The organism is Mesotoga sp. B105.6.4, assembly GCF_002896535.1.
In the GTDB taxonomy this organism is placed as follows: Bacteria; Thermotogota; Thermotogae; order Petrotogales; family Kosmotogaceae; genus Mesotoga.
Window position 1 is genome coordinate 1 of record NZ_JWIM01000031.1, and the last position, 115,343, is coordinate 115,343.

109 protein-coding genes and 1 pseudogene (1 of these 110 running past the window's edge) are annotated in these 115,343 nt (G+C 46.0%); 53 read left to right on the plus strand and 57 right to left on the minus strand.

Annotation, left to right across the window (positions count from 1 at the left end; all coding sequences use genetic code 11):
- Positions 1-68 precede the first annotated feature (68 nt).
- The 3 genes from RJ60_RS06930 to RJ60_RS06940 all read left to right on the plus strand — a co-directional run bounded on the left by RJ60_RS06930 (position 69) and on the right by RJ60_RS06940 (position 2,507).
- Positions 69-1,205, plus strand: coding sequence for a transposase (locus RJ60_RS06930; protein WP_103134316.1), 1,137 nt, complete (start codon positions 69-71; stop codon positions 1,203-1,205).
- 160 nt (positions 1,206-1,365) lie between these two features.
- A complete protein-coding gene (locus RJ60_RS06935) occupies positions 1,366-1,704 on the plus strand; it encodes an encapsulin-associated ferritin-like protein (RefSeq protein ID WP_099829308.1) in 339 nt (112 codons plus the stop codon).
- 11 nt (positions 1,705-1,715) lie between these two features.
- Entirely contained in the window at positions 1,716-2,507 is a 792-nt protein-coding gene (locus tag RJ60_RS06940; RefSeq protein WP_103134317.1) for a family 1 encapsulin nanocompartment shell protein, read from the plus strand.
- A gap of 54 nt (positions 2,508-2,561) precedes the next feature.
- Here the strand turns inward: RJ60_RS06940 and ileS are convergent, their stop codons facing one another.
- The 12 genes and pseudogenes from ileS to RJ60_RS16090 form a co-directional block, all read right to left on the minus strand.
- Entirely contained in the window at positions 2,562-5,705 is a 3,144-nt protein-coding gene (gene ileS / locus RJ60_RS06945; protein ID WP_103134318.1) for an isoleucine--tRNA ligase, read from the minus strand.
- A gap of 355 nt (positions 5,706-6,060) precedes the next feature.
- The gene (locus RJ60_RS06950; protein ID WP_103134319.1) at positions 6,061-8,475 is read right to left on the minus strand and encodes a xanthine dehydrogenase family protein molybdopterin-binding subunit; all 2,415 of its coding nucleotides are present in this window, start codon (positions 8,473-8,475) and stop codon (positions 6,061-6,063) included.
- Positions 8,462-8,965, minus strand: coding sequence for a (2Fe-2S)-binding protein (locus RJ60_RS06955; RefSeq protein WP_099829312.1), 504 nt, complete (start codon positions 8,963-8,965; stop codon positions 8,462-8,464). Before RJ60_RS06955 ends, RJ60_RS06950 begins: the two co-directional genes overlap by 14 nt.
- Positions 8,962-9,837, minus strand: coding sequence for a xanthine dehydrogenase family protein subunit M (locus tag RJ60_RS06960; RefSeq protein WP_099829313.1), 876 nt, complete (start codon positions 9,835-9,837; stop codon positions 8,962-8,964). The genes RJ60_RS06955 and RJ60_RS06960 overlap by 4 nt, the downstream gene beginning before the upstream one ends.
- 26 nt (positions 9,838-9,863) lie before the next feature.
- Positions 9,864-10,655, minus strand: a complete 792-nt coding sequence (locus RJ60_RS06965; protein WP_099829314.1) for a cyclase family protein — start codon at positions 10,653-10,655, stop codon at positions 9,864-9,866.
- Positions 10,656-10,667: 12 nt separating this feature from the next.
- Complete coding sequence (locus tag RJ60_RS06970; RefSeq protein ID WP_103134320.1) at positions 10,668-11,933, minus strand: DUF1116 domain-containing protein; 1,266 nt, start codon at positions 11,931-11,933, stop codon at positions 10,668-10,670.
- Positions 11,917-12,096, minus strand: a complete 180-nt coding sequence (locus RJ60_RS06975) for a hypothetical protein (protein ID WP_103134321.1) — start codon at positions 12,094-12,096, stop codon at positions 11,917-11,919. Before RJ60_RS06975 ends, RJ60_RS06970 begins: the two co-directional genes overlap by 17 nt.
- Before the next feature lie 2 nt (positions 12,097-12,098).
- Positions 12,099-13,631, minus strand: a complete 1,533-nt coding sequence (gene fdrA, locus RJ60_RS06980) for an acyl-CoA synthetase FdrA (RefSeq protein WP_103134322.1) — start codon at positions 13,629-13,631, stop codon at positions 12,099-12,101.
- Positions 13,632-13,764: 133 nt separating this feature from the next.
- Complete coding sequence (locus RJ60_RS06985; protein WP_103134323.1) at positions 13,765-14,454, minus strand: DUF2877 domain-containing protein; 690 nt, start codon at positions 14,452-14,454, stop codon at positions 13,765-13,767.
- Positions 14,451-15,635, minus strand: a complete 1,185-nt coding sequence (locus RJ60_RS06990; protein ID WP_103134324.1) for a CaiB/BaiF CoA-transferase family protein — start codon at positions 15,633-15,635, stop codon at positions 14,451-14,453. The genes RJ60_RS06985 and RJ60_RS06990 overlap by 4 nt, the downstream gene beginning before the upstream one ends.
- A 2-nt stretch (positions 15,636-15,637) precedes the next feature.
- Positions 15,638-16,528 carry a carbon-nitrogen hydrolase family protein gene (locus RJ60_RS06995; protein WP_099829320.1) on the minus strand — a complete coding sequence of 297 codons (891 nt, stop codon included), beginning with the start codon at positions 16,526-16,528 and terminating at the stop codon, positions 15,638-15,640.
- Positions 16,529-17,102: 574 nt separating this feature from the next.
- A pseudogene (locus RJ60_RS16090) lies at positions 17,103-17,231 on the minus strand (ISNCY family transposase); the annotation flags it as partial.
- Positions 17,232-17,586: 355 nt separating this feature from the next.
- Here RJ60_RS16090 and RJ60_RS07005 point away from each other — a divergent pair.
- Together RJ60_RS07005 and RJ60_RS07010 are read left to right on the plus strand one after the other, a co-directional pair.
- Positions 17,587-18,912 (plus strand): TrpB-like pyridoxal phosphate-dependent enzyme, encoded by a 1,326-nt coding sequence (locus tag RJ60_RS07005; RefSeq protein WP_103134326.1) that lies wholly within the window; start codon positions 17,587-17,589, stop codon positions 18,910-18,912.
- Between the two features lie 129 nt (positions 18,913-19,041).
- Entirely contained in the window at positions 19,042-19,314 is a 273-nt protein-coding gene (locus RJ60_RS07010) for an HU family DNA-binding protein (protein ID WP_103134327.1), read from the plus strand.
- A 34-nt stretch (positions 19,315-19,348) separates the two neighbouring features.
- Here RJ60_RS07010 and uvrC read toward each other — a convergent pair whose 3' ends face one another.
- Genes uvrC through RJ60_RS07045 form a run of 7 tightly spaced genes read right to left on the minus strand, consistent with a single transcriptional unit; the run spans position 19,349 to position 26,954 of the window.
- Entirely contained in the window at positions 19,349-21,076 is a 1,728-nt protein-coding gene (gene uvrC, locus RJ60_RS07015; protein ID WP_103134328.1) for an excinuclease ABC subunit UvrC, read from the minus strand.
- A complete protein-coding gene (locus tag RJ60_RS07020) occupies positions 21,069-21,602 on the minus strand; it encodes a DUF501 domain-containing protein (protein ID WP_103134329.1) in 534 nt (177 codons plus the stop codon). The genes uvrC and RJ60_RS07020 overlap by 8 nt, the downstream gene beginning before the upstream one ends.
- Positions 21,572-22,387, minus strand: a complete 816-nt coding sequence (locus RJ60_RS07025; RefSeq protein ID WP_103134330.1) for a 50S ribosomal protein L11 methyltransferase — start codon at positions 22,385-22,387, stop codon at positions 21,572-21,574. Before RJ60_RS07025 ends, RJ60_RS07020 begins: the two co-directional genes overlap by 31 nt.
- Complete coding sequence (gene rnc, locus RJ60_RS07030) at positions 22,384-23,121, minus strand: ribonuclease III (protein WP_103134331.1); 738 nt, start codon at positions 23,119-23,121, stop codon at positions 22,384-22,386. The genes RJ60_RS07025 and rnc overlap by 4 nt, the downstream gene beginning before the upstream one ends.
- Entirely contained in the window at positions 23,121-25,019 is a 1,899-nt protein-coding gene (locus RJ60_RS07035; RefSeq protein ID WP_103134332.1) for a transketolase, read from the minus strand. Before RJ60_RS07035 ends, rnc begins: the two co-directional genes overlap by 1 nt.
- Before the next feature lie 20 nt (positions 25,020-25,039).
- Entirely contained in the window at positions 25,040-25,924 is an 885-nt protein-coding gene (locus tag RJ60_RS07040; protein ID WP_099829328.1) for a regulatory iron-sulfur-containing complex subunit RicT, read from the minus strand.
- The gene (locus tag RJ60_RS07045; protein WP_103134333.1) at positions 25,917-26,954 is read right to left on the minus strand and encodes a hypothetical protein; all 1,038 of its coding nucleotides are present in this window, start codon (positions 26,952-26,954) and stop codon (positions 25,917-25,919) included. Before RJ60_RS07045 ends, RJ60_RS07040 begins: the two co-directional genes overlap by 8 nt.
- A gap of 47 nt (positions 26,955-27,001) precedes the next feature.
- Here RJ60_RS07045 and ndk point away from each other — a divergent pair, with 47 nt between their 5' ends.
- The 25 genes from ndk (at position 27,002) to RJ60_RS07165 (ending at position 51,414) form a co-directional block, all read left to right on the plus strand.
- Complete coding sequence (ndk, locus tag RJ60_RS07050) at positions 27,002-27,445, plus strand: nucleoside-diphosphate kinase (protein WP_099829330.1); 444 nt, start codon at positions 27,002-27,004, stop codon at positions 27,443-27,445.
- Positions 27,445-28,623 carry a class I SAM-dependent rRNA methyltransferase gene (locus RJ60_RS07055; RefSeq protein WP_103134334.1) on the plus strand — a complete coding sequence of 393 codons (1,179 nt, stop codon included), beginning with the start codon at positions 27,445-27,447 and terminating at the stop codon, positions 28,621-28,623. Before ndk ends, RJ60_RS07055 begins: the two co-directional genes overlap by 1 nt.
- Positions 28,620-29,444, plus strand: coding sequence for a zinc dependent phospholipase C family protein (locus tag RJ60_RS07060; RefSeq protein ID WP_258006206.1), 825 nt, complete (start codon positions 28,620-28,622; stop codon positions 29,442-29,444). Before RJ60_RS07055 ends, RJ60_RS07060 begins: the two co-directional genes overlap by 4 nt.
- A 59-nt stretch (positions 29,445-29,503) precedes the next feature.
- A complete protein-coding gene (gene glgD, locus RJ60_RS07065) occupies positions 29,504-30,631 on the plus strand; it encodes a glucose-1-phosphate adenylyltransferase subunit GlgD (RefSeq protein ID WP_103134336.1) in 1,128 nt (375 codons plus the stop codon).
- 13 nt (positions 30,632-30,644) lie between these two features.
- On the plus strand, positions 30,645-31,913 hold the full coding sequence (locus RJ60_RS07070) for a glucose-1-phosphate adenylyltransferase (protein WP_099829334.1): 1,269 nt from the start codon (positions 30,645-30,647) through the stop codon (positions 31,911-31,913).
- Between the two features lie 25 nt (positions 31,914-31,938).
- Positions 31,939-32,232 (plus strand): hypothetical protein, encoded by a 294-nt coding sequence (locus tag RJ60_RS07075; protein WP_258006207.1) that lies wholly within the window; start codon positions 31,939-31,941, stop codon positions 32,230-32,232.
- Between the two features lie 12 nt (positions 32,233-32,244).
- A complete protein-coding gene (locus RJ60_RS07080) occupies positions 32,245-33,702 on the plus strand; it encodes a 5'-nucleotidase C-terminal domain-containing protein (protein ID WP_103134338.1) in 1,458 nt (485 codons plus the stop codon).
- Positions 33,703-33,875: 173 nt separating this feature from the next.
- Positions 33,876-35,195: an electron transport complex subunit RsxC gene (gene rsxC, locus RJ60_RS07085; RefSeq protein ID WP_103134339.1), complete on the plus strand. Its 1,320-nt coding sequence runs from the start codon at positions 33,876-33,878 to the stop codon at positions 35,193-35,195.
- Positions 35,192-36,142, plus strand: coding sequence for an RnfABCDGE type electron transport complex subunit D (locus RJ60_RS07090; protein WP_103134340.1), 951 nt, complete (start codon positions 35,192-35,194; stop codon positions 36,140-36,142). The genes rsxC and RJ60_RS07090 overlap by 4 nt, the downstream gene beginning before the upstream one ends.
- Positions 36,135-36,857: an RnfABCDGE type electron transport complex subunit G gene (locus RJ60_RS07095; RefSeq protein ID WP_103134341.1), complete on the plus strand. Its 723-nt coding sequence runs from the start codon at positions 36,135-36,137 to the stop codon at positions 36,855-36,857. Before RJ60_RS07090 ends, RJ60_RS07095 begins: the two co-directional genes overlap by 8 nt.
- Positions 36,857-37,468: an electron transport complex subunit RsxE gene (gene rsxE / locus RJ60_RS07100; protein WP_180979923.1), complete on the plus strand. Its 612-nt coding sequence runs from the start codon at positions 36,857-36,859 to the stop codon at positions 37,466-37,468. The genes RJ60_RS07095 and rsxE overlap by 1 nt, the downstream gene beginning before the upstream one ends.
- A gap of 13 nt (positions 37,469-37,481) precedes the next feature.
- Positions 37,482-38,063: an electron transport complex subunit RsxA gene (gene rsxA / locus RJ60_RS07105; protein ID WP_103134343.1), complete on the plus strand. Its 582-nt coding sequence runs from the start codon at positions 37,482-37,484 to the stop codon at positions 38,061-38,063.
- Positions 38,064-38,073: 10 nt separating this feature from the next.
- On the plus strand, positions 38,074-38,766 hold the full coding sequence (locus tag RJ60_RS07110; protein WP_103134344.1) for an RnfABCDGE type electron transport complex subunit B: 693 nt from the start codon (positions 38,074-38,076) through the stop codon (positions 38,764-38,766).
- Positions 38,763-39,893: a 1-deoxy-D-xylulose-5-phosphate reductoisomerase gene (gene dxr, locus RJ60_RS07115; RefSeq protein WP_103134345.1), complete on the plus strand. Its 1,131-nt coding sequence runs from the start codon at positions 38,763-38,765 to the stop codon at positions 39,891-39,893. The genes RJ60_RS07110 and dxr overlap by 4 nt, the downstream gene beginning before the upstream one ends.
- Positions 39,884-41,395 (plus strand): site-2 protease family protein, encoded by a 1,512-nt coding sequence (locus tag RJ60_RS07120; RefSeq protein ID WP_103134346.1) that lies wholly within the window; start codon positions 39,884-39,886, stop codon positions 41,393-41,395. Before dxr ends, RJ60_RS07120 begins: the two co-directional genes overlap by 10 nt.
- Positions 41,392-42,435, plus strand: a complete 1,044-nt coding sequence (gene ispG, locus RJ60_RS07125) for a flavodoxin-dependent (E)-4-hydroxy-3-methylbut-2-enyl-diphosphate synthase (protein WP_103134406.1) — start codon at positions 41,392-41,394, stop codon at positions 42,433-42,435. Before RJ60_RS07120 ends, ispG begins: the two co-directional genes overlap by 4 nt.
- Positions 42,432-42,788, plus strand: coding sequence for a hypothetical protein (locus RJ60_RS16095; RefSeq protein ID WP_258006208.1), 357 nt, complete (start codon positions 42,432-42,434; stop codon positions 42,786-42,788). Before ispG ends, RJ60_RS16095 begins: the two co-directional genes overlap by 4 nt.
- A gap of 169 nt (positions 42,789-42,957) precedes the next feature.
- Complete coding sequence (locus tag RJ60_RS16100) at positions 42,958-43,248, plus strand: hypothetical protein (RefSeq protein WP_258006226.1); 291 nt, start codon at positions 42,958-42,960, stop codon at positions 43,246-43,248.
- Complete coding sequence (locus RJ60_RS16105) at positions 43,221-43,361, plus strand: hypothetical protein (RefSeq protein ID WP_258006209.1); 141 nt, start codon at positions 43,221-43,223, stop codon at positions 43,359-43,361. The genes RJ60_RS16100 and RJ60_RS16105 overlap by 28 nt, the downstream gene beginning before the upstream one ends.
- Before the next feature lie 12 nt (positions 43,362-43,373).
- Entirely contained in the window at positions 43,374-44,447 is a 1,074-nt protein-coding gene (locus tag RJ60_RS07135) for a DUF4384 domain-containing protein (RefSeq protein ID WP_103134347.1), read from the plus strand.
- 31 nt (positions 44,448-44,478) lie between these two features.
- Positions 44,479-45,357: a DMT family transporter gene (locus RJ60_RS07140; protein WP_103134407.1), complete on the plus strand. Its 879-nt coding sequence runs from the start codon at positions 44,479-44,481 to the stop codon at positions 45,355-45,357.
- Positions 45,354-46,016: a response regulator transcription factor gene (locus RJ60_RS07145; RefSeq protein WP_103134348.1), complete on the plus strand. Its 663-nt coding sequence runs from the start codon at positions 45,354-45,356 to the stop codon at positions 46,014-46,016. The genes RJ60_RS07140 and RJ60_RS07145 overlap by 4 nt, the downstream gene beginning before the upstream one ends.
- On the plus strand, positions 46,006-47,280 hold the full coding sequence (locus tag RJ60_RS07150; protein WP_103134349.1) for a HAMP domain-containing sensor histidine kinase: 1,275 nt from the start codon (positions 46,006-46,008) through the stop codon (positions 47,278-47,280). Before RJ60_RS07145 ends, RJ60_RS07150 begins: the two co-directional genes overlap by 11 nt.
- Entirely contained in the window at positions 47,277-48,791 is a 1,515-nt protein-coding gene (locus tag RJ60_RS07155) for a 1-acyl-sn-glycerol-3-phosphate acyltransferase (protein ID WP_103134350.1), read from the plus strand. The genes RJ60_RS07150 and RJ60_RS07155 overlap by 4 nt, the downstream gene beginning before the upstream one ends.
- An 823-nt stretch (positions 48,792-49,614) precedes the next feature.
- Positions 49,615-51,414: a bifunctional 2',3'-cyclic-nucleotide 2'-phosphodiesterase/3'-nucleotidase gene (locus tag RJ60_RS07165; protein WP_258006227.1), complete on the plus strand. Its 1,800-nt coding sequence runs from the start codon at positions 49,615-49,617 to the stop codon at positions 51,412-51,414.
- 559 nt (positions 51,415-51,973) lie between these two features.
- Here the strand turns inward: RJ60_RS07165 and RJ60_RS07170 are convergent.
- Positions 51,974-53,059, minus strand: coding sequence for a DUF4097 family beta strand repeat-containing protein (locus tag RJ60_RS07170; RefSeq protein WP_103134353.1), 1,086 nt, complete (start codon positions 53,057-53,059; stop codon positions 51,974-51,976).
- A gap of 980 nt (positions 53,060-54,039) precedes the next feature.
- On the opposite strand from RJ60_RS07170, the gene RJ60_RS16110 reads away from it, so the two are divergent.
- Both RJ60_RS16110 and RJ60_RS16115 read left to right on the plus strand, forming a co-directional pair.
- Complete coding sequence (locus RJ60_RS16110; protein WP_258006210.1) at positions 54,040-54,534, plus strand: hypothetical protein; 495 nt, start codon at positions 54,040-54,042, stop codon at positions 54,532-54,534.
- A 159-nt stretch (positions 54,535-54,693) separates the two neighbouring features.
- Entirely contained in the window at positions 54,694-55,833 is a 1,140-nt protein-coding gene (locus RJ60_RS16115; protein ID WP_258006211.1) for a S9 family peptidase, read from the plus strand.
- An 828-nt stretch (positions 55,834-56,661) separates the two neighbouring features.
- Here the strand turns inward: RJ60_RS16115 and RJ60_RS07180 are convergent.
- The 3 genes from RJ60_RS07180 to RJ60_RS07190 all read right to left on the minus strand — a co-directional run bounded on the left by RJ60_RS07180 (position 56,662) and on the right by RJ60_RS07190 (position 59,241).
- Positions 56,662-57,486 carry a DegV family protein gene (locus RJ60_RS07180; protein ID WP_103134354.1) on the minus strand — a complete coding sequence of 275 codons (825 nt, stop codon included), beginning with the start codon at positions 57,484-57,486 and terminating at the stop codon, positions 56,662-56,664.
- A 189-nt stretch (positions 57,487-57,675) separates the two neighbouring features.
- A complete protein-coding gene (locus RJ60_RS07185; RefSeq protein WP_103134355.1) occupies positions 57,676-58,239 on the minus strand; it encodes a DUF2202 domain-containing protein in 564 nt (187 codons plus the stop codon).
- Between the two features lie 243 nt (positions 58,240-58,482).
- On the minus strand, positions 58,483-59,241 hold the full coding sequence (locus RJ60_RS07190) for an SDR family oxidoreductase (RefSeq protein ID WP_258006212.1): 759 nt from the start codon (positions 59,239-59,241) through the stop codon (positions 58,483-58,485).
- 103 nt (positions 59,242-59,344) lie between these two features.
- On the opposite strand from RJ60_RS07190, the gene RJ60_RS07195 reads away from it, so the two are divergent.
- Together RJ60_RS07195 and RJ60_RS07200 are read left to right on the plus strand one after the other, a co-directional pair.
- Positions 59,345-59,908, plus strand: a complete 564-nt coding sequence (locus RJ60_RS07195; RefSeq protein ID WP_103134408.1) for a hypothetical protein — start codon at positions 59,345-59,347, stop codon at positions 59,906-59,908.
- A 414-nt stretch (positions 59,909-60,322) separates the two neighbouring features.
- Positions 60,323-61,384 (plus strand): amidohydrolase, encoded by a 1,062-nt coding sequence (locus tag RJ60_RS07200; protein ID WP_258006213.1) that lies wholly within the window; start codon positions 60,323-60,325, stop codon positions 61,382-61,384.
- Between the two features lies 1 nt (position 61,385).
- Here RJ60_RS07200 and RJ60_RS07205 read toward each other — a convergent pair whose 3' ends face one another.
- From RJ60_RS07205 to RJ60_RS07220, 4 genes are read right to left on the minus strand one after another with little or no spacing between them, the layout of a single operon-like run.
- A complete protein-coding gene (locus RJ60_RS07205; protein WP_103134358.1) occupies positions 61,386-62,090 on the minus strand; it encodes a protein-L-isoaspartate O-methyltransferase in 705 nt (234 codons plus the stop codon).
- Positions 62,091-62,110: 20 nt separating this feature from the next.
- Positions 62,111-62,842, minus strand: coding sequence for a sulfite exporter TauE/SafE family protein (locus tag RJ60_RS07210; protein WP_103134359.1), 732 nt, complete (start codon positions 62,840-62,842; stop codon positions 62,111-62,113).
- 12 nt (positions 62,843-62,854) lie between these two features.
- Complete coding sequence (locus tag RJ60_RS07215) at positions 62,855-63,340, minus strand: MarR family winged helix-turn-helix transcriptional regulator (protein ID WP_292592077.1); 486 nt, start codon at positions 63,338-63,340, stop codon at positions 62,855-62,857.
- The gene (locus tag RJ60_RS07220) at positions 63,337-63,816 is read right to left on the minus strand and encodes a glutathione peroxidase (RefSeq protein ID WP_103134360.1); all 480 of its coding nucleotides are present in this window, start codon (positions 63,814-63,816) and stop codon (positions 63,337-63,339) included. Before RJ60_RS07220 ends, RJ60_RS07215 begins: the two co-directional genes overlap by 4 nt.
- Positions 63,817-64,144: 328 nt before the next feature.
- Between RJ60_RS07220 and RJ60_RS07225 the strand changes: the two genes are divergently transcribed.
- The 15 genes from RJ60_RS07225 (at position 64,145) to RJ60_RS16125 (ending at position 76,445) form a co-directional block, all read left to right on the plus strand.
- Positions 64,145-64,966, plus strand: coding sequence for a fumarate hydratase (locus RJ60_RS07225; protein ID WP_219725869.1), 822 nt, complete (start codon positions 64,145-64,147; stop codon positions 64,964-64,966).
- Entirely contained in the window at positions 64,953-65,453 is a 501-nt protein-coding gene (locus tag RJ60_RS07230) for a FumA C-terminus/TtdB family hydratase beta subunit (protein WP_103134361.1), read from the plus strand. Before RJ60_RS07225 ends, RJ60_RS07230 begins: the two co-directional genes overlap by 14 nt.
- Before the next feature lie 4 nt (positions 65,454-65,457).
- The gene (locus RJ60_RS07235) at positions 65,458-66,681 is read left to right on the plus strand and encodes an NADP-dependent malic enzyme (protein WP_103134362.1); all 1,224 of its coding nucleotides are present in this window, start codon (positions 65,458-65,460) and stop codon (positions 66,679-66,681) included.
- A gap of 234 nt (positions 66,682-66,915) precedes the next feature.
- Positions 66,916-68,145: a PLP-dependent aminotransferase family protein gene (locus tag RJ60_RS07240; RefSeq protein ID WP_103134363.1), complete on the plus strand. Its 1,230-nt coding sequence runs from the start codon at positions 66,916-66,918 to the stop codon at positions 68,143-68,145.
- Positions 68,146-68,157: 12 nt separating this feature from the next.
- Entirely contained in the window at positions 68,158-69,213 is a 1,056-nt protein-coding gene (buk, locus tag RJ60_RS07245; RefSeq protein WP_103134364.1) for a butyrate kinase, read from the plus strand.
- On the plus strand, positions 69,210-70,109 hold the full coding sequence (locus RJ60_RS07250; RefSeq protein ID WP_103134365.1) for a bifunctional enoyl-CoA hydratase/phosphate acetyltransferase: 900 nt from the start codon (positions 69,210-69,212) through the stop codon (positions 70,107-70,109). Before buk (RJ60_RS07245) ends, RJ60_RS07250 begins: the two co-directional genes overlap by 4 nt.
- Positions 70,109-71,194 (plus strand): butyrate kinase, encoded by a 1,086-nt coding sequence (gene buk / locus RJ60_RS07255; protein WP_103134366.1) that lies wholly within the window; start codon positions 70,109-70,111, stop codon positions 71,192-71,194. The genes RJ60_RS07250 and buk (RJ60_RS07255) overlap by 1 nt, the downstream gene beginning before the upstream one ends.
- Positions 71,191-71,865, plus strand: coding sequence for a cobalamin biosynthesis protein CobQ (locus RJ60_RS07260; RefSeq protein WP_103134367.1), 675 nt, complete (start codon positions 71,191-71,193; stop codon positions 71,863-71,865). Before buk (RJ60_RS07255) ends, RJ60_RS07260 begins: the two co-directional genes overlap by 4 nt.
- Complete coding sequence (locus RJ60_RS07265) at positions 71,858-72,082, plus strand: ferredoxin family protein (RefSeq protein WP_103134368.1); 225 nt, start codon at positions 71,858-71,860, stop codon at positions 72,080-72,082. Before RJ60_RS07260 ends, RJ60_RS07265 begins: the two co-directional genes overlap by 8 nt.
- Positions 72,083-72,095: 13 nt before the next feature.
- Positions 72,096-73,154: a 3-methyl-2-oxobutanoate dehydrogenase subunit VorB gene (locus RJ60_RS07270; RefSeq protein WP_099828643.1), complete on the plus strand. Its 1,059-nt coding sequence runs from the start codon at positions 72,096-72,098 to the stop codon at positions 73,152-73,154.
- Positions 73,155-73,163: 9 nt separating this feature from the next.
- Positions 73,164-73,916 carry a thiamine pyrophosphate-dependent enzyme gene (locus tag RJ60_RS07275; RefSeq protein ID WP_103134369.1) on the plus strand — a complete coding sequence of 251 codons (753 nt, stop codon included), beginning with the start codon at positions 73,164-73,166 and terminating at the stop codon, positions 73,914-73,916.
- The gene (locus RJ60_RS07280; protein WP_099828645.1) at positions 73,913-74,452 is read left to right on the plus strand and encodes a 2-oxoacid:acceptor oxidoreductase family protein; all 540 of its coding nucleotides are present in this window, start codon (positions 73,913-73,915) and stop codon (positions 74,450-74,452) included. The genes RJ60_RS07275 and RJ60_RS07280 overlap by 4 nt, the downstream gene beginning before the upstream one ends.
- Before the next feature lie 127 nt (positions 74,453-74,579).
- On the plus strand, positions 74,580-75,374 hold the full coding sequence (gene zupT / locus RJ60_RS07285; RefSeq protein ID WP_099828646.1) for a zinc transporter ZupT: 795 nt from the start codon (positions 74,580-74,582) through the stop codon (positions 75,372-75,374).
- A gap of 132 nt (positions 75,375-75,506) precedes the next feature.
- Entirely contained in the window at positions 75,507-75,803 is a 297-nt protein-coding gene (locus RJ60_RS16120; protein ID WP_258006215.1) for a hypothetical protein, read from the plus strand.
- Positions 75,804-75,920: 117 nt separating this feature from the next.
- A complete protein-coding gene (locus RJ60_RS16125; protein ID WP_258006216.1) occupies positions 75,921-76,445 on the plus strand; it encodes a hypothetical protein in 525 nt (174 codons plus the stop codon).
- 153 nt (positions 76,446-76,598) lie between these two features.
- On the opposite strand, the gene RJ60_RS07295 is transcribed toward RJ60_RS16125, so the two are convergent.
- The 3 genes from RJ60_RS07295 to RJ60_RS07305 form a co-directional block, all read right to left on the minus strand.
- A complete protein-coding gene (locus RJ60_RS07295; RefSeq protein WP_258006217.1) occupies positions 76,599-77,015 on the minus strand; it encodes a hypothetical protein in 417 nt (138 codons plus the stop codon).
- Between the two features lie 59 nt (positions 77,016-77,074).
- Entirely contained in the window at positions 77,075-78,034 is a 960-nt protein-coding gene (locus tag RJ60_RS07300; RefSeq protein WP_103134371.1) for a hypothetical protein, read from the minus strand.
- Between the two features lie 494 nt (positions 78,035-78,528).
- Positions 78,529-79,566 carry an acyltransferase family protein gene (locus tag RJ60_RS07305; protein WP_258006218.1) on the minus strand — a complete coding sequence of 346 codons (1,038 nt, stop codon included), beginning with the start codon at positions 79,564-79,566 and terminating at the stop codon, positions 78,529-78,531.
- 343 nt (positions 79,567-79,909) lie between these two features.
- On the opposite strand from RJ60_RS07305, the gene RJ60_RS07310 reads away from it, so the two are divergent.
- A complete protein-coding gene (locus tag RJ60_RS07310; protein ID WP_103134372.1) occupies positions 79,910-82,024 on the plus strand; it encodes a hypothetical protein in 2,115 nt (704 codons plus the stop codon).
- Between the two features lie 189 nt (positions 82,025-82,213).
- On the opposite strand, the gene hcp is transcribed toward RJ60_RS07310, so the two are convergent.
- The gene (gene hcp / locus RJ60_RS07315; protein WP_103134373.1) at positions 82,214-83,872 is read right to left on the minus strand and encodes a hydroxylamine reductase; all 1,659 of its coding nucleotides are present in this window, start codon (positions 83,870-83,872) and stop codon (positions 82,214-82,216) included.
- An 82-nt stretch (positions 83,873-83,954) separates the two neighbouring features.
- Positions 83,955-84,734: a hypothetical protein gene (locus RJ60_RS07320; RefSeq protein ID WP_103134374.1), complete on the minus strand. Its 780-nt coding sequence runs from the start codon at positions 84,732-84,734 to the stop codon at positions 83,955-83,957.
- Positions 84,735-84,894: 160 nt separating this feature from the next.
- On the opposite strand from RJ60_RS07320, the gene RJ60_RS07325 reads away from it, so the two are divergent.
- On the plus strand, positions 84,895-85,404 hold the full coding sequence (locus RJ60_RS07325; RefSeq protein WP_258006219.1) for a winged helix-turn-helix domain-containing protein: 510 nt from the start codon (positions 84,895-84,897) through the stop codon (positions 85,402-85,404).
- Positions 85,405-85,487: 83 nt separating this feature from the next.
- Here RJ60_RS07325 and RJ60_RS07330 read toward each other — a convergent pair whose 3' ends face one another.
- From RJ60_RS07330 to RJ60_RS07355, 5 genes are all read right to left on the minus strand, one after another.
- Positions 85,488-86,735 carry a hypothetical protein gene (locus RJ60_RS07330; protein WP_103134376.1) on the minus strand — a complete coding sequence of 416 codons (1,248 nt, stop codon included), beginning with the start codon at positions 86,733-86,735 and terminating at the stop codon, positions 85,488-85,490.
- A 105-nt stretch (positions 86,736-86,840) separates the two neighbouring features.
- Positions 86,841-87,470 carry a YkgJ family cysteine cluster protein gene (locus RJ60_RS07335; RefSeq protein ID WP_180979924.1) on the minus strand — a complete coding sequence of 210 codons (630 nt, stop codon included), beginning with the start codon at positions 87,468-87,470 and terminating at the stop codon, positions 86,841-86,843.
- A 565-nt stretch (positions 87,471-88,035) separates the two neighbouring features.
- On the minus strand, positions 88,036-89,358 hold the full coding sequence (xylA, locus tag RJ60_RS07345) for a xylose isomerase (protein WP_103134378.1): 1,323 nt from the start codon (positions 89,356-89,358) through the stop codon (positions 88,036-88,038).
- A 14-nt stretch (positions 89,359-89,372) separates the two neighbouring features.
- Positions 89,373-90,848: a xylulokinase gene (gene xylB / locus RJ60_RS07350; protein ID WP_103134379.1), complete on the minus strand. Its 1,476-nt coding sequence runs from the start codon at positions 90,846-90,848 to the stop codon at positions 89,373-89,375.
- A 12-nt stretch (positions 90,849-90,860) separates the two neighbouring features.
- Positions 90,861-92,033, minus strand: coding sequence for an ROK family protein (locus RJ60_RS07355; protein WP_258006228.1), 1,173 nt, complete (start codon positions 92,031-92,033; stop codon positions 90,861-90,863).
- Positions 92,034-92,747: 714 nt separating this feature from the next.
- On the opposite strand from RJ60_RS07355, the gene RJ60_RS16130 reads away from it, so the two are divergent.
- Positions 92,748-92,843: a hypothetical protein gene (locus tag RJ60_RS16130; RefSeq protein ID WP_258006229.1), complete on the plus strand. Its 96-nt coding sequence runs from the start codon at positions 92,748-92,750 to the stop codon at positions 92,841-92,843.
- Between the two features lie 183 nt (positions 92,844-93,026).
- Here the strand turns inward: RJ60_RS16130 and RJ60_RS07365 are convergent, their stop codons facing one another.
- From RJ60_RS07365 to RJ60_RS07420, 12 genes are all read right to left on the minus strand, one after another.
- Positions 93,027-93,992, minus strand: a complete 966-nt coding sequence (locus RJ60_RS07365; protein ID WP_258006220.1) for an alpha/beta fold hydrolase — start codon at positions 93,990-93,992, stop codon at positions 93,027-93,029.
- Positions 93,993-94,026: 34 nt separating this feature from the next.
- Positions 94,027-94,731 carry an ABC transporter ATP-binding protein gene (locus tag RJ60_RS07370; RefSeq protein ID WP_103134381.1) on the minus strand — a complete coding sequence of 235 codons (705 nt, stop codon included), beginning with the start codon at positions 94,729-94,731 and terminating at the stop codon, positions 94,027-94,029.
- Positions 94,731-95,447: an ABC transporter ATP-binding protein gene (locus RJ60_RS07375; protein WP_103134382.1), complete on the minus strand. Its 717-nt coding sequence runs from the start codon at positions 95,445-95,447 to the stop codon at positions 94,731-94,733. The genes RJ60_RS07370 and RJ60_RS07375 overlap by 1 nt, the downstream gene beginning before the upstream one ends.
- Before the next feature lies 1 nt (position 95,448).
- Positions 95,449-96,387 (minus strand): branched-chain amino acid ABC transporter permease, encoded by a 939-nt coding sequence (locus RJ60_RS07380; protein WP_103134383.1) that lies wholly within the window; start codon positions 96,385-96,387, stop codon positions 95,449-95,451.
- On the minus strand, positions 96,384-97,313 hold the full coding sequence (locus RJ60_RS07385) for a branched-chain amino acid ABC transporter permease (RefSeq protein ID WP_103134384.1): 930 nt from the start codon (positions 97,311-97,313) through the stop codon (positions 96,384-96,386). The genes RJ60_RS07380 and RJ60_RS07385 overlap by 4 nt, the downstream gene beginning before the upstream one ends.
- A gap of 68 nt (positions 97,314-97,381) precedes the next feature.
- Positions 97,382-98,614 (minus strand): ABC transporter substrate-binding protein, encoded by a 1,233-nt coding sequence (locus tag RJ60_RS07390; protein WP_103134385.1) that lies wholly within the window; start codon positions 98,612-98,614, stop codon positions 97,382-97,384.
- A 103-nt stretch (positions 98,615-98,717) separates the two neighbouring features.
- Entirely contained in the window at positions 98,718-99,917 is a 1,200-nt protein-coding gene (locus RJ60_RS07395) for an acetyl-CoA C-acetyltransferase (RefSeq protein ID WP_103134386.1), read from the minus strand.
- A gap of 10 nt (positions 99,918-99,927) precedes the next feature.
- Positions 99,928-101,226: an acetyl-CoA hydrolase/transferase family protein gene (locus tag RJ60_RS07400; protein WP_103134387.1), complete on the minus strand. Its 1,299-nt coding sequence runs from the start codon at positions 101,224-101,226 to the stop codon at positions 99,928-99,930.
- Positions 101,223-102,401, minus strand: coding sequence for a TetR/AcrR family transcriptional regulator (locus tag RJ60_RS07405; RefSeq protein ID WP_103134388.1), 1,179 nt, complete (start codon positions 102,399-102,401; stop codon positions 101,223-101,225). The genes RJ60_RS07400 and RJ60_RS07405 overlap by 4 nt, the downstream gene beginning before the upstream one ends.
- Positions 102,398-103,144 carry a 3-oxoacyl-[acyl-carrier-protein] reductase gene (gene fabG, locus RJ60_RS07410; RefSeq protein WP_103134389.1) on the minus strand — a complete coding sequence of 249 codons (747 nt, stop codon included), beginning with the start codon at positions 103,142-103,144 and terminating at the stop codon, positions 102,398-102,400. The genes RJ60_RS07405 and fabG overlap by 4 nt, the downstream gene beginning before the upstream one ends.
- Positions 103,145-103,155: 11 nt before the next feature.
- Positions 103,156-104,178: a 3-oxoacyl-ACP synthase gene (locus RJ60_RS07415; RefSeq protein WP_099828736.1), complete on the minus strand. Its 1,023-nt coding sequence runs from the start codon at positions 104,176-104,178 to the stop codon at positions 103,156-103,158.
- Positions 104,179-104,350: 172 nt separating this feature from the next.
- A complete protein-coding gene (locus RJ60_RS07420) occupies positions 104,351-105,160 on the minus strand; it encodes an alpha/beta fold hydrolase (RefSeq protein WP_103134390.1) in 810 nt (269 codons plus the stop codon).
- A 137-nt stretch (positions 105,161-105,297) separates the two neighbouring features.
- Between RJ60_RS07420 and RJ60_RS07425 the strand changes: the two genes are divergently transcribed.
- The gene (locus RJ60_RS07425) at positions 105,298-106,302 is read left to right on the plus strand and encodes an SIS domain-containing protein (protein ID WP_103134391.1); all 1,005 of its coding nucleotides are present in this window, start codon (positions 105,298-105,300) and stop codon (positions 106,300-106,302) included.
- Positions 106,303-107,047: 745 nt separating this feature from the next.
- Here the strand turns inward: RJ60_RS07425 and RJ60_RS07430 are convergent.
- From RJ60_RS07430 to proC, 8 genes are all read right to left on the minus strand, one after another.
- Positions 107,048-107,710 (minus strand): class I SAM-dependent methyltransferase, encoded by a 663-nt coding sequence (locus tag RJ60_RS07430; protein ID WP_099828667.1) that lies wholly within the window; start codon positions 107,708-107,710, stop codon positions 107,048-107,050.
- A gap of 79 nt (positions 107,711-107,789) precedes the next feature.
- Positions 107,790-108,764, minus strand: coding sequence for a Gfo/Idh/MocA family protein (locus RJ60_RS07435; protein WP_103134392.1), 975 nt, complete (start codon positions 108,762-108,764; stop codon positions 107,790-107,792).
- Between the two features lies 1 nt (position 108,765).
- Positions 108,766-109,776: a Gfo/Idh/MocA family protein gene (locus RJ60_RS07440; RefSeq protein ID WP_103134393.1), complete on the minus strand. Its 1,011-nt coding sequence runs from the start codon at positions 109,774-109,776 to the stop codon at positions 108,766-108,768.
- Between the two features lie 33 nt (positions 109,777-109,809).
- Positions 109,810-111,045, minus strand: coding sequence for a metallopeptidase TldD-related protein (locus tag RJ60_RS07445; protein ID WP_103134394.1), 1,236 nt, complete (start codon positions 111,043-111,045; stop codon positions 109,810-109,812).
- Positions 111,046-111,057: 12 nt separating this feature from the next.
- The gene (locus RJ60_RS07450) at positions 111,058-112,398 is read right to left on the minus strand and encodes a TldD/PmbA family protein (RefSeq protein ID WP_099828670.1); all 1,341 of its coding nucleotides are present in this window, start codon (positions 112,396-112,398) and stop codon (positions 111,058-111,060) included.
- 243 nt (positions 112,399-112,641) lie between these two features.
- Complete coding sequence (proB, locus tag RJ60_RS07455; RefSeq protein WP_099828671.1) at positions 112,642-113,703, minus strand: glutamate 5-kinase; 1,062 nt, start codon at positions 113,701-113,703, stop codon at positions 112,642-112,644.
- Positions 113,703-114,944, minus strand: a complete 1,242-nt coding sequence (locus RJ60_RS07460; protein WP_099828672.1) for a glutamate-5-semialdehyde dehydrogenase — start codon at positions 114,942-114,944, stop codon at positions 113,703-113,705. Before RJ60_RS07460 ends, proB begins: the two co-directional genes overlap by 1 nt.
- Positions 114,928-115,343: the 3' portion of a pyrroline-5-carboxylate reductase gene (gene proC, locus RJ60_RS07465; protein ID WP_099828673.1), read on the minus strand. Its footprint extends 415 nt past the window's final position; 416 of the gene's 831 nt are visible here — the last part of the coding sequence; its start codon lies beyond the right edge, outside the window; the stop codon is at positions 114,928-114,930. Before proC ends, RJ60_RS07460 begins: the two co-directional genes overlap by 17 nt.

Below are 115,343 nucleotides of genomic sequence, written 5' to 3' on the forward strand. Positions count from 1 at the left end.
CGTATTCACCCCCCAGGGGAATTGGACAAGTAAGTTAGGAATAGTAGACTAAGAAGGGGTGAATATGGATGAAGCATCCGAGAGGCAAGAGTTATGATCCTGAGTTCAAACTTAGATTAGCTAAGGAGTTTGCAGAGACAGACAAGACACTTGAAGAGATTGCACAAGAGAATGGAATAAGCTCCAAGACATTGAACAATTGGACTGTGAAATACAGAAAGGAAGGAGAAGCTGCGTTTTTTAAGGGATCACGAGGGGGAAGTTTCATTAGAGATCCAAATAAGATTCCACCTGTTCTATACAAGGAACTGGGACTTGACAAGATAAGAGAGAATCCAAGTGATCTCAAGGGTCCTTTTACCGAGAAAGAGAAGCTATTGCTAGAAATAGCCGAATACAAATTGCAGGTCAAGATACTGCAAGAAGCGTTAAAAAAAAAAGAGAGAAACCGAATAACTGACAGATTCCTGGCTGACGATTATATAGGACTGGGCTTTGCAATTAAGTTTGTTCTACTCGTCCTTTCTTTTCCAAGGAGCAGCTATTACCACAAGAAGAAAGTGAAGGTTATCCTTGTCGGTAAGCCACCTAAGAGAACTCGCGGTTTCTGCAACAAGAGAGATGGAACAATGATTACCGACATTGAACTTGAAGAGATACTCCTCGAGATTTTCTATTTTCACGATCCATATGATCCAAGGTATTACTTGAAGGTCCTCGGCAGTAAGAAACTTAGTAAGTATCTACTGAACGAGATGGGTATAATAGTCAACCACAAGAAGCTGCACAGACTGAGAAAGAAGCTGAGGCTCGTAAGGAAGTACTACACCAGACATACGCATCCTGTAAGACGCTCTACAGTGCATAGATTGAATAGACCCGGAATACTCTGGGAAGCAGACATTAAGGTCATATCCACCATCACGGAGCCTGAGGTCAGAGGCAAGAGGTCGGAAGAGCGAAGAGATCTTGATCTTCTTACCTCTAGCCTCATTCCCCTTACCTCTGATCCGCCTCGTCGTCGTCGATTGCCCAAGAACGAAGATCAGGTACTCGCTCCGGAACGAAGAACCGATTATCCTCGGAGAGCGGAGAACCGTTCAACGGTCAACCAGGTTCTCTTGCTCTTTCCTACCACGAACCGCTACCCCCCAACCCCGGCTTTTGCTTTTTCTTACAACTTGCACCTTGGAACTTGCAACTGAGCTTTTACAAGCGTTCAGCGGGTCCTCGTTCTTAAGCGTGCAGCGGCTCTTCCAGCGTACAGCGGCTCTTAACCGACAGGCTTGCTATGTTACAATTTAAATTATGATAAAATAGTTTGTATAGTATGGAGTACACGATAGTTTAGAAGGAGGCGTGCAAATGAGCAATTATCACGAACCGTTTGAAAAGCTTAGCGAAAAGGCAAAAGACATTTCCAGAGCTCTCAACAGCCTCAAGGAAGAGATCGAGGCAGTTGACTGGTACAACCAGAGAGTCGATGTTTCGGATGACCCTGAACTCAAGGCAGTCATGGCTCACAACAGAGATGAAGAGATAGAACATGCGTGTATGACTCTTGAATGGCTCAGAAGAAATATGGACGGATGGGATGAGGAATTAAAGACATATCTGTTCACGAATGCCCCGATAACCGAAGTTGAAGAAGCCGGTGAAGGTTCTTCCGGAAATGGCGGTCTCAACATCGGAAAGATGAAATAGGAGGGATTGCGATGGACCTTTTCAAAAGGCAATTGGCCCCGTTATCAAGCGAGGCATGGGAAGAGATAAACGAGAGAGCAAAGCAAGTACTCAAGAGCTACCTATCGGCAAGAAAGATCGTCAACGTTGTTGGACCTAAGGGCTGGGAATACTCTTTTCTGCCCGAAGGAAGAGTGATGCTCCTGGATAGAGAAGGTGAAATCGGGGTGGGCTTGAGAAAAGCAAAACCTCTAATAGAGGCTAGAATCCCGTTCAAGCTGGTGCGGTGGCAGATGGATGATATAGAAAGAGGCGCAAAGGATTCAGATCTTGCACCTCTTGAAGATGCGGTTAAGCAAATCGCGCTCTTTGAAGAGAGAGTCATCTATAACGGCTACGAAAAGGCTTCAGTCGAGGGAATCGTTGAAGCTAGCGAAAACGACCCCATTCCTCTCGGATCGAAGCCAAATGAAATCATTGAGTCTTTGTCTAGAGCAGTCCAGGTTCTGAAAGACAACTTCACTGACGGACCGTTTGTCCTTGTGGTCAATCCAGATACTATGTCTATGCTGAACTCACATGTTTCCGGTTATCCTCTGGTGAAGAGAATCGAGTCCTTCCTGGGAAGTGAGATTGTGGTCAGCAGAGTGTTGAAAGATGCGCTTCTTCTGCCGAAGGATCACGAAGATCTTGAGATGGTAATCGGCGGAGATTTCGAAATCGGTTATCAAAGCAGCACAGACGATGAGGTAGAGCTCTTCATAACGGAATCATTTACTTTCAGAGTTCTTGATCCGGCGATCATAGTAAAGCTCACTGTCTGATTCACATTCCAATAAGAGACCGGGAGCATGAAGCTCCCGGTTTTTTTCATATGTCTAGACCCTCTCTACCTTGATTCTGGTGTTGTAACCATTTAGGTTCCATTCGGTCCCGGTATCGAGTCCCTCCTGGAAATTGACGCTGTTTGAAAGCGTCTCTTCTTTTATGTAATCACTGAATGTCTCTATTGCTTCTACAAGAGCATCGGGCCCGAAGTAAGCTACAGTGATTCTATCTGTAATCTCAAAGTCGGCTTCTTTTCTCATTGTCTGTATCTTCGAAACCATTTCTCTTGCAAGCCCTTCCTGCAGAAGATCGGGAGTGAGTTCGGTATCGAGAATGACAAAGTTGTCGTTGCTCATCTCGAAAGTAAAGCCTTCCAGTTCCTGTATTCTTATGTCCAGATCCTCTTCCGTCAGATCGAAGAGCCTTCCGTTAGCTTCAACGGAGATCTTACCGTCGTGTTTGACTCTTGCGACAACCTCAGAAGGTTTCATTAACCTTAGGGCATTGCCGATCGACTTGAGATCTTTGCCGAACTTAGGACCCATAACTCTGAAATTCGGCTTGACTTCATAGTTCACATAGTCTCCCAGCTCTTCAATGTATTCTATGTTCTTGACGTTGATCTCTTCGAGGATCAGCTCGCGCATTGACTCGACGATCTTTCTTATATTCCCGTCCACTAGAATCTTCGGCAGAGGTTGCCTGACCTTTATCTGGACCTTGTTTCTACATGCTCTACCCAGTGTCACAATGTCCATGACTGTGGCCATTCTCTTTTCGAGTTCAGGCTCGATCAAGCTCTCGTCGGCAACCGGATACAGTTCCAGATGCACAGACTCCTTTTCCTTGTGGGTAAGGTTTCTGAAAATCTCTTCGGCCGTGAAAGGTGCAATTGGCGCCATGAGTTTTGCGATGGTCAGCAGTACTTCATAAAGCGTGAGATAGGCTGCCTTCTTGCTGTTGTCGAGTTCGCTGGTCCAGTATCTGTCTCGTGTCCTTCTCACATACCAGTTAGAGACTTCCTCGACGACAAAGTCCTGAATCGCTCTCACTGATTTCGTAAGATCATAATTGTTCAGAAGCTCTGTCACTTCCTTTACCAGAGTGTTCAGTCTGGACATTATCCATCTGTCAACCTCTTCCCTTTCAGGAACAGGCAAGTCGAAATTCGCAGGGTCAACGTCGTCAACATTTGCGTACATTGTGAAGAATGAGAATACACTATGCAGGGTTCCAAAGAACTTGCTGTAAGTGTCCTTCACTCCGTCCTCATCGAACTTTGTGGGAACCCATGGTGGCGAGACGGCCAGCAGATACCATCTGAGTGTATCTGCACCGTACTTCTCGATTATCTCCGACGGATCAACAGTATTTCCCTTTGACTTCGACATCTTCTGACCGGTCCTGTCTAGAACCAGATTGTTAACCAGAACGTTCTTGTAAGGAGACTGGCCAAAGAGGAATGCAGAAATCGACATGAGGGAGTAGAACCAGCCTCTAGTCTGATCTATACCTTCGCAGATGAAATCTGCTGGAAATAGCTCTCCCATGAAATTGTCTTTGTTCTCGAATGGATAGTGATGCTGGGCCACTGGCATTGCCCCTGAATCAAACCAGCAGTCAATGACCTCAGGGGTCCTAGTCATCTGTCCACCACATTCGCATCTTAAATGAACGTCATCTACATATGGGCGGTGAAGCTCGATGTCTTCTGATATATTCTCGACCGCTCTCTCTGCCAGTTCCTTTCGTGATCCAACCGAAGTCAACTTGCCACAATCATCGCACTTCCAGATGTTTAGAGGAGTTCCCCAGTATCTATCTCTCGAAAGGGCCCAATCTACCATGTTTTCGAGCCAGTTACCGAAGCGGCCCTCCCCAACAAACTTTGGGTACCAGTTCACGGAGTTGTTCACTTCGATCATTTTATCTCTATACTCTGTAGTCTTTATGTACCACGACTTTCTTGCGTAGTAGAGAAGCGGCGTATCGCATCTCCAGCAGAACGGGTAGGAGTGGGTCAAACGCTCCTTTTTGAATAACAGATTCCTCTCCTTCAGATAGCGAACAATGAGTGGATCGGCATCCCTTACAAACATCCCTGCCCACGGTGTCACTTCTTCTGTTATCTTACCTTCCTTGTCGACAAGCTGGAGAAGCGGGAGATTGAATTTCCTTCCGAGTATGTTGTCATCTTCTCCAAAGGCAGGAGCCATATGCACTATACCCGAGCCGTCTTCAAGAGAGACAAAGTCCCCGTAGACAACAAAGAATGCCTTCTTGTCTACGCTGGCAAAGGGGATCAGCTGTTCATACTCGAGATTAACAAGATCTTTGCCTTTGAGTTCTTCAATAACCTTGTAATTGCCTTCTTCACCGAGCAAAGCACTGAGGCGATCCTTGACCAGGTAGTAATATTCGACTTCGCCGGTATCCAGCATCGCTTCAACCTTTACGTAGTTGAATCTGGGATTCACTGCTAGAGCAACGTTAGAAGGAAGCGTCCATGGAGTCGTCGTCCATACTATGAAGTACTCGTTTTCCTTTCCTTTCAGTCGGAACTTCGCGTATATAGAGTCAATAGTCTCATCTCTATAGCCCTGAGCAACCTCGTGAGAAGCGAGGGGAGTACCGCATCGCGGACAATATGGCATTATTTTGTGGCCCTCATATATGTAGTCTTTGTCAAAGTACTGCTTAAGGATCCACCAGACAGATTCTATATAGTCGTTGTCCATCGTTATATACGGGTGCTCCATATCTATCCAGTAACCGATTCTCTCTGTCATTTTCTTCCACTGACTTTCGTACTTCCAGACGGATTCTTTGCACTTGTGATTGAACTTCTCTATGCCAAAGTCCTCAATCTCCTGCTTCGAAGAGAAGCCCAGCTGCTTTTCAACTTCGATCTCCACAGGAAGACCATGCGTGTCCCAGCCGGCCTTTCGCTTCACCTTGTATCCTTGCATCGTTTTGAAGCGACAAACTGCATCCTTCAACGTTCTCGAAATTACATGATGAATTCCGGGCATACCGTTGGCAGTAGGCGGACCCTCGAAAAAAACAAACTCGGGGCTCCCCTCCCTAACAGTGACACTTCTGTTCGCTAGATCATCTTGCCTCCAATAGGAGAGTACTTCTTCTTCTCTATCAGCTGCAGGGCGTCTAAGGTCTACTTCTTCAAACCTTGGCATACTTCGTCTCCTCCTGTCTTGAAGTATTCGTCGAATAATGTAGTTCAATTATGAGGGTATCTGTCAATTTTTGCTTTAAGAATAGAAAAACTTGAAGAGTGCCTGTGAAGAGACTGGACAGGCAATCTGTCCTAGAAAAGCGTCTTACTCTGTAATCCCCGGCTCTGAAGTTGTACCAGGCATAGATTTCTTCTCCTTCTCAACGGTTATAGCCGCTTATAGATAATATAATACAATACATTTCAAACTTGTCAAGCAAAATCGACAACTAGAAATCTAAACGAAGCATCCGCGCAGGGCGGATGCTTCAATGAATTGGAGATTGTTTCGATCTCTTACAAAATACGCTCTTATTTCACCATTCCTTCTTTGCTCGCTCATAAGCCAGATCAAGAGCATAAGGCCATTCCCAGAAATCAGTCTCACCTTTATCTTTAGCTTTCAAAGCCTTGTAAACTCTCTCTCTGCTGAGCGGGTAACTGTGAATTCTCATACCAGTCGCCCTGAACAATGCGTTGTTTGTTGCCGGTGCAGGGGCTATCATCGAGTGTTCACCGACTCCGCGGTTTCCGTAAGGTGAAATCTCTTCTGGTGTCTCTTCCCAGAAAGCGTCGATCTCACCTGGAATATCCTTTATCGTGGCAATCTTGTAATCCGTGAAGTCTGGAGTGAGTAATCTTCCATATTCATCGTAGATCATAGCTTCCATTAGACAGGCAGAAAGACCCTGAACCGTTCCTCCTTCAATCTGACCTTTGATGTTTATTGGAGTGATAGCTTTGCCGACATCGTAACCCGCACAAACTTTGTTTATAATGATTCTCCCAGTCGCCGGATCGACTTCCAAATCTATTCCCACTGCGCCAAGAGTGAAGTGAACGACACTCTTTGGAGACTGCCCGGTGTCTGGATCGGGATAGATCAAGTCAGGCGGTGTAAATGAGCCGCTTCCGATTATTGGGCCGCCCTTCAGAATTCCGTCTGGCATTTTGAAACCGTTCTGAACTCTTTCGTCAATCCTTTCGCTCTTGCCAAGTTTGTGACACTTAACGACTCCATGCTCTATGCTTATCGTCTCGACAGGCGTCTGCCAGTATTCGGAGAAAAGAGCGAGGAGCTTCTCTCTTAGCTCGCTTGCAGCTAGCTTTACCGCCATGCCCATCGACCAGCAGGATCTGCTTGCTACAGTTTGCCAGTCGTAAGGATGGCTCTGTGTATCTGGATAGTAGACCTTTATCCAATCATAAGGAATCCCGAGTTCTTCGGAGACTATCTGAGCATAAGCGCTATACGTTCCCTGACCCATATCCATTGTGGCGGCAAGAACTTCAACCGTTCCGTCTCCGTTGAGTTTGACAATGGCTGATGAAGAAGCGTCGGCGGGAATTGCAGGCGCCTTTATTGCCAGCGCGATTCCCTTTCCTCTCTTCCAACCCTTTCTTATTGGAGGCTCTTCTTTGAGGGCATCTATGCTCTTTGCAACCTTGTCGATTATTTTGTCGAGAGCATGGTCATGCATTGGCATTCCGGTACAGGTAGTCTGCCCCTTCTTCAAAAGGTTCTTCTTTCTGAACTCAACTGGATCTATGTTCAGTTTGTGAGCGACTATATCAACCACGACTTCAAGTGCGCTCATTAGCTCCGGCAAACCGAACCCTCTGTAAGCACCTCCAAATGGCTTGTTTGTGTAAACTGCATAGCAGTCCGACCAGACGTTCGGAATATTGTAAGCTCCCATTGATGTGTAACCGGCGCTTCTAACCGGGTTTGCTCCATATTCGGCAGAGATTCCCGTGTCAAACCAGAATGTGTGGCGTATACCCTGCATCAGGCCGTCTTCACTGACTGCAAGCTCGATTCTAGCCACAAATCCCTGGCGGACCCACGAGGTCAAGAGGACTTCTTCTCTTGGTATGAAAAGCTTTACAGGCCTTCCTTTCAGATCCTCATCCATAGCTGCTGCAAGGCAGAGAGCCTCGATAGTCATCCCTGCCTTCCCTCCGAAGCCGCCGCCTATCGGAGGCGCGATCACCCGAATCTTGTTCAGTGGATACTTTATCCCCTTGGCGATTATGTCTCTCACTGTGAAGGCGGACTGCGCCGAGGTCCAGATCATTATCTCTCCAGATGCGGGATCTTGCTTGCAAATTGAACACAGTGTTTCAATATAACCATGAGCAATCTGAGGACACGTAATCGTCTCTTCAAAGACGTGAGCCGCATTCTTGAAGGCCGCTTCGGTATCTCCTTTTCTTATCCTGAACCAGTTGGCAATATTGGTATTTGGCTGAGGAGTAATGAAGTCTACGTGCTCGTATTTGTGGAGGTCGGGATGAACAAGCACTGAATTTGTGGTAGCTGCCTTGACCGGATCGAAGATAGCTTCGAGCTCTTTGTATGTTACTTTAACCTTCTTGACCCCTTCTCTCGCGGCCTGCTCGGTTTCGGCAACAACTAGCGCAACGGGCTCTCCAACATATCTTGCTCTCCCAATTGCCATGGGCGTTCTATCCTTTAGATATAGACCGAAGTGATGTGGAAAGTCTTCTCCAATCAGGACTTTAAGTACACCGGGAATCTCCAGCGCCTCTGAATAATCGATTTTCAGGATCTCTCCGTGTGCTACAGAAGAGCGTACGACCGCTGCGTGAAGCAGTTCGGGACCGAACCTGAGGTCATCGGTAAATTGAAGTGTGCCCTCCGCCTTCTCGAGATCATACTTTCTTGGCAACCACTTCCCAATTCCGGTCTTTGTCTTAATCGTCTTCACGCAACTCACCTCCTTTAACCTTTCCGGAAAGAATGGCGGCACTTTTCTTGACCGCCCGGATAATCGAGAGATAACCCGTGCATCTGCAGATATTTCCCGAGAGAGCTTCTTTTATCTCTTCCTCAGAAGGAGACGGATTCTTCTTGAGCAATGCATAGGTTGTCATGACCATCCCCGGAGTACAGTAACCGCACTGTATTGCGCCTTCATCTACGAAGGCCTGCTGAATCGGATGAAGCCTGCCTTTTTTGACAAGCCCTTCTACTGTTAGCACTTCCGCACCCTCGGCTTCTCGCGCAAGGACAAGACAAGACTTTTGAGGAAGTCCATTTATGATAACCGTGCATGCTCCGCACTCTCCCTCTTCGCAGCCTCGCTTCAGGCTTGTAACACCGTATTCTCTCAAAGCATTGAGAAGGGTCGTTCTGTCCTCGACTATCAAGGTGGCTTTTCGGCCGTTGAGTGTCAGAGTCACATGTTTGTCTTTCATCTGCGAACACCTTCTTCCACGGGACCTTCCAGACAACAAGAAATCGCCCTGCTCGTCAGTTCGGCAATCATGTCGATCCTGTATTCTCTGGATGCTCTCACGTCCGTAATGGGATCAACAGCTCCAGCTGCAAGCTCTGCGGCTCGTTTGATAACCCCGTCATCTATATTACCGGAAGAATTGAGGAGTTTTTCCGCCTCCGTCGCTCTCAGCGGTCTGGGAGATACGGCACAGAAGGCAATCCTGAACTCCCTGTTATCCCCCTTGAAGAGCGTACAACAGACGGCTGCCTGAGCTATATCCAGAGCCTCTCTTCTGATTGCTTTGAGATAGCAACCACTTGTTTCAACTACGGGTATGGCGATTCTTATTCCTGTCACAACCTCGTCGACTGCCAGGGAGGTCTTCTTGGGTCCGATTATGAATTCGGATACCGGGACGTTTCGGGTGCCGTTTGATCCTGTGATTTCAACTTTGGCGTCATAGCATACTAGAGGAGCTATCATATCTCCGGAAGGAACCGCAGCACAGACGTTGCCTATAACGGTTGCCCGATTCCTTATCAGTGGATCCGAGTGCGCCCTGCAAGCCTGCACCAGCGCAGGGAAGTAACGTTTCATTGAGCTGTCTTCTATAATCTCACTAAGAGTCACGAGCGCCCTGATTTCCACATTGTCCTCGTTTATCGTTATTCCTTTTAGCTGCTCGATTCCCGTTAGGTCGATTATATAGTCCGGCTCCTTTATGGATTTATGTAGCCAGACAATAACGTCAGTACCGCCGCTCTTGATTATGGCATTCTTTCCATGACGTCCAAGTGCATCCAGGACCTCGGAAAGTGAGCGCGGCCTTTCCAGAACGAAGTCACGCATCCATATCGCCACTCTTTCGGTTGGATTTATTCCTCTTCGTCGAACGCAACTATTCTACTTATACAAGACTCTCCGCCGACAAATCTCCACGGGAAGCACCCGATAACCATTCTCTTGTTCAATATTTTGTCTATCTCTCCACCAACGTTCTCGGCGTGAATAATGTCGTATGGGAAGAGAAGCACATGCATAAGCTGGTAGTCCTCGTCGGGGAAGATCTCTTGAAGGGACTTACCATACTTCTTCTGCATATAGCGGTCACACTCTTTCGCCTGAACAGGCATCCAGTCACGGATCTTTGTATTCATTGGATGGTCGGCAGAACCGCAGTCAACTCCTATCCACTTTATCTTCTTCTTTTTGCACCACTCGGCAAACTCTCTTGTCGGCCCAGGGTGTTTGATCATGTATCTTACTTCGTCTGCCTCCGGCTGGTCGTAAGCGTACTTGTGATACCCTGTGTTGATGATAAGGATGTCGCCTTCTCTTACTTCCACTCTTTCTTCTATGTCCTTTGATGTGTAGATCCCGTAATCCTCTGCAATGTCCGAGAGATCAACGATAACTCCTGGCGCAACGAGTTCGTCCAGAGGTATGCTTGCGATGTCTCTACCATGAGTGCAAAAGTGCAGCGAACCATCCAGATGGGTCCCAACATGGTTAGAGTGAGTAAGAAGTTGACCGTTCGCACCGTTTGGAGCCAACCTCTTGAAGAATTTGATCTGAAGCGGCTCATAAGTTGGCCATGGTGGTGTCAGATGACTGATCGGTTGAGATAACTCGTAAATCTTGATCTTGTCCCAGTTTTTCGGTATCATACTCTTCCTCCTTTATTTGGAATATTTCTCGACGAACGCTTCCGCTGCCTTTACAAAAGCTTCAGAAGGCATTCTAACAATTCCGGCACCCACCTGCCCTTTGCCGGCCTCTCGATGAGCTGCGCCTGTATCCAGGATAGGAGTGATGCCTGTCTCCACAACTCTGATTAGATCAATTCCTGTGGGAGTTCCACGGAAGTTCAGTGCGGGAATTGTGAAGTGCTTGTTTTCTCCTATACAGATTTCATACATCTCCTTTGTGTAGTTCACTGCATCTTGAGGTGTACCTCCAACAAACTGGACGATCGCAGGAGCTGCGGCGAGGGCAAAACCACCTATGCCGTAAGTCTCCATAATCGCACTGTCTCCTATGTCTCGATTGACATCCTCCCTTGTGAAACCAGGGAAGAGCAAGACATCCGGCAAGGCCGCCTGGCAGGTGAACCATTTGTTCTTCATTCCGGCGATCTGGATCCCGAAGTCTGTACCGTTGCGAGCCATTATGGTGAGCATACTCGATCCTTCGACGTAACCAACACTGTCGAGCGAGACCTTTGCCGCCGCCATACCGGGATTAAGAAAGAAATGATCATTTCCCGCCACAAATTTAACAACTCTGGAGAGATCAGGGTTGCTCCCCTCCGCATCAATCATAGAAGGTACGAGGGTACGAATGAGAAGTGAAGTAGCTGCCCTGTTTCGGTTATGAAGCTCATCCCCCATGTGTAGAGACTGAGATATAAGACTCTTAAGGTTAAGACCCCCGTAATCGTTCACGAATTTCCGGACCCCGCTTCTCAAGACAGGATACAGAACTTCTCGCATCCAGTTCAGTCTCTCAATAACCTCTTCACTGAACGCTCCCATTCGCAAGACCTTACCGAGTCCCTCGTTCAGCGTTGCATAGCTCCTCTTTCCAGAATTCTTTTCCTCAATGATCCAAACCGGCAGGTTAGGGGATATTATCCCTGCCATTGGGCCGACAGCGTTATGATGATGGCAAGGTTCAAATGAGATATTTCCTTTCGAAGCAAACTCCCTTGCTTTCTCCGGAGTTTCGGCCCAGCCTTCATAAAGGATCGCACCGGTCACGGCACCTATCATAGGTCCCGACATTCTGTCCCAGGTTATTGGCGGTCCTGCATGAAGTATCATCTTCTCTTTGAAGTCCGGAATAACATCTTTTGCCATGCCGAGATCTACAATATGGGGCTCGGCTTTCAGAAGCCTTTCAAATGCGATGGAGTTTGCCATTTCAATACTATTCAACTTCCTCACCTCTTAACTTTCTCAATTTATCCATCAGTGAGCTCTTCGCAAGAGGAGGTCTCCAGTTGACCTTCACTGCGGGTACCTCCTGATCCTGAAGATCGAGATAGAATCTTTCCATCCCAAGATTAACTACTTTCGGACCATTATCGAGTAGATCTTTGAAGGACATAGTCAACGCTCCTTTCTCGAAACTAAACTGGCAGCCAGAAGAGCTGCTCTTGCATTGCTCTCGCAGACTATAACACCTGCTTCCTCCAACAGAGTCCTCTGCCTGCCAAGATCTTGAGGATCCCCGTCTGTCCCGCAGACATAAGCTATATATATCGGTTTCGTTTCTCTATTTACAGACTTGATTGCCTCAACAACGTCGAACGAAGGATTATCAGCACTTCCATACCCGAGGACAACATCGAAAAGGATGACAGCTACCGAACGGTCTTCAGATTGCTGTTTCACCTGTTCGGCTCTGAAGGATGGATCTATCATGGGGTGTAATCTCCCTTGAGTGAACTCGTCTTCGCCATAGTCGATGAATGAGTGTCCGATTGGTTTCAAGCTGTTCTCCAGTTTGAAATCTTCCCTCAACGGAGCATTTCCGTAGATTGGATTTATGTGTGCCTGAGCTATATACTGCGCTTCGTAACAGAGAGTGCCGCCAGTGAAAAGCCCTCTTACATATTTTCCATGAACCGCGCTTACAGGTCTCTTTTCGGCCAACTTCACGTACTCTGCCTTCAACTTATCTCGAGCCATAGAGACGTCTCTGCCTTTTATAAGGGCCTCGGCCACAACTGCGCACTCTTCAAGTTCCGTAGTGTAGAAGAGTTCGTCTTCATCTTTTCTAGGATCATCTCCCATAAAGCAAATCACGCTCTTCTTTTGTGTTTCTTTGAGGCAAGCCAGAATCTTCTCTCTTACTTCCGGCGCAGGCGGCTTCCCTACGGCTACAATCAGTGAAATGTCGGGATCTTTTGCCAGTTCTCGTATGCCTCTCAGGAATGATATTCCTCCAACTGACTTCTTCACGTCTCTGCCTCCGGTTCCAATTCCATGCTTGACGCCAACATCCCGGCGGCAGAGCTGCACCATGACTTCTTGAAGACCGGTGCCTGATGCCGCAACAATTCCAACCGGACCTGTAGGGCACACGTTAGAAAAGGCAAGTCCTTTCCCATTGATAACAGCTGTACCACAATCCGGGCCCATTACGATTAGATCGTTGTTCTCCGCGAAACGTTTAAGTTCAATCTCATCTTCAATTGTGACGTTGTCGGAGTAAAGCATTACGTTCAAACCGTTCTTGAGGGCCTTCATAGCCTCTGCTGCTGCATATCTACCGGGCAGAGAAATGAGAGCAAGATTGCTTTCGGGAAGTACAGAGAGAGCTCCCTGAAGAGTTGCCGGTGAATACTCGGTGTCCTTCTCTTCCTTCTTCCAGGGAGGCGAGGCAAGATAGGAACGGGCCCTTTCAAAGATGTCCTCTATCCCTTCTCTTTCGTAGTCGATTCCGATCAGCAGATCGTCGGGTGAAAGCAAACCCGTGTCTACTTCGAACCCGGCCGCTCTCATGATGGTTATGTTTGCCTCTGTTGCCATATTCAGCGAAGCATCTTGGACTCCCTCAATCTTCTTAAGTTCCTTAGCCACAAGCATCAGAGTGACGCTATCGTAGTATTCGCCTTTCACGACCTCGATTCTCTTCATTTGAACCTCCACAAGCAACAAAGGTAATACAAGAAAATCCCCGTTGCTCCGACTTGATTCCGAAACCTATCGATACCGATAGAACGATTTATCTTAGTCTTTCCCATTAAGCCTAACAATATCTCTAATACGGTCATTCACCAAGTTCAAGTCCATAGGCAAGGCCGGCAAGCCATGCCTTTCCCGACAGATGACCCCATTTTGTGATACTGTCTGTCTTTTCAAGTACCCGGGTTGCATCACCGTCTGCAATAGCTGAAACCATTTCGATTCCTCTCTTCCAGAATCTACCCTCAAGAGCATCCTTTATCATTTCTGACGAGAACCAGCTCGTTTTTCGATCAAGCATCTCTCTTTCGATTGTCAACAAGCTCTTCTTTCTACCCGTGAAACGGAGAGCCATTATCCAGCCAACCAAAAAGTCATCACCTGCCGGTGTATACCCCGGTCCAAGTCCTATCAATCTCTCCGGTTCATCAATAGCTTCAAGAAGGCAGCTAAACTCCTCTGCATCCATGAACTCCAACCATTCAAGCCAAAGGCCTCTCAGCTTCTTATCCGGTAAACCGTTGATTTGAGACGGATCAAAGCCCACAGAGGCACCGTCAATACCGACCATAATCTCTTGACCTACCCCAAGGGGAGGAAATGCCTCAATTAATGACGATCTTGGAAGATAGTCCTCAGGGTCGAGCAAGACAGAGTATCTTCTTCCGCAATGATCCATCAGGTTCAAGGCCGTTCTATAAGCACTTCTTACAGTAAGCTTTTCGACTTTGTTTCCCCAATCTGCGCTTCTCTGAAAAGGATAAAGAAGAATCATATTACCCCTTTTTCATGCAATTCTTCAATCTCCTCTAGACTTATTCCCAGCATTCCCGAATAGATCTCTTCGTTATGCTCACCGAGTAATGGCGCAGGTCCGGAAATTGATGCCGGTGTTTCAGAGAACTTTATTGGCACACCAGGCATTTTCAAAGTTCCATTCCTGTGAGATACCTCGACAATCATCTCTCTTGCTTTGATCTGCTCGTCTTCAAAAAGATCGGCGACGTTGTTTATCTTGCCCGAGGGGATGTCCAGTGCCTCAAAGGTGCCGAGCCATTCCTTGGATGTTTTCTTCTTAAGCTGAACTCCTATAATCTCCATCAACTGATCGATATTCTTCACCCTTGACGGGTTATTCGCAAACCTCGGATCTTCGCAGATGTCTGCTCTTTCGATAGCTTTGCAGAATTTCTTCCAGATGCCATCATTTCCCACAGCTATGTTTATCATTCCATCCAGAGTCTCAAAGGATGCAAATGGCGCAATTGATGGATGCCTGTTTCCAATTGGAGTCGGAATCTCTCCGGTTGCCGCATATCTTGCTATTGCGTTCTCCAAGACAGCGACCATACTATCTAGCATAGCAACATCCACTTTTTGTCCAGATCCCGTGCTGTTTCGACTCTGAAGTGCCGCAAGTATTCCTATACACGCAAATGTTCCACAAAATATGTCTGCAATAGAGCTTCCTACCTTCGTTGGATAATGTTCATCGGGACCGGTTATACTCATGATTCCACTCAATCCCTGTATGATCAAATCATAGGCTGTTCTCTGGCTCATGGGACCGGAGTGTCCGAAGCCCGAAGAACAAGTATATATGAGCCTCGGATTCATCTCTTTCAGCCTTTCGGCGGAGAAGCCCAGCCTTTCGAAAACGCCCGGTCTGAAATTCTCGACCAGAACATCGGATCTCTCGATCAGCCTTTCGAGAAGCTTCTTTCCCTCCTCGGTCTTCAAATTGAGAGTAATGCTCTTCTTTCCTCTGTTTATACTCATGAAATAAGCGCTTTCTTCACCAACAAAGGGGCTGAATGATCTCGAATCATCGCCCCCATCGGGTCGTTCAACTTTGACAACAGCTGCGCCCATGTCGCAGAGCAGCATCGTACAAAACGGTCCCGCTAGAACACGGGTAAGATCTAATACGAAAAGCCCTTCAAGGGGTTTACCCAAAATTATCTCCTCCTGTACGGAATACGTTTTGAAGGTTCAAACACGCTTTTTCCTTCAGCAAGAATATCCCTGTACGAATCTAGGTTTCTGTCTTCTATGTGGTCGAAGATCTGGTCTCTAGACGTCCCAGGAACTATCTTCTTAATCGGATCCTCATCGAGTTCGGCAGAAACGAATTCTTCACACCCAGAAGCCTGAACTAGCTTTGCTCCAGAAGGGTGGACAATCATTGACGAGCCGAAGAAATTCGCTCCGCTTGCATCCTTACCAACGAGATTCGAAGCAACCCAGTAAACATGATTGTCATACGCCCTCGCCCTGTTCGTGAGCTCCCACTGATCAAAGGATCTCATAAATGCCGAGGGCCTGCAGATTACTTCCGCCCCCTTAAGAGCCGTAACTCTTGCCAACTCGGGAAAATCCCCATCATAGCAGATCACCACACCGATGTTGCCAATGGGTGTCGAAACAACTAAAGGATCGACTCCAGGAGTTGTCCAACCTCCCGCCGACAGTCTCTCCGTGGGGAAAGGATGTGTCTTCCTGTATACTCCTAGAATTCCCTCGGGACCGAGAATAGCAGCGCTGTTGTATATAACCCCTCGCTCTCTTCCGCGTTCATAGGTGGGGAAACACAAATATATCCCAAATTCACGAGCCCACTTCACTCCCTCATGTGTAAGACGGCCGGGAATTGGTTCCACGGTATCCCAAAGCGAATTCGCGTTTCCGAGCGGGGTGAAACCCGTAGTAAAGCTTTCAGGCAGAACTATCAGCGAGGCTCCCGTTTCTTGTTTGCACCTGGTTATCCAGCGATATGCAGCTTCCAGATTCCTTGCAACCCTCATTGGTTCTGCTTCAAATTGAATAGCTGCGGCCACAAACTTCTTCATAGTCAGCAATCCTTTCATTTAACATAAAAAGTACCTATATTTCACAATCTAGCACATCACAGGCGGAATTGAGAAATGGTATTTTCAGACTTTACAACTGATCATCCTTGAACAACCACTCCTTTCAGGCTGTCTCGCGCTTTTCTTTAGAAAGAACAATTCCAGACTCAAAAGTTACGAATTGTTGTTCTCCTTTATTCGACGAGAGCAGAGGTCTTTGGTCACCCCCAGAGGAGTAAGACAAGTAAGTGAGGAATAGTAGACAAACAAGGGATGAATATGGTTGTGACCGAAGATGAAAGCTATTTTTCATTCAGTTTATTTCATAGTGCTACTGTACCATGATAGCGATCAGTACGGTTTGTCTGGAAGGAGGATACCCCTGAACCTCAAAGAGTTGAAATATCTCTCGCTTTCGAACATTTGCCTTTGCTTTGTCTTCCTCATGGCCGGCCGGGTAGGGGTCGCCGGTGTTGTCCCATCAGCCTACGATTTGAGGAACGTCGATGGCAGATGCTATATGACTCCGGTAAAGTCACAATGCGTGCCCGGTCAATGGTGGAATTCGGTCTCTCCTAAGTTTTGGTGATGCATAGCTACGGTTGTACTCAGTTAATTCAGTAAATTCGTCAAGGATTCTACTCTTCTCCTTCTTTCCAGCCTTCCTGTACTTCTCTGAGTATTTCTCAATCAATCCAGTCATGTCTATTCTCTTCATCTTCGCCCCTACCTCTTTCAACTTGGCATTCGCGAAGATTATCCCCTTCATCCTTACCTTTCGAGTAGTTTTATTTTTGATGCAACGTTACCCTTTTCAAGTAGATTATTTGTGATGCATATCGTCTGCTTGACTTGTAACATACCGAAGTAGTATATTTGGTTAAGCTAATTCAGCGAGGGATTATTATGGTTGTCAATCAATTTCTAAATAAACTGAATATGTTCTGGTGGTGGAGCTGCCCCTTCGGTGGGGGTTAGCCTTTCGCTACTAGGGTAAACCCATATTGAAGGGGCTCTCATAGTTGAGAGCCCCTTTACTTTTGAGGAGGTATATTGGCATGAAGAAAAGAATTATTGTGAATTTGAAGTCGGAGGAGCTTCCACGAAGCTGGTATAACATAAAGGCTGACTTACCATTCAAGATGGATCCGCCTTTGAATCCGGCAACCAATGAGGTGATCGATCCTGCAGATATGATGGCGATCTTCCCGAAGTCGATTGTTGAGCAGGAGATGACTGAAGAAAGGTTCGTCCCTATTCCTGAGCCCGTTCTGGATGAGTATGTGGTATTCCGCCCCAGTCCACTTATAAGGGCGACCTTTCTCGAAGAGTATCTCAACACTCCAGCGAGGATATACTACAAGTATGAGGGCAACTCCCCGACCGGAAGTCACAAAACGAATACGGCAATAGCGCAGGCTTATTACAACAAGGCCGATGGAATAACCGAGCTAACTACGGAAACGGGGGCCGGACAGTGGGGTAGCGCCCTCTCGTATGCGGGCAGGAAATTCGGTTTGACGGTAAGAGTCTTCATGGTGAGAAACAGTTTCCAGTCGAAGCCAATGAGACAGCACATGATGAGAATGTTTAATGGAGAGGTTGAGCCGAGCCCTGGTGAACACACCGAAAGCGGAAGGAAGTTCCTCAAAGACAGGAAGAATTTCTCAGGTTCCTTGGGAATGGCAATTAGCGAGGCTATCGAAATCGTTCTGAATTCTAAGACGAAAAAGTACTCTCTCGGAAGTGTTCTCGATCATGTTCTTCTTCATCAGACAGTGATTGGTCTGGAAATTGAAAAGCAGCTGGAGATCCTTGGCGAAAAGCCTTCATCGATTCTTGGCTGTCACGGTGGCGGGTCAAACTTCGGCGGATCAATCTTGCCGTTTGTGAAGAGGATATTCGAAGGAGAAAAAATTGAGTTCGTTGCCTGCGAGCCAGAATCATGTCCTACGCTTTCTAAAGGCGAGTATCGGTACGACAGCGGAGACACTGCTGGATTCACGCCGCTGCTGAAGATGTATACGCTTGGGAGAGAGTTTGTTCCACCCGCAATTCATGCCGGTGGTCTCAGATATCACGGTGCGGCTCCTCTCGTGTCGCGATTAGTGAAAGAAGGCATTGTCACTCCGGAAGCTTTCCCTCAAGAAGAGACTTTCAAAGCAGGTCTTCTCTTCGCCACAACGGAGGGGATTGTTCCCGCACCGGAGTCAACCCATGCAATTGCAGGTGCTGTGCGAAGAGCAATTGAGGCAAGGAAAAACAGAGAAGAGAAGGTTATTGTGTTCACTCTGAGCGGGAATGGCGTTCTAGACCTCTCTTCTTACACTAGCACAATCGAGGCGCATAAGGACGTGCTCAACTTCGACAACCTGCGCTCATAAGGCGTTGTAGAGCATTGACTTGTTGAAATCCTTTTCGTCAAACGGTTTCAGATGATTCTATGTTGCAGAAGTCAATTAGAAAATGTTAGAATTTGGTTGTGATCTGAATTCTAGCTAGGGGGTGTACCTGTGAATAAGAAAGAACTTATCGCTGTTCTTGCACAAAGAACTGGAGCAACCAAGAAACTTGTTGGAGACGTAGTTGATAGTTTTATCGGCGTGGTAGGGGAAGAACTCTCAAAGAACCGGGAAGTTAAGCTAATAGGTTTCGGAACGTTTGAAGTTACCATGCGAAAGCCCAGGATGGGTGTCAACCCGAGAACGAAGGAAGCTATCGAGATTCCTGGCGGGAAGGTTCCGAAATTCAGACCTGGCAAAGAGCTAAAAGAGAAAGTTCAGTAATAATTGTCCTGCCGATAAGAGATGAAAGTGGAGCTTAGTCTCCACTTTTTTCACTAGCCCATCTCGTTACGGCTTCAACCGCCTTACTGTTTTTCAAGACAGAGCGGAGGTCATCTTCAGAGGCCTCTGAGATTCCTTTGATGCTTTTAAAGGCCTTCAAGAGTGCCTTCTTTCTTTTCGGTCCTATTCCCGGAATATCATCTATCTTCGAAGTTAGAAATCTCCTCTCCCTCAGAACTCTGTGATAGTTAATTGCGAATCGATGCGCCTCATTATCTATAGAGATGATCATTCTCAACACCGGATGTTCTTCTTTGAGTCTTACTCTGTCGCGATTATCAAGAAACACAAGCTCGTTGAACTCCTTTGCGAGTCCAACCATCTCGTATTCTTCGATCCCTATCTCTGCAAATGCCTTCTCAACTGCTCTCAACTGAGGTTCTCCTCCGTCAATAAGCAGAAGATCGGGGAGAGGGTACTTTGTGTATCGCCGTTTGACTACGGTTGCCATTGCTTCGAAATCATTTGGTTCTTCAAGCTCGCTTATTCTGTACCTTCTGTACTCCGACTTGTTCGGCTTACCGTTATCGAAAACAACTACTGAAGCGACTGTGTAGAGACCTTGTGTATGAGAGATATCGATTCCCTCGATTCTCGAGGGAAATCTCTTCAGTCCAAGTATCTGCTGAGCCTGTCGCAGCGAATGAGCCGCATTCAGTCTTATCTTCAGCTCTTCGTCGATATTCTTGAAGGCGATACTTAGAAGTCTCTCTTCCTGCTCATCACGGGGATCTCCAATGTAATCAAAATCTCTTCTGAATTGCCTCACATCTTTTTTCTTCAGACCGGTTACGATTAAAGACTTTGGAATTCTGTTCTTCTTGGCGTAGTAAAACTGGGTAATGAAATCCATAGGAGTACCATCCGGAAAGTCGAAAACCAGCTTTCCCAAGAGCATTCCTCCCCTTACCTGCAGCAGGGCAGCGAGCCCGGCCGAAACGGCCAATATGTCTGCCTTCAAATCTAGCGGGGCTTCAACCCCCTGAAAGGCGTAAAGGTCATCCATCGACGACAGAATGTCCCTTATTTCTGCCGCCCTTTCGAACTGAAGAGCCTCCGACAGAACAGTCATCCTCTTGAGGAGAGCTTCTCTAACTTTTATCGTGTCCCCTTCAAGGAATTCGGTTAGCGCAGAAAGCTGCTCTTGATACTCTTCAGGAGAGACCTTTTCAACGCAAGGTGCCGAACACATTTTCAGATGATATAGAAAGCAGGGTCTCTTTATCCTGCCGAGATCATATGTGCATGTGCGAATCTTGAAGACTTTCTGTAGGAATTCGAGTAGCTTTCTGACAAGTCCGGCGCTCGTGTATGGACCAAAATAAGTGCCTTCGAGCTCCTTTGTTCGCGTGATCGCAATATAAGGATACTCCTCAGCGGAGATGTATATGTATGGATAAGTACGCGAATCCTTCAGGAATACATTGTACTTCGGCTTTTTACTGAAGATTAGATTCGCCTCGAGAAGCAGAGCCTCTCTTTCGGATGTGACCATTATGAAGTCCAGATCCTCCGACTCTTCGGCGATGCGTCTGGCCTTTTCGTTCTGAGACCACGTCGACTCTCTGAAGTATGAGAGGACTCTCCTCTTCAGCTTCTTTGCCTTTCCTACATAGATTATTGCATTCTTTTCGTCCTTGAAGATATAAACTCCGGGTTCCTCCGGAAGCTGCGAAGCCTTGTTCAGTATTTGTTCATTCATTTCGGTTCAACAACTCTCTGCAGATGACTCTCTCAGATGAACACCGGGTTCTTTCTAAGAGACTCCATACTTCTCGTCCAATGGGATTGTTCACACCGCCAAGAAAGTTAGCCAACTGCAGGTGAAGACACTTAACCATTTTCAGATTTCTTACCCCTCCAATACCTCTTCCAAGCAGCAGCAACTTCTGCGATTCAGATAGAGTGCACCGACCGAGGATTCTCTTTTTGATCAACGTGGTTTCTTCATGGGCTTTGAGATACTCGTCTGCAAAAACGCCGTCACGTTCGATTCTCTTCTCGAATTCAGTTATCATTCCCTCGCTCTCAAGACGGGAGACTTTCTCCTTCAAAAAGGGGCAGCTCAGCCAGAAAAGTGTCGGGAAGGGCTTTCCATAGGAAATGAGGGAGGACTCAATAACTTGCGGAAATCCCCATTCGCAGACTCTGGCTACTCTGAAGTCGTTCTTCAGTTCTCTTCTTAGTTGAAGAGAGACTATTTTCTTCTCAATTTTATCGCTTTCCAATCTCCGTCTTCCCTGCTGTTCTCTATAAGAAAGGTTCCTTCAATAAGGTTTCCGATCTCACTGAACTTGTCTTTGTAAATTCCCGAGAGGATTACGGTACCGTGTTCATCTAGAAATCTCTCTAGGTCAAGAACAAATTCTCTCAAAAGCTCTACAATCATATTCGAGACAATTATGTCAAAGCGCTCTTCGGGTTTTACAGAGGACAGAAATTCCGATTGTCTTGCATCTATATACACATCATTTATCCTCGCTGTCTCATTGGTCTTCTCTACCGAGTGCTCGTCTATGTCGAGCGCCACGACCTGTGATGCGCCCTTCTTCGCAGCAATTGCCGAGAGGATACCTGTGCCGCAACCCACGTCAAGAACTCTAGAACCTCTGACAACGGCTTCAACAAGAAGAGAGGCAGCCAGCTTCGTTGACTCATGAAGGCCAGTGCCAAACGCCATTCCCGGTATAATTCCGATCTTATTCGGATCGACCACTTTTTCCTCTTCCTCAAGAGGAAGGACTTCAACGCTTTTGCAGAGCTCGAACGGTACCAGAGTCTCTTTCCATTTCTCGAACCAATCCTTTTGTTCGGTGAACCCTAGATCGGAGAACTCCATCTTACTTAGGAAGTAAGGTAGTTCCTCCCCTTCTTCAAGAAGTACATGCAGAGCAATTCCAGAGTCGACGGTCTTCTCGAAGAAGAGATTAGAGAATCCTTCATTCCAGCTGATTCCCTCAATCAAGTCGTTTTCTTCTTCTGAAACAAAAGAGACTAAATGTCTGTACTTCACTTCTCAGCACCTGCCTTATCGAGCCCTTTACGAAGAGCTTCAAGAGCGTGCTTCGCGGCAAGCTGTTCTGCCGCTTTCTTCGTCCTACCCTCTCCTTCACCGACGATCTTTCCATCCAAGAAAACACCGACTTTGAACCACTTGTCCTGAGGTGGTCCTTCGTCCAGAATCGTTTCATAAGATGGTCTAGAGCTGAAACGAGCTTGGGTTAACTCCTGAAGTGAAGTCTTGTAATCAAGAATCAGCTCGCCGTTGACCGCCTGATCAATATAGTCGCAAAGCTTTGACTGAACAAAACTGACCGAGGCCTCAAATCCACTTGTCAAGAAGACTGCAGCAAGAACGGCCTCAAACGTATCTGCGAGAATAGAATCTCGATCAGACCCACCCGTTTGCCTCTCTCCTTTTCCCAGAAAGACGAAGTCTCCTATCCTCATGAATCTTGCGACATCGGAAAGGACTTTTTCGCTTCCAACCATCGCCCTGATTTTCGACATGTCGCCTTCGGACAATGAGTATTCATCAAACAGCGTTTTCGCAAGTGACAGTTCAAGAACCGCATCTCCTAGAAACTCCATCCTTTCGTTTGACTCCAGAATCCTCTCTCCGTTCTGCGCGAGCTCGTTAGTGAACGAGGAATGGCAGAGAGCCCTGAAAGCGAGCTCTCTGTTTGCTTCAATTCCGTTTATTCTGCAAAACTCATTTACTTGCTTTTCTTCCTCGACGCTTAGCATTACCGGGCAATTCTCCTGATCTTCTCAACCATTTTGCCGCTCGAAAGACCGCAGAGATCGAATAGCAGCTCATTATCACCGGAGAACATATATCTCTCTACACCAAGCTTCTCAAATCTCTCAGGCATTATCTTCGAGTCGATCAAATAGTCCGATAGAATCGTGCCTAATCCACTCTCCACATTGTGATCTTCTGCGGTTATGACGACTTTGGACAAGTGTTCTTTGACACTATCGAAATCCGCTTCTAGAGGGCAGCTGACGTTAAGAACCGTGACTTCTATTCCCTCTGACCTGAGCTTGTCTGCAGCCTCAACGGCCTTATGGGTTACCTGACCGGTCGTAACTATGGTTATACCCTTTCCTTTCCTGACAACATCGACCTTGCCATATTCAAACTTGTATCCATCGCCGAAGAAAGCTCTTCCATTCTCATCGGAAATTGGATTCATAGTAGATCTTCCCATGGCAATGACGAAGTTTCCTTCAGTCGCGCTCACATACCTTACAGCTTTGTCCGTCTGATTAGGATCTGCCGGCACGATAAGCTTGAAGCCAAATAGATTCCTCAAGGCCCCAATGTAATCAATACAGTGGTGAGTCTTTCCATCTTCTCCCACGTCTATTCCTACATGGGTCACCCCAACTTTGACGTTTGCTTTGTTTATGTCGTTCAGCCGTTGCTGATTGTAGGTTTCATCGATTCCGAAGACTCCAAAGTCTGCAAAGAAAGTAAGCACACCACATACGGACGCAGCACCGGCAACCGTTGCCGCATTATGTTCCTGAACTCCAATCTGAACGAAGTTCTCCGGCCAGACCTTCTCGAACTCGCTTACCTTCGTTGAGGGTTTCAAATCACAGTCAACAACCATCATCGGGACTTTTCCCTTGTTCAGCCTTCCAATATCTGCGAGAGCCTTCCCAAAGGCCGATCTGTTGTCGGTCTTCTTGTCAACAGGATAAACTATCGAATCTCCCGTGACAGGTCTTACCACTTCGTCAATGGGGCGCACATGTTCATGATATGAAGGAAGCTCCTTCCTCATTTCGACATATCTTTCGATATCACTTTCAAGGCCAAGCTCGGCAAGCGCAGAGGCGGCCTTCTCCATATCCAGAGGTTTGCCGTGATACGAAACATCACCCTCCATGAAGGAAACACCTTTTCCCATAACTGTTCTGCCAATTATGACTGCGGGGATTTTTGAATCGAACGCTTCCACGAGAGCTTCATTGAGCTCGGCATAGTCGTGGCCGTCGACCTCTATAACCTTCCATCCATCAGCGAGATAGTTTGCCTTAATGTCCACGTACATTATGTCGCTCGCTTTTCCGGAGATCTGAGCATCATTGTAGTCGACAACAACAACAAGGTTATTGAGCTCGTATTTCTTGGCCGTTCTTCTTGCCTCCGCCACCTGACCTTTTGCCTGTTCGGCATCACTCATGGCTACTATCACCCTGTTGTTTTTCCCTCTGATTTTCGAAGCAAGGGCCATGCCAACACCTACGGACAACCCCTGTCCAAGATTTCCTGTAGTCCATTCTACGCCAGGAATCCCTCTTGTGATGTGACCCTCGAATATCGATCCGGGATGCCTGAATCCGGCAATTGCCTCGTCAATGTCTATAAAACCCAATCTCCCAAGTGTCGCATATACCCCGGGAGATGTATGACCGTGGCTTACAACAACCCTATCGCGTTCGGGATCGTAGGGGTTCTTCGGATCTTTCTCTGCAAAATCATAAACGGATAGGAATATGTCTATCGATGACATTGAACCGCCCGGATGACCGGAATTTGCAACTGTGGTCATCTTTATGATGTCTCCCCTGCACACTCTTCCAAGGTTTTCTAGTCTCTTAATCTCATCTTTCGTCAGCAAACGCGCCATATCCAACCTCCATTCACACTTCAACCGTCAATCGAAATATCCTCGTCTCTATTCTTTATTAGCTCATCGGGATTTGTGTCCTGAATAATAGATCTCTGGCTCATTCTAAAGTCATCAAACTGAACCTTGAGCATCTGGCCGTCATCTGCAACCAGGGTGATCACTTTCATGAAGATGTTCACCGTCAGAACCTTGCAAGTCTTTCCTTCATAGTCGACAAGAGACCCTTCATCAGGGATATCCAATAACTCGTTTTCATAGAGCTCCTGTTCATAGGATAGACAGCAAAGCAGTCTTCCGCACCTACCGGATATCTTCGCAGGGTTTATCAACAATTGCTGTTTCTTCGCATGCTTGAGCGTTATGCTCTCAAACTGTCTCAAGAAACGGACGCAGCAAGCCGTCATGCCGCACAACCCGAGGCTGCCGGTCATTTTAACTTCATCTCTTATTCCAACTTGCCTGAGCTCTATCCTCGTTCTGAATGCCCTGGCAAGATCCTTCACCAACTCTCTGAAATCGACCCTGCTGTCGGCACCAAAATAGAAGACTATTCTTGAGCGATCAAACATATATCTCGCCTCGAGCAATCTCATAGGAAGCGAGTGCTTCTTTATCAGCTCCTGGCAGGTATTCATAGCAGCTTCGGCCTCTTCCTTGTTCTTTGCATGAGTCTCCCAGTCTTCATCAGTCATTACCCTAACGATCGGTTTCAGCTCTTCCTTTGAGTCATCTATACGAATCTCAACTGGTCCATACATGACCTTACCCACGTCCAGTCCGAACTCACTCATTGCAAGCACACGATCTCCCTGCTTTAGGAGCTGTTCACTAGATGTGTACTGATAAAGCTTGCCAACAGAATGAAACTCGACTCCATATACAGTTCCATATATTTCAGGCATCTGAATTACCTCCGTTTTCTCTTCTTACGAGGCTCCTCGAAACCGAGTACAGAGCTCTGAATGAAACGAGATTCGAGTTCTGCGATGAGGTCCTCTGTCTAAGGAACCTGTCACACCAAGCAAAATCTGCCAGGATCTCCTTTCCCGGCACGAAACTCACTAGCCATTCTATCAGATCGAGGTTCACAACAGAGTTACTGGAAGTATCTGCCGATAGAATTACTACATCTCTCAGTATGCTTCTGGCTACTTCAACGAGCTCACGCGATCTTTCAAATGAGCCCTGCCCAATGAATAGAGGCGAGATTTCTCTGAAGGTTGTGAAGAATTTGTCAGATTCTACGATGCTTCTGCAGAGAGCAGCAAATGCTCTTCTTCGTCTAACAATATCTATCGGCTCGTTAACTTCACTCTCAGACAGTACAGAAACCAGTCCGTTGAGGTCTGAAGGAACCTCCATCAAGCCCCAGTCTATGGACTCGACTTCCTGATCAAGAAAGAACCGAAGAACAGAGAAGTTCTGTCGCGCACATGCGTAGATTCTCGATACGCTATTCCCATACTTATCTCTCAATTTACCTATCAGTTCTTCGGGAACATCAACAACGACAGAGACTGTTCTGCTCCTTACTGTGGGAAGAAGAGACTGCCACGAAGTAGTGGTCATTATCAGCGTTGCAAAGCAGGGAGGCTCTTCGAGTATTTTTAGGAAGGCATTTGCACTCTCATCTGTCATCTTTTCACATTGATGGACCAATACATACTTTCTCTTGCCTCCCGAAGGCTTGTGGAGCATCATCTCTTCAATATCCCGCACTCTGTCAATTCCGATGTTCCCTTTATCAGGCTCTATAAGAAGAAAATCTTCAATATATCTCTTTCTGTTCCATTTTGGATCGGACTCGACCAATGACAAAGCCGAAGTCTTCAAGTATTCGCTGTCTCTGCCTACCAAAGTCACGCTTATTCCCGAATTTCGAGCCAAGAATCGGTCAAGTCTGTCGCTAACTACTCCGTTGAACCACTCCATGTTTTAATTATAGCAATGAATGACGAATTTGATTGGAGGGAAATATTATGGAGAGAACATTTGCTTATCTGAAGCCAAACGCTATTCAGCGAGGCCTCGTAGGAGAGATAATCAGAAGGATCGAGGAAAAAGGTCTTAAGATATTAGCTCTCAAAATGCTCATGATTTCAGAGTCTAAAGCGAGAGAACTATACAGGGAGCATGCCGGGAAAGACTTCTACGAACCTTTGCTCGGTTTCATACAATCTGGCCCAGTTGTGGCAATAGTTCTTGAAGGCGAGGATGCCGTTCAGAGATTGAGAATCCTCATCGGGAAAACCGATCCGGTCCAGGCAGACCCGGGAAGTATTCGTGGAAGGTTCGGCGTCTCCGTCAGAAAGAACCTCATCCACGCTTCAGACAGTATTGAAAGTGCAATTCGCGAAACGAATATCTTCTTTGACAAAACTGAGATTCTTGACTATTCTCTGTTGATTGAAGGGCAGCTCTGATGCTAATTGCGCAAATAAAAAAAGGAAAGGAAGGAAAGGTGTTGAATTCTTACCCGTGGATCTTCAAAGATGAAATCCTCTCTCTTGAAGGCTCTGCAGATAGAGTAAGCGAAGTCAATGTCTTCTCTTCTACTTACGAGTTCCTGGGGAAAGGCTTCTTCAACCCTGGTTCAACGAGGTCGATAATGGTTCTAACTAATCATGATGAAGAACTGGGAGAGGCTTTCTTCAGAAAGCTTCTGAATAAATCCTTGCAGAAAAGAGACAGGCTGTTCGATACACCTTACTACAGGCTAATCCATGGCGAGGGGGATAGACTTCCTGGACTTGTGGTTGACAGATACGGCGATTTTTTAGCAGTGCAGTTCAGAAATCTGATCATGCAGGAAAGAAAGCAAATGATCGTCACCCTTCTTTCAGATCTTCTGAGCCCGAAGGGAATCTACGAACGCAGCGACTTTGAGATGGGGGTGGACGACAGAATTGAGAGAAACACCGGCCTGCTTTGCGGGAAAGTACCGGACTCAATCGAAATTGAGGAAAACGGCCTAAGATTTCTTGTAGATGTCAAGAACAGCCAGAAGACCGGATTCTTCTTTGACCAAAGAGACTCCAGAGCATTCTGCAGAAAGATTACTAAGGAGCTGTCGCTTCAAAAGGGGCTAGATCTCTTCTCTTTTACGGGCGGCTTTGGACTCAACATGGCATTCTCCGGAGCAGAGGCGATTTGTGTCGACAAGTCGGAAGAAGATCTAGAAAGGGCAAGACTGAACTCCGTAGTGAACAAGGTGGATAACCGGCTGCAGTTAGTCCAGAGCGATGTTCTTGCCTTCCTTAATGAATTTGAAAAGAATGACTGTTTTGATATAGTAGTACTGGATCCGCCATCCTTTGTTAAGCATAAGAAAGAGCTTCCGCATGGAATTTCACTTTTCAGAAAGCTAGTAGAGAGCACGCTACCGTTAATGAAGGATGGGGGAATCCTCGGCCTCTGCACTTGCGCCTACAATATTGGGATTGAGCATCTAGTAGAGTCTGTAAGAAGATCAACAGAAAGAAGAGGCTTGAGGTTTTCGCATTTGGCGATCACTCTGCAGTCACCTGATCATCCGTGGCTTTTGGAGGTTCCTGAAAGCCTTTATTTGAAGTGTCTGTGGGGCTTCGTAGAGAAGGAGTGAGTTTTTTGCCCGGCTTCTGGACTCATATCATGTATGGAAAAGATGTTCTGGAAGAAATAGGACCCGATCTTGAAGCCGACAAAAGAGAGGAGTTCAATCTTGGGTGCCTCTTTACTGATCCTGGACAGTATTGCTCAAGAGAAGATCCGGAGTTTTCTCTCTGGAGATTTTCTCATACGCTGAGATGTGATGATTTTGCCGAAGAGGTCTGCATAAGAGCCGAAGAGATCTCTCGCTTCTACTCTCTCGGGGTGATATGCCATTACTTTCTCGATGCAACCGTTAATCATTATATTGTCGCCCGTGCGGGAAATGGATATAAGTATCGGCAGCTTGAGACAATGATAGACAAAGTAATACTGAAGAACAGAGTAGAGGCAGCTATTCTTGACCTTGATCCGACTGCCGAGTTTTCCAAGTCTCTACCTGAAGCTCTAGAAGATCTTTACAGAGCGATTGCTGAGGAGTACTACGGAGTGAAAGGTTGTTCTATCCAGAAGGCAATAAACTCTATGAACGAGTATTTCGCGGGGATATACGGTCGTTCCAAACTGGGCATCATTCTCAAGAGATTCAGCATCAAGGAAGGCTCTCCGGAAGAGGCTTTTTTTAAAGACACTCATACAGACCCACTGAATCTGGAAATGAAACCTTGGTTTCACAGTATAGCTGGATGGGAGAGTAAAAAGACCTTTGAAGAACTTTACAGCGATGCCTTCGACAAGGCTGTCCATTTTATGCAGAGTTATCTGGACGGCGTAGGCGAGTTGTCTTTACCCGGGGTCTCTCTCATGACCAATTTACCATTAATGGAGTACTGACTAACAAATTCGAGATGAAGGGAGGAAGATCGCATCCAGATCTGGAATGCGGTGATCATATGAAAGTTCTCGGAATAATCCTGGCAGGTGGACGAGGTGAGTACTTGAGTTCCCTTACGCAAGTTCGTACAAGTGCCGCACTACCGGTTTTCGGAAAGTACAGGTCCATCGATTTCACGCTCAGTAATATGATCAATGCCGGGGTATCGAAGGTTGGCATTATTACTCAATACAGCCCTAGAAGCCTAATGGACCACATAGGTTCCGGTAAAGAATGGGATCTTGACAGGAAACAGGGCGGTCTTTTCATTCTGCAGCCTTACTACTCACCGTATAATCCTTCCATGGGATACAAGGGAACTGCAGATGCTCTGTTCCAGAACATAGACATACTTCGGAGAGGGAACGAAGACTCGGTACTGATTGGTTCTGGAGATCATATTTTCAAGACTGACCTTACCAAGATATTCAGGTATCATCTCGATACGGCGGCCGACATAACCGTCCTAACAGGAAACAAGAATGGTGAATGTGGTATGAAAGGTATGGATAGAGTCATATGCAAGAACGGAAGAGTAATAAAGTGGATAGAGAAGGAAAATGCCTCTGAGAACCCTGGTGAGGGAGACTGCGTTGCTCTTGGTGTTTACTTCGTAAACAAGTTCCTCCTGCGAGAACTTCTCTACTCAGCGGTTCCCAACGGCTATAACGAGCTAGTTAAGGGTATTATCTCTCCTAATCTCTCTTCGCTAAATGTTAGAGAGTACAGATACAACGGGTATTGGCGGGATATCAAGCAGAGCAAGAAATGCTATTTCGAGACAAATCTCGATATCCTGGATCCTCAGATCAGACGAGAGTTGTTTTACGAGAACGGTAGAGTATTTACGAAACTAAAGGATCTCCCACCTCCGAAGATCACCGGAACGGCATCTATGAACAACTCAGTCATTGCAGATGGATGCGTAATTGGAGGAAGAATCGAAGATTCAGTCTTGTTCAGAGATACTAGAGTTATGGCAGGGGCAACCGTTAAGAACTCAGTTCTCCTTGAGGGCTGCCTCGTCGAAGAAGGCGCTTACATAGAAAACGTAATTATGGACAAGTACTGCACAGTTAGGCTTGGGAGAAGTTTCGTTGGTGAGAGCGAAGAGCCCACAGTGATCGAAAAACACGGCGTAATATAGGGCGGGTGATTGTATGGCCAAAAAAGTAGTAGCATTGATTCTAGCTGGCGGACAGGGTACAAGACTGGGATTACTAACCGATGAGGTTGCAAAGCCGGCGGTGCCTTTTGGAGGCAAGTACAGGATAATCGACTTTGCACTTAGTAACTGCGTGAATTCTGGAATCTACGCAGTTGGTGTGCTTACTCAATACAGGCCTCACATTCTCTCCAGGCATATCGGAATAGGTCGTCCTTGGGATCTTGACAGAAAGGATGGGGGGGTAGTCATTCTCCCGCCGTTCATCGCTCAGGGAGATTCAAACTGGTATAAGGGAACGGCAAATGCCGTATTCCAGAATATTGATTTTGTCGATGATTACGACCCAGAAATTGTTGTAATCCTTTCTGGCGACCACATCTACTCTATGGATTACAACGAAATGATCGATTATCATCTCTCGAAAGGTGCCACGGGAACAGTAGCATGTATGCGTGTTCCGCTGTCTGAAGCTAATAGATTCGGCATGATGATAACGGATTTTGAAAACAAAATAGTCGACTTTCAGGAGAAGCCTGAACAACCGAAGTCGGATCTTGCCTCTCTTGGGATTTACGTCTTTGACTGGAAGTTCCTTAGAGAAAGGTTAATCGAAGATGAAAAGGATCCCGAGAGTGACAATGATTTCGGGAAGAACATCTTGCCGAAGATCGTACATGATAACGCTGGAAGGCTTTTCGCTTTCGTCTTCGAAGGATACTGGAGAGACGTCGGTACGATCGAATCTCTCTGGGAAGCAAACATAGAGCTAACACGGCCTATTCCGCCGCTGAACCTCCACGATCCTTCCTGGAGGTTTTACACCCAAACGGAAGAGTATCTCCCCGCTTACGTCGGAACCAGTTCTCATGTCAGAAATTCCCTGATTAACGAAGGGGCAGAGATTTACGGTCGAGTAGAGAATTCAGTTATCTTCCAAGGCGTGCAGATCGGGGAAGGTTCGGTTGTTAAGAATTCTGTGATTATGACAAACTCCAAAATTGGAAGCAATGTGGTCATAGACAAGGGGATAATTGGAGAGAGAACGACAGTTAGAGATGGGGTGGTTGTTGGTTATGGAGACGAAGTGCCACACGAATCTCAACCACACATATATGATTCGGGTATTGTCGTTGTCGGATCGGACGTAATCATTCCCGAGAATCTTAAGATAGGTAGAAACAGCGCAGTTCTTAATCACGTTAAAGAGGAGGACTTCGAGGGAGATGTGGCAGGCGGCAAGACCATCTCGCCCAGAGAGTAAAGGCAAAGGAGTAGCTTCTTTTTCGTTGTTGATAGCTATACTGATAATCTGTACGACAATTGTTACATCGCTTGTTCCCTTAGAGACAATAATGAATGCGAGGCGCCTTGGTTCTTGGTATTTCAGACTGGCTCTCACTGTGAAATCGTTGTATCTTGCAGAGCCGGCCGAAACGGAGCTCAACGGTTTCCTGGTTACAAAAAGCTCAAAAACTGTCTCTTCAAACTGCGCAGAAATAGAAATAATCAATTACCATATAAGTGAAGGAGATAGGCACTTCGATTTCGAGCTAATTGGAGAAATCACCGATATTCCATAAGGAGGTATGAGTATGAAAAAAGTTCTTCTGATTACCCTTCTCTTGGTTATGGCAGTTTTTGTCATGGCTCAGAGACTTACGATTGTCCATATCAACGACACACATGGTCACATCTGGCCAGAGGGCGAGTTCGGCGGGCTTGCGGCCGTAGCCACTCTGGTCAACCAGGCTAGAGCGGAGAATCCCAACACTCTTTTCTTGCACGCAGGTGACATGAACACCGGTGTTCCAGAGTCGGACCTGCAGGATGCAGCTCCAGACATAGTTTCACTGAACCTTATGAGACTCGATGCGATGGCTATCGGAAATCACGAATTTGACAACGACGCATCGGTACTTGCTAAGCAGATGGACATTGCTAGCTTCCCGTTCCTCAGCGCCAATATCTACAAGGACGGAGAACCGGCCTTCCAGGAATACATTATCAAGGAAGTTGGCGGAATAAAGGTTGCAATAGTGGGATTCACTGCTCAGGAAACAGAGATTCTCGAATACCTTTATGCTAAGGACTACGAGTGGAGGGACGTAATAGAAGTAGCGAAGGAGATCATTCCCGAACTTGAAGCTCAGGCGGACATTATAATCGCGCTCACCCACATGGGAAGCAATCCGGTTCTTGCGGGCCCGAATTCCTGGGAGCTTGCCAAGGCGGTTGACGGAATCGATGTTATTGTTGACGGACACAGCCACACTTTCTATGAAAGACCTGAAATAATCAACGAAACAATTATCGTTTCTGCTGGAGAATGGGCAAAGAATGTGGGCAAGCTCGATCTGGAAATCGTCGACGGAACGGTAATCTTCGTTTCTTTCAGGAATCTTCCTGTCCTGGCAGAAGAGATAAAACCTGACTTCGCAGTGGCAACTGTTCTTGATTACTTCAAGAAGGCCGGAGGAGAAGCTCTTGGCATAGTTGTCGGTGAAACAACGATCAAGCTTGAGGGTGACAGGGGAGTAGTTAGAGCCCAAGACACAAACCTCGGTTACTTGATCTGTGACGCGATGGTGTGGAAGTCCGGAGCGGACCTTGCAATAACCAATTCCGGTGGTATCAGAGCTTCAATTCAGGCTGGTCCGATCACATATCGTGACATTCTTACAGTACTCCCGTTCGGAAATACACTTTACGTTGTTGATGTACCAGGGACAGCCCTCAGAGATCTTCTGGACTACACGGCAACCAGAGAACCAGGGCAGGGGGCGATGGCTCAGGTAAGCGGAGTAACTTATGTAATAGAGAATGGCCAGGCCAAGGATATTCTTGTGAACGGAGAACCCATTGATGACAATAAGGTGTACAAAGTTGCTACAAATAACTACCTTGCCTCTGGCGGTGACGGCTATACGGTCCTTGCAGGACTCTCCGGTTACGACACCGGATTCGTGCTGGCAGATGTAGTGGTTGAGTTCGTTGGAGAGATCAGCCCGATAACGGGTTACCAGGACAGCGGCAGAATCACCAGGAAATAGTTTTGATTTTCGTTAAGACTCAAACTATGTAATATAATAGGAGCGGAGCGATCCGCTCCTTTTGTTTGATAATATCAATCGCTTTTTCCATTTTGAGTCGCAGTCACTTTCATGATATTCGGGATCCCAGAAAGGCAAACATCTATTGATTAAGGTTGAGAGGTGATAACTAAATGAGGTTGCCTACCTTCAGAGGAGGGGTGCACCCGCCAGAGAAAAAAGAACTTTCCCAAGATTGTCAGCTAAGTGTTATACCGCCTCCTGAAAGGGTTTATGTTTTTCTTGCTAATCACGCCGGAGTCCCAGCAAAGCCTGTTGTAAGTATTGGAGACAGAGTCAGAACCGGCCAGCTCATTGCCGAAGCTGGCGGTTTCATTTCTGCAAATCTCCATTCTCCTCTAACAGGCGAGGTTAAAGAGATTGCCAAGTATTATCATCCCACTCTTGCAAAACCTGACGATGCGATAGTCATAGATAGGACCGGAGAAGATGAGTGGGACCTGCTTCAGCCAGCAAAACCATTCGATCAGTTTTTACCCGAAGAGATCGTGCAAAGGGTTAAGTCTGCAGGTATTGTTGGGCTCGGCGGCGCAATGTTTCCGACCAGCGTCAAACTGTCCCCTCCGAAGGATAAGAAAATCGATCTCCTTGTCATAAACGGCGCGGAGTGTGAACCTTACCTTACCATTGATTACAGGTTCATGCTCGAGCGTTCTGAGGGAGTAGTCAGGGGAATTCTCGCTTTGATGCGTGCACTAAACGTTGAAGAAGCTATCGTTGGAATTGAAGACAATAAGCCAAAGGCGATAGAGAAGATGAAAGAGGCGGTCCGATCAACTTCGATACAGGTGAAGACTCTAAGAACAAAATACCCACAGGGAGCCGAAAAGCAGTTAATATTCGCGCTGACGAAAAGAAAGGTTCCTTCAGGCGGGCTTCCCCTAGATGTAGGGGTTGTAGTCGATAATATTGGAACTGCATTCTCTGTCTATGAGGCAGTCGAACTTGGCCGCCCTCTTGTCGAAAGAGGCGTGACGATTACGGGTGAAGGAATCAAGAAACCCGTAAACGTGGTCTCGAGAATCGGGATAATGGCGGATGAGTTGATCAGATATGCTGGAGGCGCGCAGGAATCGGTGGAAAGGGCCATCTTCGGTGGTCCGATGATGGGAATGACGGTTCCCAAGACTGATGTACCTACGGTTAAAGGCACTTCCGGGATAACCCTGCTTCTCAGGAGCAAACCAACAGAAGAGTTTCCATGCATAAGATGCGGGAAATGCACTTTTGTTTGTCCAATGAACCTCCAACCCTTTCTCCTCAATCTCTACGGCACAAACAGATTGTACGACACTCAAGTGGAGAACGGCCTGCTAGATTGCATTGAGTGCGGTAGCTGTTCCTTCGCCTGTCCTGCAAAGATCGATCTAGTCAAGAACTTCAAACTGCATAAGAAGGTCTACAGGAGTTTGAAGGGAGGTGCGAAGAAGTGAAGCTCTCAATGATGGCAGCACCTCATCTAAGATCAGAAGACAACGTACGTAAGATAATGCTGGACGTTTTGATAGCGCTTTCTCCGGCCGCGGTTTGGGCAGTCGTTTCGTTCGGATTGAAGGCCCTCGCTCTTATCCTTGTGTGTACGTTAGGCGCAGAAGCTCTTGAATTCTTCGTGATGAGATTCGTAAGACGGAAAAAGAGCTTCAGACCCGATCTTAGCGGCTCCGTCACGGGATTGTTGCTTGCACTGAACCTTTCAGTATCTGTCGAGTGGTGGCAGGCACTGATAGGTGTCTTTGTTGCAATAGTAATCGCGAAGGCAGTATTTGGGGGTCTCGGAAAGAACTTCTTCAATCCCGCACTGGTGGGAAGGGTCTTTCTTCTTATCTCGTTCCCCGTTCAGATGACAACATGGTTCAATCCGTTCGATATGCAAACAACTGCAACGCCAATGGCCATTCTGAAACAGGGAGCACCAAGAGTCTTCTCTTTGCAAGAGATGTTTCTCGGTACAATCCCCGGCTCGATCGGGGAAGTCAGCGCTTTGCTGCTTCTATTGGGCTTTGGCTGGTTGTTGTTAAGGAAGAGAGTGGCACCGTTTATCCCCATTGCCTACATCGGAACGGTTGCGATAATGGCCTCGATATTCTATGCGGTGAATCCGGGCTTTGGTTCGCCTCTTTATCACATCTTTGGCGGCGGTCTTATGCTTGGAGCTCTGTTTATGGCAACAGATATGGTGACTAGCCCGATGTCTATCAAAGGGCACATTATCTTCGGAGTAGGCTGTGGAGCTGTGACTATGATCATCAGGTTATTCGGAGGTTATCCTGAAGGTGTCTCATTCGCAATTCTGGTGATGAATGCCTTCGTGCCTCTAATAGATATGGGGACCAAGCCCAAGATATTTGGAAAGCCAAAGAAGGTGAAGAGCAATGCGTGAATACTTGAAGACGGGCATTACTCTGATGGTAATTACTATTATCGCCGCACTGGTTCTTTCGGTAGTTTATACTGTCGTTAAGGAGCCCATCGCCAATGCGGAATTAGGCGCAAAACTAAAGGCTATCCGAGAAGTCCTCACAGATGCGGAGACTGGAGAGTTGCTTATAGCAGCAGAAAACATCCCTGAGACTGCCAGCGAACTGGCGGAGTTTGAATGGTTTCCCGCCGGATTCGACTCATCGGAAGGCATAATCTATACGGCAACAAGTTCACAGGGAAAGGTTGAAAGTCCTGCATACAAGTTTGTCAAGGAAGACGGCAGCGAAATATATGTAGCAATAGGAATCGCGGTCGGTTATGGCGGAGATGTTAAGTCGATGGCTGCCTTCGTCAGTGGACCAAACGGAGTTAGCCTTAACGCAATAAAAGTTCTCGAGTACTCGCAAGAGACCCCAGGACTTGGAGCCAATATTGCTAACGCTGCCGTCCAGCAGAGGTTCTTCCCTATAGCTAGTAAGGGCCTTGACAAGGGCGTAAGGGTTGACAAAGACGCAGGAGTAACTCCCTCAGGAGATCAGATAGAGATTAGAAAGCAAGAAGACGGAATAGTCACAGTAAGTGACGTGATGACTGGAGCGACGATAACTCCAAGAGCCGTCGCATTCTCACTAAATGCTATCTCCGAGTTCTTGGAAAAGGCAGGTGTTCGATAATGGCTGAATCTAAGTTCAAAGTCCTCACAAACGGAATCATCAAGCAGAATCCGATTTTCATTCAGGTTCTGGGAATGTGTCCGACTCTAGCCACTACGACTAGCGCTGAGAATGGTCTTGGCATGGGGCTAGCAACGACTGCCGTTCTAGCAATGTCGAACATTACGATCTCTCTCGTAAGGAAGTTCATTCCGGATAAGATCAGAATCCCTTCGTACATTGTGATAATTGCTTCCTTTGTAACTATGATCGATATGCTGATGCATGGTTTCATCTATGATCTCTGGAAGACTCTGGGATTGTTCATCCCTCTGATTGTGGTGAACTGTATCATTCTCGGTAGAGCAGAGGCCTTTGCTTCAAAGAACGGTGTCTTCAGATCCTTCCTGGATGGCCTCGGAATGGGACTTGGTTTTACCGCCTCTCTGGTCTTGCTGGGCTCAGTAAGAGAGTTTCTCGGTAATGGCTCAATCTTCAACTACCACCTTTCTGATGTGAAGATGTTTGCCATGATACTCCCTCCAGGTGCATTCATTGCTCTGGGAATGCTTGCCGCATTCTTCAACTACCTTGGAATAAAGCGTAGCAAACCTAAGAAGGCAGCAAAATGAGGAGGGTTGACTGATGGCTACCAGATTGGTTTTCATATTTCTTTCAGCAATTCTAATAAACAACTTCGTTCTATCCAGATTCCTAGGAATATGTCCGTTCCTCGGTGTTTCGAAGAAGACAGATACAGCGGTTGGAATGAGCATAGCCGTTACATTTGTAATGATCATGGCTTCAATAATCACATGGCTCTTGAACATCGCGCTTGACGCGCTCGGTATTCCTTTTCTTAGAACAATAGTGTTCATCCTGATTATCGCAACACTGGTGCAGTTTGTAGAAATCTTCCTGAAGAAGGCCAGTCCGTCACTTTATGATGCGCTGGGGATATTTCTTCCCCTAATAACTACTAATTGCGCAATTCTCGGTCTGGCGCTTCTAAATGTTCAGCAGAACTATACGCTGCTCGAGACAATAGTTAATGCCGCCGGCGCCGGACTTGGTTTCGCCCTCGCGCTAATTCTTTTCTCAACAATAAGAGAGAGAATGGAGCTCTCCGAGGTTCCGGAGCCCTTCAAGGGCACTGCCATTGCATTGATCACAGCCGGTTTGCTCTCGATGGCCTTCATGGGTTTCCAGGGCCTCGTGAAACTGTGAGGCGGTGTGTATGACAGTAGTCTATTCAGTTCTGTTTATGGCCATACTTGGCATAGGAGCAGGTGTCTTTCTTGCCTTTGCTTCAGCCAAATTCGCGGTAAAAAGCGACCCGAGAATTACACTCATAGAAGCGGCCTTGCCTGGGGTTAATTGTGGGGCTTGCGGCTTTCCCGGTTGTTCGGCCTTTGCAAAAGCTATCGCCGAAGCCAAAGCCCCGCTGGATGGATGTATTCCCGGCAAGCGATCCGGCGTACCGGAGAAACTCAAAGTAATAATGGATACGGATGCGGAGAGACTCACGGCTCTGTACGAAGAATCTGGAGAAGATCCGGAGAAGGCGCTTGAAAAGCTTCTTTCTTCTTCTGGAACTGAAGTAAAAGCAGCGCCGCCAAAACCAAAAAGGCCGACTCAGGAAGAAATCGATAGTTACAAGGGAAAACTGAAAGAGAATTCTAGAGCTGCTGTGGTCTTTGCGATTCTTCCAAACATAAACTGCGGAATCTGTGGATCACCCGGTTGTGCTGCCTTTGCCATAAAGGTCGCGAACAAGGAAGAGAACGCAGACAAGTGTGTCCCGGGCAAAAGACAGAACGTGCCCGAAAAAGTTGCGAAGATTATGGCGCTTTCCCAATCAGAGATTCAGAAGATAATTGAAGATACTTCTGGAGAATCGGCTGAGATAAAAAAGAAGTTTGAGTCATGAAAAAAAGGTTGGCTGTTCTTGGTTCTACCGGATCTATAGGATCACAGACACTCGAAATAGTAGATAAGATTGAAGAAATCGAAATTGTGGCCATTTCCTGTGGCCACAATTTCGTCTCTTTTTCTAAACAGCTTTCAGAATTTCATCCCAAGTTCGCCGCCACTCTTGAAAAAAATGAGGATCTAGTCGATTCCTTCCCGGAAACAACCTTCTTCCAAGGCGAAGAGGGAATAGAAACAATGCTCGAAAAGTCCCGACCGGATTATGTGATGCTTGCGGTCAGTGGAGCAGCCGGACTGAGATTCAGCCTTAAGGCGGCTGAAGTCTGCAGCAGACTATGTCTTGCGAACAAAGAGTCTATCGTTTGTGGAGGTAATCTTCTTCCGGACAGATGTGCCGACAGAGGGGTAGAGCTTATCCCGGTCGACTCAGAGCACAGCGGCCTCTTTCAGCTTCTTGACGGTACTGTTCGCCCTGAGAGAATCTTGATAACCGCATCTGGCGGCGCCCTGAGGGATTGGCCGAAAGAAAGGATTCACCAAGCAAGCCCTGAAGATGTCATGAAACACCCTGTTTGGTCTATGGGAAACAGGATAACCGTTGATAGCGCTTCAATGGTTAACAAGGGACTCGAAGTAATTGAAGCGAAATACCTCTTTGGATTCGAATCGAGTGAAATTGATACTTATATTTGTAGAAACAGTTTTGTTCATGCCGGTGTTGTGTACAATGATGGCGTTATGAAACTTCATGTGGGGCGCCCGGACATGCGAATTCCGATTGCATATTCTCTGACTTATCCAGTGCACCACCATCTTTTCGGAGAAGCGAGGATAGCCGGCATACCAATTGTCCTGGAAGAACTGCAGCAAGAGAGATTTCCCGCTCTGACACTTGCGAGAGAGATTTGTGGAACTGTCAGCAAGCAAATCGCTTATAATGCTGCAGATGAGATAGCAGTCGATGCTTTTATGAAGGGTAGGATGCCTTTTGGGAGCATTTACAATATAATTGAAAGGACGGTTGCCCGAACAGATGATCTAAATCCGGTCGATTACAGTCAAATTATCGAGATTGACGTTCTGGCAAGAAGATTGGCTCAAGAAGAGGTGAATAGATGTTATTAGCAATAGTGTACTTTCTTCTCATTCTAACGGGGATAGTGGTTGTTCATGAACTCGGTCACTACCTGTTCTCGAGGGTTTTTGGAGTGAGAGTTCTAGAATTCGCCATAGGAATGGGTCCAAAGCTCTGGTCAAAAAAAGGAAAGAAGACTACATTCAGGATAAACGCATTTCCAATTGGCGGTTACGTGAGACCTGCCGGAGAAGATCTAGATGTTATAGACTCCTCCGTTCCGGATAACGAGCAGATACAGAACAAGCCGGCCTGGCAGAGGTTCATTATCTATTTCGCCGGTCCGGCCTTCTCTGTGCTTCTGGGTTTTCTCATACTCTCTCTGGTGGCAGTAGTTTGGGGCTTTCAGGAAGTCAAGATCGACAAGGTCGAGCTTGGTTCTCCTGCAGCACTGTCCGGAATGCTTCCCGGAGATAGGATCGCCTCAGTAAATGGTAAGACTCTACTAGACAATACAAGACTTAGCGAAGCCGTTGTGAGGGGCGAGAAAATAGATCTAGTAGTTATTAGGGAAGGCAGAGAAGTCGAAATAACTCTAATCCCAGAAATGCTTCCTCAAGAGGCCTTCATAGTGATCGGCAATGTCTCAGGTGAATTTGGCGATGCTCTCTCTTCAATAAACGGAGCATCGTTCAACGGCGATTACGTTGGATACGGCGGCATACTATCTCCTGAGAGCACTATCAGACTTGGTTTTGCCGACGGTTCGAATCTTTCCGGCACGCTCCTGACTTATTCCCCTGCAGAGGAACGCTACGCAATGGGGATCTACTATGCAAACTTCAAACCGATAGTTGCAACTGATTTCGGCCAGTTCAGGAAGGGAGATGTTCTTGTCTCGGTAAACGGGATGACAACCGAGACAAGTTATGATCTTACAACCATGAGTCAGCTCCTCTCCTTGAAACCAAACGAACTTCTAATTCAGTTCACAGGAAGAGAGACTACCTTCGCTAGATACGGCTTCCCTGAAGAATTTGTCGTTACCCTGGAACGGGATGGACAGGTAGTTGACTTAACGATGACCAAGAACGAAATGATTGCTCTCGTGAGTGAGGTCGGTGCCTTTTCTCAGGGAAGCGATTACTGGTATCCAGATAGCCCGGTTGAGGCCGCAGTTCTCGGGGTTCAGTGGGCAAACGATCTCCTAATAACCATGGTGAAGGTTGTTGGCAGCCTCTTCACTGGAGGAGCGAACATCAACGAATTCACTGGTCCTATTGGACTGGTAACAATAGTTGACCAAGCAGTGAGCCTTGGGCCGAGGATAGTTCTTTTCCTCGCGGGCTTCATCTCGCTCAACCTCGGAGTGATAAACATGATTCCCTTCCCCGCGCTGGATGGTGGGAGGATGTTGCTCGCCTTGCTTGAGATAATTACCAGAAAGAGGCTGGATCCGAAGATTGAGGGGTTAATCAATGTGATTGGCTTCATGATACTCATGGGGTTCATGATCTATATTACGTTCATCGATATCGGCAGATGGTTATGAGTAGAACCGTAAGAGTTGGGAATGTCTTGGTCGGTGGCGGAAATCCGGTTTCGGTTCAGTCAATGACAAATACCAAGACAATCGACATTCCTGCAACTCTCGAGCAGATCGATAGGCTTACAGATGCCGGGTGTGATCTTGTAAGAGTCTCCGTTCCTGATTTTGAGTCAGCACAGGCCATCAAAGAGATTTGCTCATCAAGCAAAATCCCTGTAATTGCAGATATTCATTTTGATTACAGACTCGCAGTTGAGTCCGTAAAGAACGGTGCAGCAAAGGTAAGGATAAATCCGGGAAATATTGGTCAGGAATGGAAGGTCCGGGAGACAGTGAAGGTTGCTAAAGAATTCGGTGTTCCAATAAGAGTTGGTGCAAACTCTGGCTCTCTCGACCGAAGTTTTGGTTTGTACGACAAACCCATCGCTCTTGCAGAGAGCGCTCTTGCGCAAGTAAGAATACTTGAGAGTGCAGGGTTCGAGGACATTGTGATTTCTCTTAAGTCTTCATCGGTATCAGAGACTGTGAGTGCAAATGAATACCTGTTCGAGAAGACCGATTATCCGCTTCACCTTGGAGTTACAGAGGCAGGTTTCGGGCTTGATTCAACCGTAAAGTCTTCTATTGGTATTGGCACACTCTTGCTGAAAGGCATTGGAGACACCATAAGAGTATCGATGTCGGGAGACCCCGTTCAGGAGATCGAAGTAGGCTTGAGCATTCTTCGTTCACTTGGGCTAAGAAAGGGAGTTGACGTGATCTCCTGTCCGACGTGCGCAAGAGCCGAAATAGATGTTGAGTCTCTTGCAAGGAAAGTGAAGAGTTGGGTAGGGAATATCGAAGATGACATTTCTGTAGCCGTTATGGGATGCGTTGTAAACGGAATTGGGGAAGGAAAAGATGCGGACATTGGGATCGCCGGCACTGCATCCGGCGGAGTCATTTTTCTCAAGGGAGAGATAGTCGAGAAGGTGGAGAAGCGGAACCTTGAATCACGATTCCGACATTGGTTTGATGAACTCCTGTCGGGAGGTGATGGATGAAAGTCTCGATAATAGGAGCCGGTATGTTGGGGTCTTCGATCGCTTATGCACCTATGACAAAGGGTATTGCCGATGAAATTGTTGTCGTAGATGTAAATGACGAGCTCGCCAAAGGGCAAGCGATGGACTTGAGTCACGGTAATGCCTATGTTAGGCCTGTGAAGATACATGGAGGAGGTTATTCAGTTTCTTCCGATTCAGACATAGTGGTTATCACAGCCGGAAGACCACAGAAAGAAGGGGAGAGTTGTCTCCAGCTTTTAAAGAACAACGCAAAAATGGTTGAGAGAGCAGTCGATGAGTACTTTCATTCAGCAAAGAGCCGATTATTTTGGTCGTCTCGAATCCGGTAGACGTACTCACATGAGTTGCCTGGAAGACATCTGGCTTTCACAGGAGCAAAGTCATCGGTTCCAGTACTACCTTGGATACGGCAAGACTAAGACAGAGCATAGCCGACCACTGTGGACTTGACCCGAGAAACGTTCCGCATATGTTATTGGTGAACTCGGTGATAGTGAGATCGTTAGCTGGACGAATGTCGACATCGCAGGTATTCCGATAAAGGAGTTCTGCAGAAACTGCAAAGGGAACTGCGAAGACGCTCTGTTTGAGAGACTGTTTGAAGAGACACGAAGCGCTGCTTATCGTGTTATTGAAAAGAAGGGTTCAACATACTACGGAATAGGGCTTGCTGTATCAAAGGTGCTTTCCACTATTCCGAACGATCAACACTCAGTCCTTACAGTCTCATCTGACACAGGGAATTTGAAGGTATGCAGGATGTGCCTTTCAGCGTTCCCAGTATTCTAGGGAGAAGTGGAGTAGAAAGAATACTGCATGTTGGACTTTCAGAAGAGGAAATTCAGGGACTTTCGAAATCAACAGGCGTTATCACCGATGCAGTAGAAAGCCTAAAGGGATAAGGAGGGATTAGCGTGAAGAAAGTACTGCTTATTGCGATTATTGCTCTCAGTGTTTCTCTTATTGCCACGTCAGTCGCTTATGACCCTCAGGGACTTATGTTCCTGAACAGGTCAGGAGCTAGCATCAATGTAAACGTAAGCTTGAACAAGGGTACCGGATCAACTTACTACGGTGGCGAGTCGCTCGGATTGTCTTTCTCCGTTGACAGAAGCGCCTATGTGGCTGTTCTGGATATCGATCAGTCGGGGCAGGTCCAGGTTCTCTTTCCAAATGTCTACGATCAGGACAACTACGTCCAGGGTGGAAGGACCTACACTCTACCGACGGATAAGGCGACCACAAAATACAATCTGCAGGTCGAATCAAACAGAGGAAGAGAGACGATAGTAGTCGTTGCATCGACTTCTCCCCTGAATTTCTTAGGGAATGTGTTTTCTCTGTTCGATAGATATCCATTCCCATATTTGGGTCAGAACGTGAACAATTTGTCGATTGCGATTAACCCTGTCTTCAACACAAGCTGGGGGATAGGTTACACTTACTTCTACAACAGCTATGTGCCTTTCACGGTTAGGACTACAATCAGTGCAGACAGAAAGGATGCAAATGTCTATGTCGATGGAATATTCATGGGAAAATCACCGGTCACGACAACTTTGGAGGCCGGTATGCACTCGGTATACATCTACACAGACAGGAACCTCGTATACGGACCGGCAACAATAAACGTGCAACCTGGTTCAAGTAACTTTCAGTTCTCGCTCTTGCCAAATTACATTTACGGTTATCTGGAAGTTACATCGATCCCCGATGGTCAGGTTTATGTGGATGGACAGTATGCCGGTGACACACCTTACAGAGATTTTGAGAAGGTTGGAAGCCATACGGTAACGGTCTCCAAGTGGGGTTACCACGATGCGAAGCAAAATGTCTACATCAACAGAGACATGACGACTTCGGTCGATTTTAGATTAACTGAGAAGACAGAGCAAGAGAAGAAAACGGACAACATCATACTCTTCTCGATAATCGGAGTGCTGATCGCGGGAATTGTACTCGCAATAGTACTTGGCGCAGCCGACTAAGAGTGTCCCGAAAGGGATAGTTCTTTCTTTGATGAAGCAGAAGTCAAAGGCATACGTCAACTTACTACTCGTTGTTGCATTCTGGGGACTGACCTTTCCAGTTCAGAAGAACATACTGGAAGGGCTTTCCCCGGTTTTCTATAATGCTCTTCGCTTTTCATTTGCTCTCTTGCTACTCATTCCCATAAGGAAGAAGCTGGGAATAAGGCTTTCGAGAAAAAGCTTCACTCAGGGACTGATTCTCGGGCTCTTTCTTTCGGGCGGTTATGTGTTTCAAACCTGGGGACTTGTTCACACCACAGCATCGAAAAGCGCCTTTATTACCGCTCTCTACGTTGGGCTTGTAGCGATAATCGGCCCGGTTGTGGAAAAGCGAATTCCCAACAGGTATCAGATTCTTGCGCTCGCTGTGTCTCTCGTCGGACTCTACTTTTTGACGACGCCGGAAGCCGGTTTCAACTTTGGCGACTTGCTTACAACCCTTTGTGCAATCTCTTTTGCTCTGCATGTAGTATTCATCTCGTATTTCACAGAAAGAGAAGACTCAGGAGAGATGGAGCTGCTGGTCCCTCAATTTGTGGTAGTCATTATCGTTAATCTGGTTCTCATTCCTTTTGTCGATGGCGGGGTACGGGTAAGCGGATCTATAGTCACTGTCGCTCTCTTCTCGGCGGTATTCGCTACTATCTTCGCCGTGGCAGTACAGCTGAGATTCCAGAGATTTCTCGGATCAGTTGGCGCATCACTTATCTATGTTGGCGAACCGGCATTTGCTTTGTTCTTCGCGATGATAATACTGAGAGAGATTCCGGGTAAAATGGAGGTAATAGGGTTGCTGCTTATGACGGCAGGTATGATATTCGGTGGGACTTCGTCGTACATGTTAAGAGATAGAGGAGTGAAGAAGTGAAGGGAAGGATCTTAGCTGTAGAAGATGATGTACATATTGCGAAACTGTTCCGCATGGAGTTAAGCCACGAGGGGTATGAAATAGAAGTCTTGGGTGATGGGAAGGAAGCACTGAAGTATCTTGAGAAGGAACTTCCTGATCTTCTGATTCTCGACGTCATGCTTCCGGGAATCGACGGCTTCTCGGTACTCGAAGAGATCAGGGAGTATGTTTCGACCGACCTACCCGTAATCATGCTTACAGCAAGAGGCGAAGTGAAGGACCGTGTACGCGGCCTGAAGAGCGGTGCAGACGACTATTTGCCTAAACCGTTTGCTATTGAGGAGCTTCTAGCTAGAATCGAAGCTATTCTCCGGAGAAAGGGAAAAGGGGAAAGAATAAGCTACCATGAGATAACCCTTGACCTTCAGTCGCGAGAAGCCACCCTAGGAGGGGAAGAACTTCAGTTGAGCAAAACTGAGTTCGATCTTCTGGCTGTCTTGCTGTCAAATGCCGGAATTGTCATGTCGAAAGATAGATTGCTTGAAAAGGTCTGGGGAAGCGAAGACTGGGGTAATCCAAACGTTGTTGAAGTTTATATCAATTACCTTCGCAAGAAATTGGGAAAGAGCGGCGAAATAATCAAGACGGTAAGGGGATCTGGCTACGTTGTCAGATAAGAAGCTTTCGACTGCGACGCAGGTAGCCATCTACTCGGTAGTACTTGTTGTCTTCATACTATGTGTCTCCGCCCTGTTCGTGTACGGAGTTTCGGAAAATGTTTTCATACGCAATTACTCTGCAGAGATGCGGAGGATCTTCATGGATTCTCCTATGGGTAAGGGTTACAGGTTTGGGATGGGCAGAATGTCAATTGGCAGAGGAACTACTGAATTCTATGTAAGAGTCGACGACACTGTGGTCCAGAATCCTACAGAGCTAGCTTTTGTGCCGGATGTAGATGGATACGTCCGCACGAGATTGGAGGGAAGCTCTTATCTTTTTTACGGCTTTTGGAACGGCGATGAGAAGGTTATCCTAGGCGCGAGAATGGATGACCTGGATTTCTTCCTCGAGAGTCTGTCGACCACTCTTCTTCTATCGCTGTTCGTTGGAATAGTACTTTCGGTAATTGGCGGATTCCTTCTTGGAAGTAGAGTTTCCAAACCGCTTAAGGAAACCTCGCGCCTGCTGAAAGAGATAACTCTGGACGACCTTTCAAGGAGGCTCGAGAGTGATCCAAAAACCTCCGAACTCGCTGAAATGAAAGAGGATCTCAACAGAGCCTTAGACAGAATTCAGGACGGATACAGCAGGCAGGAACAGTTTTCCTCAGACATCGCACATGAAATTCGTTCTCCTCTCACCGCGATCCTCGGCTTCTCGAGACTGATTCAGCGCTGGGGATCTCAAGATCCCGAAGTTGTAAAAGAAGCTGCTGACAGTATTTACGATACTGCCGCCAAAATGATGACTATCACCGAGTCCTTGCTATTCCTCTCGCGACCCAGCATGGAAATCCAGGTAACGAGTTTCAATCTACGGGAGCTTATACATGAACTCATACTGGGAACTCCTTCATTCCAATCGGTCGAATTCAAGGTTGATGTTCCGAACATTGAAGTCGAAACGGACAAAGTCCTCCTTAAGATTGTTCTTAAAGTGCTCGTGGAGAATGCAGTGAAGTTCGGCGGCGATCACCCAATAGAGATCACATTCTCAGATGGTGCACTTAATGTTAGAGACTATGGAAAAGGGATAAATGAAGACGAATTAGACAAGGTGTTTGACAGGTTCTACAGAAGCGACACTTCAAGAGGTGGGGAAGGTCACGGGCTAGGTCTTTCGATTGCCGGCAAGATATGCAAAGTTCTTAGGCTCTCAATCAATGCAGAGAACTGTAAAGATGGAGGGGCAGTGTTCAGAGTGAAGGAGTTGAGATGAAGCTCATTTTGTCAGCTATAGAACTCGCGATAATGTGGATCGTAATCCCCATTCTTCTTTTCGGCGGAGCGCCTTTTTCTTCACCAGTAGCGATTACCGTCATCGCATCAGTAATTATCGCAGGATCACTTCTTTTGTCCGTGTACTCTGCGCTGGTCGTCTTTTACTGGTCTGGAAGACTTCCAACCACTTCTTTTGGACCGGAAACTACAGTTCAGAGTGGTCCTTATAGATTTGTTCGCCATCCGTTTAACGCAGGTTTCATTCTCTTCCTTTTCGGCATGGGATTCCTCTGTGGCGATTACTGGAGAGTGCTATATGTATCCGTAATCGGTGCATTGGCCGTTATTTACTCGTTGCTTCAAGAATACCTTACATCTAAGAGAGTAACTGGCTACAGCGCGTACAAAGAAAAACTTCCGTTCATGATTCCTAAAGCTGGAAAGCAAATTCCCTTTGACAAATCAACATCTATCCCCTGGCAGTTCATTGTGGCTTCCTTCGTTGTGAAGCTGGTGATTCTTTTCATCTTGCCTTCTAAAGTGAAGAACACAAAAGTCTTGCGAGATAGAAGGCCATTTGTAATCGCATTGGCGCACCAAACGCATTTTGACGGCCCCTTGATTTTCTACTCCACGTGGCGTTACATTAGATTCGTCGCCACTGCAATCTATGTCGACAGATTGGGCTTGTTGGGTTGGCTGGCAGTAATTCCGGTAAGACGATACGCCGTCGATACGTCTGCAATTCGACAGATGCTTTCCACCATAAGACAGGGAGTCCCTCTCGGAATTGCACCGGAGGCGGCAAGATCGTGGGATGGTAGACCTCTTCACACAAAAAAGGAGATATGGAAACTCTTCAGGATGTTGAAAATACCCATAATCCCTGTGAAGTTCTTCGGAGTTCAGCGGCTTTGGCCAAGATGGTCGAAAACATTCTCTATTGGTACTTCGACTGTTGAATTCGGAAACCCCATTGAAGCAGATGATCCTCAACTTGAAGAGAAGGTCATGAACTTCTTGGGCAAAGAAGATCCCACCTTCAAACTCCCATACAGAAACTACAAGCATATAGAGAAGTTAATCTGGCGCTGCCCTAGTTGTGGAGCAATCGCATCAATTAAGAGCTTCAGATCGGGGTTCTCCTGTTCCTCTTGTGGAAAGAGCTGGACGAAACCAACTGTGAATGAAGTCATTCAGCTGCACGACAAGATAATGCCGGGAAACATGGGTCTTTCCTTCCCGATTAAAGATGAAGTAGTCTTTAACGGAAAGAGTGTGAAGGCAAAGATGTACGAAGACCATGCCATAATTGGCGACTACAGGCTTGACTACAACGTGATAAAAAACTCCAGTATAGAAAAAAGCATCGAGCCTGTCTTCGGAATCGGAAGCGAAATGGTAAGCTTCATTTCAACAACCAGTGCTCTCAAGTGGCAGGAAATCGTTGACTTCCAGATTAAATTCAGGCTCAAGAGGGAGAACTACCACACCGATCTTTGGGGATGACTCCCGTGGTGCTAATTGACGAAGGGGGATCAGAGGTAAGAGGAATGAGGCTTGAGGTAAGAAGATCAAGATCTCTTCGCTCTTCCGACCTCTTGCCTCTGACCTCAGGCTCTTCCCAAGGACGGGTCCATGATCTGGGACGAAGGACTAAGGACGACTCTTCACAGCGTACAGCGGAACTTCTGGTGTACAGCGGCTCTTCAGGGCGAGATCCCGATCAGTTTCATATCGGGATGACCAAAGAGGAGAATACATATGATGTCTCTGTTAACAGAGATCAGGGGGTCCTTGATTCTTAGCACGCAGCGGTTTTTCTTCGTCAGCAGAAGAGACTATCATCCTGTGAATGGTTCTGCACAGGACCTCGCTCTTCAAAACTCGGTTCTGATGACCCGCTTCAATAACCCGCTCCTCCTAACCCGATTTACATAACCCGTTCCTAAGGGTGGTTCTTTGCCCGCGAAGCGGAACTGGCCACCGAAGGTGACTGGCCTCTGCCGGAGGCAGAGACTGGCCAGGCGGAGCCTGACTGGCTTTCTAATCGCCTCCTGCCAAATGCAGCATCACTTCTGCTCTTGCAAGACCCTAGACCCTAGACCCACAACCCCAAACCCCGCTCTTTTGTTTCCCCTCTTAATTAGATTGCCTACTTCCATTTACTGAGATTTGTTTTTTCTTTCTAGTTGAAGCCACAAGGTTGTAGTAAAATAGTACTGTTTCGAAACATTCTTTGGAATCCTCTATTATCTTCGGTAAAGCATTCTCACGGTCAGGGGGCAGTCATTCGTCCGGCAGACAACAGTGCTGGCCAACCTAATTGGAGGTGGATCTATTGAACTGGAAGAGAAGAATTCCTGCAGTTGTCATCGTCCTGATTCTCGCTAGTCTAATCCCTGCAATGGCATTCGGAAAGACCTCGATTCATGAACTCGTTATTTTGGGAACAACGGATCTTCACGGCTACGTTATGCCTTACGACTACCTGACCGTTCAGGAAGTCGAGGATTACGGAGCAGCAAAGACTTACACTCTTATCAAATGGGCAAGAGAGATCTATAGCAACACCCTGTTGATCGACACTGGCGATGCCATTCAAGGAAGCGTTCTCGCAGAGCGTGAGGCAAGAATCGATCCAATCAAAATGGGAGACACTCCCTCGATAATCAAAGCCATGAATATCATGGACTATGACGTGGTTGGAATTGGAAATCACGAATTCAATTTCGGTCTTGAGTATCTGGACCTGGCGATAGCATCTGCGGATTTTCCAATGATTAGCGCAAATCTTTACAACGTAGACACCGAAGAACTCAGGTACGATCCTTACGTGATACTGGAAAGAGAAGTCGATGGAATTCCAATCAAGATTGGCGTTATAGCCTTTCTCCCTCCAGAAATAATGATGTGGGACAGAGTCCTCCTGGAAGGGAGAGTCTATGCTGAACCTATAGTCGATGCAGCTGCGAAGTACATTCCCAAACTTCAGGAGGAAGGTGTTGACCTCGTCATAGTCTCGCTTCACCAGGGAAGCTCAGACGCTGAAGCTATACTCGAAAACGTCGAAGGAATAGATGCAATTATCATGGGTCATAGTCACGGAAGAATTGCCGAAAAAATCGATGGAGTCCCCGTTACCATGGCTGGCAGCTGGGGAAACTCCCTTGGTCTAATCCATTTCCAGCTTCTCAACAGAGACGGAAAATGGGAAGTCTTCTCCTCGTTCCCGCAGCTTTGGTACGTGGATGAAACGATAGAAGCCGCTTCCGAAATAGTTGAGGCTGTGAAGGAACAGCATGAGGCAACTATTGATTATGTTATGGCTCCTGTAGGAATTACAACAGTACCGATCACGGGATACTTCAGCAGAGTAATCGATAACGAAGTAACTCAGCTTGTCAACGAAGCCCAGCTATGGTACGCGAGAGACTACTTCAAAGGCACGGAATTTGAAGGAATGCCTTTGCTTTCGGCTGCAGCGCCCTTCAGAACGAGCACCAATGTGGAAGCTGGCGACATAAGGATAATGAATGCGGCCGACATCTACATCTACTCGAACACTCTACACGTCGTGAGAGTGAACGGCATCGAACTCAAGGGTTGGCTGGAAAAGTGTGCCGAAAACTTCAACCAGATCGATCCAAGCAGTACTGAGGACCAGAACCTTCTGGCACGTTTCTCATCCTATAACTTCGACATTATCGAAGGAATCAATTATCAGATCGATGTTCGAAACCCGGTTGGGCAGAGAATTGTAAACCTTACTTATGAAGGCGAAGAAATCGAAGATGATATGGAGTTCCTCGTCGTGACCAACAACTACCGCGCAGGTGGTGGCGGCTATCATCTAGTAGATGCCGACATCGTTCTCTCTTCAACAGTCGAGAATCGAAGCGTGATTATCGATTACATAATTGAACAGGGCACGATAACTCCAACTCCGTCTTACAACTGGTCGATAGCTCCTTTCGAAGCGGCCGGTAGAATCACCTTCACATCCAATCAGGAAGCGGCCTCACTCATAGACGAGCTCGGAATAAAAGGAATCAAATACATCGGAGACCGACTCTTCGAAGTAGATTTCGTAGAGCTGGCAGAAAACGTTCCACAGACAGTCTCTAACTAGAATCACTTGCGTGAGCAAAACCGGAGGTAAATATGCCTCCGGTTTTTTGTCATTCACTTACATATTCTCGAAGCTAATATTGATGAGTAGACAGAGAATCCGCGCTTTCGCGGCCAACGCATGTTGAGCAAGACAAAATACTTTGCATGGGCATTCCTTTCATCTCGCACACCCAGTCCCGAGCAGATCGGTAGTTAGTGAGATTCGACTTAGCGCTTTATTCGAGATATCTGCTCCGCTCAATGAGACTTAAATGATCAGTCCGAAGGATCAGATTCCGCTTCCTTTGCAAATGAACTCCGATTATTCTTCATCCTACGTCCACCTTCTTAACTCGATTGGCAATCCCACTCTTTGTACAGATTCACATCGTGCCAGGGAGGCGACAGGCAATAGATCCTTTGCAGCATCACAACCAGTGATTTTGAGCCCTTTTTCTGAGATCTCAATCCTGAGTTCGAAGAAGATAATCCGGCTTACCACTCTAGGGATACTTGAAATCCACGAACGCATGAGTTTGGTAAATGGGGCCATGATTCAAATCCACCCTTTTCTGTCACTAGATCGAATCTTCAGCATTGCGCTTGTCGATGCTGATGTTCGAGTTACTGGTTTTCATAGTTATGAGGAGGCCGTTGCCTCCATTGAGTGTTCCTCTCAAGCTAGTTGAACTCGAACTGATTACGCCTACGGTAAGCCCCTTCAAATTGACGGTTCCATTGGTTGTGGATGCGCTTATCTCTGCACGAATCGAGTCATCTAAAAAGATTCCTATACTTCCATTAGTTGACAGGAATTCAAGAACACCGAAATCTGGAAGAATAGCGTCGCAGACAATCTTCGCGTTTGAGGTTTCAAAACTATTGCTATCACCGATAAGAGTGACCTCAGTGACTGTAATTGCTCCGTTCGTGGAATTCGCCGAAACACTGAGAGTTCCCCTTTCGATTGTTATCGGAGCATTACTTGTCTCAATAATGAGGGTTCCAGATATTCCCTTTCCTTCAAACGCACCGTTGGTGGATCTAAGTTCCATGACTCCGGCGCATTCCTCGACAAAAATGGGCGAATTAGAGGTTTCAAGTGTCATGTTTCCCGAGACGGAGATCAGCTCCAAACCTCCATTGCTGCTTCTGCCTCTTATTGAGGCATTAAGTGATTTGAAAACCATTGCGCCGTTGCTTGTATTCACTAAAATATCTTCCACCGTTTCCGACGGGATATTCATATAAATTGTTGTCGCCTGCCCCATGAATTCATTCGTTTGCGATAATCTGGGAACAATCACAGTGAGCTTACCATCTGCTGCGTTGATGTTCGGCCTAGTCTCTTCAAGATACTCTTCTTTGAGATCTTCGTCAGCAACTCTAATTGAACGCTCTACCTTGATTTCAACATAATCTCTATCCCAGCCGACTACTTCGACCTTACCGTTCTGGCTGTCGATTTCCAATGAGTTTATCTTCTCGGTGATCGTCACCGAGAAGTCTTCGTTAAACTTCATTCCTGTGAATGACCTGCCAGAACCAAAACTGAAGCCCATGATTTCGGGCCGGATTATCACTGCTGCACCTATCAAAAGAATCCCTATTCCAAGCAAAAGTCCCGCAAGGGCCAGCCCTCTCTTTCTGTTGCTTTCTCTCATTTCATCACTCCCATTAGTACATCGCTGCCAATCAACTCTCGACAAAATACCACCAAACAAAAGAATTTTCAAGTCAAAAATCCTCTTTACGCACGGAATAGAATCAAAGACGTCCTCCGTAAGCCGCCCAAGAGCAAGGATCCGTTCGCCGAAAAGAGCAACTGAGAAAGTGTGATGTCAAGAGGTTAACCATGCTCACGAGAAGGCGAGAGAGAAGCAAGTCGGCGCACGCGGGGCAAGAAACGCTTTTCGCTGATCGCTGAACGCTGGGAAGAGGATAAAAGACGTCCTTGGTCCTTCGTTCGTCCCAGAGCGTGGACCCGTCCTTCGACAGGGTCAAGGGACAGATCCCGGGATAACCGCAGAGTAAATTGTCTCTTTTCGCCACACTCCAAACTCCAGACACGAGGCACCCTAAAAACTCCGTCATGCCGCACCTTGATGCTGCATCTTGTTTTTGGTTATAACGAGATGTTCGTATTTGGCGCGAGTACATGATTAGATCCAGAATAAACGATCTACAAGATGACAGTGTTAGTCGTTCCTAAAGCAGCAGGCATTTCCTTGCCCGAAATCAGTGATTCAAGGGAACAAGAGAACTGAACGGTAATGGCACGTCTCTAAAATGGTCCGCAAAACGGTATTCGAATTTCTTGGTTCTCTACAGCCAACAATCTAGTACTCAGTAAATCTAGTGGGTTCAAGAGACGGCTCGTCGTGAGTAGAGACATTGTAAGAGCATACAATACTCAATCGGAGAAAAGAGAGTTTCAAATCCTGAGGATGTCGAAATCCACGTAATGTAGTTTTTTATCTTCTATTTACTAGAAAAATGAACTTCTCGAAGACATTAAGCCCAACTGATGACTGCTTGTTATATGATTGCGATGAGGAAGCTTAACACACCTTTGGATCATAAAGAACTATTCCAAATGATCATTCACTGTTCATCCGCTTTAGAACGTTAAAGGAGGAATTAAATGACTGAGAAGAAGTACTCGATTGAAGAACTTATGGAGAACGAGACCATTGCGTCATTCACGGTATCACCCGATTCAAGAAGAATTCTTTACTCTTCAGACAAAACGGGCAACTACAACATCTTTGAACTAGATCAGGAGAAGGGAAAGCACAGGCAGATAACATCACTCACCGAAAACGCATTGGTATCTCACGTCTACAAAGATGGGAGCTTCATTTTTGCAATGGATAAGGGCGGCGATGAACTACATCATCTTTATCTAGGAACAGAAGAGAAAATCAAAGATCTGACCCCTTTCGAGAAGACCAAGTCAGGATTTCACGTCTCCGTTGGCAATAGTGTTTACTACTACTCTAACAAGATTGATAGAAGTAGATTCGATCTATATCGGTTTGAAAAGGCTGATCTAGCAGGTGAGCTGGTCTTCGAAAACAAAGACTTGTATGAACTGGGTCCAATTTCGGATAATGAAAGGTTTCTCGCTCTTCATTAGCCCGAGACTGCAAACAACTCGAATGTATATCTCCACGACTTGCTAAGCGGAGATACAACACTTCTGTCCCCCCATGAAGGAGAAGCTAATTTCAAACCTCTCTTCTTCTCAAAAGATTCGATGAAGCTTTACTGTCTATCGGACATTGAAGGGGAATTCATGACGCTTTGGATAACGGATATTGAAAGCAAAGGGCGTGAAGAGATCCTTGCCTTTAGTTGGGACATAATCGACGGGAGAATATCGGAAGACGGGAGAAGTGCTGTGCTTATCGTCAATAGAGACGGTTTTTCCGAACTCCACATAATCGATACAAAAGACAATTCCCCCAAGATGTCTCCCGTAGAGACGGGTGGTGTAGTATACGATCAATGCTTCAGCAAGGATAGCCGCTTCCTGTACTATCTTTGTGACTCAGCAATCTCCTCTCCTAATATTTTCATGATAGACCTCAATACAAAGGAGACAGAGCAGCTCACTGATTCCATGAGCGAAGGGGTGAACAGTAATGACCTCTCTGAAGCAAAGGTACTCCGCTTTATTTCGTACGACGGTCTCCAAGTGCCTGGGATTTTCTATCCGCCCAGAAATGTTCTGCCGAACGAGAAAGCGCCTGCGATTGTATGGGTTCACGGAGGACCGGGAGGTCAGTCTCTGCCAAGATACAGTCCTGAGATCCAGTTCATTGCAAATCATGGATATGCTATCTATGCAGTCAATAATAGAGGAAGCTCCGGCTACGGAAAGAGCTTCTTCAAAGCAGCAGATCACAAACACGGAGAAGCGGATCTGGATGATTGCGTAGCCGCCGCCAAGTATTTGGCCACCCTTGATTTTATCGACGAAGAAAGAATAGGAATAAATGGTGGAAGTTACGGTGGATTCATGGTTCTTGCGGCACTTGCTTTCAGGCCAAAGGAGTTCAAGGTTGGTACAGATTTTTTCGGTGTCTCGAACTGGGTGAGAACTCTCAAAGAAGTGCCAGCTTGGTGGAAGATCGTTAAAGATCTCCTTTACAGGAAAATCGGAAACCCATTCACCGAGGAAGAATACCTCAAGAGCATTTCCCCTCTCTTTCACGCCGACAAAATAGAGAGGCCTCTTCTAGTCCTTCAAGGAGTAAATGATCCAAGAGTACTTAAGATAGAATCAGATGAGATAGTTGAGCGACTAAAAGAACGTGGGGTTCCGGTTGAGTATGTAGTGTTCGATGATGAGGGCCATGGATTTAAGAAGAAGGCAAATAGGATAAGAGGTGCAAATGCGATGCTAGCCTTTCTTGACAAGTACTTGCGCTAGAGACATTCAGTACTGGTATTGGTGAGGGAGAGAACTCGATTCAGCCTCGAAAAGACGAGAACGTAGTATATCGTGATGATTCACGGAAGAGTTGTAAAGAGTTTCGCATACCGTTTGATATGAAGAGATGTAACAAGAGCTGTTCGTCATTGATCATTCGTTCCCAGATATTGTCAAAAAAACGATAAAGGAGTCCCTAATAAACTATCGCCGAAAATGCCGTTCTTCTGATAGCCTGGCACAGCATTGAGTTAATCTAGTGATGTTTTTTCGAATTGTGCAGGTTGTGCTCCAAAGAACTGCTATTTGCTGACACTGAACTTCCGTGAACGGAGAGATCTTCGATCCTTCAGGTTATAAGTAAGACTGTCAGCGGAAAAAACAAGGGTGCCAGAAGCATCCTCAGTTTGGCACCAGAATCTGTAAGTTGGAATCGTGAGAATAATCAATTGCTCCTTGAGTTCAATGTCCAGTCTAGCTTCTTTCTTAAGAAGCTGCGGGGGCAGAATTCGTAATCCTTCTATTGAATTAGTTCGTCTGAGCCCAATGGAAACAAGGCAGTTTAATGAATTAACAGAAAGCCAATTCTTCCTCAAGTTGAAATACTTGTAGAAATTCGATCTTATGTCTTTCTCGACTAAGAGTATGGCCTATGTCGATCTACAGAAAATGCTTAACTGCGAATCGGCATCGCATCCAAGCACGGTCTTCCCCAGCTCTGAGTTCTTCTGTCTTCCAGCTTGATTTAAAATCTTGTTCTTATGTTGCTACACGGCAACCTGTAATCTCAAGTCTTCTGGGCCTTATTGGTTACTCTAAATGGTGAGTTTAGAGCGCCAATATCAGTCCGCCCTCTCCAGCATATGTGGCAATCGCAGGACCCATCTTTCCGATTATTACTTCGGAATCTCGGACACGTTTCCTAATTTCCGAAGCGAAGAACTCAGCGTCTTTGAGATTATCCACGTGAGTTATGCCAAAGATCTTCTTCCCGGTCTTTGAGGAAGCTTCTATTAACTCAATTATCGCTTCTCTAAATCTCCTGCTTCCTCTTACCTTCTTAAGGAGCTTAACTTCGCCATTTATACCGTGCAGGATAATCTTCATGTTCAAAATGTTAACCAGGCTACCTTGAAATTTGCTCAGACGGCCGCCTTTGACAATATTCTCCACTGTCGAAAGAGGGATGATAATCTTCACGTTTTCTCGGTACTCCTCCAGCGCTTCGACTATTTCGTCCAACTCAGCGCCCGATTCAGCCATTCTAGCGGCTATCAGCACCTGGATGCCATGTGAAATCGAACCTGCAAGAGAATCGAATACGATCGCCTTGCCCCCGCTCATTTCGGCGCCGAGGATCGCTGATTGATGGGCACCGCTGAGTTTTGATGAAATAGTAATGCAAAGTGGAGTTTCACCCTTCTTCTGAATATCCTCAAAGATCTCAGCAAAATCGGCCGGCGAAGGCTGAGAAGTCTTTGGAAGCTCCCGGGATTTGCCCATTAATCGCCAGAATTCCTCTGGAGTGATGTCGATATCTTCCTTGAAAGTCATATCATCAACGGAAATGTTGAGAGAGGCAAAGGGAATACCATACTTCTTCAACGTTTCAACCGGCAGATCACATGAGCTGTCCGTCACTATCCTGACCACCGTATCCCTCCTCTGTGTTCATATAATAAGATTATATGTCATTACGAGTCCAGAGCAATGTTTGGGCAGAAAGTCGTCCAATACTTGAAACCATTTTGGTGGAAAATTGTCTCTAAAAACTACCGAATATCTAATTCTAAAAGAAAAGGGCGGATTGTCCGCCCTGTTGAATCCTATTTACTATTCAATCTATCTGCCAGATGCAATCTCGTTGAACCTTTCGACATCGAGTATTTCTGGAGTATAGCTACCTGCGAGTCTCTCATACTGCCTGAGGAATGCCCTGAGGTGGTTCTCAGAACCTCTAAGCAGATTCTCGTATACAGTCGCAGTTCTCGAGTCTATATCTCCCTCAAGCAATTCTTCCAGGTCCTTAATATCTATCTCTTCTATCAGAAGACCAACTTTTACCGCATCCAGAAGAGACTTACTTCCACTCTCGATGAGTTCATCATAAAGCTCCTGAAGCGTCGCATTGGTGAAGACTCCAACCTCATTTTCGCCCACGGGATCTAACATGCCAAAATCACCGATCAGAGAAAGAACTGCTTCTGTATGAGTCTGTTCGCTTCTAGCTATGTTACTGAAGACATTCAATCCCCATATTTCATAGAGTTCGGTATAGACGTCGTGAGCTAGTTTTTCTTCTTCTCTCATGAAAGCAATTCCATCTTCCTCAGTCATTAAGCTGCTGGCCAGTGTCATTGAACTGAAAATCAAAACTATCGCTATTGCATATAATACTCTCTTCATTATTTTCTACCTCCGTTTTTTGGATCTTGAATAGATGTTAACCTGCGTGGCTTAAAATCTCCTGAGAATCTGGAGATCGCTCGAAGGTCAATCCTATTGGCTTTATCTTCCCTTTTCACTCACAATCGAAGAGTTTGGTCTAACTGAAAGAATATAGATTACAGAAATTCAGTAGTGAGTTGAGACTGGAGGTCATAGGAAATTACGAAGTTGCTCAGAGTTCTAAAGCAGCCTTTCAGTCCACTAATCTTCGAATACTCTTCTCGCGGCTTTCATTGCTATTGCTCTCGGTACTAGCCTTGATCCGGAAGCGATCATTTTGTTGATCAGCCCGCTTACCACGCCTCTCTTTCCTTTTTCAAATGCATCAAGTGCCTTTTTCACAACTTCTTCGGGGGACATTGACCCCGGCAGCTGCTTCCTTCCTCCCGAAGCTACATCGAAAAACTCTGTTCTAGTCGGCCCAGGAGATAGAACCATTACTTTGAAGCCTTTGGGTTGGAGTTCTTCGCTAACGGCTTCGCTGAAGCTAAGTACAAAGGCCTTTGTTGCAGCATAGACCGCCATTCCCGGTACTGGCAAATAGGCGGCAGTAGAAGCGACGTTTATAATTCCTCCACCAATGTTGTTGCGCATGAGAACATATTTTTTCGTCAAGAAGTATAGAGCTCCGATATTAAGCTTAATCATCTGCATTTCTCTATCCGCTTCAATATCCTCAAAGGAACCAATTAGTCCGAACCCTGCGTTGTTTATAAGAAGATCTACGTCTTTCAGAAGTTTCGAAACTTCAACCAGGTCGTTCTCATCCGTCAAATCACCTTTCAGCGGAATAGATCTAGCTCCTAGATCTCCCTCAATTTGATCGGAAATCGTCTGCAATCTTTCTATTCGTCTGGCTACTAGGATCGTTTCGTACCCACGCTTTGCAAGCTCATAGGAAAACACCTCGCCTATTCCCGATGACGCTCCGGTAATTAGTGCTCTTTTCAAAATGATCACCTCGGCTAATTATACCCAATCCAGACGAAATGAGCCTCTCAATTTGAGTTTTCTCGTTACAGAAAGTTGTATAATGTTGGTACCAAGTTTTGAAGGTGACGATGTGAAGAAAGTTGCGGTTATTTTAGTGCTAATTCTGGCTGCGAGCGTTTTTGCATCCTGGGTGCCACTGCAGGATTACTCCAACGTGAAGTACGTCTACAATAAGATTTCGTACTTCGAGAATGGAGAACAGAAGGAAATGATATACGGGGTAACAGTCGATCGCGATGAAACCCAATTCATCCTGAATTACGATACTACCTACTTCTTACCCCTCGACACTGAGCTCACCTCAGACATGATGTTCGGCCAGCAGTTCTCAATGATGATGTACATCTTCCTCAATCCAATGCTATCTTTCATTTATGACGCAATTGACTTGGAAGAACAGATGAATACGAAACTTTATGGTTTTGGTACTCTAAAGTACGAAGGACTTTATTCAGTAGAAGGAAAGAATGGAACGTTTACTGGAACAAAAGTCGCTTTATACAATGAGGACGGAGAGTTGTCGATGTACTGGATAATTGATCCAAACATTCCTTTCGCTCTTGAAACCTACATGGGCGACGATTACGCCGATGACTCTACTACAATTACTCTTTGGGACTATGCCCTCAATTGATTGGACATTCGATCAAAAGGCGCCTTCAGGCGCCTTTTTGTTTATAATAAATCAACGAGCGGGCTGTTAAATGGTGTTCAGTATAACTCAATCAGGACGCGGTCGCAGATAGAGATTAGGGTCAGGAAAGCGTTAGGAGGATGATGGAGTTCTGTCTCTCCAGGAAAGGTATTCAAAAAGTCAAAGGAGACGTGGAGAGAAACTCTGGTAGAACTTGTCTTTCATACCTCTAACCTCACTCCTCTTGCTTCGGTTTATAAACTCTTTCTCTGCGAACGAATGAACAGACCGAGGTAAATTGAAAAGTGAAGATTCTGATGTTTCGTGATAATGACGAGGTTCTAGTGAGCAAGCTTCCGACGGCAAGATATATTCTATCTTTACGTCAAAAGAAGCGATTCGAAGGAGGAGAGCATGGATTTATCGAGAATTAGGCATGACTTACATGAGATTCCAGAGATTGGATTCAATGAGTTCAAGACTCAAGCGTACATTATGAGCCTCCTGGATCGATTATCTGTTTCCTACGAAAAGGTTGCGGGAACCGGAATTCTGGCGAAATGGAAAAAGGTTGAAGGCCCTTTCGTTCTATTTCGATCCGATATGGATGCTCTTCCTGTTTTTGAAGAAACAGATGCTCCATTCAAATCTGCACATGAAGGTTTTATGCATGCGTGCGGCCATGATGTTCATATGACAATTCTAATTGGACTTATAGAGAGAATAGTAACAAGCGATCTCAATAGGAATTTTCTCTTTCTTTTCCAGCCGGCTGAAGAAGGTGGGGGCGGCGCTGCGAAATGCTTATCGAAATTGGAGCAATACGAAATAACTGAAGCCTGGGCACTGCACGTAAATGATGAATTCCCTGAAGGATCTGTTTACACAAGAGCCGGTGTTCTCTTTGCCTCGGCCTTCGAAACGGACTGCACTTTCAAGGGAAGGTCGGCACATGTTGCTTTCTATAAGCAGGGAAGAGACGCTATTGAGGGAGCTATGGATTTTCTTCAAAGGGTCTATTCGTTAGATAGGGGAGATTCCGTACTCAGATTTGGAGTCATACAGGGGGGCAGAGTTAGAAATGTGGTGGCAGACTCCTGCACTCTTTCAGGAACTGTAAGAACTAAAGCTTTTGAGCTTTCAGAGGAAGCAATCATGGAACTCGAAGAGCTTGGGAGAGAAGTCGCTACTGAAAGAGGTCTAAAGTTCTCTCAGGAGATCGGTTCGAAGTATCCACAGGTTCATGTAGACGGTGATCTTTACGATAAACTGTGCGCCCTGGTCGATGTAAACCCGGTCGAAATGAAATACGTGGGAGAGGATTTTGGAGTGATCGCTATGAAATACCCTTCGGTACTTTTCTGGTTGGGTACAGGAAGAGGAGAACATCATGGACTCCATAATTCAAGGTTTTTGCCTGCTGATTCCGTTATAGAGAAGGGTGTTGAGATTTTCTGGAAGGTCGCCAAAGACTAAGCTAGCGCTTTCGAAATCTTCCCTCTCGAAGCTCAAGTGAGAACTTGTTATCACTGTAAAGAGGGTCCGGTCTGGAGTCTTCCACTACCATGAAGACCGCTCCTGTTTTCAAAGTAGCTCTCAAAGTTGTCCCATCTATTTTTTCGAATAAGAAGACAGGTGTGTTCATATAGCTTCTGTGTATCGGAACGATCGATCTCGCTCCGATTTTCATCTGATTGAACAGCTCCACGGTTATTCCCGGTAAGGCTACGGTAGAGATAATAGCATCATACGGAGCTTCTTCTTTGAAGCCATATCTACCGTCACCGATCACTATCCTCACATTGCTCAGGCGGTAGCGTCGCACGTTTTCCGAGGCTATAGATGCAACCGTTCTGGAGGTTTCCACTGATACCACGCTTCCCTTAGTCAGCATTTTTCCAAGCAGACAAGCACAGAAACCGGTTCCCGTCCCAAGATCCAGGACCTTGTTGTCTTCGTTCAGTTTCAATTCTTCTATCATGCTTATCAAAAGAGATGGCTGAGTAGAAGTGGAGCAAATCTTTCCTGAGCTTGCAAGACTTACTAGAGCTCTGTCTGTATAAGCCTCATCCGCTACTTCGGGCGAGACGAAATCCCTCCTGTCAAGTTCCATAAAGGCCGACTCTAGTCTAGGGTCGGTCAGATAACCTGTCCTCTTCAGAAAACTCAGAAGCTCTCTCATTGAAAATCTGTCACACTCCTCTAGAAGAAGAGATACTTAATGGCGTTTGCGACCACAATTATCAGCAAAATCCATCTCACAAAACCGCTGCCCTTTCTTATCGATAGTCTGGCAGCAAAATATGCCCCGACAACATTTCCTGCCGCGAGAACCAGGCCGGGAAACCAGTAAATCATCCCATTAAGGATAAAGATAACCAGAGCAAAAGCAGTGTAGATAAAAACGATAACAATCTTCGTGAAATTCGTCCTCACAAGATCAAAGCCATAGGAAAAGGTAATCGCTCCAATAAGGAAGAAACCAACTCCCGCCTGTAAAAATCCCCCGTAGAAGCCCACACCGAAAAAGATTAGAGTTGAGAGGACTCCAGAGGGTCTCGAAAAAGTGAGCCGCTTCGGTTTCAGTAACATAAGCAAAACTACTGCCAGGAGAGCTACTGCGATCACTTTCTCCAGCACATCCTTCGGTATTGTCGAGACAAACATGGAACCTATGATTGAACCTATCGTTGTAGACACTATCGCCGGAAGTATGGACTTGTCAAGCCTCATACCGCCGGATCGAAAGGTCTTTACTCCTATACCGCTTTCAAATATAACGCCCAGTCTGTTGGTGGCATTGGCAACGTGCGGCGGCAATCCTATCCACTTAAGTACCGGGAGAGTGACCATTGAGCCCCCTCCCGCCATAACATTCATAAAACCAGCTGCGGCACCCGCAATGTATATCGTGACAAGCTGTAGCAGTGTCATTTTGTGATTCTACTAACTTGAGGACCCGTCTGATTCGCTCATATCGATCTTCTTCAGAAGCTTTTTGAGCGACGACATAAGAGAAATGTATTCTCTCTGAGAGATATTCACCTGTTCAGCAATCTTCATCGGAATATCAATCGCCTTATCCTTAAGCCCTTTCCCTTTCTCTGTTAGACTTATAAGTACCTGTCTCTCATCACCCTGCGATCTTTCTCTCGTAAGAAGGCTTTGTCTTTCCATCCTCTTAAGAAGGGGAGTTAAGGTTCCCGAATCAAGAAACAACTTCTCCCCGAGATCTTTAACTGTAAGTGGTTCTCTCTCCCACAGAACAAGCATTACAAGGTATTGAGGGTAGGTCAACCCAAACTTCGAAAGCACTGGTCTGTAGAGCCTTGTGATGCCCCTTGAACTGGAATACAATGCAAAACAAAGCTGATTGTCAAGCCTAAGTAGCTCGTCTTCTCTTGGAATCGCAACCTCTTCTTTCTTGGTCACTTAACCGCCTCCTCAATTGCAGAACGAAATGACTCGGGCTCCTCCTTCGGCTCAAATCTTCCAATTATCTCACCCTCTCTGTTAATCAAGAACTTCGTGAAGTTCCATTTCACTTTTCCTGAAAACTCCTTCTTCCCACCGCCAGAAACAAGAAATTCATAAAGAGGGTGTATCTCTTTTCCTTTAACATGTATTTTAGAGAACATGGGAAAAGTAATACCGAAATTCGCATCACAGAACGCCTTGATTTCTTCTTCACTGCCAGGCTCTTGGCGAAGAAAGTCATTTGATGGAAAACCAAGAACGGCAAAGTCTCTGTCTTTGAAATCATCATAAAGCTTCTGCAGACCATCGTACTGAGATGTGTATCCGCATTTGCTAGCCGTATTAACTATCAAGAGCACCTTGCCTTTGAAGTCCTCCATGGTCTTGTTCCACCCGTCTATTGTAGTCAGTTCAAAATCGTAAATACTCATTCTTTCACCTCCAATCTTATTGTACACTATTTAGTTGTACTATGGAAGCTTTCCATATATTTATTTCATAACAGGTGGAGAATCTAGATCGTGAAAATTCAATAGCTTTGCAGTTAAGTGGAGAAGCCCAAGTTAGTATTCTATCTAAGGCTTTTCTGAAGTATCTTTCTTCTGCTGTTTCTGAGCTTTCGTTACGAGCTGAGAATACTGACTTCCTTCATGCTTCCGATTTGGAGAAATGATCATTAGGGCAATCGGGTGTGCAAAATGTTATAAATGAATATGACGTTGCTCATCATAAGCTTTTCACAGATAATGAGGTGAATTCTTGATAAAAGCATCTTCGATAGCGGGAAAGGTCGAGACCGCATTAGTAAAGGCAAACACAATAATGGATGATAAGATCAAATCTTCTTTAAAACTCTACACCGGTCCTTTCTCATCTATTCTGAATGAGAACTCGTTACTTGCAGAAAAGCTGAAGCTTCCCCTGTGCCAGGACACAGGTTTCATTGAATTCTTTGTCTTCATCGGTCAGGAGGTATCTCTTGAGGAACCCTTATCAGACACCCTCGATACGGCTGTCAGGAGAGCGTATTCAAAAAATCCCTATCGATACTCAATTGTGAAGGATCCCCTAATGCACAGAGAAAACACTGGAGACAATACACCTTCGGTCGTCCATACCTTCATGGTTTCCGGAAGAGAATTAGAGATACGTTTCCTCGTAAAAGGTGGAGGCAGCGAGAATCTCTCAAGACTGTTCATGCTAAACCCGACAACATCTCAAGAAGAGTTCATAGAAACAATTGCCAATTCAATTTCTGAAGGAGGAGCCAGGGGTTGTCCTCCACTCAGGATCGGAATAGGCATCGGGGGAAGCTCAGAGAAATCAATGCTCCTTGCCAAGCTTGCTCTGACTAGAGAGTTGGATTCGAAGAATCCCGACATTGGCTACGCCTTACTTGAGAAGAAACTTCTGAATAAGATCAATTCCCTCCATATTGGTTATCAAGGACTGGGAGAGGGGATGACCGCTTACTCGGTTAGCATTGAAACTGCGCCTTGTCACATTGCGATTCTTCCAGTTTCATTGGCTGTTGATTGTTATCTCTGTAGAAAGGGGGTAGTTACCTTTGAAGATAGATGATTTGTCCCCCGGTCAAGAAATCAGCTTTACAGGCAAACTCATAGTAATGAGAGACGCAGCTCAGATGCGCCTCAAGAAGTTGTACGAAGAAGGAGAGCCTTTCCCCGTTGAGCTTGAAGGAGCAATTGTATTCTATGCCGGTCCGGCCAAGCTGGTTGAAGAAAGTTGCGGAGCAATCGGTCCTACTACTTCTCTCAGGATGGATGGTTTTTTGGAAATGCTTTTCGAAAAGGGCGTTCTGGCAACAATAGGAAAGGGAAAGAGGTCGGATCTGGCAGCAAATCTGTGTAAGAAATTTAGAAGAGTCTATTTGATCGCGCCAAGCGGAGCGGCCGCTTCGCTTGCGCAAAGGATCGAGTCTATGAGGGTCATCGCTTACGAAGATCTAGGCACTGAAGCAATATTCGAGATTGATGTCAGAGACTTTCCGTTGATTGTAGCAACTGATGTTAACGGTTCGGATTTTTTTACTTTGAATAGAAGGTGATTGTGTGAATGAAAAGGCATTGAAACTTCACAAGGATCTACGGGGAAAGCTGGAAGTAAGAAGCAAAGTGAGAGTGGATAGCATGGAGGCTCTTTCGCTTGCTTACACTCCAGGGGTAGCCGATGTATGCAGAGTGATTGAGAGCGATAAGGAACTTGCCTACGACTACACAAACAAATGGAATTACGTTGCAGTAGTCTCAGACGGAACGGCAGTACTTGGACTAGGGGATATAGGCCCCGAAGCTGGACTTCCCGTTATGGAGGGGAAAGCCGTCCTGTTCAAGGAATTCGCAAATGTGGATGCCTTTCCCCTCTGTATAAATGTCCATAGTTCAGAGGAGATTATCTCGTTCGTGAAGTCAATTGCCCCAACCTTTGGAGGCATAAATCTTGAAGACATCTCCTCACCAAAATGCTTCTTCATTGAAAGCGAACTTCAGAAGATGCTTGATATTCCAGTCTTTCATGACGATCAACACGGTGCAGCGATTGTCGCCGTTGCTGCGCTGAGAAATGCGCTGAAGATCGTTGGAAAGAAGATTGAGAATCTAAAGATTGTAACGGTTGGCGTTGGTGCGGCCGGAGGCGCAACAATCAAAATGCTGCTGGCGGCAGGTGCAAGAAATATTGTTGCAGTCGATAGAAATGGAATACTAAACAAAAATCAGCCAGCTACTCTCCTAAACGAATTTCATTCAGAGATCGTAAAGGAGATTAACCCCGATAACCTCAGCGGAAATCTGGAGGACGCTGTGAAGGGAGCCGATCTCTTCATTGGCACTTCTGTTGCCGGGCTTCTTTTACCTGAAATGGTGCGCAAAATGGCTCCCGAACCGATCATCTTCGCTCTGGCCAATCCCGTACCGGAGATTATGCCGGATCTTGCCCGCAGCGCAGGTGCATCGATTGTCGCCACCGGCAGATCAGACTTCCCAAACCAGATAAACAATGTTCTGGCTTTCCCGGGCATCTTTAGAGGCGCTCTTGACACACGATCAAGAGAGATAAACGAAGCTATGAAGTTGGCAGCAACCGACGCCCTTGCGTCGGCCGTGCCTGAAGAAAAGCTTTCCAGGGACTACATTTTGCCAAGGCCGTTTGAACCGGGAGTCGCAAGAAAGGTTGCACTTGCCGTTGCAAGAGCTTCTGTTGACTCGAGATGTTCGAGGCTCTCCGGTGAAATAAACCTTGAGGAACTGATTGAAATAGGATTCAAAAGAATCTGAAAGTCTATTCTCGTATACATTTCTTTCAGGTTGAAATACCTCCATCGTCATGCACACGACTGCACGTATGCAATATGTTGCATGCAAAAGTGTGCACCGAACGGAAGCCAAAAACACGGAAGCTTCTGTATTTAGCCTTCTATAAGCGATTTATACAATTGTTATCTCTTGGCATGCTATTGCTAATCGAATTATTGTGATGATTACTACGATAACTACCAGGGGGTGTAAATCGTGACAGAAAAGTTTTCAAAGATCGCACTCAGAATGAAATCGAACGTCATCAGGGAACTGCTTAAGGTGACCTCGAACCCGGGTATGATTTCTTTTGGCGGAGGCGTTCCCGACCCGGACACTTTTCCACGTTCAGAGATGGCTGAAATATCAAAGGAAATACTGGAAAAGGAGTACAAGTTCACACTTCAGTACGGTCAGACTGAAGGTGATCCTATACTTAGGGAAGAGTACATCTCCCTTCTTAATAGGGAGTACGGCATTGAGGGCCTTACCATCGATAATCTTTTGGTCACGGTAGGATCCCAAAGTGCGCTAGATCTTGTCGGTAAGATCTTTCTGGATGACGACAGCATTTACTTCGTGTCGAAGCCGGTATATTTGGGAGCTGCGAGTGCCTTTTCTCTAAGGTCGAACGGGTACGTATACATGACCCTTCAAGAAGACGGTGTGGATCTTGATATAGTTGAAGACAAGCTCAAAGAAATCGAGACTCGCGGAGAACTCGACAAAGTGAAGTTCATCTACACAATCTCGAATTTCCACAATCCAGGCGGCGTAACAATGAGTTACGAAAAGAGAAAGAGACTCGTTGAGATTGCAGAAAAGTACGATGTTCTCATAGTTGAAGACGATCCTTACGGTGACCTAAGATACGAAGGAGAAGCGATCGATCCGATCTTCAAGATTGGTGGGCAAGAAAGAGTCCTGTTGTTGAGAACATTCAGCAAAATCCTGTCGCCTGGGCTTAGGCTCGGTATAGTGATCGGCAATAAGAACATAATAAGAAAGATGGTAATGGCAAAGCAGGCTTCAGACCTCTGTACGCCAAGCCTCACACAGCGTCTCGCCGCAAGATATCTTCAGAGGCATAACCTCCTTGCCCAGATAAAACCAACGATTGCGCTTTACCGAGAAAAGAAGGATCTGATGCTAACTGAACTCGACAGAAACTTTGGTGACATGAACGGCTTTTACTGGACAAAACCCGAAGGCGGCCTCTTTATATGGTTCACTCTTCCTGAAGGTTTCGATACAGGAGAAATGCTAGAGCTAGGCAAGGCCGAGAACATACTTTTCGTTCCAGGTCAGGCCTTTTCACTCGACAACACCTGTCGGAACTCAATGAGGCTTTCATTCTGTCTGCCTCCTAAAGAGGATATCATCGAAGGAGTCAAGAGACTCAAGAAGGTAATTGTGGAGTATGGCAAAGAGAAAAAGCTACTCTGAGGGAGTGATAAAATGAAGATCTTGGCCATAAATCCAGGCTCCACTTCAACTAAGATCGCTGTCTACAATGACGATACCGAGATCGCCAGGGGATCTATTCAGCATGTCCCTATGATGAAGGAAGTTGATGATGATATTCGGGATAGGGTAGAAGAGATCAAGTCCTTCTTGCGAAACGAAGGGATCGAGCTTGATTTTGATTCAATAGCCTGTAGGGGAGGAATCTTGCCCCCACTTGAAAGCGGAACATACAGAGTGAACGAGAGAATGGTTGACTTTCTTCTGCACCATGCTGAAGTAGAACATCCCTCTAATCTCGCTGCTCCCATAGGTTTTCGCCTCTCAGAAGGAAGAATCCCAGTCTTTGTAACGGACCCGATCTCTGTAGACGAATTCTGTGAAGAGGCACGATTATCAGGTCTTCCTCAACTGCCGAGAATCTCAAGACTTCACGCGCTGAACATGAAGGCCGCCGCAAGACAGGTTGCTGCAGATCTGGGTAGAGATGTCGATAACCTGAACCTGGTGATCGCTCACCTGGGAGGGGGCATATCGGTCGGGCTACAGCTAAAGGGCAGAGTGGTCGACGTCAATAACGCTACTGACGAAGGCCCTTTCAGTCCAACTAGAACGGGAGAACTCCCGGTCGCCGATCTTGCTGAGATGTGTTTCGCCGGGAGATACACCGAGAAGGAACTCCTAGATAGATACCTGAAGTCAGGAGGGTTGCGGGCATATCTAGGTACAGACGACCTTAGAAAGGCCCTGGAGATGTCAGAGAGTGATCCCGAGGCAGCTCTTGTCGTTGATGCAATGGCTTATCAAATAGGTAAGGAAATTGGCGGCATGGTCGCGCTAGCAGGCGGCTCAATAGACGCAATCGTTCTGACAGGCGGTATGGCATACAACTCCCAGTTCGTTCAGAAGATAAAGAGTTACGTTGGGAAATTCGCTCTGGTCGTCATCGAGCCTGGAGAGAACGAGCTTCTTTCTCTCGCTCTTGGCGCACAGAGAGTTCTTAGAGGAATAGAAACTGCGAAGGAGTTTGATCCGGAGGTGGCAACATGATCACGAGTCTTGCACAGCTAATCGACCGTGCAAAGGTGAATCCTGGAGTAATCGCCGTTGCTGCTGCTGAAGATCCTGTGGTACTTTCAGCAGCGAAAGAGGCCGCAGACGAGGGCATTGCATCGTTCATATTGTTCGGCGACAAGAACAAGATTGAAGCTATCAGTGAGGAGATCGGCTTTCACGAGAAGCTTTCTGTAGTTGACTGTTCTTCAAAGATAGAATCGATCGAGAAGGCCGTAAGAGCTGTTTCGTTGAAAGAAGCCGAAATCCTGATGAAAGGAAACGTAAAAACCGGCGAACTCCTTAGTGTATTCTTGAAGGATGATTATGGTCTCAAGACAGGAAGAACGATGAATTTGGTCACTATATTCGAGACAAAGAGATACCATAAACTTCTTCTCGTTACTGATGCCGGGATGGTTATTGCCCCTGATTTGGGTCAAAAGGGAGATTTGATAGTCAACTCTGCCTCAGTTGCAAAGGTTCTGGAGATCGACAAGCCAAAGGTGGCAGTTATTGCCGCTATAGAGGTCGTAAATCAGAAGATGTCCGCAACTCTCGATGCGGCGGTACTTTCACAGATGGCTAAGAGAGGTCAGTTTGGTCATGTTGAGGTAGATGGGCCCCTTGCTCTAGATAATGCAGTATCTCGTGAAGCTGCTGAGCACAAGGGTATTTCAAGTTCTGTAGCTGGAGACGCAGATATTCTAGTTATGCCTGACATTGAAGCAGGGAATATATTCTACAAGACCATGGCATTCCTCTGCGACAGTCAGCTTGCCAGTACCATAGTTGGAGGTAAAGCACCAATAGTACTTACCTCTAGAGCCGATTCCGCCAGGACAAAACTCCAATCCATCGCTTTGAATGTTCTTCTTGCAGGAGTGATATGATGCCTGTCATACTCGTTATAAACCCAGGATCTACTTCAACAAAACTCGCACTCTTTAGAAACCTGGAGATGATAAGTGAACATACCATAAGACACTCGTCCGACGATTTGAGCAGATTTTCTTCACTATATGAACAGCGAATGTTCCGAAAGAAATTGATAGCCGACTTTCTGGAGTCAGCAGGACACCCTCTCAGTGAAATAGACGCAATAATCGGAAGAGGCGGTATGCTCCGACCTCTCGAAGGCGGCACATACGCGGTTAGTGAAGCAATGATAGATGATCTCAGATCTGCCAAGTATGGCGAGCACGCCTCTAATCTAGGAGCCATAATCGCTAATGAACTCTCTAGTGAAAGTGGCAGGGAAATCCCGGCATTCATTGCAGATCCGGTAGTCGTTGATGAAATGGAACCCGTCGCCAAACTCACAGGTCATCCGGACTATTCGAGAAGGTCGATTTTCCATGCTCTTAATCAGAAGGCAGTGGCGAGAGAAGTGGCTTCGAGATATGGAAAGAAGTACGATGAAATGAACTTCGTTGTCATCCACATGGGTGGAGGGATTTCCATTGGGGCTCACAGGAGAGGAAGAGTTGTCGATGTGAACAATGCTTTGAACGGGGACGGCCCTTTCAGTCCTGAGCGAGCCGGAACGCTTCCGATTACAGGTCTTATAAAGCTATGCTATTCAGGGCGATACTCAAAGGAAGAAGTAAAAAAGCTTATCAAGGGAAAGGGCGGACTATTTGCCTACACCGGAACTAACGATTGCCAGAAGATCCAGCAGGCGATTGTTGATGGTGACAAGAAGGCAGAACTTGCATACAGAGCGATGGCTTATCAGATAGTTAAGTGGGCCGGAAGAATGGCTGCTGCCTTGAGCGGTGATGTTGACTCTATCATAATTACTGGAGGAATAGCCTATGACAGAAGGTTCATGGTCCCATGGCTGACCGAGAAGCTGTCCTTTCTCGCGCCAATAGATGTTGTTCCGGGAGGAAATGAGGAGCTGTCCCTTGCCGTTGCCTGTTTGAGAGTCCTTGAAGGAAATGAAATGGCAAAAGAGTACAGGAGAGCAGAATGAAGTTTTCTAAGAAAGTGCTTATCTTCATGGGTATGTTTGGCAGCGGCAAGACCGAAGTATCTTTGAATGTCGCTAGACTGCTTGCCGATAGAGGTGAAAGGGTGGCCCTCGCCGACATCGATACTATAAGTCCATACTATAGATCCCGCGATATGAGAGAGAGCTTTTCTAAGTTCGGGGTTAAAATCGTAGCTCCCAAAGGCACGCTGGCCCATGCCGACTTGCCGATAATTCCGGCAGAGGTATTCGGTCACGTTGAGAATCCGGATTACAGGGTCATCCTTGACGTTGGAGGGAACGATGACGGAGCAATAGTACTCTCTTCACTGAGCACGAGACTACCGAAAGAGGACTGTGAGACTTACTATGTCATAAATCCCTTCAGGCCGTTCAACGACACAGTCGAAAACGCGGCTTCTCACTTCCTGAGACTTCAAGAGAAGTCTAGAATGAAGATCAACTATTTGGTCAACAACTCAAATATTGGATCTGAGACGACAGACGAGAATATTATCGAAGGAGAGAAGTTCGTTAAGCTATTATCCGAGAGGGTCTCAACACCTGTGGCCTTCACTGTTCTGTTGAACGGAACGAGAATAGGAAATGGGATGTTCGATCGATTTTGGATTGAGAAGTATATGAAGAATTCATGGGAGGTAGAAAATGAGTAAAAACTTCGTGAAAGTAGACGAAGAGCGATGCAAGGGCTGCGGTCTATGCATCAACTTCTGCCCTAAGAAAGTGCTGAGCTTCTCTGAGAAGTTCAACTCCAAGGGCTATCATCCGGCACAGCAGCATGATCTCGAGAATTGCATTGGCTGCGGATTCTGCTACATGATGTGTCCCGATACCGCAATAACTGTCTTCAAAGAGACAGCAGAAGTATAGGGGGGAAGATTAGATGGCCGAAAAAATGATGGTTAAAGGTAACGAAGCAATGGCTGAAGCTGCAATTAGGGCCGGCTGTAGGTTGTATTTTGGTTATCCGATTACTCCTCAATCGGAGTTTACAGAGTATATGGCTCGGCGAATGCCTGAAGTAAGCGGCGTATTTCTTCAGTCCGAGAGCGAAGTAGCGGCGGTGAATATGGTTTACGGAGCCGCAAGCACTGGTCACAGAGTTATGACTTCAACTTCGAGTCCCGGCTACAGCCTCATGCAAGAGGGGGTATCTTATATTGCTGGAGCAAGGCTTCCTACGGTTTTTGTGAACGTTGTACGAGGGGGACCTGGACTGGGAGATATTCAGCCAGCACAGAGTGACTACTTCCAGTCAACGAAGGGCGGGGGGCATGGTGACTATCATTTGATAGTTCTAGCGCCCGGCAGCATCCAGGAAGCGGTAGATCTTATGGAGTCTGCTTTTGATTTAGCTGACAATTACAGAGTTCCGGTAATGATTCTTGCAGATGGAATGCTTGGTCAAATGATGGAACCTGTTGTATTCCCCGAGTTTGTCAAACTTGATGGAATCAACGACCATTCCAGTTGGGCATTGAGGGGAACAGAAGGAAGGGAACCTCATAAGGTAACTTCCTTTGATATCGATCCTGTAAGACTTGAAGAGATGAATATCGTTGTCCACAAGGGATACGATGAGATAAAAGCAAAGGAAGTCAGATATGAGTCTCATGATCTTGATGATGCAGATTACGTTCTAGTCGGCTATGGAACGATGGGAAGAATTCTAGGCAGTGTAGTGAAAATGGCAAGGAAACAGGGAATCAAGGTTGGATTGTTCAGACCAATCTCGTTGTGGCCGTTTCCATACGCAGAGTTAAAAGAGGCGGCAAGAGGAAAGAAATTCTGTCTGGATGTGGAAATGTCTATGGGGCAGATGGTCGAGGACGTCCGCCTTGCAGTCGAAGCAACTCTTCCGGTTCATTTCTATGGAAGAACCGGAGGAATGGTTCCAACACCCGACGAAGTGTTAAGAGAACTCGTCAGACTTATAGGATGAGGTGATTGTATGGAACAGGCTACTTACAAGAGACCAAAGTCACTTGCTAGAAACGAATTCTCGTATTGCCCTGGTTGTCACCACGGCATTATCCATAGACTCATAGCAGAAGTAATTGATGAACTCGACATTCAAGGAAAGACGCTAATGGTTGCGCCCGTTGGATGCTCAGTCTTCGCCTATCAGTTCTTTGATGTAGACGGTACCGTTGCCCCGCACGGAAGGGCTCCAGCAGTAGCTACGGGAATGAAGAGAGCGATGCCTGATAGAATCGTATTCACGTATCAGGGAGATGGAGACCTCGCGGCCATAGGAACCGCCGAGATAATTCATGCCGCAAATAGAGGCGAGAAGATCACCACGATCTTCGTCAACAACGCGATCTACGGTATGACAGGCGGCCAGATGGCACCGACGACCTTGCTTGGAATGAAAACCACTACTTCTCCGTATGGGAGAAAAGCAGAGACGGAAGGGTTTCCGATTCATGTTTCAGAATTGCTGAAAGAAACCGCCGGAATTGTCTATCTGGAAAGAGTGGCTGTGAGTTCTCCTCAGGAAGTTAGGAAGGCAAAGGCTTCAATAAAGAAGGCCTTTGTCGCACAACAAAAAGGGCTGGGCTTCTCATTGGTCGAGGTTCTTTCGACTTGCCCGACAAACTGGGGCCTCAACCCGGTGGAGTCAATCAACTGGCTAAATGAAAACATGAAGAAAGAGTATCCCGTCGGGGTATTTGTCGACAAGGTCGGTGATGTCAAATGAGTGAGCATCTCTTGGTTGCTGCGGGATTTGGGGGACAGGGAGTGATGCTGATAGGACAGATTCTTGCAACGGCGGGAATGTTCGACAACAAGCACACTACCTGGCTACCGTCATATGGTCCTGAAATGCGAGGCGGGACTGCGAACTGCACGGTTGTCGTTAGCGATGAGCCGATTGGCTCACCTATTACGAATACTCCAAACGAGTTGATAGTAATGAACATCCCTTCTCTTCTGAAGTTCGAGAAGGAGATTCAACCTGGCGGACTCATGGTGATAAACACATCTGTTGTTGATAGAGATACGAGTAGAAACGATATTTCTGTCGTCAAGATCGATGCAAACTCGGTCGCTGAGAAGCTCGGTAATCTCAAGGTTGCAAATATGGTAGTTCTAGGCGCATACCTTGGCAGGGCCGGAACGGTCACTCTCGATGGAGTAAGAAAGGCACTGGAGAAAAAGCTAACAGGAAGAAAAGCAGCACTCGTAGATTTGAATATCCGTGCCATAGAAGAAGGCATGAAGTCAGTTAAGTGATCTTGAAAAGACGCGCCCAGAGCGCGTCTTCTTTAGATCTTTTCGCTAATCAAAAATCTATGCAGAATGACTGCCAAACCAATGAAGAAATGTATAATCTTTCTAGCGGACTATATGGAGGATTGCGGTGCAACTTGACAATTTCTGGCCAGCGTTTTTTTTGACTGTTTTTGCGGGGCTTTCCACCGGGATCGGCAGTATTCTTGCGATCTTCGCAAAAAAAACCAACACAAAGTTTCTTTCAGTTTCGCTTGGCTTCTCCGCCGGTATAATGATATACGTATCCTTCGTCGAGATCTTTGTAAAGAGCGGTGAATCTCTCCAGAAGTCTGTGGGAAGTGGCATAAGCGACTGGATTAATGTAATCGCTTTCTTCGGAGGTATAGGCATTATTGCCCTGATCGACTTCCTTGTACCTTCCGCAGAGAATCCTCACGAAATGAGAGACGTAGATGAAATGCAAGCCAAAAACAAAACTCTCTTGAGAATGGGGCTTTTCACTGCATTCGCCATTGCTGTCCACAACTTTCCTGAAGGGCTCGCAACATTCCTTGCTGCCATGAAGGATCCGTCGCTTGGGGTACCTATTGCGGTTGCGATAGCAATCCACAATGTCCCAGAAGGGATCGCTGTGGCTGTTCCGATATATCACGCAACGGGAAGCAGGAAGAAGGCTTTCATGTATTCATTTCTTTCGGGTCTGGCAGAACCGGCTGGCGCTTTGATCGGATTTGCGCTGATAAATATCCTTTTTACCGACATTGCGTTCGGGATTGTCTTTGCCGGAGTTGCAGGGATAATGGTTTACATTTCTCTAGATGAACTCCTTCCTTCGGCAGAGAAGTATGGAGAACACCATCTCTCCATATCGGGATTAATAGCCGGAATGGCGGTCATGGCCGTCAGTCTGCTCATACTGTAGTTCATTCTGATAGAATCGTGTTGCAAGTGCTTGGACAGAAAGAGACATCCATTTATCGATGAGATTTATGTTGTTCTTCGCTTTATAGTGATAGACTATTCGCGTTAATGCGAGTCTTGGGGGTGGTATGTTTTGAACTGGATTGACAAAGTGGAAGTTTTCTCCAGCACAGCCTGCGATCTTCTCTATGGTTTGTTCAGATTGAATAACAACGACAGATTTCATGAGTTGTTTGAGTCTTCACTCTATAAGGGCAAGTGTGAACCAAATAGAGATATTCAAAACCGGGTTTCCGAAACAAAGAGTATTCTCACTCCGGACATACTTGAGAAGCTGGAGGAGTTCTTTGATTGGGAGACTTTTTTATGGAATGTGCTTTCTTCCGGATATTACGCACAGCTGCCTCAAAAATGCAAGACAGCTAATTGAACACTTAAGAGAAATGCCCGAAAGGGTTTTGCTCATTTCATTTATTCCGGTTACGGTCCGAGAAAAGGCGCGGTAGATATTAACACCTTCGAAGGAATAATTGAAAACGACAATGAAATGCTTCTCTTTGTCTCGAAAGACATGTCATTCTCTCCGGAAAGAAAAGCCGTTCTCTTCGAGATGCTTTTTGATCCGGAGAAGGCCAAAGAGGACTTCATTTACTTGCTTGAGTGGTTTTACGAAAACGCATTTTCTGTGATAGAACCAAAGCTCGAAAGGATGCTTCCAAAAGTAGCAACTGATTTGAAGAAGGAGATTGAAGCTTCCGGCATTAAGTTCCTGAAGACACTCATAAAGAACATCGACTACACGAGTTACGAAGTGCTCGAAAGAACTGTGATTTGTCCCAGCTACTTCTCCGAATTCCTGGTCTCAAACGCAGCAATACCTTTTGTAAAGGAAGATATGTATACTGTGGGATTCCGCTTCAGAGAGGTAATAACCATTCCCAAGAATCAGCTGGAAACGTCTGCCGATACTTTTAATGCCCTTGCTCATGAGAAAAAACTCGCCATAATTAGGCATCTATCGATGGGCCAATCTTCCGGACATGAGCTGAGCAAGAGCGTTAGATCTTTCTAATTTCGAGATTGGAGAGCACATCGACATCTTACGTGAAGCAGGGATGGTCAGCGTGGAGAAGATGAATCAAATGATGTATTTCTCTCTCAACAAGGAGGCTGAACGTCTTAAGATTGGTAGAGCTCTTGAAGACTTTATAGAAGTTAATGAAGGTTAGGTGTTCTCTTCCAGTTTTCGATGAATCACCTCTATTTCAAGCAGGCGGAGCCTATTGAAAATCCTTTCGTCCTTCTTGTTTTTTAGGAGTTGAAGAGCGACTTTTGCGCCAATCGAAGCCAGACTTCCAAGTGTCTTTCCGGTCGTGTACCATTGCTTCAGCGGAGTCTCTTTAAGAATTATCTCAACGAGAGTCACTTCTTCCTCTTTCATAACTACACTGTGAGGCTCCAAACTTCTCTTCTGCATCTCGAGCTTCTTTTCCAGGTTTTCATATATCTTTCTTATACTTGACAGCGAGACCAGGCTCTCAACTGAATATTCGTTTGCTCTCTTAAGAGGAAGAGAGCTGTCGAAAATCTCGAGCGCGCCTTTAAGATCGTCTTTTTCGGAGATCTGACCCTTCCTTTCCATCTGGAAATCGAAGCGAGGCTGGATTCCAGCACTCTTGAGCCGAATCCTCTTCTCACCGCTCATATATCAAGAGTATCCTTTTCCGTCTCGGCCATGATTCTAGTTACTTCAAACTTCAGATCTTCATCTATCAACGAGAAAATATAACCGTAGACGTAATTGAAGTACTGCATAGTTGGGCCATCGAAATAAGAGGTATTCAGTGTTCCAATGTATTCTTTCAAGGTTACAGGGAGTGAACTTCCGCTTTTGGAAAGTTCCTTCTCGTTCTCAGTGAACTCATCAAGGAGCTTCTTCAACCTCTCTATCGCTTTTCTGTTGTATCTGGAGTACCTTGCACTTCTCAGAGACTCAACCTTTTCTTCAGCCATTTTGTAGAAGCCGTTTTTCACATCTCTGTATCTTTCATTCTGGCTTTCATCGACCAGCGAGAGGTCCATACCCGTTTCAAGTCTTGCGGCATTGTTCATAGCATCCCTTATGGCCATCTCATCATTTGACGCTCTGATACCTTCCAGAATGTTCTCGAGCTCTTTCAAAATCTCTTCATTTCTCTCCCGCTGTCTTCTCTCGATCTCAAGATCTCTTTCCTTTCTTAAAGAGTAAAACTCTTCCTGTGCCTGTACCAGTCGCTTCGAATACTCAGTTAGAAGCGATATGGAGTCTGTGCCGGAAGCCGCTCCAAATTCCTTTATGAGGCTTTCCCCACGCGTGAATATTTCTTCTACTTCTTTCTCTGTCTGGGCCGCTTTGAGATCTGTGAAGACTTTGTCCATTGCAAGCCTGAAAAACTCTATGTTATTAGGAAACTTACTGGTGGCTGCACTCAACACCAACCTACTCTCGAAATCCTGTTTCCCCTGCTGAAGCTCTTTCAAACGTTGTAGAAACTCGTCGGGACCAGGGTCTTTCCTGAACTTAAACTCATAAGGTCCAAGGAATATACCCCCCTCTCTCAGGATAAGCCTATAAGCAACATAGCCTAACAAAACAGCAATAATGATCAGTAACGCAGTCATAGGAATCCCTCCCGAAACACGCCTTCAAATAGGATGATACCATTTTTTGATAGTCACCGGACAGAGGGCGATATGCAGAGTAAAGTTTTACGGTTGGATCAACAAATAGTATAAGAGCTAGAATCACCTTTTCTAAACAGGACTCTCTTTGACAGCACTCTCAGATTCTCTTAAAGCTCGACCTCCAATAGTCTGGTTATTGGCTAAGAATAACAGAACAACAGTCACCGAAATGTATTCGCTACGAGTGGATTCCGTTTGGTGGAGAATCTCTTTTATTTATATAGAATAAGCATTCCCAGCGATCATCTGTTATCATTCAGACTGAACAAACTAAAGGAAATAGCCCTTTAAAGGAACATGAACTTTCCCGTCTTCTACAACGGAATCTGATGTGCGCAGCGGCCCGCTGTGTGTTATCAAATAAGTCTCGAAAACCGCAAGTCGAAACTGACTCTTCGCATACTCTGAAGCAATTCATCTCATCATTCTCACTAAACTAATTCTGTGGAAAGACTCCTGCGTTTCATGAGGAAGGTGCCTGACATAATCATCATAGCCGGTTTGGGGATTAATCTGATCATCAGATAGATCACACCCATGTTCATAAACCAGTATATATACCAAAACCTTTGCATGATCTCAATCGGATCCCCGAACACATCGAATATGGGATAGACGAGAAAACCTGCGGCTATGTGATAACCTAGTATGAAAAGAGTATGTTTGCCAAAGAGAGAGAGGATAGACCTCGCAAGCTTGACCTTCTCAAGAATCTGAGCTAGACCGCATACAGCTATTATCCCAACCAGTGCAGCAATTACGTATAGAAGAGGTGACGAGCCGAAGTAGTCTTCCATCAGATAGACTTCGTTAGAAAAAGCAGCTGTTGAAACGAATAATACACATGCAGTTACCGTAAGGAGAACAGGGATTCTTTTTGAAGAAAGTCCCAATGACTTCACCACTTTACCAACGGCAAAATATGGAAGCACGGCAAGCGCAACATCGATTTTGAAGGGCAGAGCCCCGTGGAAGAAGAACATCGACACGAAACCCAGAACAATTCCAATAGGTAGAATATTCAGCTTTTTCAGAACTGAATAGTAGATCTCCGTGACGAAAACGGCAGGAACAAACCATAATGGAATGATGTTCAGTGGAATTATCCCCACCGCAGTACGAACGGTCAGAACATTCACCAAAACTGAGCCAATGGAGAAATTTAGTTCTTCTCTCGTCACCAGCAGTTTGACGATCAGCCAGATTAGTATGTTGAACCCTGCCATTGTGTAGTAAGGCACCATTAGCTGCTTAAGCCTCTTCTTCACACCCTCCCTAATTGGCAGTTCCTTTGAGAAAAGACCGGAAAGAAAGAAGAAGGTGCAGGCCGCCGGGTTTATTAGATTAGCAACTATCTGAGGGGGGAGTGTGTGATACATAATCACCAGTGACATAAGAAAACCCTTGGCAACATCAATCCAGACGATACGTTCGCCGCTTAGTTCAAATTCTGCTGGTTGTTTATTCAAGAGCGACACACTCCGTTGAAAATCTTACTGACAGTATATCACAGGTGAAAGAGGCTTGATTAATCATTTGGTGGCAATGGTAAAATGCAGACAGTGGTGACGTGTGCAAAAACATCAGTAATTCAAACCGAAATATGCTCGAAAAGTAGCTGTTTCTTAGGGTGTTTGTCTCCGATAGACTGTGTTTGGAAGTTTCGATTAGTAGAGTGCTGAATTATATGGCTCACGTTGTTATACTTAACATTATAGGGAAGTGAAACACATTGGGTCCCGAAGCAAATGGAAGTACAGTCTGTTTGAAGGAATTCGCTGGCCAAGCGGCCGTCTGGCAGGAGGTATGCTTATGAAAAAAGTTCTTATCTTTCTAATTGTCTTGATCTCGGTAGTTACCCTGGCCCAAGAATATGATGAGTTGTTCAACAGTCTTTTGTCAAGGAGTGATGACTTCGTTTCATTCTCTGGAGCTGGCTTTGAAGCTAGATTCGTTCCTGCTTATGCTGCTACCGACTTCGAATCAAAGGTTATCGGCGATCAGAATCTGCTGGGCATACTAATCGTCAGATCTACGAGAGTGATGGACTTAGAAGTGAACAACGTTGCGATAATTGACAGCGAAAGCGAAGAGAGAGTCTCTTATCAAATCTACAAAGTTGAAGATCTCTCCGTGCCCTTGCAGTTACCCTTTTCCCTTCCATCTGGTGGAGTTCTGGTATTGACTTCAAAATCAGAAGTTCAGGACTACTTTATGGACATAAGAATACAACAGATTCTTCTCCCTTGGAGAGTGAAGACCACAGAACCTGGAAAGATAGTCGAGATGGCACCCGTAACCCTTGATGAAACACCGCCGGTAGTTGACGTCCAGGAGACATATGATTACGATTCAATAGTTGAAGGCATGGCCGATCTTAACGACAGACTCAACTTTCTTCAGGACAACGTCGAAGGACTGAACCTACAGTTCAGGAGGCTAAACACATTATTTCTGGATACTCAAGTCGCGCTGGCAGAATACAAAGCAGCGGTTGACAGGGGAGCTTTCGACATTGAAGAATTCGCAGTATCGATAGAGAAAAGGCTTGTTTCTCTCGAAGATGCGGTTGTCGATAATCCTGTGCTTAGAATTGAGTTCGAAGAACTCAGTGATTCGCTCGAACGACTCTATTTATCACTTGTAGAATGGAGTGACGAGATTTCTAGAATAGAAACGCTTGCAGCATCACAAAGCCATCTTAAAGACAGAGTGAATAGCCTTCAGGACTCGATTGAGGATGTGAGAGCCTCTGCAGCAGAACAGACCGACTCTGCAGTTATTCTATCCATAAACGAGAAAATTGATGAGATCTCCGAAGTCTTGTCAGCAATGGAATATGGATTTGAAGAGCTGGAAAACTCTGTTGAAACACACTCGGGCGAAATAGAATCAATCCACGAAAGATTAGTAATGGAGTTGGATATTCTGGATAATCGATTTGAGGTTGTTGAAGCAATGTTTGAGTCCAACACCGAAGCCATCCTGAATAATAGTGAGCTTCTGAATGAAGTGGCTTTGGAACTCGATGGATTGTCAAAATACGTTTCAGAGATCTCTCAAGCTCAGATGGAAAGAGTGAGTTCATTATCTGAGACTCTCTTGTATATCGAAGAGAGAGTATCGGCTACTGAACTGTCGTTAGCTGCTCTAGAAGAGATAAGAGCAAGACTAACCGCTTCAGAATCAACTGCCAAAACTCTCTCTAATAGAATTGATACTCTCGAGGAACATCGTTCTTCAATCGAAGGTACTTTGGAGGTTCTTGTGGAAAAGATTGAAGATCTCGAAATCGGTGTATTTGGAACCGGAGCAATAAACTTCGCTGAACTCGAAACCGAGATACTTGAACTCCGCGGAATTGCCGACAGTTTGTCTAGGGGATTCGTGAGATTCAACTCAGATTTGATAAGTCTCGGAGAATCGATTCCGCCTGCAGGAGTATCCATAGAAACTTTTGGAGAAGCATACGATGAGTTGACCGGGAGTATTGTAGATCTAAACTCTGAGCTCTCGGACGTAAGAACCCTTTTGGTTGACCTTGATCGTTCGATAGAACTTCTCGAAGAATCTCTGGAAGTTGTATCCGTAGATCTCGACAGTATGAAGGGGAATTTTGATGGCTCGGTTGCTGCAATAGATAGTAATCTAAAGGCAATTCAACGGCTCCAGAATGATCTATCCAAAACGAAGGAAGAGCTAGCCGCAACCGCGCAGGAACTCATGAGTCTGTCATCGGAACTGACGGCGGTAATCGTTACCAGGGATGAGATCACTGAAATAACTGAAGAGGCAGTTAAGCGAGTTGGAGAAGAAACAGCGCGCGAGATCGCATCACTGAAAAGGACGAATAATATCTGGTTGACGGTAGCTGTTATCTCGTCGCTTGCAGCGCTTGTTCTGGGAATAATAAACATACTCCCTTAATTGACATCATGTTTCCATAGAACTAGAGTGGCTCGGGCGGGAAACCCAAGTTACCAAGGTGATCGGTTCCGTCCCACACTTCGTTAGGTCAGACAAAGCCGGGCACTTAGCGGCGCCCGGCTAGGGAGATATTGAGCCTAATCTTGCTCAAGACTCTTTGCGGATTGTTATTCTTTCTCTTGCCACAGACTAACCAACAATAGCTTTGAGATCCTCTTCCACCGTCGTAATTGGTTTTATATCGAAGTTATCCACAAGAACCTTGAGAACGTTAGGTGATACGAATGCGGGAAGAATCGGTCCAAGACGTATTCCCTTCACTCCCATGTAGAGAAGTGCGAGAAGAACGGCAACCGCCTTCTGCTCATACCACGCGATATCGTACTCTATCGGCAGATCGTTTATGTCATCAAGTCCAAAGGCATCTTTTAGCTTGAGAGCCGTCACCACTAGTGAGTACGAGTCATTACACTGGCCCGCATCTACAACTCTCGGTATACCACCGATATCGCCAAGATCGAGCATATTATATCTGTACTTTGCACAACCTGCAGTCAGGATAACCATATTGTCAGGCAGTTTCTCGGCGAGTTCAGTATAATACTCGCGTTCTTTCGAGTGACCGTCACAGCCACCCATTACCACGAATTTCTTTATCGCCCCCGACTTGACCGCATCGATTATCTTATCCGACACTTTGGAAAGCTGATCATGAGCAAGACCCACAACAATAGTCTTACCTGGTCTGGCGCCTATATCACCGATTTTGAGAGCCTCTTCTATGATCTGCGAAAAGTCCTTCTGCTTACCATCCACCCTGTTAGGGATATGTGCAACGCCCGGCCAACCGACAAGGCCCGTTGTGAATATTCTCTCCTTGTAAGAGTCCCTCGGTTTCTGAATGCAGTTCGTGGTCATTAGAATAGGACCTCCAAACTCTTCAAATTCCTTCTGCTGATTGTACCAGGATGTACCGAAATTTCCCTTTAGGTGATTGAACTTCTTAAGGTTCGGATAGGCATTTGCAGGGAGCATTTCGCCATGAGTGTAGATGTTTATTCCCTTTCCTTCGGTCTGCTTCAGGAGTTCTTCGAGATCCAGGAGATCATGTCCGCTCACCAGAATTCCAGGCCCCTCAAGTGTTCCCGTATATACGGAAGTTATTTCGGGATTTCCGTAGTTTGTCGTATTCGCTTCATCCAGCAAGGCCATAGCCTTCACCGCATACTCTCCTGCTCTTAAAACAAGGGACACATAGTCGTCGACACTTAGCGAATCGTCGAGACAGGCCGCCATTCCTTCCTGAAGAAAATCAAGTATCGAACTTTCCGAGTGTTTCAAAATGTATGCGTGATCAGTGTAAGCGGCGATTCCCTTAAGTCCGTAAGTAAGAAGCTCCCTGAGTGAGCGGATGTCTTCATCTCTTGTATCCATAACGCCAACTTCGGCACCCTTCATTTCGTAAACATGAAGCCCACCGGAGACTCTCCAGGTACAGGCTTCTGGAACTTCTCCGTCAAACTCCTTACCATGCACTCTCTTGAATGATTCTCTGAACATCATTTCGATCCTGTCTCTTGCTGCCAGAGCCTTATCGATCTTCTTACCAAGACTCACAGGATCGAAGTCGACATTTGTTATTGTTGTGAACAGTCCTTCAGCGACGTAGAGGCCTGTGTCGGAATCGTTTATCCCGACTTCTCTCGCTTTCACTCCCCAAAACGACGTTCCTTTTAGAATCCAGATGAGAAGATCCTGAAGAATTGCCACTTCCGGCTCTTTTCCACAAACACCTTTGACGGTGCACCCTGTTCCCTTCATCGTTTCTGAACACTGAAAACAGAACAAGTGAATCCCTCCTTTGTTATCATAACTATCTTACATTCGCTGTGAGGGCTGAATCGGTAACATATGTTACACATCATCCGAATCAATAGTATATGAACTCTCTTGAGTAAATGAACTCCTCAGGAGGATTGGAGCCATCTTGAAATTCCGTTCTTCTAAGCTCACGGGCGGGGTTGCCGTTTTCGTCTCTCAGAAGTATGTCAACCCTCGTTCGGTATTCAGTAGCCTGTTCTATGCCTTCTTTTCTGATTCTTACTATGGTAGTCTCGCTCTTGAGAAATCCGTTCAGATCATAAGTGAATCTACTCTCAACGACTATATTCACATCCGTACCAAGGTCTTCAACGTTCTCTCTAACAATGGAATAACTCTTTGTCTTTCTTCCGCTGTCGTCGAAGTAGAGAGTGTTAGTTGAAGACCCTGTTTCCGTTGATATGGAAAAGGAAAGCGTTCTTTCGACCAAATCCACCCAGTAACGAGTTCTCTCAAGTTCATTCCCAGTGCCGTCAAAGGCAATGGCTTCATAGAATTCATCGTCATAGATGACTTCAACCGTCTGGAAGACCTCACCTTCATCGTCAATGAATTCCTTCCTGACGAGCCTGTCAAACTCGTCATAAACGTAGATGATCTTCATACTACTTCTTTCACTGGCGATCAGCAAACCCGACTCGCTAAAAGAAAGCGTCTCGGGTTCCGAAACCATTAACTGGGCACCTAACCTGGCGATTTCGACTCTGACACTCTTCAGATCTCCAACGAAACCGAATTGTTCTGCAGTCAATTCCTCTTCCATGAAGACTGCTGATAGTGCAGTAAGTACGACAAAGGTTGAAATGAAAATCAGTAATGCTTTTTTCATGCTTCTCTCCTCGCTTTGCTCTTTGACCTATGCTAATCATATCAAATAACTGGCAAAAGGATATCGTCAAACGCTCAAGCTCAACAACACTCCGCTCTATCTTCCCAATTCTGATATACTGAGTATGAAAACAAAGACGCTTCTGTTGGGGGGACCTAAGGTGAATTTCAAAGAACTCTCTGAAGCAAGTGGAATAAGATACGAAACGGTGAGGAACTACGTTAAGGTCCTCATTGAAGAAGGACTGATTGATGAAGTCAATGAGGAAGTGGTTGAAGTCGTCAAGAAGATGCCCAGTTTCACTTCGCAAGGTCTGACAGTTGTTGAAGCCGCGCACAGGGCTACAGGAAAAGCGGACTCCGAAAGTTCTCTCTCCGAAGAAGTATCCGAACTTCGAGAAAGAGTTCACGCCCTTCAAGAGGAGAACGAACAGCTTAGGAGAGAGCTTCAGGAAGAGAGGTCTCTCACTAACTATCTGAAAGAGAACCTGGCATCCTTTGAGGATCACACTAAGAACTCTTCTGGAATTACAGTTTACGGAAAAGAAGCAAGTACAGCTGCGGATGCTCTTAAGAGCGCTGTAAAGTCAGCCGGAAGCGGTTTTTTACAATTCCTAAAGTGGCTTTTCGACACCGAAGAGAAAGAAACTGCCGAGAGAAATGACCAGTAACTGACTAACTTCCCTTGAAAGTAAACCAAAAAGACAGGCGCCCCTTCTCAGGTGCGCCTGTCGAATCGTCATTTGCAAACGAACTAGAAGTCTACCGTTGCGAGAATTCCGGTGTACCATTTAGCCCATTTTTCTGCATCCTGCGAATCGGCCAGTCCAACCAAAGCAAAATACTCTCCTGGACCGAACACTTCGGCATCAACAGATTCGGAGAACAGTGCTATCCAGCAGAGTTGTCCAGAGAAGTCCAGAGCGAAAACGTTTATTGTTGACTCCCGATCGATATTTCCAGAATAGCTATCAACTACCTCGAAATTACCAAATCCACCAAGATACTCATAAACAAGCTCATTAAGTACGCCTTCAGTACTTGCAGGTTCGTCTGTCTCACCGACAAAAAGCTTGCCGACAATAGTTCCACGCAATCCTAAATCGGCCACCTCAAAATAGTCAGAAAGGTAAAACTGCACTGAGAATTCTGGCGGCATCAAGAATCCGAAATAGTTGCCTTCAACATCTAGCCAGTCATCAATATTGATATCAATATCATCTTCTTCTTTGAGAAGTGAGTCGATCATCTTGACGAAAAGATCTGTATGTTCACTCTTTTCCAATTCAGGAACAACTACTTCTTCTTCCAATTCTTCTTCCACATCGATAAAGCTTCCAACGATTTTGGAAATGATTTCCTTCGCCATTTCGAGTTCTGAACCTTGGTAATTCGCGAGCTCGAAAACGAACATCGTTACCGGTCCCGGTTCCGTCACATCCAGTTCCTCAGATGGGTAGTACACGGCAATGAATGGATACTCTGCTTCCGGTCTCACCTTCAATGATGCAAGATAAGCAACGAGCCCACTCTCAAGTTCTACTGTCTCTTCATATGCCCTGTCAGTCGAAGCGCCCTCGCCATAAAGAGAAGTGACCACCGCCTCAACCAACTCTTCACGCTCATAAGACTCAAGCTGATAGAAGAAGAGCCTACCGAACAAAGCGTTGTCTTCATTGAAGATTTGAGCGTCGTAGTTCAAACCAATCTTCTCCTGAAAGATCGAGTAACTATCGGGTATCATTATTTTTGAAGTGCCAATTGTCTCGGTCTTCCACGCAGGATCATCTGGGGCTTTCCACCCCTCTCTGAAGGTTACCAGTAGTGAATCTACAGTTCTTAGAGTAAGAGCAGGCAACCCTTCCGGAGCGGGAGGAACCGCCTCCAAATCAGTAGCTTCGATGGTTTCTGTAGGCTCGGGAGTAAGAGTCCTCAATCCGAGCTGTGCAGAAAGGGTAGCAGCAACAAGAATCATCACAAACATAATGAACAGTCTTTTCATACGTGCGCCTCCTCTTTCTTTGAGTTTCAAACACAAAGACTTCTTAGAAGAATTATACTACCAGAGCTTAGTTTATGATACTCAAATCGGGACCCTAATACGAACTTACGCCGTTCTGTCGAAACCTTTTGTCGTGTAGTCAAATCTCATGCCCACATACTCAAGCGCTCTTCTCAGAGCCACGTTAATTGAATAAGTCCTTGTTCCCATATAAGGATCAACTCCCTGAATACGACTGAAGAACTCGGAAAATACTGGAATTCGCGACCCTTCAGGAATCCTTTCAAGTAGCTTGCTGACACATTCTGGACAGTTCGTCTTCACAAGCCTGCATATCGCCGGAACTACCTTACCGAACTTGTCCATTACACCTGAAAAACCAAACATCCTGCATAGGAGTGGCCTGTATCTGTATTCTGTGCATCCGCCTTCCTTGCTCAATTCTGGTGAGCTCTCAAAAAGAATACAACTATCGTCGTCCGAAACGGTCTCCAATGTCGAAAGAAACAGCTCGGCTCTACCCTCATTCCAGAGTTTCAAAGAAAGCGGAAGAAATTCGGTGATTGCCACCTGAATAGCATCGCCGCGAGTTCTACAGCATTCTCTGCAGGAGGGGGGGCATCTTAAACCGGTTTCGATCCGGATTTGATTTGTTAGCTCTTCAACTGAATCAAATAGCTCCTGTACTTCGAGTGCCTTTCCATATAAGTCTTTTAACGACAGACCGCTTATCAATGACGTTCCTCCTCTAGACACGCTGGAGAAATCTTCTCACCTCTAGCAGCGCAAATCAATCCTTCACAAGTAAATTCTGCATGGAGTTATCGCGTGTGTGTGATGACAACTATTACAAAGAGGCAGTTATGCTGCCTAAGCAAGGCGCTTGTTCTGTACTTTCTCGTGAGAGCTTTGTTGGCATTTCGCTTGCTAAACTGCCTGTATCAACGTCGATTGGAATGGTTGGAAGATCCACATCTGCCGAGATTACGGAAAGACGAAGATATGAGTTTCAACCTAAGAAGAGCTGAACTAATCGAAACACAAAAGATGTGGCTGTTGCGGTTTTCCTCTTTGACAGAATCTGTGGGCATTTAAAAGTACTTTGTGTATGCTTGCTTGCGCCGGCTGATTCACGTCAACGCCCGCGAATCATTCTCACGCGTGAACCTTTTATAGAACTGAAATTCGGATCTAGAGCAACGCGCACTGACATCTCTAGAAACTCAGCGGGTTCCTCTACATTCCGAAAGGAGAGCAGCCTCAAGCAGCTGCTCTCCAAGATTGCTCAGGAGTTCTCCAATTATCTACCTGCAGAAACGATCGACCAGTTGACTAATCTTTCGAGATACTCCTGTCTAGAAGGCTCCGGAAGGGGACTCTCTTTATCTATGATGTATTCTTCAAGCGACTTGAAGCTGGCTCTACCTTCTTCAATCTCCTTCCCTATTCCTGAATCGAAGCTTCTGTATCTTTCTTTCAAGAGGTCTTCCAGCGTGCCCTCCTGCAAGAGTTTGGCGGCGGCCTTCAGTCCCAGAGCGAATGTGTCCATACCAGCTATATGGCTTGAAAAGAGATCTTTCTCTTCATAAGAACCCCTTCTCACTTTAGCATCGAAGTTCAAACCACCGGGATTGAGACCCCCGTTCTTGATTATCTCGTACATTCCTAGTGTTGTGGAGTAGACATTTGTCGGAAACTGGTCCGTATCCCATCCTAGAAGCAAGTCTCCCTGGTTTGCATCAACACTTCCAAGAAGACCATTGATCCTGGCAAATCTCAGTTCATGCTGAAAGTCATGTCCGGCAAGGGTTGCGTGATTGGCCTCAACATTGAACTTGAAGTGCTCCTCAAGACCGTACTTTCGCAGGAAAGACAATGCATTTGCAACATCGAAGTCGTACTGGTGCTTAGTAGGTTCCATGGGTTTCGGTTCTATCAGGAACTGGCCTTCGAAACCAATTTCCTTCGCATAATCTACAGCCATGTGGAAGAATCTGGCAAGATTTTCTATCTCTAGACTCATATTGGTATTAAGAAGAGTTTCATACCCTTCTCTTCCTCCCCAGAATACGTAGTTTTTACCGCCCAGCTCTTTTGTAACTTCAATCGCTTTCTTCACCTGAGCAGCAGCATAGGCATAGACATCCGCATCGCAAGATGTGGCAGCCCCATGCATGAATCTCGGGTGCGCAAACAAGTTTGCCGTTCCCCAAAGTATTCCGACGTTGCTTGTTTTTAGATGATCGGAAATATGTCTCACTATCTCATCGAGATTGTTGTTTGTCTGCCGCAGAGTATTTCCCTCAGGGGCAATATCTCGATCATGAAAACAGAAGTAGTCAATGCTTAGCTTTTCGCAGAACTCAAACGCTGCATCGACCTTAAGCTTTGCCAGAGTCATAGGATCCTTAACGCTGTCCCAGCTTCTTCTCGCTGTCGGCTGACCGAACATGTCTAGTCCATCACCCTTGAAGGTATGCCAGAAAGCCACAGCAAATCTCAGATACTCTCTCATAGTGGTCCCCATGATTGTCTCTTCGGGGTTGTAGAAACTGAACGCAAGCGGGTCGCGATTATCCGGCCCTTTGTACTGAATTCTCTCTATCTTGTCGAAAATGCTCATTGCATTCCCTCCTTTCAGTTGACAATATCCTGCTGCAAGCGGCTAATCTCTCCGAAACGTTCTTTCATGCTAATATATAGATCCTTGTATATCCTGAATACCCTGTCGTATGCACTCTTCGCGTTTTCGTTTGGTCTGTATTCTCTCTTCATCTTTATCCATGATGAAGAATCCAGACCCAATGCCTTAGAAGCGAGGCGAGCAGATCCGTACGCGGGACCTTCATCGACTTCGGGAAGCCAAATCGTCTTCCCAAGGTTGTCTGCCACTATCTGGCACCAAGTATCGCTTCTCGAACCTCCCCCGACGATTCTCACATCATTCATGTCTGATCCTAGGCCCTCAATCAGCTCAGCCCCTTCTCTCAAGGCATAAACCACACCCTCGTAGATGCTTCTGAAAATATCCCCCTTGCTGTGGAAGGATGACAAGCCGAATATGGTACCTCTAGCATTCGGATCACGATGAGGAGTCCGATCGCCGTTCAGGTATGGAAGAAACACAACTCCGTTCGAACCCGCTGGCACATTTTTCACTAGATTCTCCAAAGCATCGAAAGAGAGGCCCGCACCAAACCTCTCTTTGAACCAGTTTAAGGAGTTTGTCGCGGAAAGGATTACGGCCATATGATAGAAGTCATCGCTGGTAACATGCCGGAAGAGATGAACCGCACCTTTGGGGTCGGGTCTTCCCTTCCTAGTAAGTGCAACAACAGTTCCAGAGGTACCGATACTGACCATTGCGTCGCCCGGATTCTCGACACCGCATCCGTAAGCCGATGCCGCGTTGTCGGCACCACCTACTACAACGGGAACGTTTCTCAGCTCAGGAAGCGAAGCGCTTGTTACCGTTCCTGCTATCTTGGCCGATTCGATCAGCTCCGGACTTGCTGACTCCTCAATACCTACGATCTCCATAATACTTCTGTCGAAACTGCCATCAAGATCGAGCATAGAAGTACCGGATGCATCTGAGAAATCAGTCACAGATCTTTCTGTGAGTTTGAAGACTATGTAGTCCTTTGGCAACATCCACTTACGTATCTTACTGAACTTATCGGGCTCGTTTTCTGCAAGCCAGAGGATCTTGGGAAGCGTGAACCCTGTCAACACAGGATTTCCAAATCTCTCAACGATCTTTTTCTCCCCGCCATACAATTCGGTAATTGTTTCACACTGTCTTTCAGTTCTCTGATCACACCAGAGAATCGCCGGATACACAACGTTTCCATCTTCATCTAATGCGACAAATGAATGCATCTGTCCGCTGATTGATATCGCGTCGGGAATAACTCTGTTTCTTTGAACTAGATCCTTTAAGACGACTTCGGCTGCATTCCACCAGATCTCGGGGTTCTGTTGAGCCCAGCCCGGCCTCGGCGTCTCCATTGAGATCTCCTCCGTGGAAGAAGCGATAATTTTCCCGTTTTCGTCGACCGCTATTCCCTTCACAGAGTTTGTTCCTATGTCTATTCCTAAGAATATGCTCATAGTCGTACTCCTTTAAACAAAATCGATTGTCTTCTTATCAATTATGTGAAGAGCCGCCCCGATCATCTTGGAACTTGCTCTACCCTTTTCGTGAAGTACGCTTCTTATGACTCTTATGTTCTGTCCGGTGGCGTATAGGACCCTTGAATTGACCAGATCAACAAGGTTGCGCAAAGATCTTTCGGGAAGCATTGACGCGACGCCGCCCAAAACGACAACTTCGGGATCAAGTGAATTAACTATGTTGATTATCCCTACACCCAGGCTTCTTTCAACCTCCTCAAGAAGGTACTTATATTCTGGATCTGACGAACTCAACACACCTAGATACTTCTCGTTGTTACTACTTCCTCTCAGAGCAAATCCCATCTCTTCTGCCCGACCAACTATTGCTTCAGTAGAAGCTATAGTCTCCCAGCAACCAAAGTTTCCACAATAACATTGCTTCCCATCTGTCTGAACCGTCATGTGTCCCAATTCGCCTGCAGAGTAGTCCCGACCTCTATAAATCTGCCCGTCGAACATTATCCCGCACCCGATTCCCTCTGACACATATACAAAAACGATATCTCCTGCATTTGCAAGAGCGGGGTTATTCCACTTCTCGGCAATCAAAGAGAGATTTGCTTCATTGTCAAGAAATACAGGATAGCGTCTGGATAGCCTTTCTCTGAGGACAAGATCCTTCCAGTTCAGATGAGGAACGTATACTATTCTTGAGTTCTCAACATCGACAATTCCAGGGACTGATACGGAGTAACCGAGAAATCTATACTTAGGGATATTTTTGGAAATTATCGAAGCCTTCTCGGCAAGGATTTTCATGAACTCATAGAAATCGGGAGGTGTTCTGAATTTGCTCATGACCGAAACAGACCCATCGAAGAATCCTTTACCTACTGTAGTCTCTTCGACGCCAATATCTATTACAATAGACATGAAGGCCTTTCTGTTGAGGCGAAGAACGATGGCCTTTCTTCCAATACGACCGGTCTCTTCCGCACTTACTTCTTCACAGAGCCCAACAGACAAAAAGTCCTTTATTATTTTTGTTATGGTACTGGGGTTCAGACCCGATGCAATTGCAAGGTCTCGTCTAGTTGTGACAGGACTCTTCCTCAACAAATGAAGAATCAGCTTTCTATTAGATCTTCCAATGTTTTCTGAATCCAGCTTCTTTCCCACCAAGGCGAAATCCCCCTTTCTACTCTAGCTTACTACCTAATACAGATTAGAATAAATCTCAACAGGAGCATTTACAGGCGGTTGTTAAGGAATATCACTCTTAACTTGTCTTTTCCTAATTTATTTATTGCCGCAAAAAAAAGAAAGAGTTTCACTGTTGGTATCCTCTGATAGTTCTTATTTCACTGTTTGAGAACAATTAAACCTTATTGCATGACAATTCTAACAGAGGGAAAGAATGAAGACAGAGAAAAAAACCATCTGTTCAGAAAGCAAATCTCTTTGAACTGCTTGAAAACCCGTCTCAGACAAAAGAGGATCTCTTATTTGTTTGCTGCAGAATATAACATCTTATATCTATTTGAATGGTTCCTGAAAATGTTTTCATTAAGATCAGGGATGATGTAAGGAAATCTAACCGTAAATATCTGAGATTGCTCGAAAGACATGTTGAAGAGGATGGGACATCATACCTTGAGAGTCAAAATGTTGTCAGTCTTTTGATGTTCTTGAAACAGTCACTACTCTAGAACTAAGTGTCTCTCCTTTTCTTGGTCTCGACCAGGCAAGTTTGATGATCAATAAAGACAGGTATCTTTTCATTCTTGGCTATGACAGAATAGAAGTACCATTCAGAGAAAAAGACGAGCGTTGGAGTGTATAGATTTTTCTGACGCACTTGCCAGCAAGGAGAGACTTGCTATTTTGAGAGAAGTGAGCAGAGAGCCACACCGTCCAGTTAGGCTTGCAAAGAAACTGAAGATCTCCGCCGGAGATCTAAGCAACCACCTCGAAAAACTGAAGAAGTGAAGGCTTTTGGAGAGTGTCTATGATGGTGAACATGTGAAATACACCGTTAGGGCCGACGAAATTAAGAGATTGGCCAGCGATAGACTAGACAGACTACTCAAGGAAAAGACCGAATGAATATCGATTATGAACTTTCACTCCAAACAAACGGGGCCAGAGGCCCCGTAATCATTTGAAAGAGATTCATTTACCAACGAAATCAATGAACAAGTCCATAAACAGCTCTGTGTTCTCAACGATAATACTGTGTCCATACTCTTCAAGGACCTTTACTTGCACATTCCTAATGACTCTTTCAAATCTCCTCGCCATCTCTTCTGAGATTATCTGATCTAGCTTTCCCACGATGATCAGAAAGGGAACTTCGGTCCCTTTTAGCTCTTGAGTAAAATCGTATCTGTCAAGAGCCCTGGCATTTTCGACAAAACACCTTCCGTCCATCAGGAGCGCCTCTTCAACCAGAACCTCTAGAAACTCGTCCTCTGCTCTTGTCGGCATAACCCCAATAAGAGCCTTCTTCAGGAGGTCTCTGTTGCCCTTATACATCTCAAGATATGGATAGGCCTCTTCAGGTGTAGTAAGTCCGTCAGGCGGAGCCGGATCGACAAGAACAACCCGGTCGATCAGATCGGGTCTCTTCACAACCACGCTCTGAGCAACCGCTCCACCTAAAGAGTGGCCGACTAATACTACTCGGTCAACTTTCATCTCAAGTATGAAATCAATAACATAGTTCGCGTAATCTTCAATACTTACTTCTTCAAGCCTATCCGACCTTCCGAAATTCGGCAAGTCAATTGCATAACCTTTGAATCTCTGCGGAAGAATCTCTAGAGAAGGCTCGAACCATTTGCTCGAGGCGAAGTTTCCATGGACAAAGACCACTGGAATTCCTTCAGAATCCACGGTTTCAAGATAGAAGATCTTCTTGTCGACAACTGTAACGTACTTCTTAGCAATCTGCCTCTTCATGAATAACTCCCTCCCGTCTAGCAAGTTGGTTTCTCGATCATTATCTTTCGCATTAACATCTTTGAACACAATCGAAGCACTTTCACCAACTTCAAGCGCAAAAACATTTATCTCAGAACCGATTGCCATGAAGACCAGGTAGGTCATCAGAACCGCTGCCAACTGCTTCTTGCGCATTTCAAATCACTTCTAAGAAGCCTCTTAGTCTACCCTACAAACCAAGATAAGAGCGCTTGACATATTCATTATGCATGAGGTCTTCCGCAGTACTCTCGATTGCAAGAGTTCCGTTCTCTATGACGTAACCTCGGTCGATTACTTTCAGACCCTGCCTAACGTTTTGCTCAGAGAGAATCATAGAGACTCCTTCAGATTTTATGGCTAAGAGTTTCTCAAAGAGCTCTGAAACCAGAGAAGGTTGGAGTCCAACTGAAGGCTCATCTAGAATCAGAAGTCTAGGAACCGCCATCAGAGCACGGCCCACTGCAAGCATTCTCTGCTGACCTCCGCTCATAGTTCCCGCCAACTGATAAGCGCGTTCCTTAAGAATCGGGAATATTTCGAAGACAAACTCCAACCTCTCGTCGACTCTGTCTCTTGCCTCCTTGATATAGGCGGCTCCGATTTTCAGGTTTTCAAGAACCGTCATTATTGGGAACAACTCACCGTCTTGCGGAACTACCGAGATCCCCTTCCTTACAATCGTGTGAGTTTCATAGGGAAGAAGGGATTCGCCTTCAAAGAGGATTTCTCCTTCTTTCGGTTTCACAAGACCGATTATGGAATTTATCAAAGTTGTCTTTCCTGCTCCGTTAGGACCAAAAAGGCCAACAGCCTCCTTTCCGACTGAGAAGGAAATGTCCGAAATAACTTGAATTCTTCCGTAAGAAACATATAGATTTTTGACTTCAAGCATCAGGCATCCTCCCCCAAATAAGCGGTGATCACATTGTGTTGCTGTGAAACCTCACTATATGGACCTTCAGCGATAATTGCTCCTCTGTCTAGCACAATAACTCTCTCAGTAATCTCTCTAATTACACTCATGACGTGCTCTATTATGCAGATTGTCACACCAGTATCTCTAATCTTTCTTACAGTATCTATCATCTCTCTGGTTTCATCCATATTCAAACCCGACATAACCTCGTCTAGAAAAAGAAGCTTTGGCTTTGTTGCCATAGCTCTGGCGATTTCGATCTTCTTGATTTCCAAGACAGTTATCTTATCAAGGGCTTCGTTAGGTTTAGCAAGACCGATCGTTTCGCAAAGCTTAATCGCGCTCTTTCGACCATCCTTTAGCTTTTCTCCGTTTCCGAACAGCCCACCAACCATAACATTTTCAGCTACGGTGAGATTCTTAAGGGGGCGCGCAATCTGGAAAGTTCTGGCTATTCCCAAATGGCATCTCTTATGAGTAGGCAGAAAAGTAATATCCGTACCATCAAAGACTATTCTGCCTTCACTCACAGTATGTAGTCCCGATATCACATTTGTAAGCGTTGTCTTTCCTGCGCCATTGGGACCTATTAGTCCTAGAATCTCGCCCTGCCGAATCTCCATTGTGACATCATCTACAGCTACAAGCCCACCAAAGCGCTTAGTTACTTTTTCAACTTTGAGTATACTCATTTTATCGTTCCTCCAGACGGCGTTTTCTTATTCCAAAGAGATCTTTTAAAGCACCATACACACCATTAGGCATGAAAAGCACAACAACAACGATTATCACGCCATATATTATCAAATGACCGTAGGGCATTATTAGCTTCAAATACTCTGAGGAAAGACCAAGAATAACTGCGCCAAGGACTGGGCCTATCGTCGAATAGATTCCTCCCACCAGTGCCATTGCTATTGGAAGAAGAAGATAGTGAGCTGAAAAGCTGCTTTCTGGATACACAAATCCGTACTGAAGTGCATATGTTGATCCTATTACACCCTGAATAATCGAAGTCACAACAAATACAAAAATCAGGTACTTGTAGATATTGACCCCATGAGATTTTGCAACAGTTTCATCGGCTCTTATTGCATCGATAGCAAAATGGATTCTCGACCTCTGAAACAGTTCAGAGATTACAATTGTACCTACCGCTATGCCGAGCATTAACCAATATACTTTTGTTGAATCGTAATTGAAGAGGGTTGTGTAGACTATCTTTCCGCTGGGACCGCCCGTGAGTTTGCGCAGGTTTCTTATTATGACCATGAAGACGCTTGCAAGAGCCATTGTCGTAATGGCAAAATACAGACCTCTCAAGCGCAGAATAGCCATACCAAGAAGCAAGGAGACCCCACCGGCCAGCAGGCCACCCAGAACAATGCCCATTACTGGGTCAACACCAAAATCAGCAACAGCGATTATTCCTGTGTAGCCACCAAGTCCGAAGAATCCGGCTGTTCCGAAGGACAGCTGACCTGTTCTTAGCATCATATCCCAACTGATTGCCAGCGTCATGAATGTCAGAATCGTGATCGCAACACTAATGAAGTACGCTTCTGTAAGAATCGGAAGAAGCGCCGCTGCTATCAGCACTAGCAAAATTATTAGCGACTTGGTTATCTTCATAGTGATTGCCTCCTTAGTGATCTGATCATTATGACAGCTATTAACACCCCAAAGAAAACAATGTCTGACCAACCGGCGTAACCAGGAATTGACTGCACAATGGCTTCTCCAACTCCTAGCACAATACCACTAACAAGAATACCCGTAAGATTTCCAAGTCCCGCCATTGCCACAAGACAAAAAGACTTCATCGTAAATGCCGCTCCAACTGACGGGAAAATCGCAAATCTGGGCACCATGACTCCAGCTGCAATTCCGAGGATCGCAACAGAGATTCCGAATACAAAGAGATAGACGAAACCCGTATTAATTCCTACAATCTTCGCGCCACGTGGGTTTTGGCCAACCGCAAAGGTAGCCTGTCCTAACCTGGTTTTCTTCAAGAAAAGCTGAAGAGCTATCAGTACTGCAAAAGCGGACAGAACGTACAAAAGCTCATATGTGCCAAATCTAACACCCGCTATAGTTGTTGACGAAGAAGAGTATTCGACATACACGCTTCTTGGTCTTGATGTCCATATGAGATTCATTGCCTCCAGCAATATCATAGATATTCCGAAAGTGAGTAGCAGCTGGTTCAAATGACCCGACTTTAGAACTCTCGTTACAGTCAGTTTATAGATCACTACTCCTAGCAAGAACAACAGAACGAAAACAGGAATTATGGACAGTAAAGGATCCATTCCCAGGTTTGTCGAAAAGAGATACACAAAATAGATCCCTAATGAGAGAAAATCTCCATGGGCAAGATTCATTATTCCTACCACTCCGAGGGTTAGAGAAAGCGGCAATCCAACCAATGAATATAGGCTTCCCCTCTGGAGTCCGTAAATAGCAGCGTGAGGCTTCCAGATAGCCACCACGACAATTACTGCAATCAGGAGAAAGACATTCCTGTGCTTCTTCAAAAACGAGATACTCTCCAAGTCAGTCACCACCCAAGCTACAGCTTTTTAATAATAAGGTCGGGCACGGATGCCCGACCTAGATTCGCTTATCTTCCTTCCCAGGAAGGAAACGGGTACATTGGTTCGGCAGTCTTAAGATCTAGCGGCCAAATTACCTGCTGCTCTCCACCCTGCCACTGAAGAATCTTCTGGGCAGTGAAACCCTGATGATTTATCACATTGCTGGGAGCCATCTTCAAGACTTCACCTATTGGGGAAGCATATTCAACTTCCTCAAGAGCCTTTATGAGCGCAGCTTTCTCAAGCGTACCGGCTGCTTTGATTCCTTCAGCAAGGAAGTAGATATTCGTGTAGCCGAGCGGTGCAAAGTAAGTTGCCGGTTCCTCGTCGTACTTCTCGATGTAAGCATTCCAGAAATGCTCTGCGGTCGGGCTTACCTTGTTGATTGTTGGTGCCCACATCCCGTAGAGAGTGACGCCTTCTGCCAATGGAGAGTCACCGAAATGTGCCGGCCATCCTGGAGGCGCTCCGACGAAAAACTTCGGAGCAAAACCGACTTCCTTTGCCTGCTGGAGCATTGGAAGAGCATCGGCATCGTAACCTGCCCAGACAAAGAGATCGGGGTCATAGGTCTTAGCCTGCTGAAGCATTGCTCTGTAATCTCCTCCGCCAAGAGCAGCACTCTTGAAAGAGACTCCCATGTAGTCGTCCATGACGGCTGCCCAAGTTCCTTCTCCCTGATCGGCCTGAGCTTGAAGCACAAGATAGGATTCATGAGAGGCAGTTCCAAAACCGCCTTCTTCATAGGCAAGGAAGATCTTTTCAAGTACAATGTCAGGATAAGCCTCAGCTAGTTCAGTCCATCCTAGACCGTAGCTGGCACCCTGTTGATAATCCCATGGATGAAGGTGAAAATACCAGTCTGCATCCGGTCCAACAGCATTCTCACAGAGGTATGAAGCTGCGCCGCTCCAGATAGTGATCTTCTGATATCTTTTCATCACGGGAATCTGGGCAAGATGGACAGAAGAAGCCATTCCTCCCACGAAGAAATCTACTTTGTCCACTGTAGCTAGCTTTTCGATCGCTGCAGCGCCCTTTTCGGGTTTTAGTTCACTATCCACGACTATTAGTTCCAGAGGTCTGCCGAGCAGCCCTCCTGCAGCGTTGATCTCTTCTACAGCAAGTTTCATTGCTTTTGCAGACTGATCACCTGTTATGTCTCCAAGGGGAACAACCGCACCGATCTTGATTGGAGTAGCCGCGAACATCAGCGATGCTACAACAACCACAAGTGAAACAAACAATACTTTTTTCACTTTCCCACCTCCTACGTAGGTTGTTTAGATGATTTCCGAAAGAAACTGGAACACAAAACATTTCCAAGAAAGGCACAATTTGAGCTTCCTAAGTCATAAGTCATTAGACTCTCTTCACTACTACTGCGGTTCCCATTCCTCCACCAATGCAAAGCGAAGCAAGACCAAACTCAAGATTTCTCTTTTCCATTTCGTAGAGCAGAGTAACGATGATTCTGTTTCCCGATGCACCAATTGGGTGTCCAAGCGCAATAGCACCTCCATTGACATTGGTTCTTTCAATCAGCCATTCCTTTGTGACTCCATAGATCTCCATAAGTCCTCTAATCACGGAAAGCGACTGGGAAGCGAAAGCCTCATTGAGCTCGATGAGCCCTACGTCCTTGATGTTCATCGCAGCTTTATTGAGAGCCTTTTCTACGGCTGGAACAGGACCGTATCCCATATATGCTGGATCGACTCCCGCCTGAGCAAATGAGACTATCTCTGCAATCGGTTTAAGCCCGTACTTCGTTACTGCTTCTTCACTTGCCAGGACGGTTGCACTTGCACCGTCATTGATTCCCGATGAATTCCCTGCCGTCACTGAACCGTCCTTCTTGAATGCAGGTCTCAACTTCGCCAAAATCTCCATGCTCGTATCTCTAGGATGCTCATCGGTATCAAATACAATGTCTCCCTTTCTATTCTTTATGACAACGGGAGTGATTTCATCCTTGAACTTTCCTGCAGAGATTGCTTCTTTTGCCCTCTTCTGGCTTTCAAGTGCAAATTCGTCTTGCTCCTGTCTGCTTATGCTGTATTTTGCTGCGAGGTTTTCCGCAGTAACGCCCATGTGATAATCGTTAAAAACATCCGTTAGCCCATCTCTTATCATGTGATCCGTTATGGAGCCGCTGCCCATCCTGTAACCAAACCTTGCCTTGTCCAGCATGTAAGGGGCTATAGACATGCTCTCCATACCACCTGTCAAGACCAGATCGGCTTCGCCCGTAAGGATATCCTGGGCCCCGATCATCGTCGATTTCATTCCGGATCCGCATAGCATGTTCACTAGATATCCGGGACTCTCGATAGGTACGCCTGCTCCGATTGAGACCTGCCTTCCCGGTCCCATACCTTGATTGGCAGTCAATATGCAACCCATTATGGTTTCTTCGATGTTCTTGGGGTCTACCTCTGATTGTTCTATCGCAGCCTTTGATGCCGTAACACCAAGCTCGACCGCCGGAACATCTTTCAAAGCCCCTCCGAAAGTACCTATTGCTGTTCTCTTTGCACCAACTATGAAGACCTTCTTCATCAAAAACCTCCTAAATCAATCCAACCTCGCTGGCCTGTTTTCTTAACTCAGATCTAAAATCGGGATGAGAGATGTTAAGCAAAGACTCTACTCTCTGGAAGACATTTAGACCCTTCAACCTCGCGATTCCAAACTCAGTGACAACATAATCAGTATCTTGCCTAGGCACAGTTACCGGAGAACCCAGAGGGAGAAGAGGAACGATTGTGGAAACGGTTCCCTTCTTGGCGGTGGACCTCAGAGCAATTATCCCCTTTCCGTTCTTCGCCATAGAGGCCCCTCTGTGAGTATCAAGCTGTCCTCCTGTGCCACTATAGTGCCTTGTTCCGATTGCTTCCGAACACACCTGTCCCGTTAGATCAACGGATATGGCAGTATTTATGGATACCATGTTATCGTTTTGCGCAACAACGTAAGGATCGTTCACATAGCTCCCTCTAAGCAAAAGAACCCCAGGATTGTCTTCCACAAAGGAGTACATTCTCTTCGTTCCAAGGGCGAAAGTAGCAATGAACTTCCCTTTCCAGAGACTCTTTCTCGAATTCGTTATCGCTCCCTTTTCGAAGAGATGAATCATGGACTCCGTGAACATTTCGGTATGTATTCCAAGTTCATGCTTGTCTTCCATCAACTTGGCAACGGCATTTGGAATACCGCCAATTCCGATCTGCAGAGTGGCGCCATCTACAACTAATGACGATATATGCTCGCCAATTCGCATCTCCGTCTCCGAGGGTTCGGTATCGGGAAGCTCAGGAATATCAAAACTGTTCTCTATCACATAGTCAACTTCGCTTATGTGAACATGTGTATCCCCATGGGTTCTTGGAGCCCTGTCGTTTACTTCCAGGATCACCATTTTCGCGTTCTCAACCATGTCCCTCTCGTAAACGGTAGAAAGGGAAACCGTCATGTAACCATTCTTGTCCATGGGAGATGCGACTCCCCAGAATATGTCAGGTTTGTTGGCCATAATACGTTCCACGCCAGCAGTATGTAGATTATTCGGAATGTAGGTTACAGTCCTCAGTCCGTTGCTAACTGCCTTCCTAGCACCCATCGAGTGGAACCATGATTCATTAAGGAATCTTCCTTCGTACTCTCTGTTAACAAAGAAGGGGTACTCACCAATGTTCAAACAAGTTGCTACGGCTACGTTTTCGACACCATCAACCCTGTGGAGATTTTCAAGAAGACCCCGAGCTTCCATAGCGGCCATGCTGGTCACGATTTTTGTGCCAGATCTTACGTTCCTGAGGCCTTCTTCTATGCTAATTCTCTTCTTCTTATATTCATCCTTCCAATTCAACTAAAAGCACCTCCGTACCCTTTTGCCATTAGCGAAGCAAGTTCTATCAGATACTCGTCCCATTTCTCGTATTCCTTTTCATTCCCAAAGAGAAGATCCAGACCCATGAAATGTCCGATCCCCATCAAGAAGACTCCAAGATCTCGCGAGTCAATCTGTCTAATCTCATTCTTGAACCTGGCCTCTTCAAGCGAACTTATGTATGACGTGAGGAGTCTTTCATAGTAGAAGCGGCCTGTCTCCGGCTGCACAAATTCCGACTCTCTCACGATGTTGTAGAGCTCCTTGTGAACATCCATGAACAGAAGAAACGCCTTGTAAGACCTGATCTCTCTGTTTAGTCTTCCTTCAACGCCGGAAACGGCGTCTCTCATTGTTCTCCTGAGATTCCTGTTTGCCTGATAAACAAGCTCCTGAAGGAGTTTCTCTTTGCTTTCGAAATGCAAGTAGAATGTACCTTGACCGTAACCTGCCCTACTTGTGATATCGTAAATCGAAGTCTCGAAATACCCCTTCTCGCCCATAAGCTTTTCCGCAGCAAGAAGAATGACTTCTTTCGCCTTGGTACCTCCGCTTGCCTTTGTTCTGTCAAAAGTGAAATCAAGTGCTTCTCTGTCAAATTGCTGAGATTTAACAAATCCACCCAGAGTAAAATCAACCAACGACTCTACAGTGGAATCAGGAACCCTTGTTCCGTTGTAGATAATCCAGTAGATAGCAGTAAATCTCGAACTACCAACAAGAAACCACAACTCGGGCAATGAAAGTGTGGACTTGCCTATAGAGACAGTTGAAAGAAGAGAATCCTTATAGATCTTGTCGACCGAACTCTCAACATCGGGAAATCTATACTCGGCTTCGTGGAATGCGATAAATTTCTTCCTCGATCCCCAAAGAATATTGAAGACAGTTCTATACAGATTGAAGAGTCTTTCTCTGGAATTGCGACCGGTTATCGAGGTTGTTGCGGCCTCGAATTCAGCCTTAATGTCCTGCACAATTTCCTTAAACACCTGTTCTTTTCCTGCGTAATGTCTGTAAAAGGCTCCATTAGACAATCCGCAGGTCCTACATATATTGGCAACAGACGTCATCTCAAAACCAAGACGACTGAACAGCTCTTCAGCCGCCTGCTTTATCTGTAATCTTGTTCTCTCACTTCGAGAGATCTTCAAATCACGAGTCCCCCGTCGACACCGATCACCTGACCGGTTAAGTAACTTGCTTCGTCAGAAATCAGGAAGAAGTACACATTTGCAATCTCCTCGGGAAGACCCATTCTCTTCAACGGTATCCTCTCTTCGAGCGCTGTAATTATCTTCTCGGGCATTTTCTCAGTCATTGGAGTCTTAATGAAACCTGGAGCGACAGCATTAACTCTGATCTTGGCTCCTTTTCGAGAAAGCTCTTTTGCCCATGTCTTTGTCATGGCTATTACTCCTCCTTTGGAGGCGGAGTAGTTTGACTGACCGATATTTCCAAACACTCCGACAACTGAAGAGGTGTTGACAATTGCACCATAACCTTGATCAAGCATCACAGGCGCAATAGCCTGTGTCATGTTAAATACACCCTTCAGATTCACGTCGATAACTAGATCCCAATCTTCTTCCGTCATTCTCTGGATCAGTGCATCCCTAGTGATTCCGGCGTTGTTAACAAGCCCATCAATGTGACCATACTCACTCTTGATTTCGTTGACCAAATCAGCTATTGCCTTTCTATCCGTCACATTCAGCTTCTTTGGTATTACCTTTCCCGGGAGCTCAGCGAATTCATTCTTCAAGCCTTCAAGACCTTCAGTATCCATATCGCAGGCATAGACTATCGCCCCTTCTCTCGTGAATCTCTCAACTGCTGCTTTACCAATACCTCTTGCGCCACCAGTAATGATGACAACCTTACCTTCCATTCTCACCTTTGCGCCTCCTAAACTTTGCCCCATTTTACGGTTGTTGCGGCCCAGACGAAGCCTAATCCGGCGCCGACCATAACGATCACATCACCGTCTTTGATCTTTCCTTCTCTCAAACCCAATTCAATTGAGAGAATTTGATCATTTTGTCCAAGATGGCCATAGTCATCGAGGTATGTGCTCTGTTCTTCTTTGAGTCCGAGTTCCTCAAGAACAGCAAAATGGGCTGATCTCTTGAAATGCAATATCGCCAGATAGTCAATGTCTCTTTCTGAATAACCGCTCTTTCTTAGAGACTCTCTGATAACCCAATAGAAGTTGGGCATTGTCGTCTCTCCAAGACGCTTCTTGAATTCTGCCGTGTCTCCCTGGACACGAAAATGGTATTCCGACACATCTTCTCTGCTCATCGGCCATTTTTTTGTTCCGCCTACCGGGACGACACAAAGTTCGGAAAAGGAGCCGTCACCTTTGAATGCGGAAGAGAGAACGACATTTTCGTTATACCCTTTCTTCATGACTACTGCCGCTCCGCTTGCTCCAACATCCAGCATAAAAGAAGTAGAGGGCTCGGAGAGATTCATCAGATCAACATTCCTATAGCCGCTTACAAGGAGCACTGTTTCCACGTCGTCTCGCGCTATCATCATACTCTTTGCGATATCCATGCCAGCCATCATCGAGCCGCACATGGCTTCCATATCGAACGACCAGGCATTTGTTGCCCCAATCTCGTCGGCCACCTTTAATCCGGCCAACCAGCAAGGATAATCCTTGTGTTGAGCTCCATTCCAGATTATCAAATCGACATCTTTGGGATGAGTACCGGAGTTTTCGAGAGCTTTCTTTGCGGCTCTTATTCCCATGCTGCTCGTTGTGTCTTCTGGTCCTGGAAGCAATCTCCTCTTCACCCCGAACTTCAGTTCTATCACGTCTCGAGGAATTCCAGTCGCCTCAGCTATCTGGTCGGGCGTCATGTAACTGTCGGGTATGTATGTCCCGATTCCCGCTATGCCAATTACCGGAACTGAACTCACCAAGATCACCCCTCACACTTTGCGTGGCGTGATTCATCTCTCATAAATGAAAGATGAATCATCTCTCACTTTTAGAATACACTAAACCCTTTGAGATTCTAAGTTCGATTTGAGCCGTTTAACGAGGATTATTGTCGAAGTAAGATGAATAACTTCTACATTGTCTTGTTTACTAACAATTCTTTAGAACAAAGCCTATTACAGCCGTAATGAATTCTCCTGACTTTTCGAGGAAAGCTCCGTGACCCGCATCTTTAATAACCAAAAACTCGGAGCCTTTTACTTTTTCGTGAATCATCTCTATCTCTTCAATTGGAGTAATAATGTCTCTATCAGCACCAAGAAGTAACGTTGGACACTCAATCTTGTGAAGCTCATCCAGCACGTTGAAATCAGGATTTGAAGAGATAAGCCTTATGAAACCTTCAAACCATTCCCGATTGAGAGTTGACTTAAAGGTCTTCTGCCTTTCTTTCAGCCAGTTCAGGTTTCTGTTATAGAACAAGTCGGAGTATATAAACGGAATTGCAAGTTTGAAGAACCTCTCCCCATCGTATAGCATTGCGGCTTCCTTCCACGCTTCGCCCAACTCAGCAAGGTAAGGTGTGATTCTTGCAGGGGTGTTCGCGAGGACCAATGATTTGACCCTTTCTGGATACTTTATTGCAAACATCTCCGCCACCTGTCCACCATAAGAGAGACCTACTATATTTCCTTTAGAGATATTCAGAAAGTCAAGTAGATCGACAAGATCATTCACGTGAACAGAGATATGGTATTGTGACTGCTTCCTTTCGGACCGTCCCTGATCCCTGAAATCCATGAGTATCAGTCTGAAATGCTTGGAGAAATCTGTCAGAAAAGTTGCCCATGAATGCGTGGACATCATTATCCCGTTAAGAATGACAAGCGATGGTCTGTTCTCATCTCCATGTTCTTCGTAATATATCCGGGTACCATCTTTTGTTGTGAGTAACGACATAGCTTCACCTCCGCACTAATTATGGCACCAATACCACCGATTAGTCAAAACACTCTTCCGTGATGATAAACTCTTAATGGTGAGCTATTATCAAGTCCTTTAGGATCGAGAATTCCCACAATGAAAGGATGATAAACATGTCGAAATTCATGCAGGATATGCTAGAGCAACCAGATGCCGTTAGAAGACTCCTTTCCTCTTCTGACATTATCTCGAAGAAGGCGAAGAGTCTTAATTTCGAGAGGGTACTTTTTACAGGGATGGGAGCTTCACTCCATGCGGCGGAGACGGCAGCTTCCTTTCTAAAATCATCAGGGGTAGACGCCGCAAGTCTTGAAATGTCCGAACTTATATCTTACTCATCCAGGGAGCTCCTCAAACTGTATTCCACCATCTTCCTGATCAGTCAGTCTGGTGAAAGCGCTGAGCTGCTGAGGTTCATTGAAGATAACACGGAACTACTTCCAGTGATGGTATTGATCACGAACAATGAACAGAGCAGTGCCGCTAATTTTTTTCCAGGTGAAAGGGTTTTCCTCCTCGAGGCCGGAAATGAAAGATCTATGGGTGCTACCAAGACTTTCGTAAACAGCGTAGTCTTAATGTTGTTGATTGCTGCTTCAAAGACGGGAAGATCGTTGAATTTCTCTGAACTGCCTTCAAGAATAGAAGAGGCGATTTCTCTTGATTTGTCTTGGCTCGCCACTCTTCTTTCTGAGAAGAGGGAGAAGATTCTTGTCGCAAGAGGATACGGCATCGGAGTTGGCAGCATGGCAAGACTTATGTTTGCCGAAGTCGCTAAGATTAGCTTGATTTTCTACGCAGGAGCAGCCTTCAGGCATGGCCCTGTTGATCTGTTGATTGACAGACCGGTTGTACTCACTATGAATCCGGAAGGTGTAACCCAAAACCTGATGCAGGAACTACACAGAGATATTTCAGACAAGTGTGACCTAATAACGCTAACGAATTTAAAGAAAGAGAGTGTAGAGTCCATATATGTTTCCGAAGGTCTAGACGAAGTGCTTGCCTCAATTCCGATGATGAATGTTCTTCAGAAGTCCGTTGAAGAGATAGCGAGAAACCGGGGTTTCGATCCTGGGGCAGGAGTCTACGGAACGAAAGTAACGACGAAGGAATAGAAATATAGAGTACTTGTTGCAGAAGTTTCCACCCGTACGATGTCCTCATCACTACCCATAGGTTAGGGAGTAAGTGAGAAATCATATCATGCTCCTTCGCCCTTGACAACACATGCTGTATTTGGCTCTTGATGATCCTGAGATCCTAAGTCCTCCCTTGAGGGAGGACTACGCATTGGCGGAGGGTGTCTCTGAAGGAACGAGTGCAAGACTAAGAGGGACCAACACCGAGAGCTCGTTTCGAGAAAAACCATATTCGAGATGCCATAAGCAAGGAGAGAAAGCAGATCCTGTATAGTATCACTGCAGAATGACAGAACAAGAGAGGCGAAGAATGGTATAGACCACAGAAACCGGTCAGTCTCTATTTTTGCTTCTTGGCTTTTCGCAGCGCTCAGCGTGCAGCGTTTATTGACAAGCGGGTCTTTGAGCCGCAAGCGGTCTCTCAAGCTCTGCGGGGACTTATAATCAATAGCGCAGAAATGCGACATCAGGTCTATTGATAACGATTACTAGTTCAGGAACTCAGGAATAAGGTGACTGAACTCCAAAGATGATGATGTGGGCAGCGATGAGGTAAGAATCCGGGTATAAGATACCACCTAAATCGGATTCATCGATCAAGACTTCTCTTATACATGAATTCTTCGACTTGGCACAAAAAAGCGAAGCTCCAGTTTTCATAAAAGCTTCGCGGTTCAAGGCTTCTGGAGACTTTCAGAATATACTTATCTTGAAGATACCGCTAGGAAAAGGAGGCGCATATCAACCCCACCAACGGATGAATTTGAAGAATCTCGATTTCTTCTGCACCAGATTTTTCGAAGATCTCTCGCATGAACGAGATGCTCGCCGGATGATCTGTCTCGCTGTCATCAAAATAGACCTCATCCCAATCGTCCCTGTACTTGCCAGGATCATCGAACCACATGATGTCGCCGACAACAATCCGCCCAGGACGTTTAAGCATCGCTGAAAGCTTTGAAATTGCCTCGGCCTTCATAGAATCAGTAAGATGGTGAAGAGAGTATATAGCGACTATCTTGTTCACATTCTTTTGCGAAATATCAGTCTCTTCACACGGGTCCTCAAAAGATCCTCTAAAGAACTCTACATTCTCTGCTCCCGCGCTTGCAACGTTCATTCTTGCGTCTTCGAGCATCCTTTTACTTATGTCTATACCTATTACTTTTTTGCAGTACGGACTGGCTGCCACGGCCCACCTCCCTCGCCCGGTTCCAATATCTAGCAGAACGTCATCCGCGCCAAGCTCAAGAAAATCAAGAGCAAGAGCTCCCACCATTGCGATTATGTCTCCCTTGAATGGGTCGATATCTGCTATAGGCGAAGCTTCGGGAAGGCTGTCAAACTCCTGTTCAAGTTTTCTACGGTCATACTGCTGCTCCAAACAACTCACCTCATGACTGGTATCATATCACCTAGATTATACGCCTTATGAATAAGCAAGGCGAAAAAAGAAGATCGAATCAAACAATCTCGATCTCCCTTCCTTCCCGAAAGCTCCTGTAGGCAGCAGAGACCACTTCAAGAGCTCTCAACCCGTCTTCTCCATTAGTAAAAGGTTCCTTCCCAGAATGAATCACTTCAAGAAACTCTCTCGTCAAAAGCAGATCGAGATCATCTCCGTAGTTTTCCCAGCGATTTCCTTTCTCGCTGGAACTTACTTCAATCTTAGAGTTGAAGATATCCAGAAAGAGAGTACCTCTGGTTCCCACAATGTGTATAGTCACATCACCCCAGTAAGGATGGATTCTCGGTCTCGACCAGCTGCAGTCAAGCGTCATGTACTGGCCCGTTGAAAGTCTGAACATCTCCAGTCCGCAGTCTTCGACACGTGTATCGTGAATCAGGGTGTCATATACGGCGTAGACTTGTTTGAACTCGCAGTCGAGGAGCCATCTTACGGTGTCAACAACGTGAACGGTGTGGTCCATGACAGCGCCGCCACCGCTAAGTTCGGGATCTACGAACCAGCCTCCAGGCATTCTCCCGTGGTTAGTTCCAACAAGGCTGACAATTTCACCCAAAAGACCATTCTTGATCAACTCTTTGGCCTTTCTTACGGAGGCACTATATCTCACCGGAAAAGCCATCTGAAGCCTAACGTTATTTATGTGACAAATGTCTATCATACCCTCGGCATCTTCAACAGATGTGGCAATAGGCTTTTCGCACAATACATGTTTTCCGCATCGTGCAGCGATTTCCACGAACTCTCTGTGAGTTGAGTTCTCGCTTGCAACTATTACTCCGTCGCTTGCAGCTACAAGCTCTTCGGGGTGGTCGTACGACTTAACCTCAAGAGTAGTGCTCGCTCTTGCCATCCTTGATCTGTCGTGGTCATATATCCCAACAATCTCAACATCTCTTTTCCCCTTTAACGCTTTTACGTAGCTGTAGCCATGCATGTGAGCTATTCCAAGAATCGAAATTCTCGTCATCTCACGACACCTCCGAGAGTTCTACCGGTCTCAACAGTCTCGCCGACAGGTTGGCTGCCAGTGCAACTCTCAACGATTCTGTAGCCTCTTCACAGCTCACCGGGACTTCTTTGCCTTCCTCAATCGATAGTATGAACGATTTCAGCTCCTCGGTATATGGATCATTCAAGATCGGATTCTCTTGAGAGTATAGGGGCTTGCCGTCGATTGAGGTTTGAAGGCGAAGCGTAGTTTCTCTCTCGTAGCTGTTCGTGATCATTCCCTTAGTGCCGATGAATTCGTAAGATGTTCCAAATCCAACCGGCATGTCGGCCGGTTCGGCCCAGCTGCCTTCGATGTGGGCCAGTGCGCCGGACTCGAACCTCAGAATCGCCATGCCGTGATCGAAAGAATGCTTTTTCACTGTCGAGCTCAGTTCTACGGACCTCGCTTCGACGGTTCTCACCGGGCCAAGCAGTTTTCTAAGAAAATCAAAATCGTGTATGGAGAGATCGATGAAGACCCCGCCGCTTTTGGTGATATCTGCAAACCAGTTATCTATACCGTGCGAGGGAAAGGATCCTCCTCTGTAAAGTCTAGCCATTACGATTTCGCCAACGTCACCTGAGGAAGCGAGTTCTCTAACCTTAATATACTGCGGAAAGAAGCGTACGACGTGGCCCACCATAAACACTCTGCCGCTTTTTTTGGCCGCCTTGTCCATTGCCACGGCGTCTTCAATCTTCAGTGCTACCGGCTTTTCACAGAAGACATGCTTGCCCGCCTCGAGAGCTCTGACTACAAGATCTCTGTGGGTGAAAGTCGGCGTGCAGATATCAACTATTTCTATTTCGTCATCTGCAAGGATTTCATCAAAACTTGCAGCGATTGCTCGATATTTGTCGGAGATAACCTTCGCTCTGCTTCCAACTGGATCGACTATCGATAAGGGACTCGTTTCATCTATCGTTCTATATGACCGAGCATGAACGTTTCCCATCATTCCGGCTCCAACTATTGCTATCGGGCGCACATCACACCTCCAGTACTATTGGGAAGAAAAACGCTACAGTTTGCTCACCTTCATATCTATTATCGTCATCTTCGAATTCTCCGCTCCCAGAAAATCGTCGTTTGAGACCCCGCGAAAGTCCTTGCCAAACATATCATACATATGAGAACTCAAACTCAGCTCGGGGAGCCTTCCGACAAACCTATCTCCATCAAACAGGAAGGCAAGTTGAACCGGGGTTGCAAAGCGCCCGTCCTGTGTGAAGTCTCCTCCACTGGCAATTAGAATGAAGATAGCCTTCTGACCTTTGAGAAGCTGTTTTGCAGTTTCCTGTGATTCAGCGAATTTAAGCTTCGGTATCCCCAGCTCCGGCAAACCATCGTACTCTCCACCTGCAGAACCAGTATGAGGTAGATTAAAAGTTGTAGCCGTTTTCTTATCCGTATATGGCGACTTTAGCACTCCGCTCTCAATAAGAGCAAATCTATCCAACTGATTTACAGTCCCTTCTAGATCAAAAAACGGTTCGAAGAAACCATCATCGACGTTACGCGTCTGCAAGAGAGTGACGCTATCGGAAAAGATCTTCTCACCGACTTTCCCTGACAAAAGGGATCCGCCAGAACCAAACAGCATCCCATTCAAAGACTCATAGAGTTTCTTGTAATACGTCATGTCGCCCGACATGAAAGCTACCGGATATACTCCTTCTTCTATGTCGTGGAGCTGGTTCTTGTATGCATCACAAATCATATTAGTCAGTCCTACAAACGAATCCTTTCGGAACTCTCTTCCTTCGTATCCTGTCATTGCATCGATAATGTTAGATGACTGTTTGTCCTTTATGACTAGTTCCATGCTGAGAGATTCTCGAGACGATCTCAGATCAAGACCGAGATCATTCTCCAGAAAAGACTCTACCCTAGCCGACTTGAATAAATGACTGAAACTGAATTGTGGCTGATCTCTTCTCAGTCTCTCAAGGATATCTTCTGCTGCTTCCAGAAGCTCCGCCTCGTTCTGAAGATCTGATTCGTGCTGTTCTTCTCTCTTTAGTTCTTTGCAAGGTTCGCAAGCATAAGGAATTCCAAGCTCGAGAGATTCTCTTGCTTTTTTTATGAGCTCTCGCTCATCGCAATTTCCAAAAGCACCGGCAACACCCATTGACTTACCATCGTAAAGACGAATTGAAGTTCGAAGAATGTCTTTCTTTCTTACTGAAGTAACCCGAGTTTGAACTATCTTCACAGCACTCTCTGTATAATGAACGACAAGTCTCTCTTTAGTCATAGTCAGCACCTCCTAGTGAGCATTCAACGAACGTACACGCACGTACGGTCCGCCGAATCCAACGGGAAGAGGGTACTGTTCCATCTTTCCACATCCTCCAAGCGCAAATGACAGAAGCTTGAATTCCTCGGTTAGTCCCTCTATTTCGTTAAGAGTCTGGAAAACACTTCCCGTCACAACAGAAATCTTCACAGGCTCAGCGATCTTTCCATCTCTGATCATATAAGCTCTGCAGGGAGCGAGAGTGAATGTAGACATTCCTGAACCATGGTTTAGTGAATCGACATAGAGTCCTTCTTTGATACCTGAAAGTAATTCATCAAAGGAGAGCCTTCCCGGCAGGATGTAGGTAGTCGTCATCCTAACCACAGGTTCGAACTCAAAGCTCACGGCCCTGGCGTTTCCCGTCAACTCCTCGTCTAGAGCGGCAGCAGTCTCTGCACTATGAAGCCTCCCTGAAAGACAACCGTTTTTTATCAAGTAAGTTTCTTCAGCTTTTGTTCCCTCGTCATCGAAAACAACGTTACCTACTCCAGGTTTATTTCCATCATCTACTATTGAAAGGATTTCGCTGCCGACCTTTCTGCCTATTTTCCACTCTTTCATCATCGTCTCGTCTCCCAGCATGAAGTCTGATTCACTCTTATGACCAAAACTCTCATGCGCAAACACACCTGCCGCCTCTGGAGAAAGAACCACCGGATATCTTCCAGGGATCACAGACTTTGCGTTTCTTATGAAGTATTCAGAAGCTTCAACCGACTTCCTGACGTCCTCGGCAAGTTCTTTGATCGATTCTAACTCGTTACCGGCAAGGTCGAATCTGTCCATAAGCTGCTCTTCTCCATCGGCCATTTGATAGAGCATTCTGAAGCCCACCCTTTGATAATCGAATTTCAAATCTGCTCCCTTGCTTGAGAAGAAGCTCTTGACAACTCTCTGGTCTATGTATTGGCCCCTCCAAAATCTCACGAGACCACTTTCTTCGACTATGGGAAAATAGGTAGAAAGAATATCGTGCTTCTCCTTAAGAGGTATAGTTGAGATATCCGATGATTTCTCGAATCTCAAAAACGAACCCTTGTTTACCTGAAACTTCTGAACTATCTGGTTCGCTTCGATAGAGGGATTCTTTTTAGCAAGATCTGCTAGCCTGTAGATCTCACCTTGAACAGAGTTCAGGTCCGTAGTAGAACTGAAATACCACCTCTCTCCATCGAAAATCCTGATGAAAGCCGCAACGTATTTCTGTTCCTTCATGTTATCCGTTCTTCCTAGAGTAACAACTATATTGCTATTCGAGACTTCCTCTACCCTAACATCAGAGTAAACATATTCGGGAAAATCAAACATATCTCACCTCCAGCGACTATTTCAGTAAGAGTATATAACGATGTCAATAGAAACAAGTCAATTGCTCTCGGCTTAGCGCCAAATAAGCGTCTCTCACAGATTCTCACCGGCTTGACCGGAAAACAAAGCTAGAAAGCTGTCGTCAAGCATTTCATGAGGCGGTTTACTATTACAGTGATAGTTCGCTGATCCCGGTTTCCTTCCCTCTGTAGAAGGCAGCTAATCTTTGCTCAGTCAGAGCTATCAGATACGGTAAGAATTATCAATATGGACCACAACTTTTGCGCAGTCGTGACCGAGAATCGATGATATCCTGTCGCTTCTAACTCCCCTTATCTTATCGACTTCAAGCGAGGTGAAGTTAGAGATTCCCCTCGCAATTTCCGACCCATCAACCGAGAGTATACTAACCACCTCGCCTTCAGAAAAGTCTCCAGATACTTCTTCCACGCCTATGGCCAAGAGACTCTTTCCTCTTGCAATTGCGCCTTCTGCGCCTCGGTTGATCTTAATACTCCCTTTCGGAGTAGAGAGAAATCCAATCCACGTTTTCCGGGCACCTGGCGATTCTATCGAGGGAAATACGGTTCCAATGTCATCACCCTTTGCAAATCTCTCTATGTTATTCAAGTCTCTCCCATTACAGATGCAGCTTCTAATACCGCTTGCAGATGCGGCCCGTCCAGCTCTTATTTTGGTCTTAATGCCTCCTGTACCCCACGAGGAGTTCTCTATGTTCTTTAGTCTCCTAGATGTATCAAACACCGAAATCACTTCACCGTTTTCGTCTACGATTCCCTCTACAGTGGACATCAGTATCAGAAGATCGGCCTGCCATCCTATTGCAAACATCGAGGCGAGAATGTCATTGTCTCCAAACATTATCTCTTCGGTAGATGTTGTGTCGTTCTCATTCACTACAGGGATCAGACCCAATTCTATCAGCCCTATAAGAGTATTCCGCAGGTTAAGAAATCGCTTCCTGTCTCCAAAATCGTCTCTGTTGACCAGGATCTGAGCTATTCTCTCGCCAAAAAGATCAAACACGTTTTCGTATAGTTTCATTAGCTGAACCTGACCCGCAGCACAAAGAGCCTGCTTCATGTACAAATCGCTAGATGTTCTTCTCCCTTCAAGATAACCGAAGCCCGCTGCTTTAGCCCCTGAAGAGACAAGAACAACCTGATTACCTGACGACTTCAGAATAGCTATTTCCCTTGCTAGCTCTGTTATGTACTTCTTGTCGATCTCGCCATCTCTTTTTACCAGGAGGTTTGATCCGACTTTCAACACGATTCTTGACATTACTTTCTCACCTGGTAATCCCCTAGTATCGTATACTTGTAGCTTGTAAGTTCCTTCAGGCCAAACGGACCGCGTGCATGTAGCTTCTGGGTGCTGATACCTATTTCACTCCCGAACCCAAACTCTCCACCGTCCGTAAATCTTGTTGAAGCGTTTACGTAGACAACAGCAGAATCTACGCATCTAAGGAATTGCCTTGAGTTGCAGTAGTCATTTGTTAATATCGATTCCGAATGTCCCGATGAGTACTTCTCAATGTGCTGTATAGCTTCTTCTACGTTCTCTACGACCTTTATTGCAAGTATTAGATCGAGAAACTCATCGAAGTAGTCCTCTTCGGTCGCAGGATTCATTTTCCAGTGTTTTATCGATTCTGCGCAACCTCTGAGCTCTACTCCCTTTGCGGTAAGAACACTGGCGACCCGAGGAATAAACTCGGCCGCAATCATTCTGTGGACAAGTAATGTCTCGACTGCATTGCAGGTGCCTGGCCTCTGAGTCTTCGCATTATCGACAATCGAAACCGATTTTTCCAAATCAGCACTATAATCGACGAAGATGTGACAATTACCAGTACCGGTTTCTATAACCGGGATTCTGGAATTGTCAACAACGAACTTGATGAGAGCAGCGCCACCTCTTGGGATTATCAGAGAAAGGTACTGGTTCATCTCCAACATCTCTTTCACTACTTCGCGTGAAGTATCTTCAACCAACTCAATGGAACCATCCGGAAGCCCGGCCAGAGAAAGTGCTTTCTTCATTATCAGTACGATGGCCTTGTTCGAGTTAATAGCGTCGCTTCCTCCCTTCAAAAGGATAGAATTTCCCGATTTTATGGCAAGGATCGATGCATCAACAGTTACATTGGGCCTTGACTCGAATATCATTCCGATGGCTCCTATCGGCACTCTTTCCTTCGAAATTCGAAGGCCGTCTTTCTGTAGCCGCGTACTCTCTATTTCGCCTACCGGGTCAGGCAGCACTATAACTTCGCGACAAGCCTGAACCATGGCTTGTATTCTACTTTCAGAAAGCGCTAGCCTGTCTATCAGCGATTCCTTCGTTCCTTTCTCTCTGGCGTTGGAGACATCGACAGCATTTGCTCTGAGAATCACATCCTTATGCAATTCAATCTCTTTAGCAATCATGGAAATTGCAGCGTTCTTCTCTTGTGTGGTGATCAGCCTGAGTTTTCTGGAGGCATTCCTAACTCTCTCTCCCTTACTTAGCAGATCCATCTTCGGTCACCTCCAGTTCGGAATTTATCTCCCTTGCTCTTAGGTAAGTGTCAAACAACGCTTTCATTATGGTTCCCCTAAGTCCTTCCCTTTCCAAGGAGTAAATTCCCTCGATGGTTGTTCCTCCTGGGGAAGTTACTAGATGTCTGAATTCGCCCGGGTGATTGCCTTTAACTTTGAGGAGTTCAACAGACCCTCCGAGAGTTCCTAAAATTAGCTCTCTAGCGACATCATAGGAAAGGCCCATCTTCAAACCAACATCGATCAGCGATTCCACTATCACGAAGACGAATGCAGGACCGCTTCCACTCAAAGCCGTTACAGCTGCGAGGTCCTTTTCACGGACCTCAACTATGTCGCCCATCGTAAGAAGAATTCTCTCCACTTCTCTCTTCTCCC

Coding starts and splice junctions, on each gene's coding strand:
- RJ60_RS07275 (WP_103134369.1), top strand. CDS start 73,164: ATGGAACAGGCTACTTACAAGAGACCAAAGTCACTTGCTAGAAACGAA.
- RJ60_RS07260 (WP_103134367.1), top strand. CDS start 71,191: ATGAAGTTTTCTAAGAAAGTGCTTATCTTCATGGGTATGTTTGGCAGC.
- RJ60_RS06985 (WP_103134323.1), bottom strand. CDS start 14,454: ATGATTCTTCTTTATCCTTTTCAGAGAAGCGCAGATTGGGGAAACAAA.
- rnc (WP_103134331.1), bottom strand. CDS start 23,121: ATGCTAAGCGTCGAGGAAGAAAAGCAAGTAAATGAGTTTTGCAGAATA.
- rsxA (WP_103134343.1), top strand. CDS start 37,482: ATGGCTACCAGATTGGTTTTCATATTTCTTTCAGCAATTCTAATAAAC.
- fdrA (WP_103134322.1), bottom strand. CDS start 13,631: ATGAAGAGAATCGAGGTCGTGAAAGGCGAATACTACGATAGCGTCACT.
- RJ60_RS06975 (WP_103134321.1), bottom strand. CDS start 12,096: ATGTCCTTCAAAGATCTACTCGATAATGGTCCGAAAGTAGTTAATCTT.
- RJ60_RS07460 (WP_099828672.1), bottom strand. CDS start 114,944: ATGGATCTGCTAAGTAAGGGAGAGAGAGTTAGGAATGCCTCCAGAAAA.
- RJ60_RS07320 (WP_103134374.1), bottom strand. CDS start 84,734: ATGAAAAAAGCATTACTGATTTTCATTTCAACCTTTGTCGTACTTACT.
- RJ60_RS07070 (WP_099829334.1), top strand. CDS start 30,645: ATGGCCAAAAAAGTAGTAGCATTGATTCTAGCTGGCGGACAGGGTACA.
- rsxC (WP_103134339.1), top strand. CDS start 33,876: ATGAGGTTGCCTACCTTCAGAGGAGGGGTGCACCCGCCAGAGAAAAAA.
- RJ60_RS07330 (WP_103134376.1), bottom strand. CDS start 86,735: ATGAAAAGACTGTTCATTATGTTTGTGATGATTCTTGTTGCTGCTACC.
- RJ60_RS07110 (WP_103134344.1), top strand. CDS start 38,074: ATGACAGTAGTCTATTCAGTTCTGTTTATGGCCATACTTGGCATAGGA.
- proB (WP_099828671.1), bottom strand. CDS start 113,703: ATGTCAAGAATCGTGTTGAAAGTCGGATCAAACCTCCTGGTAAAAAGA.
- RJ60_RS07120 (WP_103134346.1), top strand. CDS start 39,884: ATGTTATTAGCAATAGTGTACTTTCTTCTCATTCTAACGGGGATAGTG.
- RJ60_RS07370 (WP_103134381.1), bottom strand. CDS start 94,731: ATGCTTGAAGTCAAAAATCTATATGTTTCTTACGGAAGAATTCAAGTT.
- rsxE (WP_180979923.1), top strand. CDS start 36,857: ATGGCTGAATCTAAGTTCAAAGTCCTCACAAACGGAATCATCAAGCAG.
- RJ60_RS07445 (WP_103134394.1), bottom strand. CDS start 111,045: ATGACTAAAGAGAGACTTGTCGTTCATTATACAGAGAGTGCTGTGAAG.
- RJ60_RS07265 (WP_103134368.1), top strand. CDS start 71,858: ATGAGTAAAAACTTCGTGAAAGTAGACGAAGAGCGATGCAAGGGCTGC.
- xylB (WP_103134379.1), bottom strand. CDS start 90,848: ATGAGCATATTCTTAGGAATAGACATAGGAACAAACTCTGTGAAGGGA.
- RJ60_RS07425 (WP_103134391.1), top strand. CDS start 105,298: ATGTCGAAATTCATGCAGGATATGCTAGAGCAACCAGATGCCGTTAGA.
- RJ60_RS07420 (WP_103134390.1), bottom strand. CDS start 105,160: ATGTCGTTACTCACAACAAAAGATGGTACCCGGATATATTACGAAGAA.
- RJ60_RS07155 (WP_103134350.1), top strand. CDS start 47,277: ATGAAGCTCATTTTGTCAGCTATAGAACTCGCGATAATGTGGATCGTA.
- RJ60_RS16115 (WP_258006211.1), top strand. CDS start 54,694: ATGACGCTTTGGATAACGGATATTGAAAGCAAAGGGCGTGAAGAGATC.
- RJ60_RS07280 (WP_099828645.1), top strand. CDS start 73,913: ATGAGTGAGCATCTCTTGGTTGCTGCGGGATTTGGGGGACAGGGAGTG.
- RJ60_RS06960 (WP_099829313.1), bottom strand. CDS start 9,837: ATGCGTGACTTCGTTCTGGAAAGGCCGCGCTCACTTTCCGAGGTCCTG.
- RJ60_RS06965 (WP_099829314.1), bottom strand. CDS start 10,655: ATGATACCGAAAAACTGGGACAAGATCAAGATTTACGAGTTATCTCAA.
- RJ60_RS07395 (WP_103134386.1), bottom strand. CDS start 99,917: ATGAAGAAGGTCTTCATAGTTGGTGCAAAGAGAACAGCAATAGGTACT.
- RJ60_RS07200 (WP_258006213.1), top strand. CDS start 60,323: ATGGATTTATCGAGAATTAGGCATGACTTACATGAGATTCCAGAGATT.
- RJ60_RS07375 (WP_103134382.1), bottom strand. CDS start 95,447: ATGAGTATACTCAAAGTTGAAAAAGTAACTAAGCGCTTTGGTGGGCTT.
- RJ60_RS07450 (WP_099828670.1), bottom strand. CDS start 112,398: ATGTTTGATTTTCCCGAATATGTTTACTCTGATGTTAGGGTAGAGGAA.
- RJ60_RS07310 (WP_103134372.1), top strand. CDS start 79,910: ATGAAAAAAGTTCTTATCTTTCTAATTGTCTTGATCTCGGTAGTTACC.
- RJ60_RS06935 (WP_099829308.1), top strand. CDS start 1,366: ATGAGCAATTATCACGAACCGTTTGAAAAGCTTAGCGAAAAGGCAAAA.
- RJ60_RS06930 (WP_103134316.1), top strand. CDS start 69: ATGAAGCATCCGAGAGGCAAGAGTTATGATCCTGAGTTCAAACTTAGA.
- RJ60_RS07295 (WP_258006217.1), bottom strand. CDS start 77,015: ATGGAAAGGAAGGGTCAGATCTCCGAAAAAGACGATCTTAAAGGCGCG.
- RJ60_RS07170 (WP_103134353.1), bottom strand. CDS start 53,059: ATGAGAGAAAGCAACAGAAAGAGAGGGCTGGCCCTTGCGGGACTTTTG.
- RJ60_RS07185 (WP_103134355.1), bottom strand. CDS start 58,239: ATGAAGAGAGTATTATATGCAATAGCGATAGTTTTGATTTTCAGTTCA.
- RJ60_RS07210 (WP_103134359.1), bottom strand. CDS start 62,842: ATGACACTGCTACAGCTTGTCACGATATACATTGCGGGTGCCGCAGCT.
- xylA (WP_103134378.1), bottom strand. CDS start 89,358: ATGAGCATTTTCGACAAGATAGAGAGAATTCAGTACAAAGGGCCGGAT.
- RJ60_RS07055 (WP_103134334.1), top strand. CDS start 27,445: ATGCTAATTGCGCAAATAAAAAAAGGAAAGGAAGGAAAGGTGTTGAAT.
- RJ60_RS06940 (WP_103134317.1), top strand. CDS start 1,716: ATGGACCTTTTCAAAAGGCAATTGGCCCCGTTATCAAGCGAGGCATGG.
- RJ60_RS07140 (WP_103134407.1), top strand. CDS start 44,479: ATGAAGCAGAAGTCAAAGGCATACGTCAACTTACTACTCGTTGTTGCA.
- RJ60_RS07250 (WP_103134365.1), top strand. CDS start 69,210: ATGATCACGAGTCTTGCACAGCTAATCGACCGTGCAAAGGTGAATCCT.
- glgD (WP_103134336.1), top strand. CDS start 29,504: ATGAAAGTTCTCGGAATAATCCTGGCAGGTGGACGAGGTGAGTACTTG.
- RJ60_RS07005 (WP_103134326.1), top strand. CDS start 17,587: ATGAAGAAAAGAATTATTGTGAATTTGAAGTCGGAGGAGCTTCCACGA.
- RJ60_RS07270 (WP_099828643.1), top strand. CDS start 72,096: ATGGCCGAAAAAATGATGGTTAAAGGTAACGAAGCAATGGCTGAAGCT.
- RJ60_RS07220 (WP_103134360.1), bottom strand. CDS start 63,816: ATGAGTATTTACGATTTTGAACTGACTACAATAGACGGGTGGAACAAG.
- RJ60_RS07365 (WP_258006220.1), bottom strand. CDS start 93,992: ATGCGCAAGAAGCAGTTGGCAGCGGTTCTGATGACCTACCTGGTCTTC.
- ispG (WP_103134406.1), top strand. CDS start 41,392: ATGAGTAGAACCGTAAGAGTTGGGAATGTCTTGGTCGGTGGCGGAAAT.
- RJ60_RS07095 (WP_103134341.1), top strand. CDS start 36,135: ATGCGTGAATACTTGAAGACGGGCATTACTCTGATGGTAATTACTATT.
- RJ60_RS07435 (WP_103134392.1), bottom strand. CDS start 108,764: ATGACGAGAATTTCGATTCTTGGAATAGCTCACATGCATGGCTACAGC.
- buk (WP_103134364.1), top strand. CDS start 68,158: ATGAAGATCTTGGCCATAAATCCAGGCTCCACTTCAACTAAGATCGCT.
- RJ60_RS16095 (WP_258006208.1), top strand. CDS start 42,432: ATGAAAGTCTCGATAATAGGAGCCGGTATGTTGGGGTCTTCGATCGCT.
- ileS (WP_103134318.1), bottom strand. CDS start 5,705: ATGCCAAGGTTTGAAGAAGTAGACCTTAGACGCCCTGCAGCTGATAGA.
- dxr (WP_103134345.1), top strand. CDS start 38,763: ATGAAAAAAAGGTTGGCTGTTCTTGGTTCTACCGGATCTATAGGATCA.
- RJ60_RS07380 (WP_103134383.1), bottom strand. CDS start 96,387: ATGAAGATAACCAAGTCGCTAATAATTTTGCTAGTGCTGATAGCAGCG.
- RJ60_RS07205 (WP_103134358.1), bottom strand. CDS start 62,090: ATGAGAGAGCTTCTGAGTTTTCTGAAGAGGACAGGTTATCTGACCGAC.
- RJ60_RS06955 (WP_099829312.1), bottom strand. CDS start 8,965: ATGAAAGACAAACATGTGACTCTGACACTCAACGGCCGAAAAGCCACC.
- buk (WP_103134366.1), top strand. CDS start 70,109: ATGCCTGTCATACTCGTTATAAACCCAGGATCTACTTCAACAAAACTC.
- uvrC (WP_103134328.1), bottom strand. CDS start 21,076: ATGAATGAACAAATACTGAACAAGGCTTCGCAGCTTCCGGAGGAACCC.
- ndk (WP_099829330.1), top strand. CDS start 27,002: ATGGAGAGAACATTTGCTTATCTGAAGCCAAACGCTATTCAGCGAGGC.
- RJ60_RS16110 (WP_258006210.1), top strand. CDS start 54,040: ATGACTGAGAAGAAGTACTCGATTGAAGAACTTATGGAGAACGAGACC.
- RJ60_RS16125 (WP_258006216.1), top strand. CDS start 75,921: ATGCTTCTCTTTGTCTCGAAAGACATGTCATTCTCTCCGGAAAGAAAA.
- RJ60_RS07045 (WP_103134333.1), bottom strand. CDS start 26,954: ATGGAGTGGTTCAACGGAGTAGTTAGCGACAGACTTGACCGATTCTTG.
- RJ60_RS06995 (WP_099829320.1), bottom strand. CDS start 16,528: ATGAAGAAGTTTGTGGCCGCAGCTATTCAATTTGAAGCAGAACCAATG.
- RJ60_RS07040 (WP_099829328.1), bottom strand. CDS start 25,924: ATGCCTGAAATATATGGAACTGTATATGGAGTCGAGTTTCATTCTGTT.
- RJ60_RS07080 (WP_103134338.1), top strand. CDS start 32,245: ATGAAAAAAGTTCTTCTGATTACCCTTCTCTTGGTTATGGCAGTTTTT.
- RJ60_RS07035 (WP_103134332.1), bottom strand. CDS start 25,019: ATGGCGCGTTTGCTGACGAAAGATGAGATTAAGAGACTAGAAAACCTT.
- RJ60_RS07300 (WP_103134371.1), bottom strand. CDS start 78,034: ATGACTGCGTTACTGATCATTATTGCTGTTTTGTTAGGCTATGTTGCT.